The 113124-nt window shown below is 66.6% G+C and carries 110 protein-coding genes and 4 pseudogenes (2 of these 114 only partly in view); 46 read left to right on the plus strand and 68 right to left on the minus strand.

Annotation, left to right across the window (positions count from 1 at the left end; genetic code table 11):
• Window positions 1-166, plus strand: partial view of an aldehyde dehydrogenase gene (locus N4S67_RS10555; RefSeq protein ID WP_260992891.1) — the 3' end only. The gene continues 1310 nt to the left of window position 1, outside the view; the window shows 166 of its 1476 coding nt (coding positions 1311-1476); its start codon lies off the left edge, out of view; it ends in the stop codon at window positions 164-166.
• Here the strand turns inward: N4S67_RS10555 and N4S67_RS10560 are convergent.
• Complete coding sequence (locus N4S67_RS10560) at window positions 163-1998, minus strand: acyl-CoA dehydrogenase (protein WP_260992892.1); 1836 nt, start codon at window positions 1996-1998, stop codon at window positions 163-165. The two genes, N4S67_RS10555 and N4S67_RS10560, sit on opposite strands and share 4 nt — an antisense overlap.
• A gap of 227 nt (window positions 1999-2225) precedes the next feature.
• Here N4S67_RS10560 and N4S67_RS10565 point away from each other — a divergent pair, with 227 nt between their 5' ends.
• Window positions 2226-2354, plus strand: coding sequence for a hypothetical protein (locus N4S67_RS10565; RefSeq protein ID WP_260992893.1), 129 nt, complete (start codon window positions 2226-2228; stop codon window positions 2352-2354).
• Between the two features lie 79 nt (window positions 2355-2433).
• The gene (locus N4S67_RS10570; RefSeq protein WP_260993076.1) at window positions 2434-3006 is read left to right on the plus strand and encodes a TetR/AcrR family transcriptional regulator; all 573 of its coding nucleotides are present in this window, start codon (window positions 2434-2436) and stop codon (window positions 3004-3006) included.
• Here the strand turns inward: N4S67_RS10570 and N4S67_RS10575 are convergent.
• A complete protein-coding gene (locus N4S67_RS10575) occupies window positions 3003-3524 on the minus strand; it encodes a dihydrofolate reductase family protein (protein ID WP_260992894.1) in 522 nt (173 codons plus the stop codon). The genes N4S67_RS10570 and N4S67_RS10575 overlap by 4 nt on opposite strands.
• Before the next feature lies 1 nt (window position 3525).
• The gene (locus N4S67_RS10580) at window positions 3526-4443 is read right to left on the minus strand and encodes a helix-turn-helix domain-containing protein (protein WP_260992895.1); all 918 of its coding nucleotides are present in this window, start codon (window positions 4441-4443) and stop codon (window positions 3526-3528) included.
• A 78-nt stretch (window positions 4444-4521) separates the two neighbouring features.
• Here N4S67_RS10580 and N4S67_RS10585 point away from each other — a divergent pair, with 78 nt between their 5' ends.
• The gene (locus tag N4S67_RS10585; protein ID WP_260992896.1) at window positions 4522-5682 is read left to right on the plus strand and encodes an acyl-CoA dehydrogenase family protein; all 1161 of its coding nucleotides are present in this window, start codon (window positions 4522-4524) and stop codon (window positions 5680-5682) included.
• Entirely contained in the window at window positions 5679-6695 is a 1017-nt protein-coding gene (locus N4S67_RS10590) for an acyl-CoA dehydrogenase family protein (protein WP_260992897.1), read from the plus strand. Before N4S67_RS10585 ends, N4S67_RS10590 begins: the two co-directional genes overlap by 4 nt.
• On the opposite strand, the gene N4S67_RS10595 is transcribed toward N4S67_RS10590, so the two are convergent.
• Complete coding sequence (locus N4S67_RS10595; protein WP_260992898.1) at window positions 6673-7518, minus strand: arylamine N-acetyltransferase family protein; 846 nt, start codon at window positions 7516-7518, stop codon at window positions 6673-6675. The two genes, N4S67_RS10590 and N4S67_RS10595, sit on opposite strands and share 23 nt — an antisense overlap.
• A gap of 58 nt (window positions 7519-7576) precedes the next feature.
• On the opposite strand from N4S67_RS10595, the gene N4S67_RS10600 reads away from it, so the two are divergent.
• From N4S67_RS10600 to N4S67_RS10610, 3 genes are all read left to right on the plus strand, one after another.
• On the plus strand, window positions 7577-8149 hold the full coding sequence (locus N4S67_RS10600) for an HD domain-containing protein (protein ID WP_260992899.1): 573 nt from the start codon (window positions 7577-7579) through the stop codon (window positions 8147-8149).
• Between the two features lie 109 nt (window positions 8150-8258).
• Window positions 8259-8693 (plus strand): 13E12 repeat family protein, encoded by a 435-nt coding sequence (locus N4S67_RS10605; RefSeq protein WP_260992900.1) that lies wholly within the window; start codon window positions 8259-8261, stop codon window positions 8691-8693.
• Window positions 8674-8895, plus strand: a complete 222-nt coding sequence (locus N4S67_RS10610) for a 13E12 repeat family protein (RefSeq protein WP_260992901.1) — start codon at window positions 8674-8676, stop codon at window positions 8893-8895. Before N4S67_RS10605 ends, N4S67_RS10610 begins: the two co-directional genes overlap by 20 nt.
• A 343-nt stretch (window positions 8896-9238) precedes the next feature.
• Here N4S67_RS10610 and N4S67_RS10615 read toward each other — a convergent pair whose 3' ends face one another.
• Window positions 9239-9493: a hypothetical protein gene (locus N4S67_RS10615; protein WP_260992902.1), complete on the minus strand. Its 255-nt coding sequence runs from the start codon at window positions 9491-9493 to the stop codon at window positions 9239-9241.
• A gap of 981 nt (window positions 9494-10474) precedes the next feature.
• Here N4S67_RS10615 and N4S67_RS10620 point away from each other — a divergent pair.
• Window positions 10475-10827, plus strand: a pseudogene (locus N4S67_RS10620) (hypothetical protein); the annotation flags it as partial.
• Here N4S67_RS10620 and N4S67_RS10625 read toward each other — a convergent pair.
• Genes N4S67_RS10625 through N4S67_RS10635 form a run of 3 tightly spaced genes read right to left on the minus strand, consistent with a single transcriptional unit; the run spans window position 10718 to window position 12082 of the window.
• Window positions 10718-11053, minus strand: a complete 336-nt coding sequence (locus N4S67_RS10625) for a hypothetical protein (protein WP_260992903.1) — start codon at window positions 11051-11053, stop codon at window positions 10718-10720. The pseudogene N4S67_RS10620 and the gene N4S67_RS10625 sit on opposite strands and share 110 nt — an antisense overlap.
• 14 nt (window positions 11054-11067) lie before the next feature.
• A complete protein-coding gene (locus N4S67_RS10630) occupies window positions 11068-11262 on the minus strand; it encodes a hypothetical protein (RefSeq protein WP_260992904.1) in 195 nt (64 codons plus the stop codon).
• A gap of 37 nt (window positions 11263-11299) precedes the next feature.
• The gene (locus N4S67_RS10635; protein WP_260993077.1) at window positions 11300-12082 is read right to left on the minus strand and encodes a crotonase/enoyl-CoA hydratase family protein; all 783 of its coding nucleotides are present in this window, start codon (window positions 12080-12082) and stop codon (window positions 11300-11302) included.
• 108 nt (window positions 12083-12190) lie between these two features.
• On the opposite strand from N4S67_RS10635, the gene N4S67_RS10640 reads away from it, so the two are divergent.
• A complete protein-coding gene (locus N4S67_RS10640) occupies window positions 12191-12997 on the plus strand; it encodes a lysophospholipid acyltransferase family protein (protein WP_260992905.1) in 807 nt (268 codons plus the stop codon).
• Between the two features lie 41 nt (window positions 12998-13038).
• On the plus strand, window positions 13039-14310 hold the full coding sequence (locus tag N4S67_RS10645; protein ID WP_260992906.1) for an alpha/beta hydrolase: 1272 nt from the start codon (window positions 13039-13041) through the stop codon (window positions 14308-14310).
• Here N4S67_RS10645 and N4S67_RS10650 read toward each other — a convergent pair.
• The gene (locus N4S67_RS10650) at window positions 14297-15715 is read right to left on the minus strand and encodes a WS/DGAT/MGAT family O-acyltransferase (RefSeq protein WP_260992907.1); all 1419 of its coding nucleotides are present in this window, start codon (window positions 15713-15715) and stop codon (window positions 14297-14299) included. The two genes, N4S67_RS10645 and N4S67_RS10650, sit on opposite strands and share 14 nt — an antisense overlap.
• Before the next feature lie 24 nt (window positions 15716-15739).
• Window positions 15740-16963, minus strand: coding sequence for an alpha/beta hydrolase (locus N4S67_RS10655; protein ID WP_260992908.1), 1224 nt, complete (start codon window positions 16961-16963; stop codon window positions 15740-15742).
• 161 nt (window positions 16964-17124) lie between these two features.
• Here N4S67_RS10655 and N4S67_RS10660 point away from each other — a divergent pair, with 161 nt between their 5' ends.
• The 3 genes from N4S67_RS10660 to N4S67_RS10670 all read left to right on the plus strand — a co-directional run bounded on the left by N4S67_RS10660 (window position 17125) and on the right by N4S67_RS10670 (window position 21513).
• On the plus strand, window positions 17125-19329 hold the full coding sequence (locus tag N4S67_RS10660) for an acyl-CoA dehydrogenase (protein WP_260992909.1): 2205 nt from the start codon (window positions 17125-17127) through the stop codon (window positions 19327-19329).
• Window positions 19330-19387: 58 nt separating this feature from the next.
• A complete protein-coding gene (locus N4S67_RS10665) occupies window positions 19388-20944 on the plus strand; it encodes an alpha/beta hydrolase (protein ID WP_260992910.1) in 1557 nt (518 codons plus the stop codon).
• 83 nt (window positions 20945-21027) lie between these two features.
• Window positions 21028-21513 (plus strand): LppA family lipoprotein, encoded by a 486-nt coding sequence (locus N4S67_RS10670; RefSeq protein WP_260992911.1) that lies wholly within the window; start codon window positions 21028-21030, stop codon window positions 21511-21513.
• A 2-nt stretch (window positions 21514-21515) separates the two neighbouring features.
• On the opposite strand, the gene N4S67_RS10675 is transcribed toward N4S67_RS10670, so the two are convergent.
• Entirely contained in the window at window positions 21516-24251 is a 2736-nt protein-coding gene (locus N4S67_RS10675) for a helix-turn-helix transcriptional regulator (protein ID WP_260992912.1), read from the minus strand.
• A 101-nt stretch (window positions 24252-24352) separates the two neighbouring features.
• Here N4S67_RS10675 and N4S67_RS10680 point away from each other — a divergent pair, with 101 nt between their 5' ends.
• The gene (locus N4S67_RS10680; protein ID WP_260992913.1) at window positions 24353-25252 is read left to right on the plus strand and encodes an alpha/beta hydrolase; all 900 of its coding nucleotides are present in this window, start codon (window positions 24353-24355) and stop codon (window positions 25250-25252) included.
• On the opposite strand, the gene N4S67_RS10685 is transcribed toward N4S67_RS10680, so the two are convergent.
• The 3 genes from N4S67_RS10685 to N4S67_RS10695 are packed head-to-tail and all read right to left on the minus strand — an operon-like array spanning window position 25249 to window position 28659.
• Window positions 25249-26547 carry an amidohydrolase family protein gene (locus N4S67_RS10685; RefSeq protein ID WP_260992914.1) on the minus strand — a complete coding sequence of 433 codons (1299 nt, stop codon included), beginning with the start codon at window positions 26545-26547 and terminating at the stop codon, window positions 25249-25251. The genes N4S67_RS10680 and N4S67_RS10685 overlap by 4 nt on opposite strands.
• On the minus strand, window positions 26541-27653 hold the full coding sequence (locus tag N4S67_RS10690) for a CoA transferase (RefSeq protein ID WP_260992915.1): 1113 nt from the start codon (window positions 27651-27653) through the stop codon (window positions 26541-26543). Before N4S67_RS10690 ends, N4S67_RS10685 begins: the two co-directional genes overlap by 7 nt.
• Before the next feature lie 13 nt (window positions 27654-27666).
• Entirely contained in the window at window positions 27667-28659 is a 993-nt protein-coding gene (locus N4S67_RS10695) for a MaoC family dehydratase (protein ID WP_260992916.1), read from the minus strand.
• Window positions 28660-28680: 21 nt separating this feature from the next.
• Between N4S67_RS10695 and N4S67_RS10700 the strand changes: the two genes are divergently transcribed.
• The 3 genes from N4S67_RS10700 to N4S67_RS10710 are packed head-to-tail and all read left to right on the plus strand — an operon-like array spanning window position 28681 to window position 30841.
• On the plus strand, window positions 28681-29868 hold the full coding sequence (locus N4S67_RS10700) for an acyl-CoA dehydrogenase family protein (RefSeq protein ID WP_260992917.1): 1188 nt from the start codon (window positions 28681-28683) through the stop codon (window positions 29866-29868).
• On the plus strand, window positions 29868-30596 hold the full coding sequence (locus N4S67_RS10705; RefSeq protein WP_260992918.1) for a GntR family transcriptional regulator: 729 nt from the start codon (window positions 29868-29870) through the stop codon (window positions 30594-30596). Before N4S67_RS10700 ends, N4S67_RS10705 begins: the two co-directional genes overlap by 1 nt.
• 59 nt (window positions 30597-30655) lie before the next feature.
• A complete protein-coding gene (locus N4S67_RS10710) occupies window positions 30656-30841 on the plus strand; it encodes a hypothetical protein (RefSeq protein ID WP_260993085.1) in 186 nt (61 codons plus the stop codon).
• A 23-nt stretch (window positions 30842-30864) separates the two neighbouring features.
• Here the strand turns inward: N4S67_RS10710 and N4S67_RS10715 are convergent, their stop codons facing one another.
• Entirely contained in the window at window positions 30865-31770 is a 906-nt protein-coding gene (locus N4S67_RS10715; protein WP_260992919.1) for an enoyl-CoA hydratase/isomerase family protein, read from the minus strand.
• Window positions 31767-33302 carry a fatty-acid--CoA ligase FadD4 gene (gene fadD4, locus N4S67_RS10720; RefSeq protein WP_260992920.1) on the minus strand — a complete coding sequence of 512 codons (1536 nt, stop codon included), beginning with the start codon at window positions 33300-33302 and terminating at the stop codon, window positions 31767-31769. Before fadD4 ends, N4S67_RS10715 begins: the two co-directional genes overlap by 4 nt.
• Window positions 33303-33542: 240 nt before the next feature.
• Between fadD4 and N4S67_RS10725 the strand changes: the two genes are divergently transcribed.
• Window positions 33543-35183: a GMC family oxidoreductase gene (locus tag N4S67_RS10725; protein ID WP_260992921.1), complete on the plus strand. Its 1641-nt coding sequence runs from the start codon at window positions 33543-33545 to the stop codon at window positions 35181-35183.
• A 43-nt stretch (window positions 35184-35226) separates the two neighbouring features.
• Here the strand turns inward: N4S67_RS10725 and N4S67_RS10730 are convergent, their stop codons facing one another.
• The 3 genes from N4S67_RS10730 to N4S67_RS10740 form a co-directional block, all read right to left on the minus strand.
• Window positions 35227-37053 carry a phosphoenolpyruvate carboxykinase (GTP) gene (locus N4S67_RS10730; protein ID WP_260992922.1) on the minus strand — a complete coding sequence of 609 codons (1827 nt, stop codon included), beginning with the start codon at window positions 37051-37053 and terminating at the stop codon, window positions 35227-35229.
• A 158-nt stretch (window positions 37054-37211) separates the two neighbouring features.
• Window positions 37212-38669: a hypothetical protein gene (locus N4S67_RS10735; RefSeq protein WP_260993078.1), complete on the minus strand. Its 1458-nt coding sequence runs from the start codon at window positions 38667-38669 to the stop codon at window positions 37212-37214.
• A 71-nt stretch (window positions 38670-38740) separates the two neighbouring features.
• Complete coding sequence (locus tag N4S67_RS10740; RefSeq protein ID WP_260992923.1) at window positions 38741-39652, minus strand: hypothetical protein; 912 nt, start codon at window positions 39650-39652, stop codon at window positions 38741-38743.
• Between the two features lie 217 nt (window positions 39653-39869).
• Here N4S67_RS10740 and trmB point away from each other — a divergent pair, with 217 nt between their 5' ends.
• Genes trmB through N4S67_RS10755 form a run of 3 tightly spaced genes read left to right on the plus strand, consistent with a single transcriptional unit; the run spans window position 39870 to window position 44729 of the window.
• Entirely contained in the window at window positions 39870-40727 is an 858-nt protein-coding gene (trmB, locus tag N4S67_RS10745) for a tRNA (guanosine(46)-N7)-methyltransferase TrmB (RefSeq protein WP_260992924.1), read from the plus strand.
• Window positions 40724-41413, plus strand: coding sequence for an NYN domain-containing protein (locus N4S67_RS10750; RefSeq protein ID WP_260992925.1), 690 nt, complete (start codon window positions 40724-40726; stop codon window positions 41411-41413). Before trmB ends, N4S67_RS10750 begins: the two co-directional genes overlap by 4 nt.
• A 37-nt stretch (window positions 41414-41450) precedes the next feature.
• A complete protein-coding gene (locus N4S67_RS10755) occupies window positions 41451-44729 on the plus strand; it encodes an MMPL family transporter (protein ID WP_260992926.1) in 3279 nt (1092 codons plus the stop codon).
• Window positions 44730-44798: 69 nt separating this feature from the next.
• Here N4S67_RS10755 and N4S67_RS10760 read toward each other — a convergent pair whose 3' ends face one another.
• Window positions 44799-45938, minus strand: a complete 1140-nt coding sequence (locus N4S67_RS10760; protein WP_260992927.1) for an AI-2E family transporter — start codon at window positions 45936-45938, stop codon at window positions 44799-44801.
• Window positions 45939-46015: 77 nt separating this feature from the next.
• On the opposite strand from N4S67_RS10760, the gene N4S67_RS10765 reads away from it, so the two are divergent.
• From N4S67_RS10765 to N4S67_RS10775, 3 genes are read left to right on the plus strand one after another with little or no spacing between them, the layout of a single operon-like run.
• Window positions 46016-47116 (plus strand): lysylphosphatidylglycerol synthase transmembrane domain-containing protein, encoded by a 1101-nt coding sequence (locus tag N4S67_RS10765; RefSeq protein ID WP_260992928.1) that lies wholly within the window; start codon window positions 46016-46018, stop codon window positions 47114-47116.
• Window positions 47095-48297 (plus strand): M23 family metallopeptidase, encoded by a 1203-nt coding sequence (locus tag N4S67_RS10770; RefSeq protein WP_260992929.1) that lies wholly within the window; start codon window positions 47095-47097, stop codon window positions 48295-48297. The genes N4S67_RS10765 and N4S67_RS10770 overlap by 22 nt, the downstream gene beginning before the upstream one ends.
• Window positions 48284-48652, plus strand: a complete 369-nt coding sequence (locus N4S67_RS10775) for a DUF3054 domain-containing protein (protein WP_260992930.1) — start codon at window positions 48284-48286, stop codon at window positions 48650-48652. The genes N4S67_RS10770 and N4S67_RS10775 overlap by 14 nt, the downstream gene beginning before the upstream one ends.
• Here the strand turns inward: N4S67_RS10775 and N4S67_RS10780 are convergent.
• The 4 genes from N4S67_RS10780 to N4S67_RS10795 all read right to left on the minus strand — a co-directional run bounded on the left by N4S67_RS10780 (window position 48608) and on the right by N4S67_RS10795 (window position 51799).
• Complete coding sequence (locus tag N4S67_RS10780) at window positions 48608-49954, minus strand: sensor histidine kinase (protein ID WP_260992931.1); 1347 nt, start codon at window positions 49952-49954, stop codon at window positions 48608-48610. The genes N4S67_RS10775 and N4S67_RS10780 overlap by 45 nt on opposite strands.
• 3 nt (window positions 49955-49957) lie before the next feature.
• On the minus strand, window positions 49958-50626 hold the full coding sequence (locus N4S67_RS10785) for a response regulator transcription factor (protein ID WP_260993079.1): 669 nt from the start codon (window positions 50624-50626) through the stop codon (window positions 49958-49960).
• Window positions 50627-50689: 63 nt separating this feature from the next.
• The gene (locus N4S67_RS10790) at window positions 50690-51070 is read right to left on the minus strand and encodes a heme-binding protein (RefSeq protein WP_260992932.1); all 381 of its coding nucleotides are present in this window, start codon (window positions 51068-51070) and stop codon (window positions 50690-50692) included.
• A gap of 171 nt (window positions 51071-51241) precedes the next feature.
• Window positions 51242-51799, minus strand: coding sequence for a hemophore (locus tag N4S67_RS10795; RefSeq protein WP_260992933.1), 558 nt, complete (start codon window positions 51797-51799; stop codon window positions 51242-51244).
• 357 nt (window positions 51800-52156) lie between these two features.
• On the opposite strand from N4S67_RS10795, the gene N4S67_RS10800 reads away from it, so the two are divergent.
• Genes N4S67_RS10800 through N4S67_RS10815 form a run of 4 tightly spaced genes read left to right on the plus strand, consistent with a single transcriptional unit; the run spans window position 52157 to window position 56665 of the window.
• Complete coding sequence (locus tag N4S67_RS10800) at window positions 52157-55054, plus strand: MMPL family transporter (RefSeq protein WP_260992934.1); 2898 nt, start codon at window positions 52157-52159, stop codon at window positions 55052-55054.
• Entirely contained in the window at window positions 55051-55578 is a 528-nt protein-coding gene (locus tag N4S67_RS10805) for a helix-turn-helix domain-containing protein (RefSeq protein ID WP_260992935.1), read from the plus strand. Before N4S67_RS10800 ends, N4S67_RS10805 begins: the two co-directional genes overlap by 4 nt.
• Before the next feature lie 2 nt (window positions 55579-55580).
• Entirely contained in the window at window positions 55581-56270 is a 690-nt protein-coding gene (locus N4S67_RS10810) for an alpha/beta fold hydrolase (RefSeq protein WP_260992936.1), read from the plus strand.
• Window positions 56270-56665 carry a CoA-binding protein gene (locus N4S67_RS10815; RefSeq protein WP_260992937.1) on the plus strand — a complete coding sequence of 132 codons (396 nt, stop codon included), beginning with the start codon at window positions 56270-56272 and terminating at the stop codon, window positions 56663-56665. The genes N4S67_RS10810 and N4S67_RS10815 overlap by 1 nt, the downstream gene beginning before the upstream one ends.
• Here N4S67_RS10815 and N4S67_RS10820 read toward each other — a convergent pair.
• Both N4S67_RS10820 and N4S67_RS10825 read right to left on the minus strand, forming a co-directional pair.
• Window positions 56662-57351, minus strand: coding sequence for a hypothetical protein (locus N4S67_RS10820; protein ID WP_260992938.1), 690 nt, complete (start codon window positions 57349-57351; stop codon window positions 56662-56664). The genes N4S67_RS10815 and N4S67_RS10820 overlap by 4 nt on opposite strands.
• A complete protein-coding gene (locus tag N4S67_RS10825) occupies window positions 57348-57935 on the minus strand; it encodes a hypothetical protein (RefSeq protein ID WP_260992939.1) in 588 nt (195 codons plus the stop codon). The genes N4S67_RS10820 and N4S67_RS10825 overlap by 4 nt, the downstream gene beginning before the upstream one ends.
• 40 nt (window positions 57936-57975) lie before the next feature.
• Here N4S67_RS10825 and N4S67_RS10830 point away from each other — a divergent pair, with 40 nt between their 5' ends.
• The gene (locus tag N4S67_RS10830) at window positions 57976-59991 is read left to right on the plus strand and encodes a M13 family metallopeptidase (RefSeq protein ID WP_260992940.1); all 2016 of its coding nucleotides are present in this window, start codon (window positions 57976-57978) and stop codon (window positions 59989-59991) included.
• Window positions 59992-60043: 52 nt separating this feature from the next.
• On the opposite strand, the gene N4S67_RS10835 is transcribed toward N4S67_RS10830, so the two are convergent.
• Window positions 60044-61090: a L,D-transpeptidase gene (locus tag N4S67_RS10835; RefSeq protein ID WP_260992941.1), complete on the minus strand. Its 1047-nt coding sequence runs from the start codon at window positions 61088-61090 to the stop codon at window positions 60044-60046.
• Window positions 61091-61318: 228 nt separating this feature from the next.
• On the opposite strand from N4S67_RS10835, the gene N4S67_RS10840 reads away from it, so the two are divergent.
• Window positions 61319-61708: a PPOX class F420-dependent oxidoreductase gene (locus N4S67_RS10840; RefSeq protein WP_260992942.1), complete on the plus strand. Its 390-nt coding sequence runs from the start codon at window positions 61319-61321 to the stop codon at window positions 61706-61708.
• Here the strand turns inward: N4S67_RS10840 and N4S67_RS10845 are convergent.
• The gene (locus N4S67_RS10845) at window positions 61695-62192 is read right to left on the minus strand and encodes a GNAT family N-acetyltransferase (RefSeq protein ID WP_260992943.1); all 498 of its coding nucleotides are present in this window, start codon (window positions 62190-62192) and stop codon (window positions 61695-61697) included. The genes N4S67_RS10840 and N4S67_RS10845 overlap by 14 nt on opposite strands.
• Here N4S67_RS10845 and N4S67_RS10850 point away from each other — a divergent pair, their 5' ends adjacent.
• A complete protein-coding gene (locus N4S67_RS10850; RefSeq protein ID WP_260992944.1) occupies window positions 62193-62486 on the plus strand; it encodes an MTH1187 family thiamine-binding protein in 294 nt (97 codons plus the stop codon).
• On the opposite strand, the gene N4S67_RS10855 is transcribed toward N4S67_RS10850, so the two are convergent.
• Complete coding sequence (locus tag N4S67_RS10855; protein ID WP_260992945.1) at window positions 62483-62782, minus strand: copper-sensing transcriptional repressor RicR; 300 nt, start codon at window positions 62780-62782, stop codon at window positions 62483-62485. The two genes, N4S67_RS10850 and N4S67_RS10855, sit on opposite strands and share 4 nt — an antisense overlap.
• Window positions 62775-63386 (minus strand): DUF305 domain-containing protein, encoded by a 612-nt coding sequence (locus tag N4S67_RS10860; protein ID WP_260992946.1) that lies wholly within the window; start codon window positions 63384-63386, stop codon window positions 62775-62777. The genes N4S67_RS10855 and N4S67_RS10860 overlap by 8 nt, the downstream gene beginning before the upstream one ends.
• Before the next feature lie 79 nt (window positions 63387-63465).
• On the opposite strand from N4S67_RS10860, the gene ilvD reads away from it, so the two are divergent.
• Complete coding sequence (gene ilvD / locus N4S67_RS10865) at window positions 63466-65172, plus strand: dihydroxy-acid dehydratase (protein WP_260992947.1); 1707 nt, start codon at window positions 63466-63468, stop codon at window positions 65170-65172.
• 38 nt (window positions 65173-65210) lie between these two features.
• Here the strand turns inward: ilvD and N4S67_RS10870 are convergent, their stop codons facing one another.
• The 6 genes from N4S67_RS10870 to N4S67_RS10895 all read right to left on the minus strand — a co-directional run bounded on the left by N4S67_RS10870 (window position 65211) and on the right by N4S67_RS10895 (window position 69419).
• Window positions 65211-65582 carry an SRPBCC family protein gene (locus tag N4S67_RS10870; RefSeq protein WP_260992948.1) on the minus strand — a complete coding sequence of 124 codons (372 nt, stop codon included), beginning with the start codon at window positions 65580-65582 and terminating at the stop codon, window positions 65211-65213.
• A gap of 75 nt (window positions 65583-65657) precedes the next feature.
• Window positions 65658-66341 carry an O-methyltransferase gene (locus tag N4S67_RS10875; protein WP_390893310.1) on the minus strand — a complete coding sequence of 228 codons (684 nt, stop codon included), beginning with the start codon at window positions 66339-66341 and terminating at the stop codon, window positions 65658-65660.
• Window positions 66331-66816 carry a TIGR04338 family metallohydrolase gene (locus N4S67_RS10880; RefSeq protein ID WP_260992950.1) on the minus strand — a complete coding sequence of 162 codons (486 nt, stop codon included), beginning with the start codon at window positions 66814-66816 and terminating at the stop codon, window positions 66331-66333. The genes N4S67_RS10875 and N4S67_RS10880 overlap by 11 nt, the downstream gene beginning before the upstream one ends.
• Complete coding sequence (locus N4S67_RS10885; protein WP_260992951.1) at window positions 66813-67562, minus strand: DUF2786 domain-containing protein; 750 nt, start codon at window positions 67560-67562, stop codon at window positions 66813-66815. Before N4S67_RS10885 ends, N4S67_RS10880 begins: the two co-directional genes overlap by 4 nt.
• A gap of 49 nt (window positions 67563-67611) precedes the next feature.
• Window positions 67612-68592, minus strand: coding sequence for a hypothetical protein (locus N4S67_RS10890; protein ID WP_390893332.1), 981 nt, complete (start codon window positions 68590-68592; stop codon window positions 67612-67614).
• Window positions 68580-69419: an alpha/beta hydrolase gene (locus tag N4S67_RS10895; protein WP_260992953.1), complete on the minus strand. Its 840-nt coding sequence runs from the start codon at window positions 69417-69419 to the stop codon at window positions 68580-68582. The genes N4S67_RS10890 and N4S67_RS10895 overlap by 13 nt, the downstream gene beginning before the upstream one ends.
• A gap of 41 nt (window positions 69420-69460) precedes the next feature.
• On the opposite strand from N4S67_RS10895, the gene N4S67_RS10900 reads away from it, so the two are divergent.
• Window positions 69461-70459: a sigma-70 family RNA polymerase sigma factor gene (locus N4S67_RS10900; protein WP_260992954.1), complete on the plus strand. Its 999-nt coding sequence runs from the start codon at window positions 69461-69463 to the stop codon at window positions 70457-70459.
• Here N4S67_RS10900 and N4S67_RS10905 read toward each other — a convergent pair.
• A pseudogene (locus tag N4S67_RS10905) lies at window positions 70456-71361 on the minus strand (DUF559 domain-containing protein). The gene N4S67_RS10900 and the pseudogene N4S67_RS10905 overlap by 4 nt on opposite strands.
• 200 nt (window positions 71362-71561) lie before the next feature.
• Here N4S67_RS10905 and N4S67_RS10910 point away from each other — a divergent pair.
• A complete protein-coding gene (locus tag N4S67_RS10910; protein ID WP_260992955.1) occupies window positions 71562-72686 on the plus strand; it encodes an NDMA-dependent alcohol dehydrogenase in 1125 nt (374 codons plus the stop codon).
• Here N4S67_RS10910 and N4S67_RS10915 read toward each other — a convergent pair.
• Complete coding sequence (locus tag N4S67_RS10915; protein WP_260992956.1) at window positions 72661-73125, minus strand: MarR family winged helix-turn-helix transcriptional regulator; 465 nt, start codon at window positions 73123-73125, stop codon at window positions 72661-72663. The genes N4S67_RS10910 and N4S67_RS10915 overlap by 26 nt on opposite strands.
• Before the next feature lie 67 nt (window positions 73126-73192).
• Here N4S67_RS10915 and N4S67_RS10920 point away from each other — a divergent pair, with 67 nt between their 5' ends.
• Window positions 73193-73954, plus strand: a complete 762-nt coding sequence (locus N4S67_RS10920) for a pirin family protein (protein ID WP_260992957.1) — start codon at window positions 73193-73195, stop codon at window positions 73952-73954.
• Complete coding sequence (locus N4S67_RS10925; protein WP_260992958.1) at window positions 73932-75251, plus strand: PQQ-dependent sugar dehydrogenase; 1320 nt, start codon at window positions 73932-73934, stop codon at window positions 75249-75251. The genes N4S67_RS10920 and N4S67_RS10925 overlap by 23 nt, the downstream gene beginning before the upstream one ends.
• Here the strand turns inward: N4S67_RS10925 and N4S67_RS10930 are convergent.
• Complete coding sequence (locus N4S67_RS10930) at window positions 75248-75544, minus strand: GlsB/YeaQ/YmgE family stress response membrane protein (protein WP_260992959.1); 297 nt, start codon at window positions 75542-75544, stop codon at window positions 75248-75250. The genes N4S67_RS10925 and N4S67_RS10930 overlap by 4 nt on opposite strands.
• Before the next feature lie 140 nt (window positions 75545-75684).
• Between N4S67_RS10930 and N4S67_RS10935 the strand changes: the two genes are divergently transcribed.
• The gene (locus N4S67_RS10935; protein WP_260993080.1) at window positions 75685-76794 is read left to right on the plus strand and encodes a phosphodiester glycosidase family protein; all 1110 of its coding nucleotides are present in this window, start codon (window positions 75685-75687) and stop codon (window positions 76792-76794) included.
• Here the strand turns inward: N4S67_RS10935 and N4S67_RS10940 are convergent.
• Window positions 76791-79211, minus strand: a complete 2421-nt coding sequence (locus N4S67_RS10940) for an ATPase (protein ID WP_260992960.1) — start codon at window positions 79209-79211, stop codon at window positions 76791-76793. The two genes, N4S67_RS10935 and N4S67_RS10940, sit on opposite strands and share 4 nt — an antisense overlap.
• 288 nt (window positions 79212-79499) lie before the next feature.
• Entirely contained in the window at window positions 79500-80264 is a 765-nt protein-coding gene (locus N4S67_RS10945; RefSeq protein ID WP_260992961.1) for a fructosamine kinase family protein, read from the minus strand.
• A 408-nt stretch (window positions 80265-80672) separates the two neighbouring features.
• On the opposite strand from N4S67_RS10945, the gene N4S67_RS10950 reads away from it, so the two are divergent.
• On the plus strand, window positions 80673-81437 hold the full coding sequence (locus tag N4S67_RS10950; protein WP_260992962.1) for a sulfate transporter: 765 nt from the start codon (window positions 80673-80675) through the stop codon (window positions 81435-81437).
• A 3-nt stretch (window positions 81438-81440) separates the two neighbouring features.
• On the opposite strand, the gene N4S67_RS10955 is transcribed toward N4S67_RS10950, so the two are convergent.
• From N4S67_RS10955 to fadD5, 14 genes are all read right to left on the minus strand, one after another.
• A complete protein-coding gene (locus N4S67_RS10955) occupies window positions 81441-82127 on the minus strand; it encodes a YoaK family protein (RefSeq protein ID WP_260992963.1) in 687 nt (228 codons plus the stop codon).
• A gap of 9 nt (window positions 82128-82136) precedes the next feature.
• Entirely contained in the window at window positions 82137-83039 is a 903-nt protein-coding gene (locus N4S67_RS10960; RefSeq protein ID WP_260992964.1) for a mammalian cell entry protein, read from the minus strand.
• The gene (locus N4S67_RS10965) at window positions 83006-83557 is read right to left on the minus strand and encodes a mammalian cell entry protein (protein ID WP_260992965.1); all 552 of its coding nucleotides are present in this window, start codon (window positions 83555-83557) and stop codon (window positions 83006-83008) included. The genes N4S67_RS10960 and N4S67_RS10965 overlap by 34 nt, the downstream gene beginning before the upstream one ends.
• Window positions 83554-84531, minus strand: coding sequence for an RDD family protein (locus tag N4S67_RS10970; protein WP_260992966.1), 978 nt, complete (start codon window positions 84529-84531; stop codon window positions 83554-83556). Before N4S67_RS10970 ends, N4S67_RS10965 begins: the two co-directional genes overlap by 4 nt.
• Complete coding sequence (locus N4S67_RS10975; RefSeq protein WP_260992967.1) at window positions 84528-85169, minus strand: hypothetical protein; 642 nt, start codon at window positions 85167-85169, stop codon at window positions 84528-84530. The genes N4S67_RS10970 and N4S67_RS10975 overlap by 4 nt, the downstream gene beginning before the upstream one ends.
• Entirely contained in the window at window positions 85139-86701 is a 1563-nt protein-coding gene (locus N4S67_RS10980) for an MCE family protein (protein ID WP_260992968.1), read from the minus strand. The genes N4S67_RS10975 and N4S67_RS10980 overlap by 31 nt, the downstream gene beginning before the upstream one ends.
• Window positions 86702-86704: 3 nt before the next feature.
• Window positions 86705-87856, minus strand: a complete 1152-nt coding sequence (locus tag N4S67_RS10985) for a virulence factor Mce family protein (RefSeq protein WP_390893333.1) — start codon at window positions 87854-87856, stop codon at window positions 86705-86707.
• Window positions 87857-87887: 31 nt separating this feature from the next.
• Window positions 87888-89534 carry a virulence factor Mce family protein gene (locus N4S67_RS10990; protein ID WP_260992970.1) on the minus strand — a complete coding sequence of 549 codons (1647 nt, stop codon included), beginning with the start codon at window positions 89532-89534 and terminating at the stop codon, window positions 87888-87890.
• A 10-nt stretch (window positions 89535-89544) separates the two neighbouring features.
• Entirely contained in the window at window positions 89545-91125 is a 1581-nt protein-coding gene (locus N4S67_RS10995; RefSeq protein ID WP_260992971.1) for a virulence factor Mce family protein, read from the minus strand.
• On the minus strand, window positions 91122-92153 hold the full coding sequence (locus N4S67_RS11000; RefSeq protein ID WP_260992972.1) for a virulence factor Mce family protein: 1032 nt from the start codon (window positions 92151-92153) through the stop codon (window positions 91122-91124). Before N4S67_RS11000 ends, N4S67_RS10995 begins: the two co-directional genes overlap by 4 nt.
• A complete protein-coding gene (locus N4S67_RS11005) occupies window positions 92150-93361 on the minus strand; it encodes an MCE family protein (RefSeq protein ID WP_260992973.1) in 1212 nt (403 codons plus the stop codon). Before N4S67_RS11005 ends, N4S67_RS11000 begins: the two co-directional genes overlap by 4 nt.
• A 4-nt stretch (window positions 93362-93365) precedes the next feature.
• Window positions 93366-94235: an MlaE family ABC transporter permease gene (locus tag N4S67_RS11010; protein WP_260992974.1), complete on the minus strand. Its 870-nt coding sequence runs from the start codon at window positions 94233-94235 to the stop codon at window positions 93366-93368.
• Window position 94236: 1 nt separating this feature from the next.
• Window positions 94237-95034, minus strand: coding sequence for an MlaE family ABC transporter permease (locus N4S67_RS11015; protein ID WP_260992975.1), 798 nt, complete (start codon window positions 95032-95034; stop codon window positions 94237-94239).
• Between the two features lie 197 nt (window positions 95035-95231).
• Window positions 95232-96935, minus strand: a complete 1704-nt coding sequence (gene fadD5, locus N4S67_RS11020) for a fatty-acid--CoA ligase FadD5 (protein WP_390893313.1) — start codon at window positions 96933-96935, stop codon at window positions 95232-95234.
• A 70-nt stretch (window positions 96936-97005) separates the two neighbouring features.
• Here fadD5 and N4S67_RS11025 point away from each other — a divergent pair, with 70 nt between their 5' ends.
• Both N4S67_RS11025 and N4S67_RS11030 read left to right on the plus strand, forming a co-directional pair.
• Complete coding sequence (locus N4S67_RS11025) at window positions 97006-97698, plus strand: GntR family transcriptional regulator (RefSeq protein WP_260992976.1); 693 nt, start codon at window positions 97006-97008, stop codon at window positions 97696-97698.
• Between the two features lie 198 nt (window positions 97699-97896).
• Window positions 97897-98100 carry a hypothetical protein gene (locus N4S67_RS11030; protein ID WP_260992977.1) on the plus strand — a complete coding sequence of 68 codons (204 nt, stop codon included), beginning with the start codon at window positions 97897-97899 and terminating at the stop codon, window positions 98098-98100.
• Window positions 98101-98104: 4 nt separating this feature from the next.
• On the opposite strand, the gene N4S67_RS11035 is transcribed toward N4S67_RS11030, so the two are convergent.
• Window positions 98105-98545 (minus strand): SRPBCC family protein, encoded by a 441-nt coding sequence (locus N4S67_RS11035; protein WP_260992978.1) that lies wholly within the window; start codon window positions 98543-98545, stop codon window positions 98105-98107.
• On the minus strand, window positions 98529-98963 hold the full coding sequence (locus tag N4S67_RS11040; protein WP_260992979.1) for an acyl-CoA thioesterase: 435 nt from the start codon (window positions 98961-98963) through the stop codon (window positions 98529-98531). Before N4S67_RS11040 ends, N4S67_RS11035 begins: the two co-directional genes overlap by 17 nt.
• 35 nt (window positions 98964-98998) lie before the next feature.
• Here N4S67_RS11040 and N4S67_RS11045 point away from each other — a divergent pair, with 35 nt between their 5' ends.
• The 3 genes from N4S67_RS11045 to N4S67_RS11055 all read left to right on the plus strand — a co-directional run bounded on the left by N4S67_RS11045 (window position 98999) and on the right by N4S67_RS11055 (window position 101978).
• A complete protein-coding gene (locus N4S67_RS11045; RefSeq protein WP_260992980.1) occupies window positions 98999-100105 on the plus strand; it encodes an alcohol dehydrogenase catalytic domain-containing protein in 1107 nt (368 codons plus the stop codon).
• Window positions 100106-100179: 74 nt separating this feature from the next.
• Window positions 100180-101298: an L-talarate/galactarate dehydratase gene (locus tag N4S67_RS11050; protein WP_260992981.1), complete on the plus strand. Its 1119-nt coding sequence runs from the start codon at window positions 100180-100182 to the stop codon at window positions 101296-101298.
• On the plus strand, window positions 101295-101978 hold the full coding sequence (locus N4S67_RS11055) for a FadR/GntR family transcriptional regulator (RefSeq protein ID WP_260992982.1): 684 nt from the start codon (window positions 101295-101297) through the stop codon (window positions 101976-101978). The genes N4S67_RS11050 and N4S67_RS11055 overlap by 4 nt, the downstream gene beginning before the upstream one ends.
• Here the strand turns inward: N4S67_RS11055 and N4S67_RS11060 are convergent.
• The 3 genes and pseudogenes from N4S67_RS11060 to N4S67_RS11070 all read right to left on the minus strand — a co-directional run bounded on the left by N4S67_RS11060 (window position 101934) and on the right by N4S67_RS11070 (window position 105021).
• Window positions 101934-103468, minus strand: a pseudogene (locus tag N4S67_RS11060) (tripartite tricarboxylate transporter permease). The gene N4S67_RS11055 and the pseudogene N4S67_RS11060 sit on opposite strands and share 45 nt — an antisense overlap.
• 9 nt (window positions 103469-103477) lie before the next feature.
• Complete coding sequence (locus tag N4S67_RS11065; protein WP_260992983.1) at window positions 103478-104011, minus strand: tripartite tricarboxylate transporter TctB family protein; 534 nt, start codon at window positions 104009-104011, stop codon at window positions 103478-103480.
• Between the two features lie 5 nt (window positions 104012-104016).
• Window positions 104017-105021: a Bug family tripartite tricarboxylate transporter substrate binding protein gene (locus tag N4S67_RS11070; RefSeq protein WP_260992984.1), complete on the minus strand. Its 1005-nt coding sequence runs from the start codon at window positions 105019-105021 to the stop codon at window positions 104017-104019.
• A gap of 127 nt (window positions 105022-105148) precedes the next feature.
• On the opposite strand from N4S67_RS11070, the gene N4S67_RS11075 reads away from it, so the two are divergent.
• A complete protein-coding gene (locus N4S67_RS11075; protein ID WP_260992985.1) occupies window positions 105149-106081 on the plus strand; it encodes a LysR family transcriptional regulator in 933 nt (310 codons plus the stop codon).
• Here the strand turns inward: N4S67_RS11075 and N4S67_RS11080 are convergent, their stop codons facing one another.
• From N4S67_RS11080 to N4S67_RS11095, 4 genes are all read right to left on the minus strand, one after another.
• Complete coding sequence (locus tag N4S67_RS11080) at window positions 106082-107878, minus strand: acyl-CoA dehydrogenase (RefSeq protein WP_260992986.1); 1797 nt, start codon at window positions 107876-107878, stop codon at window positions 106082-106084.
• Between the two features lie 49 nt (window positions 107879-107927).
• Window positions 107928-108146, minus strand: a complete 219-nt coding sequence (locus N4S67_RS11085; protein WP_260992987.1) for an acyl carrier protein — start codon at window positions 108144-108146, stop codon at window positions 107928-107930.
• A 102-nt stretch (window positions 108147-108248) separates the two neighbouring features.
• Entirely contained in the window at window positions 108249-109022 is a 774-nt protein-coding gene (locus N4S67_RS11090; RefSeq protein WP_260992988.1) for an SDR family oxidoreductase, read from the minus strand.
• Window positions 109015-109680 (minus strand): TetR/AcrR family transcriptional regulator, encoded by a 666-nt coding sequence (locus N4S67_RS11095; protein WP_260992989.1) that lies wholly within the window; start codon window positions 109678-109680, stop codon window positions 109015-109017. The genes N4S67_RS11090 and N4S67_RS11095 overlap by 8 nt, the downstream gene beginning before the upstream one ends.
• A gap of 138 nt (window positions 109681-109818) precedes the next feature.
• On the opposite strand from N4S67_RS11095, the pseudogene N4S67_RS27980 reads away from it, so the two are divergent.
• A pseudogene (locus tag N4S67_RS27980) lies at window positions 109819-109929 on the plus strand (CAP domain-containing protein); the annotation flags it as partial.
• 1 nt (window position 109930) lies between these two features.
• Here the strand turns inward: N4S67_RS27980 and N4S67_RS11100 are convergent.
• The 4 genes from N4S67_RS11100 to N4S67_RS11115 all read right to left on the minus strand — a co-directional run.
• Window positions 109931-110815 (minus strand): potassium channel family protein, encoded by an 885-nt coding sequence (locus N4S67_RS11100; RefSeq protein WP_260992990.1) that lies wholly within the window; start codon window positions 110813-110815, stop codon window positions 109931-109933.
• Between the two features lie 93 nt (window positions 110816-110908).
• Window positions 110909-112342 carry an NAD(P)(+) transhydrogenase (Re/Si-specific) subunit beta gene (locus tag N4S67_RS11105; RefSeq protein ID WP_260992991.1) on the minus strand — a complete coding sequence of 478 codons (1434 nt, stop codon included), beginning with the start codon at window positions 112340-112342 and terminating at the stop codon, window positions 110909-110911.
• The gene (locus N4S67_RS11110) at window positions 112339-112665 is read right to left on the minus strand and encodes an NAD(P) transhydrogenase subunit alpha (protein ID WP_260992992.1); all 327 of its coding nucleotides are present in this window, start codon (window positions 112663-112665) and stop codon (window positions 112339-112341) included. The genes N4S67_RS11105 and N4S67_RS11110 overlap by 4 nt, the downstream gene beginning before the upstream one ends.
• Before the next feature lie 2 nt (window positions 112666-112667).
• On the minus strand, window positions 112668-113124 hold the 3' portion of the coding sequence (locus N4S67_RS11115) for a Re/Si-specific NAD(P)(+) transhydrogenase subunit alpha (protein ID WP_260992993.1). Its footprint extends 662 nt past the window's final position; 457 of the gene's 1119 nt are visible here — the last part of the coding sequence; its start codon lies off the right edge, out of view; the stop codon is at window positions 112668-112670.

Consider the following 113124-nt stretch of genomic DNA (forward strand, 5'->3'; position numbering starts at 1 on the left):
CCGCACCGGTACCTACGCGGTCAACATGTACGCGTTCGACCCCGGCGCCCCGTTCGGCGGCTACAAGAACTCCGGCGTCGGACGCGAGAACGGTCCCGAAGGCATTGGGGCCTACGTCGAGCACAAAAGCGTGCTGCTGCCGTTTGGCTACACGCCGGAGGACTAGAAGGCGTCCTCGGCCAGGTCCATCACCGCGAGGTCGACGCTCTCGACGATCTTGCGTTCCGCGGTCAGCCGCGGCAGCACGTTCTTGACGAAGAACTGCGCCGCGGCGACCTTGCCGTTGTAGAACGCGCGGTCGTCGTCGGACGGACCGCGGTCCAGGGCGTTCAGCGCGATTTCAGCTTGCCGCAACAGCAGCCAGCCGATCATCAGGTCGCCGAACGCCAGCAGAAACGACACCGACTGCAACCCAAGGCGATACAACTCGCGAGCGTTCTCCTGCGCCGAGATCAGGTAGCCGGTCATGGCCGCCACCATGGCCTGAACATCGGCCAGCGCGGTGGCCAGGAGCCTGCGCGTGTCGGACAACTCCGGCCGCGCGGTGTCGCTACTGAGGAACTGCTCGATCCGGCCGACCACATGCCCTAATGCAGCGCCCTGGTCGCGGGCGATCTTGCGGAAGAAGAAGTCCTGCGCCTGGATCGCGGTGGTGCCTTCGTAAAGCGAGTCGATCTTGGCGTCGCGAATGTACTGCTCGATCGGATAGTCCTGCAGGAAGCCCGAACCCCCGAACGTCTGCAGTGATTCGGTGAGGCACTGGTAGGCGCGTTCCGATCCGACTCCCTTCACGATCGGCAGCAGCAGATCGTTGATGCGGTGCGCCAGTGGACCATCGGCGCCCGACACCAGATCGGCGACGACGACGTCCTGATGTGCGGCGGTGTAGAGGTACAGGGCGCGCAGCCCCTCGGCATAGGACTTCTGCACCATCAGTGCACGCCGCACGTCGGGGTGGTGGAGGATGGTCACCCGCGGCGCGTTCTTGTCGGTCATCTGGGTCATGTCCGCGCCCTGCACCCGGGTTTTCGCGTATTCCAAGGCATTCAGGTAACCGGTCGACAGCGTCGCGATGGCCTTGGTGCCGACCATCATTCGCGCGTACTCGATGACCTTGAACATCTGCGCGATGCCTTGATGGCTGTCGTTGACCAGCCAGCCGACTGCCGGCACGCCGTGCTGCCCGAAGGTCAGCTCGCACGTCGCGGAAACCTTGAGACCCATCTTGTGCTCGAGGCCGGTGACGAAAACCCCGTTGCGCTCACCGGGTTCCCCCGTTTCCGGGTCGAAGTGGAACTTCGGCACCAGAAACAGGCTGAGCCCCTTGGTGCCCGGTCCTGCACCCTCGGGCCGGGCCAGCACCACGTGCATGATGTTCTCGAACAGGTCGTCGCTGTCGCCGCTGGTGATGAAACGCTTGACCCCGTCGATGTGCCATGTGCCGTCGGCCTGCTGAACCGCCTTGGTGCGTCCGGCGCCGACATCGGACCCTGCGTCGGGCTCGGTGAGCACCATGGTGGCGCCCCACAGACGCTCGGTCATCAGTGCCGCCCAGTGCCGTTGTTGCTCGTTGCCGATGCCGTGCAGGATGTCGGCCATGACCGGCCCGGCCGAATACATGAACGCCGCGGGTTGCGCGCCGAGAGGCAGTTCGTTGACGGCCCACGCGACCATCGCGGGGGCGGGCACACCGCCGAGGTCCTCGCTGAGCCCCACGCGGAACCATTCACCCTGTTGCCAGGCGTTGAACGACTTCTTGAACGGCTCCGGCAGGCTCACCTGGTGCGTTGCCGGGTCGAACGTCGGCGGGTTGCGGTCGGCCTCGGCGAACGACTCCGCGACCGGCCCTTCCGCCAATCTCGCGGCCTCGTCGAGCATCTGGCGCACCGACTGACCGTCGAGATCTCCGAACGCGCCGCTGGCGAGTGCTTTCTCCAGGTCGAGCACCTCGAAGAGGTTGAACTCCAGGTCGCGCACGTTGCTCTTGTAGTGGCCCATGACTAGCGCCTTTCGGTGTCCGCCTGGCCAGAGCGTAGCCCCGTCGGCTGTGCTGGTCCCGGATTATGGTGGAAGGCATAATCGCATGTTGCCGACGCGGCCGAGTGTGCGCGCGAATCGGCGTTCACCTGCCGATTATCGTGCCCCGGGTGTGACCCGGAATACATTTGTTGTGCGACATTGTTGCGCGTTTTATGGTTGATGTCATAGAACGAGGAGGCGCACCGATGTGGGTCATCGAGATCAACTTCGCCGGTCGGCGATTCACGCATGAGGTCTACGCCAGGCGTCGCGCCTTCCGTCTACGCCGCTTCGGATGGCGTCCAGTGCAGACGCAGCATCCGCACGCCGCCTGATCGTTTCCCTTCTCGGAGGTCGTTTTTGTCTGCCACCGCCTCGTCAGCTCGCACCAAGCGCGGCTCGACGCGCACGAACATGTTGATCAGCGCCGCTGAGGTGATGCGTGAGCGCGGCGCCGCTGGCGTGACCATTGATGAGGTGCTGGCCCGCAGCGGGGCCCCACGCGGGTCGGTGTACTACCACTTCCCCGAGGGCCGCAATCAGATCCTGACCGAGGCGCTGCAGTACGCCGGCGAGGCGATCACCGGGCTCATCGACGAAGCCGCCAGCAAAGGCGGGATGTATCTGGTCCGGCAGTTCGTCGCGTTCTGGGAGCAGCTGCTCGTCGAGAGTAAATTCACCGCAGGCTGCCCGGTGGTCGCCGCTGCCATCGGGTCCTCCGATGAGGAGCCTCGACTGACCACCGTTGCGGGCAACATCTTTCAGCACTGGCGCGATGCGCTCACCCGCGCGTTCGTCTCCGACGGCTTCGACGAGTCCGACGCCGCCTCGCTGGCGATCATGTGCATCGCCTCGATGGAGGGTGCCGTGGTGCTGTGCCGGTCCACTCGCAGCGTCGATCCGCTGCGCGACGTCGCAGCACAGGTCGAATTCCTGGTCAAGTCAAGGGAATTCGTGCGCCGCTACGGATTGCCCGACAAGGGCTAGGCCTTTCGCCATCGCGCGCAGACGAATTCACCGTTGACGGCGGAATCGGCCAGCACCCACTCCGAGCGAATCGGCAGCACCCGCGAGCCTGCGCCCAGCGAGCACGGGGCATAGCTGACAATCATCTCGTCGACGAGTCCGGCCGTGACGAACTGCGCCGCCACGTCTCCGCCACCGACCACCCACACGTCCTTGCCCGCTGCGGCCGACACCAGCTTCGGATGCAATTGCGTCACAGCGCCGTCGAACACCTGCACCGGATGCCCCGCATCGATGATGTGCGGGCGCTTCGTCAACACCCATGACGGCTGCTCGTACATCCACGTGCCGGGATGGTTCTCGTTGATCCACTCGTAGGTGGCCGAGCCCATCACCACCGCGCCGATCGACTTGATGAACTCGTCGTAGTTGTAGGGACCGCTCTGGTCGATGTCTCGGGATATCAGCCAGTCCAGGCTGTCGGCCTCGTCGACGATGTAACCGTCCAGGCTGGACGCGGTGTAGTAGACGGTCGCCATGTCAGTTCCTTCGCATCCAGTCGAGTGGGTCACCGGTTCGGGTTTCGACGCCGAGTCGGGCCAGCATGGTGCGAACGAGTTGGCGCCGGTGCGCCGAGTACGTCAAGACGTGCGCAACGATGCCGTAAAGCTGGAACGATTCCGGCGGGTCACACAGGGCGTCGATGATCGTGTCGCCGAGGCGGCCCTCGGCGGTGTACTCCGAAACCATCGCCGTCCATCGCTTCGCGAGGCCGTCGTGCCGGGCCGCCAGCTGTTCGGCCGTGGCGATGTGCGGCTGCGTCGCCTCGCGGTCGGGGAAGTCGAGGCCGTCGATCGTCGCCAGCCAGACCTCCTTGGTCCAGACGATCGCGCCGAGCACCGCGCCGACGCTGGGTTCCTGGCCGTCCCAGTGCAGCACCACCTGCCCTGGCGAAATGTCTTCGGTCCACTGGTCTTTCGACAATGTCGCGGCCTGGTCGATCAGATAGGCGGTGTCGGCGACGTCGTGCGCGACCATCAACTGGGAAATGTCGGGCTCCTTGGTGTCGCCGTCGCTGTCGAGCCACAGCGCGGCGGGTGGATGGAAGTGCAGGCCGTTGGGCGCCGCCAGGCGCAACTCGGTGCCCGCGGCCTGCGACGGTGGAACACCGAACGCACGCCGGAAGGCGCGGGAGAACACCTCCGCCGACGACCACCCCTCGGCGGCGGCCACCGCGGCCACTCCTTCTCCCCTGCGCAACCGCCAGGCGGCGCGCTCGAGCATGATGCGGCGCCGCATCGCGGCGGGTGGTTCACCGGTCAGCCGCCGCACCTCACGGGAGAAGTGGAACTCCGAGGCGTGGCTGCTGCGCGCCATGTCGCCGACGTCGGTGTTGGCGTTGTCGACGACGGCGTCGAGCAGCTCCCGTAAACGGTCGCGGCGTGATCCCTCGCTCACGTTGAACGAGTATGGTCGCGCGCCCGCCGCTTGAACATGACGATTCCTGCTCAACTGCGCTCACTAGTGTGGTGGCCAGTGGGTGAATTCGAGGCGCGATGCGCCACCGACGGAGAACTGGCCGGATTGCGGGCGTCGATCCGCGAGTTCCTGGCGGCCGATCGCGCGCAGTTCGGCTGGGAACCTGCCGTGGATTCGTGGCTGGCCCGGTGGGACGCTGAGTTCTCGGCGCGCCTGGCCGACGCGGGATTCGTCGGCCTGACCATTCCGGCGGAGTACGGCGGCCGTGCACCGCAGGTCGGGGCCGGCCACCTGCACCGCTACGTGGTCACCGAGGAGCTGCTCGCCCACGGTGCGCCGGTCGCCGCGCACTGGTTCGCCGACCGGCAGTTCGCGCCGGCCCTGCTTTCCTACGGCACCGAGGAACAGCGCCGGACACTGCTGCCGAGGATCGCCGCGGGCCGGCTGTACGCGGCGATCGGGATGAGCGAGCACGGCGCAGGCTCCGACCTGGCCGCCGTGAGCACCAGGGCGACCAGGGTCGAGGGCGGTTGGACGCTGCGCGGGACCAAGGTCTGGACCAGCGGCGCGCACCTGGCGGACCTGATCGTCGTGCTCGCGCGAACCAGCCCGGCGGATCCGGAGCATCGGCATGCCGGCTTCAGCCAGTTCATCGTGCCGACCGACTCCGCGGGCATCACCATGAGTCCGATCGTGATGATGAACGGCGAACATCACTTCAACGAAGTGACGTTCGACGACGCGTTCGTCGGCGACGCGGACGTCTTGGGACAGGTCGGCGACGGGTGGCGGCAGGTCACCGCGGAGCTGGGTTTCGAGCGCAGCGGTCCCGAGCGGATGCTGTCGACCGCGACGCTGCTGTTCGGCGTGATTCGGGCTTTGCCTGCCGACGTCGACGACGGGATCGCCGCCGCGGTCGGTGACCTTGTCGCGCGGCTGATTTCGTTGCGCCAGCTGTCGGTTTCGGTGGCCCGGACACTCACCGACGGCGGGGACGCCGCAACGCAGGCGGCGCTGGTGAAGGATCTCGGCACGCTCTTCGAGCAGGACTCGGTGGAACTGGTCGCCGACCTGCTCGACCATGTCGGTCCGCAGGACGCCGAACCGCTGCGTGCTCTGCTGGCCGCGGCGCGGCTGCACTCACCGATGTTCACGCTGCGTGGGGGCACCAACGAGGTGCTGCGCGGCGTGGTCGCCAGAGGATTGGGGGTGCGGTGAACGAACTGCAGCAGCTCGTCGACGATATTGGCCGTCGCTCGTTCGACGCCCGTTCCCGTCACCGCGGAGTCCCCGACTCGTTCGACGAGGCGTTGTGGCGCGATCTCGAGGAGACAGGGCTCAGCCGGCTCGTCAGCTCGGGTGACGCGGGTCCTGCGGAATCGGCAGTCGTGTTGGCCGGTCTCGCGAAGCACGCGGCAGCGGTGCCGATCGCCGAAACCGATTTGCTCGCAGCGTGGCTCGCACTACAGGCCGGCATCGCCATCCCCGAAACCGGGCCGCTGACGGTCGCGGTTGCCGACGCGCAGCGGCAGGGTGACCGGGTCGTGGGGTCTGCGCATGACGTGCCGTGGCCGCGGCCTGGGAGGGTGTTGCTTGCGGCGCGAACCGATCGGGGACTGCACGTCGGACTCACCGATGAGGTGGGCGACGCCGACCACAACCTGGCGGGCGAACCGCGTGGCTCGCTTGTCATCGACATGCCCGCTACGGACCTTCAGACTCTCGACCTGCGGGTCGCCGACGAATTGACCCGGCGCGGCGCGTGGGCACGGTGCGTGCAGATGGTGGGGGCGCTGGATGCGGCACGCGATCTGACGGTCGCGCACACGAGTGAGCGTGTGCAGTTCGGCAGGGCGCTCAGCAAGTTCCAGGCGGTCCAGCACTCGCTTGCGGCAATGGCCGGTGAGACCGAACGCGCGCGTGCTGCGGTCACACTGGCCGTCGCGGCCGCCTCGGATTACGGGTTCGGCAGTCCCGTGACTGATTACGCGGTTACGGTCGCGAAGGTCGCGGTCGGTCGCGCGGTCGGGCCGGTGACGACGATCGCCCACCAACTGCACGGCGCGATAGGGGTCACCGTCGAACATCGGCTGTGGCTCGTCACGATGCGAGCCCGCAGCTGGGTCGACGACTTCGGCAGCACCGCGCGCTATGCGCGGCGGCTCGGCAGGATTGCGTTGTCTGCGGATGCGCCGTGGGACGTCGTGGTCAGCTGTCCAGGACCGCGCTGACCCGCTTCTCCACCTCGGTGCGATCGCCGAGGTCGTCCAGGTCGATGCCGAACCGCTCGGTCAATACGTCGAGCACCTCGGCTGCATCGCCGAGCTGTCGCTTCTCGGTGCGTCCGCCACTGTGGATCGCCAAGTTGCGGCCCCTCAGATTCCACCTGGCGTCGTCGGCGATCAGAGCCACCGACAACCCCACCACAAATGTGGACGCGGGATGAGTTGATACGTACCAACTTCCGACTTCGCGGTCGATCTGAGGCTGCGGACGGGTGGTGAAGATGTACAGCGGCTGCCACTCGCCGCGGATTTCGGCCTCCAAGCGGTAACCGTCCTCGTGTCGGGTCAACCGGTACGGCTCGTGCCGCGTCTGCTGCACCGGACCTGCGTCGAGCCGGATCGGTGAGGTCAGCGTCTGACCGCCGAAGCCCACGTCGACCAGCCAGGGCTCGTCCTCGCCCGGCACGGTCACCGACAACACCTCGTGCGTCTGCGCAGGCAGATTATTCGAGGTGTTCATCCAAACCACCCGACCGGCCAAGTGCTTCACGTCAAAACCCAAGGCCCCCAATACGTACCCCATCAGACCGTTCTGCTCGTAGCAGTAACCGCCACGCCTGCGGTGCACGAGTTTGTCGAACAGCGCCGCGGAGCCCAGATCGGCGACCGGCACACCCATCAACGGGTCGACGTTCTCGAACGGGATCGACTTGTTGTGAGCCGCCACCAGTGAGCGCAGCGTCGAGACCGTCGGCTCCGTGGAACCGGAGTACCCGACCCTGTCCAGATAGGCGGCCAGATCGACGGAGGCATTCGCTTCAATCGTCATGACCCCATCCTCCGACCTCAACAGGGGTTCAGGTCAAGCGAAATGCGAGACTGGCCATATGGCGGCACATCTGACCGAAGACCTGCGCGAGGATCTACTGGCCCGATGGTCGGAGTCGCACCGCAAGCATCACACGGTCGCGCACCTGCACGAGGTGCTCGACGCGATCGGCGTACTGGCCGATGACGGGGTCGCGTTCGCACGAGAGGCCACCGAGTTGGCGGCGTGGTTCCACGACGCCGTCTACGTGATCGGCCGCGACGACAACGAGGACCGGTCGGCTGAACTGGCGCGCGAACTGCTGTCCTCGTCGCCGATGCGCGACGAGGTCGCGCGGTTGGTACTGGTCACCAAGTCACACAAGGTGTCCGACGACGACGTGAACGGTGCGGTGCTCTGCGACGCCGACCTCTCGGTGCTCGGCAGTTATCCCGGCCGCTATCGCGCGTATGCCGAGGCGGTGCGCGAGGAGTATGCCGACATTCCTGATGATGTCTTCAAACCAGCTCGGGCGCAGATACTTTCGTCGCTGCTGGAGGGACAGATCTTCCACACCGCGCCAGGGCGTGCGCGCTGGGAAGAAGCAGCCCGCCGCAATATCACTGAGGAAATCGCGGAACTCACGCGGTGACGACGCCGGGCGAGATTTCGACGCGGTCGTTTCTGGCCGCGGAGAAGCTTCCCTGGAACCTTGCCTGGGTCATCGAAGTCTGTCAGTGCTTCGAACTACTGTTCGATTCATGAGTTCGGAGGCGGTATCGAAGACGATCGAGCGCTGGCAGGCGGCCTGTGCTGACGTCGCCGCGCCGTCGTTCGATGAGCTCACCGGGGTCGAGCGACTGTCGATACTCGACGCGTTGGAGCGTGAGCGGCGCCGACTGTCTGCGGTGGAGCACGGGCTGATTACCGGGCTGGTCACCGCTTGCACACCTGCGGAGTTGGGTGTGGCGAAGTGGGCCGAGGTGTTGACCCAGCGGCTGCGCATCGACGCAGGGGAGGCGCGGCGACGCCTTGCCGAAGCTGAGGAGTTGGGACCGCGCACCGCGTTGACCGGTGAGAGTTTGGAACCCGTGCTGGCACAGGTGGCCAGCGTCAAGCCCGCGGTGAGATCAACGCCGAACATGTGCGCATCATTCGCGCGTTCTTCCACGAGCGGTGGACTATCAGACCCGTGACTGCTGCGAAGAAACCCTGGCCGCACTCGCGGCCGAGCACACCCCGCGTGCGGTGCAGAAAGCCGCGGACCGGTTGGCTGCGCTGATCAACCCCGACGGCCAGTACACCGACCTCGACCGCAAGCGGCGCCGATACGCGCCTCGGCCCGCAGGGCAGTGCCAGCGCACACTGGCCTGGTCATCGACAAGTCAGCAGTCGTGAGTGCCTACGGCACGGTGAACGTTTCGACGAGTGAGCACCAGTATTTCAGCAGCAACTCGGTCGCGTGCAGGTGCGCGTTCCGAATGGGTCAGAATATGGTGCGCCCAAACCGAATTGGTAAATTCACCATCGCCCCGGCTGGGTCCTAAAGCCACTCCTGGCGGTAATCCGTTGTCTCACCTCGCCCGTCAGCGTCTCGGTGCCCGATGCACTGAGCGCTGGCGGGCAACCCTAGCGATGGCTGATCTACTGACGCATTAGTAGACCCCTGGGGGCCGTTCGGCATAGCGGTCCTGACACGGTGCAATGCAACCGGAACTTCAGGGTGCGGCGGGGAACGCGGCTAGTCGCCGACGCGCGTCGCGGTGACCAGGTCTTTGCCGCTCGCGTCCTTGCCGATGCCAATCTTGAACGTCGTCCCGGCCGGGTCCTTGAGGTACAGGTGTTGATTGACAGTGAGTGTGTCCCACTCTGTCGAGTCCGCGCCGCACGCAGCCAGCAGCGACACGGCGAGCACGAGGCCGGTCACGACCCCGAGTGCAAAGCGTTTGACAGGCAACAGCGCCCGGACCTGAGCGCGATCCTGCCCCGACGGCATGCTGGTCGAATCTTGCGATCGAAAAATGTCGGTCATGGCTCGCCCGATCTTTGAGAGGTGATGGTGCACCCGAATTTACGGAGAACCGGTCGTTTCGTAATCGGATTAACTCAGAACATGACAATCAAGACGAGCGCCGGGTGTCAGCTCCGCCTCGCGGTCTTTAGCGGGGGCTTGCCTAGCAGCAGTGGTCGTCGCCATAACCGTAGTCAACGTCGATGCGTTATCGACCGTTGCGCTGGCTCTTGCCGTATTGGCGTTCATGGCTCAACTCATCGTCACTATGGCGCAAAGCCAGCAGTTCGGACAGCTCAACGCGGACACGAAGTTGGCGCTCACGGAAGTGCGCGCCACGACATCTTCCCTCCTCACGAATCAGCGCGAGCAGTTCGACAGGGTCTTGGAGTTGCATTCCAGGCATTCCAGCCGCAGTCGAAGATGTGACATCGACCGAGGACGAACAGCAGTCGATGGATGCGATTCACCAAGCCGTGCTAGTAGCGCACTGCAAGTGCGCTTCGAGGAAGCGTTACAACAGGCGTTACACGGCTCAGCCCCGGTCATTACAAGCACGCGGTCGTTAACCATGAACGACGGTGTGGCGCGTAAGCATGCGTGGGAGGAGCTAATGCGGACGTACCCCTCCCGGGCGCATTTGTACGGACGCAGGCAGAAGCACGAGGGGCGACCGTGCAGTCAGTTATGTGCGAACGGGTGGACAGACTCAGCCTCAGGGGTCTCGGCGCTTAGTGGAAGCTGAACTCGTGGAGACAGTGTCGGAGGAACCCATGTCTGAAAATCAAGCGCGTATTCGTTACAAGCTGACACCAAAGGGAATCATTGCGGGGCGACTTCTCAGCGGAAAGGAGAGCCGCCCGACTGGGCGACCGATTTGGCCTGAGGGGCACGGGCGGTTGGTTGACCACGGGCTCCCCGTGCCATATGAAAACCGGGCCATTTGGACAGCTGTATCAAATTGACAGGCCGCTGTATCTGGGTCGCACTAAACGCGTCGCTTCGAAGGGGCAGCGGATTGTGTTGCACGCCAAGGACCGCGGCTGCACCAAACCTGGCTGCACCGTGCCCGGCTACGGATGCCAGGTTCATCACGCCGAGATGGACTGGAAAGATGGCGGGCGCACCGATGGATCCCGCCCCCCGACCTCGACAGCGGCCAAGCCCGAGTGAACAAGTACCACCACCGCAGGAATACCTCGTCGACAGCTAGGGGCGCCCGCGCGACGGCGTCTGGTTGGCGACGCCGTGGCGCAGCGGGGTGCTCGCTTCAGCGGCCGTCGACTCCTGCACCTTTGAACCGCCGGGCGTGGACGTGACCGCTGGCGCGTTAGCGGGGTCGCCGCCCGACGGTTCCGCACCGTGGGTCAGTTCCCGCAACCGTGCATGCAGCACCTCGAGCACCGGAATGCGGTTGCCGTGCGCTTCTTCGTGTGCGAAGACCGCACGCAACTGGGCCTCGTCGAGCGAACGGATGCGGTGCCGCACGTCGTTCAGCGACAGTTGGTCATAGTCCGGAATCGGCAGCTCATCGCTGGGCGCCATGGGTGGTGTCCTCCTCAAAGGTGGGGTAGGCCGTCGACTGGCTGCGCGGGCCCATCCGACCGGCTACGAAGCCGAACGGCCAACAGGCCGGCCGCACCGAGACCCGCCAGCACTACGGTCGGCCAGAACGCGGCCTGCAACAGCCATACCCGGCGCTGCGCCTTGAGGACCCGCTTCTCTGCACGCCGCAGGCGGCTAAGAGTGTTCATGCCTACCGGGTTGCCCACCACGGCGTCGAGGTAACCGTCAGGTGCCGGTCCATTTCGGCGGCCGCTTCTCGGCGAACGCGATCGCGCCCTCCTTGGCGTCATTGCTGGCGAACACCGGCATGAGGATCTTCGTCTGCTCGGCCCACATTTGGTCTGGGCTCCAATTGCGCGACTCGACGATGATGCGCTTGGTCGCGGCCACCGCCAGCGGTCCGTTCGCGGTGATCTTCTCGGCCAGCGCGATCGCCGTATCCAGCGCCTGTCCCGGCTCGGCCAGCGCGTTGACCAGGCCGAGATCGTGCGCCCGCACGGCGGACAAGTTGTCGCCGGTCAGCGCGAGTTCCATCGCGATCGCCGACGGGATGCGCTGCGGCAGCCGCAGTAGGCCACCGCCGCCGGCCACCAGGCCGCGTTTCACCTCGGGGATGCCGAACGCCGACTCCTTCGACGCCACGATCAGGTCGGTCGCGAGCGCGAGCTCGGTCCCGCCCGCCAGTGCGAAGCCCTCGACCGCCGCGATCAGCGGCTTGACCGGCGGACGTTCGGTGAACCCCAGGCCACGGCCCTCGATGTCGCACCGCTCGCCGCGGGCGAACGCCTTGAGGTCCATACCTGCGCAGAACGAACCGCCCGCTCCGGTCACCACGCCGACCGACAGCCCGGTGTCGCCGTCGAGTCGGTCCATGGCGTCCGCCAATCCGCGGCTGACCGCGGCGTTCACCGCGTTCCTTGCCTGCGGCCGGTTGATGGTGATGATCAGGATTCGGTCCCGCTGCTCGACCAGGACTGCTTCTTCGGTGTTGTCACTCACGCCGGTGATCGTAACGGTCGTGGCAGGTGCCGTCCGGCGGTACGCTGCGGCGGGAACGGGCACTCGCACCGATGCGCTAAACTAGAACACGTTCTAATTTCGAACTCAGGGGGACCCGTGACCTCGACCGACAACACGTCCGAACTCACTAAGTGGGATCCCGGGCTGACCGAGCGCGTCATGAGCGTCACCCGACCGTTCTTGAAACGCTACTTCCGCTCGGAGGTGCGCGGTCTCGAACACCTCCCGCCGGGAGGCGCACTGCTCGTCTCGAACCATTCCGGCGGCATGCTGCCGATGGACGTGCCGATCCTCGCGGCCCACTTCTACGAGCAGCACGGCTACGACCGGCCGCTGTACACGCTGAGCCACGACATGCTGATGACCGGCCCGCAGGGCGATTTCTTCCGGCGCATCGGGTACATCAGCGCCAACCACGCCAACGCCGATGAGGCGCTGCGCACCGGTGGCCTGGTCGTCGTGTTCCCGGGCGGTGACTACGACGTCTACCGGCCGACGTTCTCGGAGAACGTGATCGACTTCGGCGGCCGCACCGGATATGTGAAAGCGGCACTGAACGCCGGCGTGCCGATCGTGCCGACCGTCGGTATCGGCGGTCAGGAGACGCAGATCTTCCTGTCGCGTGGAACGTGGCTGGCCAAGCGCCTCGGGCCGATCGCGCGCCTGGCACGCACGAAGATCGTGCCGATCTCGTTCGGTTTCCCGTTCGGCCTCTCGTTGGTGGTTCCGCCCAATCTCCCGCTGCCAGCCAAGATCGTCATGCGAGTGCTGCCGCCCATCGACATCGTCGCCGAGTTCGGCGAGAACCCCGACATCGACGAGGTCGACGCCCATGTGCGGCACCTGATGCAGCGCGCCCTCGACGAGCTCGCCCACGAGCGCCGACTGCCCGTCCTCGGCTGATCCGGTTTCGAATGACCGCACCGCGGATATGACGACACCCGATGACTAGGCGCCGCTATCCGCTGTTGCGTGCAACCGCGGAATTGATCAACGCCGTCAACGGCGTCCGTCCCCTGGGCCGAGAGGGCTACATCACGCTGCCCGTGTTCGCGTTCGGCTGGCCCACCACCGAGATGTCACCGGTGTATCTGGTGGTTTCCGTGCTCGACGCGTTGCGGCGCGGCCTGCGCGGTGACTTCTGCGGGGCCCGCGGCCGGATCGCCCTGCTGTTGACCGCCATCGCCTGGGTCCTGCTGGGGATCATCCAGCGGCGCAATATCGCCTCCGCGCCACACTTCGAAGGACCGCTGCGCGAGACCCTCGGCGAAGACTACGAAGCGATCGCCGACAAGTCCCAGCCGGCCCCACACCGCCGCATGATCGGGGTCTGGCCCACCGAACTCGTCCGGCGCCGCTACGTGGAGAAGACCAGCACCGTCCAGTACGGTCCGCACCGCCGCACCAACCGCGCCGACGTTTGGCGCCGCGCCGACCTGCCCCGCGACGGGAAAGCGCCTGTGGTACTCCAGGTTCCGGGAGGCGCGTGGGCTATCGGAATGCGCCGGCCCCAGGCCTACCCGCTGCTGGCCCACCTGGCCGAGCGGGGGTGGATCTGTGTGTCCATCGAATACCGCGTGAGCCCGCGGCACACATGGCCAGACCACATCGTCGACGTGAAACGTGCGCTCGCGTGGATCAAGGAGAACATCGCCGACTACGGCGGCGACCCGGACTTCGTGGCGATCACGGGCGGATCGGCCGGCGGTCACCTCTCCTCACTGGCCGCGCTCACGTCGAACGACCCACAGTGGCAACCGGGTTTCGAGGACGCCGACACCTCTGTGGTGGCCGCCGTGCCGATCTACGGCCGCTACGACTGGTTCACCTCCAGCGGTTCCGGTCGCAAGGAGTTCATCGGCTTTCTGCAGAAGTTCGTCGTCAAGAAGCGCATCGCCGAGCACCGGCAGCTCTACTTGGACGCGTCATCGATCAAGCGGGTACGCCCTGACGCCCCACCGTTTTTCATCCTGCACGGCCAGGACGACTCCATCATCCCGGTACAGGAGGGCCGCGAGTTCGCCGAAGCGATTCGCAACGTGTCCACGTCGCCGGTGGCCTACGCCGAGATCCCGCACGCCCAGCACGCGTTCGACTTCTACTACGGATCGCCGAGGGCGCACTACACCGCGCGCGCGGTCGAGACTTTCCTGTCCTGGGTGCACGCCAAGCGGCGGCAACCGGCGGATGCCGGACCCGCCATTACTGCGCCATAGCCGACTCGACAACTGTCAGCTCAGCGGAAAGCCCTGCAGCACGCCGGATTTCTATGAACGCGGCGATCATCGCATCGGTCAGCTCATGTGGGTCGGCCAGGGTCGCGCCATCGGACAGCACAGAGATGTTCAGCTGGTCGACGTAGCTCCACACCGTGATGTTGAGACCACTCCCGGTGGTCAGGGGGCCCACGGAGTAGATCTCGGTCACCAGTGCGCCGCCCACGCGGCCGGGCTCACGTGGGCCGGGCACATTTGAGATCGGGATGTTGAGGACCTTGTTCTGCCCGTCCTTGTTCGCCAGCCAGCGGAACAACGCCTCCGCGGGCGCGGGCGGGAAGTACGCCGACCACCGGCTGACGAGTTCAGGTCCGAGCAGGTGGTGGGTCTCCTTCGCGTCCACCGCGGCGTCGTGCACCGCCTGCACCCGCTGCAGCGGATCGTCGAGTTGGATTGGCACCACCATCATCACGCCCGAGAACCGGTTGCCGAAGATGCGATCTCTGGAGAAGTCGAAACTCACCGGCACGGAGGCCAACAGCGGGTGGTCGGCGTGGCCGTCGTATTTAAGCGACAACTCGCGCAGTGCACCCGCCGAGATCGCCAGCACCATGTCGTTGATCGTGACGCCGAGATGCTTGGCCGTCTCCTTCACTTCCGCGAGGGCCAGCGTCGCGGTGGCGAACTTGCGCTGTGCGTCGACACGGTGATTCATGAACGACGGCGGCGGTGTGAACGGACGTGTCAGCTCCGGCGACAGCTTGCGTGAACTCTCGCGAACCCGTCGCACGCCCTGGGCGGTGTAGCGCACCACGCTAGGGAAACGCCCGATCTGGCGCATGTGATCGGCGAACGCAGTTCGAACCAGTTCCGAGCGACGTGGCGCGGGATCGGTTGCGTAGGAATCACGCTCGGCCTGCGGCCCGTCCTGCAGATCCATCCCCCGGGCCAGGAGGTTCGCCGACGCGACACCGTCGGCCAACGCGTGATGAATCTTGCCGAGCACCGCGATCCGGCCGTTGGCCAGACCCTCGATGAAGTACATCTCCCACAGAGGCCTGCTGCGGTCCAGCGGTGTGCTCGCGATCCGGGACACCGCCTCGTCGAGTTGGCGGCGCCCGCCCGGGGCATCCACGCTGTACGGCCGCACGTGGTACTCGAGGTCGACCTCGCAATTCTCCCGCCACATCGGGTGGTGGATCTTGAACGGGATGTCGACGAGCTCGAACCGGAACGGGTCGAGTTTGTGGAGCCGCCCGTGGATCACCCGGCGAAACTCGTCGATGCCGAACCGGCGGTCGCCGAGCGAGGAGATGTCGATGACCGCCAGCTTCAGGGTGTGCATGTGCACCGTCGGCGTTTCGCTGTACAGCAGCACAGCGTCCCACCCGCTAAGCCGTTTCAAGACCTACCCCCTGTCCGGAGGAGCCTATATAACCTCTTTAGCCCCGATCAGGCTCCGGTTTCGGTGAATCTGATTGAGGAACAGGCCAATTGCGGTGGCCATTGATCCGGTGCGGGCGCCGTCGATCATGTCGAAGGCATGTCCGGCGCCCGGCAGCTCCACGTAGCTGACCACCGACCGCGATACCGCGCGAAGCCTCTCGACGAAGCTGCGGGCCTGCTCGACGGGGATCACGGTATCGCCGCTGCCGTGGATCACCAGGAACGGCGGCGCATCCGGATGCACCTGCGCAATCGGGGACGCCTTGCGGAAGATCTCCGGGTGCCGCGACGCCTCGCGCTTCACCACGACCTTCTCCAGGAAGTCCATGAACCGCGCGCGTTCCACAGTCGAGCGGTCTTCCCAGTCGTAGCGTCCGTATATTCCGACCACCGCGTCGACGGAGGTGTCCGAATCCTCGGGCAACTCGTCTTGCAACTCTGGGTCGTTCATCGTCAGCCCAGCCAGTGCGGCAAGGTGTCCGCCTGCCGAACCACCGGCCACCGCAACGAAATTGCGGTCGCCGCCGAACTTGTCGACGTTCGCCCTGGCCCATGCGATGGCCGTCTTCACGTCGGTGATGTGGCTGGGCCAGCGGTGGTGCGGCGCGACGCGGTAGTCGATCGACAAGCAGACCCAGCCCATCTCGGCCAGATGCGACATCAGCGCGTAACCCTGCAGCATTCGGCTGCCGTGAATCCAGGCGCCGCCGGGGATGTAGATCAGCACCGGGGCCGGCGTGTCCGGTAGGTCCTTGCGCCGCCACACGTCGAGCACCTGAGACGGGTCGCTGCCGTAGCGCACCGAGGTGCGGTAGACATTGCGGCGCTGTTCGCGCATCTTCCACAGCGGCGGCGCGCCCTCCGGTGCCGGCCACTCGATGGCCAGATCCTCGGCGCGCACGACGCCACGCAGGGCGGCTTCGGCAACAGAGTGCGTGGCGTCGCGTTCGAGCTTGCGCACCTCGGCATTGTCCGGGCCGAACCAGGACTTGGCACTCGCGTTGAGGAAGTCCGGCATGTGCCGGACTCCCCAGATTCCCATCGCGGTCACAGTGCCAAGTGGCTCAAGGCGTTTCCCGATGACGGGAAGCGAGGCCGTCGCCATGCTCATCGCCATCAGGTAGTCGGCGGGACCGGCCTTCATCAGCCAGCGAGCGCGCGTCCACATGGTCGGTCCGGGATACCGGGTATCCGGTTTTGGGGACATTGCGCGACTGTACCCCCGGCCGATGAATTCAAACCGCAACATGCGCGAGTTGGTCACTTACGACACGGTGACAATCTGTCATGAGCTGGGTCACATGCGTCTGACCAGCGCCGAAGCGCTAGCGTTACGTGACGACCGTCAAACGTAAAGAGGACCGCCACGTGAGCAAGTCAGCCCTGGCCATCACCGAGGAACACAACGACCTGGCCGATTCGGCGTTCGGCCAGCTCAACCGCCTCAAGAGTCGATCCGCCGCGCGCGCGACGCTCGATGGCGGCGATTCGCACCCCGCTGAGCTGTGGACTTCCGGCGCCGAGGGCGGCTGGAACGGGCTGGCCATCTCAGAGGAGTACGGCGGCTCGGGCTTCTCACTGGCCGAGCTGGCGATCGTCTTGGAGGCCCAGGGCCGCGAGCTGTGTCCCGGCCCCTTCCTGCCCAGCGTCGCGGCCGCAGTGGTCATCGACCGTTGCGGTACGGATTCTCTTCGCGCAGAACTCCTCCCACTGATGAGCGACGGCACGAAGACCGGTGCGCTCGCGTTGGCGAGCAGCGTGACGGTCGGGTCGGACCTGGTCGTCACCGGCGAGTGCCCCGTGGTCCTGGGGGCCCCTGACGCAGATGTTCTGGTCATCGTCGCCGGTCAGGACGCCGTGGTCGTCGATGCGGGTGCCGACGGCGTCACCGTCACCGCCCTCGAGGGCATGGACACCACCCGTAGTGTTGGGGCGGTCGCGCTGCGCGACGTCACGGTGGCAGACGACCGCCTGTTGCGCGGCGCTGCGCGCAAGGCGCACACGGTTTTTCGCATCCTGGCGTCAGCCGAGGCGGTAGGTCTCAGTTGGGCGACGCTGGACATGGCCGTCGAATACGCAAAGGTGCGTGAGCAGTTCGGCCGTACCATCGGCACATTTCAGGCGGTTAAGCACCATGCAGCCAACATGCTGGTGAACGCTGAGCAGACCACGGCGGCCACCTGGGACGCCGCCCGCGCCAGCGACCTCGACAGTGCATGGTTCCCCGCCGCGGTGGCGGCGTCACACGCCATTCGTACCCAGGTCTTCAACGCGCAGAACAATATTCAGCTTCATGGCGGTATCGGCTTCACCTGGGAGCACGACGCGCATCTGTACCTGCGGCGCGCCCGGACTCTCGCCGCGCTCATGCACGGCGGCGCGGATCCGCTGCTCGACGTGGTGGACGCGCAGCGCAGCGGGCAGGCCCAAGGCGCGTCGTTCACGCTGCCGCCAGAGGCTGAGGCGTTCCGCGAACAGGCCCGCGAAGCCGTCGCAGCACTACGCGGCCTGCCCGCTGACAAGCAACGCGACTACCTCGTCGACTCGGGGTATCTGGTGCCGCACTGGCCCAAACCGTGGGGCCGCGACGCCGAGGTGCTCGAGCAGTTGGTGATCGAGGAGGAATTCGGTTCGGCGGGCAGGAGCGAAGCGACCGGGGAATCAGCGCCGATTGAGCGGCCAGACATGGGCATCACCGGGTGGGTGACGCTGACCATCGCTCAGGCGGGCACCGACGAGCAGCGAGAGCGCTGGGTGGAACCGGTGCTGCGCGGCCAGGTGATGTGGTGTCAGCTGTTCTCCGAACCGGGTGCCGGATCCGACGCCGCCGCGGTGCGGACGTCGGCCAAGAAGGTGGACGGCGGGTGGCGCATCACCGGCCAGAAGGTGTGGACCAGCCTGGCGCACATGTGCCAATGGGGCCTTGCGACGGTACGCACCGATCCCGACGCTTCCAAGCACGCAGGCGTGACGATGATGGCGATCGACATGAACGCCCCCGGCGTGACGGTCAATCCGTTGAAGGGGCTGACCGGCCACGCGCACTTCAACGAGGTGTTCTTCGACGACGTCTTCGTGCCGGATGCCGACGTGGTCGGCGACGTGAACAAGGGCTGGCTGGTCGCCCGCGCGACGTTGGGCAACGAGCGCATCTCGATCGGCGGCGGGTCGGGTGGCGCGACCGGGTTCAGTGTCGACGACCTCGTCAAGCTGCTCGACAACGCGTCGGCCGAGACGGCGTCGCTCTACCTGCGGCGTGCGGGCGAGGTGTTGGCGGAGAACCACACCCTGCGGCTGCTCAACCTGCGTCGGGTCACCCGTGCGATCGCTGGTTCAGAACCCGGCCCGGAGGGCAACGTGACGAAGCTGCTGGTGGCCGAGGCGGGCCAGCGGCTCACCGAGTTGGCCTTCGATCTGGCGGGTTCCGCGGCCGTCGTCGGACAGACCCCGACACTGACGCAGGCCTACCTCGGCAATCGGGCGATGACGATTGCGGGCGGAACCTCGGAAATCACTCGCAACACGATCGCCGAGCGGATCCTCGGGCTGCCCCGCGATCCGCTGCTCAAGTAAGTGCGACGCGGCGCGGAAGGCGTCACGCGGGCCGGCCGCGGCACGAGATAATGGGCCGGTGAGCGCGCTCGACGGGTTCTACGCGGCGTGGAACAACGCGCGGGAGACGTTCGGGCACGGCACGCCGCAGGGCGGAGCGGAGTACGACGCCAGCGGCCCGCTGCGGCAGATGGAATCAGACCTTGCCGAAGCCGCTCCGGGCTCGGCGTGGTCGGGCGCCGCGGCCACTGCCTACGACACGGCCAACACCGAGCACCGTCAGGTGTTCGGCAAACTGGCCGACCTCGACAAGCGCCTTGCCGCCTACGTCGACCGGTCGGCCGAGGTGGTATCGGCGGGACGTCAGAACCTCGACGCGGTGCGCCAGTGGGTGACCGACGCCGCTGCCAGTGTGCCGCCCGGTAAACAACGCGACATCATGCTGATGCAGATCGCCAGCAGGGGCCTGGGCCAACTCGGCGAAGTCATCGCGAAGACCAATGCCGAGTCGAACCACGTCGCGCGGGGGCTGGGCGGGCTGACGGCCGAGTACGACGCGGTCAAGACCAGCCAACGGTTCGGCGGGGAGAAAGATGCGCCTCAGTTCTCCCACGACGAGGAGAAGCGGGAAGAAGGCGAGGAGGACAAGCCGTACAAGACAGACATGTCGAGCGGGAACATCGAGGAAGTCGACCAGGCGAACCGGGACAAGCTGGAGGAGCTGCGTGAGGAGTATGAGCAGCTCCCGGACGGGCAGATAAAACAGGACCGGCTGCGCGACATCTCGGCCATCGAAGAGGCGCTCACGGTGCCCGACTCACATCTGGTCTATCTGGAAGAGCCGAGCGACCCCTCGCAGATGATCGGTGCCGGCACCTCGGTGGGCGACCCGTTCAAAGCCGATCACGTGTCGGTGTCGGTTCCGGGGGTGGGGAGCTCCACGCGCGACGCCATCGCCGGCATGACGCGCGAAGCCGAGCAACTGCGCGGAGAAGCGGCAGAGGTGGCCTCGGAAACCGGGGCGAGCACGAACATCGCCACGATCGCATGGACCGGCTACCAGCCCCCGACGGACATGCTCGAGTCGAGCGTGCTCAACGACGATCTCGCCCAGGCGGGCGCCCCGAAGTTGACGAGCTTCCTGGCGGATCTCGACGGCGCGTCCCAGAACCCCAACCAGACACTCGCGTTGTTCGGCCACTCCTACGGGTCGTTGACCTCTGGCGTTGCGCTGCAAGAAGGCGCCAGCCAGTACGTGGACAATGTGGTGATGTACGGGTCGCCGGGGTTCCAGGCCACCACACCCATGGATCTGGGGATGCGCGACGACAACCTCTTCGTCATGTCCGCCTCCGATGACCCGATCAACTACATCGCCGACCTCGCCCCGCTGCACGGGTGGGGTGCCAGCCCCAACGACGTGATCAGCGAGAACGGCGACCTGCGTTTCAGGTTCAACCATCTCGAGGTCGATGCCGGTGACACGCCGCTACCGGGCTACGAACCCAAGACCGGCGCCAGCGGCCATTCCGAGTACCCCCAGAATGCGCAGGAGCGGATGTCCGGTTACAACCTGGCGACCATTCTGCTCGACCGGCCCGATCTGTCGGTGACGGAAACCCCGAGGTCGTGGTGAGCGCACCGAGAATCCGAACCCGGCGACCCGGGAACGCGCTTGCACTGATTGGTCTGGTGACCCTACTGATAGGTGGCTGCGACGTGGACGACGCGAACAAGTCAGAGACAGCCAAGGGCGACGACGCGGTCGCGCTCATCGACAGCTTGCGCCCGAACGGTTCGTTCGACCAAGCGCGACAACGACTCAACGCCACGGCCAAGGTGATCGGCGAGCGGATTGCCGCTGCCATCCCCGGCCAGACGTGGCGCTTCACCGCCGACCCGAACCTGCTGCGGATGAGCAGCCAGGGCGTCTCGTGCGATGAGCTGACCGGCGACATTGCGCGCAGACCCAAAGCCGACACCGTCGAGTTCGGCCGCACATTCACCGCCGAGGAGTTCCCCGTCGCAGCCGGCATCGTCAGGGAGGAAGCCGCTCGGTACGGCGCCACGGGCGAGTCGTCGATCTTCAACGAGCAGTCGAAGCGCGATTATGAGGTGCAGGGCAACGGATTCGAGTTCAACCTCGGTCAGATCGAGTTCGCCCGCCTTCACATCACCGGCGGCTGCTTCCTGTTGAAGCCCTGAGTTCACTGACCCATGACCCGGCCGAGTTCGGCTCTGGACCGGATCCCGAGCTTGCGGTAGACCTGGGACAGGTTGGCCTCGACGGTCTTCGTACTCACGAACAGTTTCGCCGCCACGTCGCGGTTGGTCAGTCCGGATGCGGCCAGTTCGGCGACCCGCTGCTCGGACGGTGTCAACTGCGGCCCGCGCTTGGGTGCGACGTTGGTCCGCAGGATCTCGGCACGGGCACGTTCGGCCCAAATAGGGGCACCTACGTCCTCGAACGTGTGCAGCGCTTCCGTGAAAGTCGCTGTGGCGAAGTGCTTCTGGCGCTGTCTGCGTTGCAGCGCCCCGAGTAGCAGTTGAGTGCGGGCGCGCTCGAACGGCATAGCCATCCGGTCGTGTTCGGCCATGGCTTGCCGTGCGGACCGTTCGGCCGCCTCGACATCTCCTTGCGCGGCCAGCACCATCGCGCGGCAGCGCGCCGCCATCGCCAGCATCCATGGCCGATCAAGCCGGCTACCGTTGCGGTGCAACGTTTCGATCATTGGTTCGGCCTCCTCGAGCCGACCCAGCGCGACCATGGCTTCCACGGCGTCGGGAACGAACGCCGCCTTGATGATTTCGGTGCAGGTGAGGTTGTCGAAGCTCAACAGCAAAGGCTTGAGATCGGCCAGAACCTGTTGATGCTCGCCGAGCGACGCGCTGACGAAACCCAGTGTCATGATCGGCCATTCAGCGAGCAGCGGCGCCTCGAAACGATGGGCGGCCTCGATCGCGGCAGTGGCGTCGGCGCGCGCCTGCTCGACGCGCCCGGTGTACGCGGCCACCAGGCCCCGCACGGTCAGGGCGATGACGAGGCCGTGGTCGCCGCCCATCTGCTCGGCACGCTCCATCGCGTCGTCGGCAGTCTCGGCGCCCTCAGCGAAGTCCGCGCGCCACACGTTGATCAGCGACCGCCAGACGGCGACGAACAGCATGTCGCTGTCGGCGCCGCGGTCCATGCACCGACGCCGCAGAACCTGCATGTGCTCGTACGCCTCGTCGAGGCGTCCCGCCCAGGAGAACACCTGCGCGGCAGCCGAATGCGCACGAAACGGAATGGGCACGTCGAAGTCGGGATCCTCTAGGTCCAGCGCCCTCTGCACCTCGGCCTCGTCGAAGCCGTGTCCGCACAGCGCGCTGAGCACCTGCCAGTCGGCCAGTGCCTGACTCGTCAACACCGGGATGCCGAGTTCATCGGCGTAGGAGACGGCTTGCTCGGCGTTGCGAAGCGCTTCGGCGTACTCGCCGGCGTTGGCCTGGGCGAACGACAGCATCAGCAAGGTCTGCGTCAGGACCGCCGTGTTTTCCTGCGCATCTTTCACGGCGTCTTTCAAAGCATCAGCGGCCGCGTTGAAGCTGCGACGGTAAATCCAGATGCCCGCAAGGAGATTCAGCGCGAGCGCGCGCAGCGTGCCGGGCCGCAGGTCGGGCATCAGCGGGGCGAGCATGGCGTAGGCCTGATCGGTGTCCCCCGCGCGGAAATGGTGTCCGGCCGACCGAAGCCGGCGTGACGGGCTGTCACCTCCGAGTTTTATTGCCAGGTCGAGCAATTCGGCCGCGGCCGCCGGAGCTCCTCGACCCCTGGCCGCATCCGCGGCGGCATCGAGGGCCTGCAAGATCTCCGGATCGGTGCGCGACGACGCCAACGCGAGATGCCGCGCCTTCAACTCGGGCTGTTCAACGACCTTCGACAGCGCGCGGTGCATCCGCCTGCGGCGGGCCGAGCTCGCGCCGACATAGACTCCCCGCGCCAGCAGTGGGTGGGCGAATCGCACGCGGTTGCCGACGATTTCGACGACGCCGCGGGTCTCTGCGTCTTCGAGCGCTGCAGCGGTTCGCTCTGCGGTGCTGCCGGTGGCCAGCGCGAGCACGTCGACGGTCGGCTCGGCGACACATGCGGCGGCCAACAGCACGCGTTGAACGTCGTCGCCGAGGTCGGAGATCCGCATCTGCACAAGATCGGCGAGCGTCCGCGGAAAATCTGGCCCGGCGTCCATGGCGCGAGCCATTTCCAGTGCATAAAGGGGATTACCCGCCGACAGGTCGGCGATCCGGACCATCACGGGGCGGGAGAATGACCGGCCCAACCGGACGTTCAGCACCTCGTGCAGGCTGCCGAGACTCATCGGGCTGACGCGGACCCGGGAGAGCGCGTCGGGCCGGGTCAGCTGCAGCCACGACAGGGAGCTCTCCCGGTCTGGTTCGGTCCGCTCCGTGGCGATCAAGCCCACGGGCCCGCGTAGCCGCCGCGCAACGAAGCTCACCACCGCCCTGCTGGACGGGTCGAGCCACTGCAGGTCGTCGATGCCGACGACCACCGGCGCGTCGGCCGCCAGCGTCTCGATGATCGACAGCAACGCCGCCGCCAGCACGTGCTGGTCGGTCTCCGGGCCGGCACTGGCGCTGTGCGACAGGACTCGGTCGACGGCGACCCGCTGCACGTCAGGCAGGCTCTGCAGGGCGTCGGCATCGACGTCGGCCAGCAGGTCGGCGACGGTGCCATACGCCAACACGGATTCGGCCTCCCAGACGCGCGCCGACAGAACGTGCCGCCCCAGGCCGTGGGCTTGCTCGAGCGACGCCTGCCACAGCGAGGTCTTGCCGATGCCGGCCTCGCCCTCCAGGAGAAGGCCCGTCGGCTGCGCCCCGGCCGCCGAGAAGAACCGGGCGATCGACTCCAGCTCCGTCGAGCGACCTACAAGACCCTTCGCCACCGGTTCATCATGACAGTCAGCAAATACCTGCGCGATCGAACAGCGGCGGGCTTTGCGGCTGTGACGCTTTGAGGCGACGCACCAGCGGTGATAATGGTCGCGTGCCCAGCACCGAGTTCCATCCCGATCTGCGCCGTATCGCGAAGTTCATCCCCAAACAGGCGGTGACACCGGTGACGTTGCCATTAATGCGGCTCCTCACTCGAATGCAGAGCCGCCATGTGCCCGACGGCGTTGAGGTGCTCACCCTGCCGAGCGGTGTGGGCGTGCGGTTGTACCGGCCCGCGGACGCCACCGGTGAAGGGCCTGCGCTGCTGTGGATCCACGGCGGCGGTTACATCATCGGAACCCCGGCACAGGACGACGTCTTGTGCCGGCGCTACGCGAGCGAACTCGGAGCAACCGTCGCATCGGTCGACTACCGGCTGGCACCCGAGCACCCCTACCCCGCCCCGCTCGAGGACTGCTACGCGGCGCTCAAATGGTTGGCGTCGCTGCCGTCGGTGGACCCGGCCCGGGTGGCCGTCGGCGGTGGCAGCGCGGGCGGCGGATTGGCGGCCTCTCTGGCACTGCTGGCCCGGGACCGCGGTGAGGTGCCACTGGTCGCTCAACTCCTGGTCTATCCGATGCTCGATGACCGCACCGTCGACCGTGACCTCGACAATCCCGGGCACCGGTTGTGGAACCAGAGCAGCAACCGATTCGGCTGGTCGGCCTACCTCGGTGACGCCGACCGAACTGTGGCAGTGCCTGCGCGTCGCGACGACCTCAGCGGACTGCCGCCGGCCTGGATCGGAGTCGGCGCGCTCGACCTGTTCCACGACGAGGACCTCGCCTACGCCGAACGGCTGAGGGCCGCCGGTGTGCCGTGCCGGGTGGAGGTCGTCGAAGGCGCGTTCCATGGCTTCGACGCGATCCTGCCGAAGGCCGAGGTCTCGGTGTCGTTCTTCAACAGCCAGTGCGCGCTGCTGCGGGAGGCCTTCGCGCCCGCCGCCGCCTAGCTGCGTTCGAAAACGATGTCGCCGGCGATGATCGTCGCCGCCACCAACGTCGAGTCGAGTTCCTCCAGCACTTCGGCGGGCGGCGCCGGCAAGACGCACACGTCTCCGGGTTGGCCCCGCGCGATGCGGCGTGCCCTCGTCGGCGCGTGCGGGCCGCCGAAGAACATCGTCAGCGCATCGCGCGCGGAGATGCGTTCGTCGGCGCCTAGTACCCGGCCCGCGCCGGTGGTGCGGTGGACCGCCGCACGCATCGCCGCCCACGGGTCGCCCTCACCGAACGGCAAGTCGGTGGACAGCGCAGTGCGCACACCGGCCCGCAACAGCGAAGCAACGCGCCACAATTCGTGGTGCTCCGCGGGGGGGATGTCGGACAGGTACTGGTCCCCGCGCTCGGCGACGAAGTTGGGCTGCGTGACGACAGTGACCTCGGACAGGTCGGCGATGCTGTCGTCGGGCACCACCGCCGCATGCTCGATACGGTCCCGCGGGTGACGGCCCGCAGCCCGCACGGCCGACAGCGCGACCACGAGTTGGGTGGCGGTCACGCAGTGCAGCGCGACGGGGGTGCCATCAGCGTGGCGTCCGATGATCCATTCCGTGAGCTCGTTGAGGTCGAGGTCATCGTCGTGCAGGATCCGCTTTCCCGGTGCCAGGCAGTGCACCCGCTGACGCAGTTCGCCGTGCCGGTGGGCCTCGATGAGCTTGACGATGTCGCTCGCGTCGAGGTTCGGCGTCGCGTCGGTGACGCCGGTAACGCCGTATGCACACAGCCGGTGACTGAGATCGGCCAAACCGATGTGGTTGCGCTGCAGCATGTCCGACCACCCGCGGTCCGCGCTGCGCACCCGTCCGTCGGGATGGTCGGGCAGGCCCACACGGGCCAATCCCGCAGAGTTCAGCGTCCACAGCACTCCGCTGCGATGCTGTACACGCACGGGCACCATGGGAGACACTTCGTCGAGCACTGTGCGGTCGAGTGGGCCCGCGACCGCCTCGTGGTAACCCACCGCGCGAATCCATCCGTCGCGGCCGATCTCCGCGGACGAAAGTGCGCGGGCCAGTTCCTCGCGGTTGTGCACTTCAGCCGGGCCGACCCGCACCGAAGTCAAAGCGGCTGCGGCCGAATTTAAGTGGACATGATGGTCATGCAGGCCGGGGATGACCGTGGCGCCAGCCGCGTCGTATACCGATTCGCCGGGCAGCGGCGTCAGCCGCTCCGCGAGGTTTGTGATCTGGTCCTCGAGGCGGATGTCGACCGTCTCGCCGTCGAGTAGTGACGCGCGTTGAATCAGCACGGGGCGAGGCGCCGTTCGGCGATCAGGTTCTCTACAGCGTCGTTGTCCGCCCCCAGCGAAGCGGCCGGCCCCTTCAACTGAGGCGTTGCTGCACAGGCGCTTTCGGTACTTCGCGGCAACTCCGCGTAACCCGCGGCGACAGCCGACATCGACATCTCGATCAACGCACCGCCACCTCCGCGTAGCGCGTTGGCAACCGCTGCGGCGGCGTGCAGTCCGGTCAGCGGATCAGCGATCGCGTCGCCGCAGAACTCCGGCTCGGCATCGCCGCGGACCAGGCCACCCGACACCGCGGCGTCGTCGCCGAAGGCCACCCAGTCGGCGCGCTCACCCTCGGTGCCGTGGCCGGTGATGCGCAACCAGACCCGCCCGTCACGCGGTGCGACATCGGTGGGCCCGAGGCCACGGCGGGTCAGTGCCGCGACCCGAGATGACTCGATGACCACGTCGGCGGTGGCCAGCAGCGCTCGTAGACGCGTCGCATCGTCGAAATCGGTCTCATACGAGAGCTTTCCGTGGTTCATCCAGTCGAAGAAGGCCGGTGACCCAGACCGTGTCCCGTCGGGCCGCGACGCGCTCTCGACCTTGACGACGGTGGCGCCTGCGCGACTGAGCAACTGCCCGCACAGCGGACCGGCCCACATCACGGACAGGTCGACCACCAGTAGCCCGGTGAGATCCCTGCCCTTCGTCGCCGGACCGAACGCATACACCCGCGGCGGCGCGGCAGGCGTCTCGCCCAGCGTGGCTGCGGGAAGTCCGAGCAGACGCGCGCGCTCGACGCCGTCGGCGCAGTCGTAGCTGGTCATCCACTGCTGCACGGCATGCCACGGATCCTCGGGCATCGAGGCCGACTCGAGCAGGGCGGGCACCGCCTCGATGTCGTCGGGCCGCGACAGTGTCAGCGCGATCCAACCGTCGCGGCCGGTCATCAGTCGGGTGGCCCCGCCCGCCGAGATCCGGCCATCCGGCGACAATCCGAGCAGCCCGGCACGCCCCACGAGTGTCTCGGCGACATCGATGTCGACACCGGTCGCTGCGCGCCAGTCGTCGGCCACCCGCCCGGCGCGCGCCAACACGGCGTCGGGGATGGCCAGCGGGGTCACCCCCTCATTGTGCTCAGAACTGCAGCGCGTTGAACCTCCAGTGCAAAACCTGCCGGTCCGGGTCCCCGACGGCGTACACGAGCGAGCTCAGCGTGAGCACTCGCCCGCGACCGTCCGGCAACGGTGCCGCGCGGTCGACGCGCAACTCGCTGTAGAGCGTGTCACCCTCGTATACGGGACCCGTGTGGTCGCACGAAATCCAGCCGAGCACCGTGACGAGGTCGGGCAGCAGGCGGGTGGCTTGGGCCAGCGCCAACCCGATGGTGTGCCCCCCATACACCAGCCGCTGCCCGCCGACCCGCCAATCATGGTGGGTGGCAGCGATGTTCAGTGTCAGCCTCGCGAGCTCCGGTGCACCGCTGACGACGTCGGCCGTGCTGCGCAGCACGGTGCCCGTCTCGATAGGGTCGTTCTGGTCGCCAGGCACTTTCGCGCGGTAGGCGTCGGCGTCCCAGTCAGCGGTCGGATCGGGCACCGGAACGTTCCCGGTGCCGATCGTCGACAGATCGTCGGCATGCCCCGTGTCGTCCGCCCCATCGGAGATCGGCAGCATCGCGCAGCGGTGGAAGTCGAGCACAAGACGCCCCACGTCGTCGATCGTGGTCATGCGCAAGGCCGCCATCCCGGTAGGCGCGCGCCCGGCCTTCGCGGAATTCTGTTTGAGGCCGACGACCTCGGTGCGGGTGAACAACGTGTCGCCGAGGACCGGAAAACGGTGAAACACCAACCCGCGATAGAACAAGTTGGCCTTGACCCGTTGGGTGACCACTGTCGTTTGTCCGATCGCCACGTCGCAGACCAGGGCTGGATGCGCGAGGGGCGCCGTCGCGCCGGTGACCGCCGACGCCAAGTCCGCGTCGAGCGCCAGTCGCAGGCGGTCGCCCACGATGGATTGGTGCACGGCCGCCGCTCCGGCCGTCAACGTCATCGATGGCGCGGAGTCGAAGACCTGCCCGACCTCAAGATCGTCGAAGTATGGCCCGCTCACGGCTGCCCATGTTGGCATTGGGCCGCACAAAGTGTCAATATGGCCGTACCAATGAACGACGAAGAGTTGCTGCTGGTCCAGACGGTCCGATCGTTCGTCGATCGCGACGTGAAGCCGACGGTGCGCGACGTGGAACACGCCAACGAGTACCCCGAGGCGTGGATCGAACAGATGAAGCGGATCGGCATCTACGGCCTGGCTATTCCGGAGTCCTACGGCGGCTCCCCGGTGTCGATGCCCTGCTACGTCGAAGTGACGCAGGAACTCTCACGCGGCTGGATGAGCCTGGCCGGGGCGATGGGCGGGCACACGGTGGTCGCGAAGCTCCTGACGCAGTTCGGTACCGAGGAACAGAAGCGTACATATCTGCCGCCGATGGCATCCGGCCAACTGCGCGCGACCATGGCGCTGACCGAACCGGGTGGCGGCTCCGATCTGCAGAACATGGCCACGACGGCCGCGGCCGACGGTGCCGAGTTGCTGATCAACGGGTCGAAGACGTGGATTTCGAACGCGCGCCGGTCCGGGCTGATCGCCCTGCTTTGCAAGACCGATCCGTCGGCACGACCCGCGCACAGGGGTATCTCCGTGGTCCTGGTGGAGCGCGCAGAGTCGGCGCCGGGCCTTGACCTCGGGGCCAGCCCGGGGCTCACAGTCTCGCGGGATCTGCCCAAGCTGGGCTACAAGGGTGTGGAAGCGTGCGAGCTGACGTTCGCCGACGTTCGCGTCCCTGCGTCTGCGGTGCTCGGCGGTGAGCCGGGCAAGGGTTTCTCGCAGATGATGAAAGGACTCGAGACCGGGCGGATTCAGGTTGCCGCCCGCGCATTGGGGGTGGCGACCGCGGCCATGGAGGACTCGCTGAAGTACGCCCAGGAGCGCGAAAGCTTCGGCAAGCCGATATGGAAACACCAGTCGATCGGTAACTACCTCGCCGACATGGCGACCAAGCTGACCGCCGCCCGTCAGCTCACCCGGTATGCCGCTGAACGCTATGACAGCGGCGACCGCTGCGACATGGAGGCCGGAATGGCGAAGCTGTTCGCATCGGAGGTCGCGATGGAGATCGCGTTGAACGCCGTACGGATCCACGGCGGCTACGGCTACTCCACCGAGTTCGACGTCGAGCGCTACTTCCGCGACGCACCGCTGATGATCGTCGGTGAGGGCACCAATGAGATTCAACGCAATGTGATCGCCTCGCAACTGATTTCCCGGGGCGGCATTTGATGCGGACCCTGCCCGCGTACCAGACTCTGCGCGAACAACTTCGCGACGAGATCGCGGCGGGCCGGTACAGCGACGGATCGCGGTTGCCCACGGAATCGGAATTGGTGGCGCGCCACGGGTTGTCGCGGCAGACAGTGCGCCGTGCGTTCCAGGATCTGGTGGCCGAGGGCGTTGTGTACCGGGTGCCGGGCAGGGGCACTTACGCCAGTGGGGCCGACGGCCGGTATCTGCGGCAACTCGGCTCGATCGAAGACCTGATGAGCCTGTCCGACGACACGACGATGGAGGTACTCACCGGCCTGCGCCGGCGCGTGGATCTGGAGGCGGCCAGCCGGTTGCGCCTCGATGACGACATCGTGTACTCGGTGGTGTTCCGGCGGTTGCACGATGGCGTGCCGTTCGTGTCGACGACGGTTCACCTGGTGCCGTCTGTCGCGCAGGCGCTGATCGCCTCACCTGCGCTGGCCGACCGCGCGGTGGGCAGGCAAACCGTCATCGGGCTGCTCGAACCCCACCTCGTCTCGCCGATCATCGAAGCGGCGCAATCCATCACAGTCGGCTCGGCCGACCTCGCCGTCGCCGAAGCGGTGAGATGCGCGGTCGGGCACTCGATGCTGCGGGTCGACCGGTTGTACTCCGATGCCGACGGCAGACCTGTCGAGCTGTCGGTCAGCCATTTCCTGCCCGAGCAATACACCTACCGAGTCACGTTGCGGCGCTCCGGATGAGCCGATCACCGATCGCGACGGTTTGAATTCTGACGAAAGTGGTAATTCTTCGACGATCATTGCTGTCTACGTACCAGATCGGACTGACCATGATCGTGCTCGGCGTCATTCTTCTGCTGATCGGTTACTTCACAAGCATCTCGATCCTCTACACCCTCGGCGGGATACTCGTCGTGGTCGGCATCATCCTCTGGATTCTCGGCGCTGTCGGCCGACCTGTCGGCGGCCGAAAAGTCTGGTTCTGACGCCGGCGATCTCGCGCCGCTGATCAGTTCGCGACGCCGCTGATCTCGTCGACCAAGCCCCAGCGCATCGCGGTGACCGCGCCTATCGTTCGGCCGGACAACACCAGATAAGCCGTGCGCCAACGGCCGACGCGGCGGGTGATGCTCACCGTCCCGCCGGCACCCGGAATAAGACCGAGGCTCAATTCGGGCAACCCGAACACGGCGTCGCCCGACGAAATCACGTGGCCGCAGAACGCTGCCATTTCCAGACCGCTACCGAGCACCTGTCCGTGTACCTCTGCGCGGCAACGGCTTCCGATTCGCCCAGTCAACTCGTCGAGTACCAGCGCCGGGCTGTGCCGGGTGCGGGCGAGGTGAGCGCTGGCCGGATCGGCGAAGCTGCCGAACTCGGCGAGGTCGCCGCCGCTGCAGAACGACGGGCCATTGCCGGACAGCACGACGTCGGTGATCGACGGATCGAGGCGCGCGACCTCGAGTGCCTCGAGTAGCGCGGCGCGGGCGTCAGTGGAGAAGGCGTTGTGCCGCGTGGGCCGGTTGAGCCGGACGTGGAGCGTGTCGCCGCCGCGCTCTGCCTGTACGGGATTCGGCAGCACCGGCACTTGTGCCGGCCCCCGCTCGGCGAGCCAGCGTGCGAATTCCGGGCCTGACTGCAGCGTCGAGTAGGCCAGCGACTCGGTGATGACTCCGCCGTATGCCGGAGCGGCGGGGTCGACGGCGCGAAGGACGTCGGCGCAGACGGCGGAGGCATGTGGCCACTTTTGGCACCGGTCGCGCAGATCATCGATTGTGTCGGAGACGGAGGCGACCGTGACGGCCCGCCGATCTTCGCTGTCGCTTTCGGTCAGCGTGAAAATGGCGTCGTCCGAGGGTGATCCGATAGCGACGACGATGCCGCCTGCGAGCTCGACTGTGCTGTTGACGGTCACGAGTACTTCTTGATCAGCTCCTGCTTGTACAGCTTGCCGGTGTCCGTGCGCGGCAGCTGCGCCTCGAATGAGATGGACCGCGGACACTTGTAGTGCGCCAGACGGTCTCGCAGCCAGGCGATCAGCTCGGCGCCGAACTCGTCGGTGGCGTCGGCAGGATCGACGGTTTGCACGACGCCCTTGACGCTCTGGCCCATCTCGTCGTCGGGAACACCGAACACCGCGGCGTCCATCACCTTCGGATGGGTGACCAACATGTTCTCGGCTTCCTGCGGATAGATGTTCACGCCGCCCGAGATGATCATGTGGTGGCGGCGGTCCGTCAGGTACAGATAGCCGTCTTCGTCGAGGTAGCCGATGTCGCCGACGGTCATCCAGCCATGCTTGTCACGGGACTTGGCAGTCTTTTCGGGATCGTTCAGGTACTCGAACGAGTGCCCACCCTCGAAGTAGATCTCGCCCGGCTCTCCGAGCGGCAGTTCGGTGCCCTCCTCGTCGAGGATGTGCACGGCACCCATCATCGGTTTGCCGACCGATCCAGGATGCGTCAGCCAGTCCTCCGCACTGATCAGTGTGGAGCCGTGCGCTTCCGAGGACGCGTAGTACTCGTCGATGATCGGACCCCACCACTCGATCATCTGCTTCTTGATCTCGACCGGACAGGGCGCCGCCGCATGGATGACCCGCTTGAGGCTCGACACGTCATACGAAGTGCGCACGGACTCCGGCAGTTTCAGCATCCGGGTGAACATGGCAGGGACGAACTGGCCGTGCGTCACGCCGTAGCGCGCAATGGCCTCCAGCGCGCCTTCCGGGTCGAACTTCTGCAGCACGACAGTGGTGTAGCCGGCTGCCTGTACGTTCATCGACCACACCGACGGAGCGGTGTGGTACAGCGGTGCGGGGCTCAGGTACACCGACTCCGGCTGCATCCACACGCTGACGAGCATGGCCATCATGCCGGGCACCTCGGAGGGCGGCAGATGCGGGAGCTCGCGTTTGATGCCCTTGGGCCGGCCGGTGGTGCCCGATGAGTACTGCAACAGGTCGCCTTCGATCTCATCGGCGATCGGTGTAGCGGGTTGACCGGCAACGCATTCGGGGTAGCGCTGCCAGCCGACGAGTTCGGTTGTCGACGACGCTTCGTCGGCAAAGATCAACACCTCCGGTAGGCCGCGGGGAAGTTCGTCGGCCAAACCCTCAAGCGTCGCGCGAAGGGCCGTAGACCCGACAATGCCCTTGGCATTGCTGTTGTCGACGATGTAGGCCGCCTCCGCAGCGGTCAGGTGCGTGTTGATCGGCACGTAGTACAGGCCGCTGCGCCGCGCCGCCCACATCACGGCGTGGAAGTGCTCGTTGTTCTCCATCAAGATGGCGACCGTGTCGCCTTCGACCAGGCCGGCCTTGCGGAAGTAGTGGGCCAATCGGTTGGCGCGCGCTTCCAGTTCGCCGAACGTCACGACCGTGCCTGCGGGATGCATGATGGCGGCGGGCTTGTCGGGCGTGGCCTCGGCATGTTCGCGAATCTGCATGTAGCGACTTTACGATGCGCGTTGTTGACAGGTGTCAAGTGGTCCGCGCCCGCCGGTCCGCACAGAGCTCCCACGGCCTCGCCTGTGCACGTGCATGCAGATTTGGCAAATCCGAATGACTTGCCGTAGAAACGATACCTAGTGTATGTTTTGCAGGACGATACCGCGTGTTCCTGAACTGATGAGACTTGGTCGCAACGCATTGGCAAACTGACGCCAGGGGTAGGGAACACACCAATCATGTCGACTTTCGACTACATCGTGCTGGGTGCGGGATCGGCCGGGTGCGTCCTGGCGAATCGGCTGTCGGAGGATCCGGCCAATCAAGTGCTACTGATCGAAGCCGGTGGCGCGGCGTGGAACCCGTATCTGTTCGTACCCAAGATCGGCGCCCGGCTGCACACCAGCAACAGGTATGCCTGGCACTATGAGACGTTGCCGTTCGGGCCCAACAACACCTCTGAGGTGTGGGCGCGCGGAAAGGTCGTCGGCGGCTCGAGCGCTATCAACGGCCTGGTGTACAACCGTGGCAGCCGTGAGGACTACGACGACCTCGAACGCCTCGGCAACCAGGGCTGGGGATGGGATTCGATGCTGCCGGTCTTCAAGCGCATGGAGGACAACAGATTCGGGCCCTCCCCGACTCGCGGTGTCGGCGGACCACTGACGATCAGCACGCCGCCTGATGAGGACACCCTGTGCTCCGAGATTGTCAGCGCAGGAGCGAGGACCGGGCTGCGGCGCGTCGACGACATCAACGAGTTCGAAGACGAGCGAATCGCGGTGGCGCCGGCGACGATCCGCAACGGTAGGCGGGTCAGCGCGGCCAGCGCCTTCCTCAACCCCGTGCTGAATCGCCCCAATCTGCAGGTGGCGACGAAGACGGTGGTCGACCGGTTGCTTCTGTCGAACGGCCGTGCCGAGGGCGTGGTGGCGCGATCGGGTGGTTCGGCGTTCGAAGTGCGCGCCCGCCGCGAGGTGATCGTGGCACTGGGGGCGCTCGGATCGCCGAAACTGTTGCAGCTCTCCGGAATCGGGCCGCGCGATGTGCTCAAAGCAGCAGGAGTGCCGGTTTATCTCGAGCGCGGCAACGTGGGCCGCCGGATGCGCGAGCACCGCTGCATGGTGAACACCTACCGCCTAAAGGAGAACCTCGGACACAACCGACAACTCGGCACACCGTGGGCGAAGGCGTGGACGGCGACGAAATATCTGGCCACGGGCAAGGGTCCGCTGGCCAGGCCGCCGGGCGGTGAAGTGCTGGCGATCTTCAAGACGCAGCCGCACCTCGACCGCGTGGACGGGCAACTGCTCGCCGCGCCGATGAGCGTCAACGTGGCGTACGCCGGAGACCGCCCGCGGGTCGAGCGCTACCCGGGGATCTGCGCGATGGGCGAGATCCTGCGGCCCACGTCGCAAGGCAGTCTGTGGATCACGTCGGCCGACCCCGATGCGGCTCTGGTGGTCGACCCGAACTTCCTCACGACCGACTACGACCGCAGAACAGGCGCGAACGTGCTTCGGATGATGCGCAGGCTGTTTCTCGAGTCGCCGATCGCCGACCGAATCAGTTACGAGACCGGCCCGGGCCTCGACGCGCAGACCGACGATGAACTCATCGATGCGACATTAGACGGCGGCTCGACCGGGTTCCACGCGATGGGCACGTGCGCCATGGGGCCGGACGACGAGGATGTCGTCGACGACCGTTTGAGGGTGCGCGGCATCGACGGCCTGCGGGTCGTCGATCTGTCAGTGTTTCCGACGATGGTCTCGGGCAACACGAACGCCCCGGTGATGGCGATCGCGAGCCGCGCAGCGGACTTCATCCTCGATAGGGACACTGCGCTGATGAGCGGGCGAGCGGCGCGCCGAAGCTAAGGGCGCAACACCGCCCGCTCAGCAGCGAACAGCGTTCGGCGTTCTAATCGGCTTCGGCGAGCCGGTGCTTGAGCGCGTCGAACTCGTCCTTGATGCCGGTCGGCAGCTTCTCGCCGACGAACTCGAACCACTCTTCGATCTGTGGGAGTTCCTGGCGCCACTCGTCGACGTTCACGGCCAGCGCGGCGTCCACATCGGCGGCGTCGACCTCGAGGCCGGCCAGGTCGAGATCCTCGGCGCTCGGCACGGTGCCGATCGGGGTGGTCTTGCCGCCGGCCTTCTGCTCGATCCGATCGATGATCCACTTCATCACGCGGCTGTTCTCGCCGAAGCCCGGCCACAGGAAGCGGCCGTCGTCGCCGCGGCGGAACCAGTTGACGAAGAAGATCTTCGGCATCTTCGACTCGTCGGACTGCTTGCCGATGTCGATCCAGTGCGCGAAGTAGTCACCGACGTTGTAGCCGAGGAACGGCAACATCGCCATGGGGTCGCGGCGCACGGTGCCGACCTTGCCTTCTGCGGCGGCGGTCTGCTCGGAACCCATTGTCGCGCCGATGAATACGCCGTGCTGCCAGTCGCGGGCTTGCGTCACCAACGGCACGGTCGTCTTGCGACGGGCGCCGAACAGGATCGCCGAGATCGGCACGCCCTGCGGGTCGTCCCATTCCGGCGCCAGCGTCGGGCACTGAGACATCGGGGTGCAGTAGCGCGAGTTCGGATGGGCGGCCTTCTCTTCCGAGTCGGGCGTCCAGTCGCGGCCCTTCCAGTCGATCAGGTGCTGCGGATCGCCCTCGAGGCCCTCCCACCACACATCGTTCTCGTCGGTCAGTGCGACGTTGGTGAAGACGGTGTTACCCGCCTCGATGGTCTTCATCGCGTTCGGGTTCGACGACCAGTTGGTGCCCGGCGCGACACCGAAGAAGCCGAACTCGGGGTTGACGGCGTACAGCCGGCCGTCCTTGCCGAACCGCATCCACGCGATGTCGTCGCCGACGGTCTCGGCGCGCCAACCGGGGATGGTCGGCTGCAGCATCGCGAGGTTGGTCTTACCGCACGCCGACGGGAACGCAGCGGCGACGTAGTACGACTTGTTCTCAGGCGAGATCAGTTTGAGGATCAGCATGTGCTCGGCGAGCCAGCCCTCGTCGTGCGCCATGGCCGAGGCGATGCGCAGCGAGTAGCACTTCTTGCCCAGCAACGCATTGCCGCCGTAGCCCGATCCGTAGCTCCAGATCTCACGGGTCTCTGGGAAATGGCTGATGTACTTCGTGTCGTTGCACGGCCACGGAACGTCTTTCTGGCCCGGCTCCAGCGGTGCGCCGATCGAATGCAGCGCCTTGACGAAGAAGCCGTCGGTGCCCATCTTGTCCAGCGCGGCCTTGCCCATCCGGGTCATCGTCCGCATCGACACGACGACGTACTCGGAGTCGGTGAGCTCTACGCCGAGCTTCGGGTCCTCGGCGCCCAGCGGGCCCATGCAGAACGGCACCACGTACATGGTGCGCCCGCGCATACAGCCGCGGTAGAGGTCGGTCATGATGCCGCGCATCTCGGCCGGGGCCATCCAGTTGTTGGTGGGTCCGGCGTCGATCTCGTTCTCGGTACAGATGTAGGTGCGCGACTCGACCCGCGCGACGTCGGATGGATCCGACAGCGCCAGGTACGAATTGGGTTTCTTCTCGTCATCAAGTCGCTTGAACGTGCCCGCCGCTTCGAGCTGTTGGCACAGCCGCGCGTTCTCTTCGTCGGAGCCGTCGGCAAACACCACCCGATCGGGTTGTGTCAGTTCGGCGACCTCCTGGACCCAGGCGAGCAGCCCTTTGTGCTTAGTCGGTGCGGTGTCCAGACCTGGAATGGTCGCTGCGGTCATCAGAAAAATCTCCTGCGTCGTTTCTGCCAGGACAAGTGCTCGATGTCGCCAGCCCGACAGGCATAGGGCGACGACATGGTCAACTCCTGTACAGAGGTTAACGTGGGTGACATACCCGCGGTAAATCGGGAGTATGTCCGATCACTCACAAGAACGATTCAGAATTCACTTCTGCGGTTGTTGATCGATTCAGTTAATCCGCAATTCTCTATTTCGGTGCGCTCGGCGCCGTAGAGCTCGGTCCGGACGGTGTCGAGCGCTCGGCGCAGCGTCGGCAAGCGGCGGTCGCGGACCCCGGCGGCCCTTGCGGTGTCGACGGCGTGCTGCCGCAGCTCTGCGTCGATCTCGGCGATGCGGTCGGCGGCGGTGGCGCTTTCGACGTCGTCGCGGGCCGCCAGTTCGGAGGTCAGCGCCGTCTCGACGGCCAGCACCCGGCTCGCGACGCGCTCCTCCAACGCGGCTCGCAACGCCGTCATCACGTCGCTGACCCAGCGGTCGAGCGCCGCGCGGTCACGCAGGAGACCGCGAATACCGACCACCCAGACCGTCAGCGCCAGGCCCACCAGCCCGCCGGCCGCTAGGCCCGCGATAGTCAGGCCCGGCACCAGGCCGGAGAACAGACGGGTGACCGCCAGCGCGACCCCCAGGCCGAAGCCGGCGCCCAGGATCATCGTCAGCTGCGTCTCGAGCCGCCGCGAGTTCAGCGTCGGCGTTCCGATGTCCGGTGGCGGTATCGGTGCCGGCACCGGCGGAGCAGGCAGGGTCAGTTCGGCGGCCGCGTCCCGCAGGTGGGCGGTGATGCCCTCCTCAACCTCGTCGACCACCGCCGCGACCCGCGCTCGCACCTGCGCCTCGAAGCCGGAACGTCCGCGCCGGCTCAGCTGCGCAGCGTCTTCCTGTAGTTCACTGCGCACCGAGGTGCAGCGGTTGCGCGCGAAATGCGACAGCTGCAACCGGGCCTGCTGAACCTGGCTGCGCAGCGAGATGGTGCGCTCCGACTTCGCCAGCCGCCTGCCACGCACAATGTCCTCGCGTGTCTTGCGCAGGGCCGTCACCCGGGCCGCGCGGTCCGAGCCCTCGCCGTCAGTCTGATAGCGCCGGATCGCGGTCTCCAGCCGAGCCTCCCACGCGCGCAACCGGTTTCGACGCGCCACGTCGGGGTCAGTCAACCTCTGTCGCAGCACGCCGACAAGTTCGTCGAGTCGCGGCTCGCCGAGATCGGGCGCGGCGGCCACACCCACCCACTGCACGTGTTCGTACCGAGGTGCACGCTGCGCCAGTACCGCACGGTCGGCGGCCAGCACATCACGCCAGTTGCGATGGGCATCGATCTTCGTGACCGCGCCGACGATCAGGTCGGTGTGTGTACCCATCAGATCGAGGAGCGCACAGTCGCTTTCGGTCAACGGTGCGATCGCCGAGACCGCGAACACCACCGCGGCGGGGGCGTCAGCCGGCCCCAGCTCGTCGGCCTCGACGAACGTCTGGTCGGGCAGCAGATCCCGTAGCGCGGCGATGAGGCTCGTCGTGCCCGACAGCCAGGGACCCGCCACCAGCACCACGTCGCGGCTATGCACGCCGGGCGACGTCAAGGCCGGGTCGATGCCCACCATCATGGCGTCCACTTCGGCCTGGATACCGCTGTTCCCCTGTCCATCGGACGGGTGGGTCCCCGGCGCCTGCGCGGTCACGTCGCGCGTCCGAGCAGGCGCAGCGAGCCGCGGCTGATGTCGGCGGCGCAATGGCGGTGCAGCGCGTCAACCGGGCCGCGGCCGTACCGCGTCCAGTGCACGGCGCGGCGCAGGTGCGCGGTCGCATCGTCGCCGCGGTCGACGTGCACACCAGCGGCCTCGACCACATCGACCGCCGCACTCATGACGGCCAGGACGGTAGCGTCGGCCGACAGGAAATCCGCCAGCCGGTCGTCGGCCGATTGTGCTGCCAGCGTTCGCAATTGGGCGAGCGCCGTCTGAACTCGACGGTATCGGATCGGCGCGCCCGCGGCGTCTAGGTGCCTGACCGCACCGTCGACGAGGCTGAGGCGGCGCAAATGATCCGTCAACGCGCGAGACGTCGTGCCCGAGCCGACGGCCAGCACCGCATGGGCCACGCCGAAGCGGTCCAAGGTGTCGAGCAGCCGTCGTCGAACCTCCCTGGGCAATGGATGTGGACACTCGACGAACGCGTCCGTCGATGTCAGGTCGGCGGGCATTCCGACCAGCGTGCGCAATGCGGCGACCAGTTCGTCGTCCAGCTCGGCCACGGCGAGCAGCCCGACCATCGGCACGGTCGGCACCCCGGTCAGCGCGCGGCACTCCGCGGCGAGGCGGTGCGCCGACGCCAACGGTCCCCCACGGCCGAATCCGGTCAGATCAGCCTTATTGAGCATCAGGACCGTCGGCCGGTCCTTGCCGATCAGCGCGCGGTCCTCCGGTTTGAGCGCCTCGGCGATCACGACCACATCGATATCCGCGGCACCGGCGCTCAGCTCGACGCCCGAGGCGGTCAGCGCCGCCGCCACCGTCGTGCGCCCGACCCCGTCACGGCCCCGGACCGCGACCCGCAGCGGCGCGGCGACGCGTCGGAGAATCGGCGTCAACCGCGGGGTGTGGTGCAGCTCAGCGAATCGCGTCAGCGCGTCGACGAAAATTGAGCGGCCTTTCTCAATCGCCTGGCCAAAAGTCGGTCATCTCAGCAGAGATGTTGACAGTTCCGGCGACGTGGCGCGAGCCCCGGTTCCGGCAGCCTGTGAGTTAATCCGCCGAAGGCAACTGTTGGGTATCAATCTTCACCACGATGCGGGTACTCACCCTCCGATGAGCGACCATGGACGGATGCATTCGCCGAGGTCTGATGTCGCCGACCTCTCGGCTCCGGGGTCTGACGTCGCCGACCTCTCGGCTCCGGGGTCTGATGTCGCCGACCCCTCGGCTCCGGGGTCTGACGTCGCCGACCCCTCGGCTTCGGGGCCTGATGTCACGCGTCCCCACCTGTACCCGCGGGTCACCAGCTTCCGGACTCGGCGCACCACCCTCTCCGGTGGCCAGCAGGCCACGTGGGACCGGCTGTGGCCGGAGATCGGCATGCACGCCCGCGACGACGAGGGGCCTGCGCCTCGACTCGACACCGAAGCGTGGTTCGGGCGTTCGGCGCCGGTCGTGGTGGAGATCGGTTGCGGATCGGGCACCTCGACGCTGGCGATGGCGCAGGCCGAGCCCGACCTCGACGTCATCGCGGTCGAGGTCTACCGGCGGGGGTTGGCCCAGCTGCTCACCGGCATCGACCGCACCGGTGTCACCAACATCCGGTTGATCCGCGGCGACGGGGTGGAAGTTCTCGAGCACATGTTCGGCGCCGCGGAGCTGACCGGCGTGCGGGTGTTCTTTCCCGATCCCTGGCCGAAGGCCCGCCATCACAAGCGCCGGCTGCTGCAACCGGCCACTGTCGCGCTGATCGCCGACCGGTTGCGACCGGGCGGGGTGCTGCACGCCGCAACCGATCACGCCGGCTACGCCGAGCACATCGCCGAGGTCGGTGACGCCGAACCGCGCCTGCGGCGGGTTTCCGCGCACGCCGAGCTGCCCATCTCCGTCGAGCGGCCCGTCACCAAGTACGAAGGCAAGGCACAGCACGCAGGCAGCGCCGTCGCCGAACTCATCTGGGAAAAAGCATGAGCCTGGCCGAAGACGTCCAACAAGTAGGTGACGTGGCGCCGCCGCCGGTGGCAGCACCCACCGCGCGCGTGCTGCTGGTGTGGGACGCACCGAACCTCGACATGGGTCTCGGGTCGATCCTCGGCGGCCGACCGACCGCCGCGCATCGGCCCCGTTTCGACGCGCTCGGCCGCTGGTTGTTGTCCCGGACCGCCGAGCTGTCGGAGTCGCGACCGGACCTCACCCTCGAGCCGGAGGCGACCGTCTTCACCAACATCGCCCCAGGTAGCGCCGACGTCGTTCGACCGTGGGTGGAGGCACTGCGTAACGTGGGCTTTGCGGTCTTCGCCAAACCGAAGATCGACGAAGACAGCGACGTCGACACCGACATGCTGAACCACATCGCGCTGCGCCGGGGCGAGGGTCTGGCCGGCGTGCTGGTGGCCTCCGCGGACGGGCAGGCGTTCAAACTGCCGCTCGAGGAGCTCGCCCGCGACGGCACTCCGGTACAGGTGCTCGGATTTCGCGAACATGCGAGCTGGGCGCTAGCGTCGGATACCTTGGAGTTCGTCGACCTGGAGGACATTCCTGGTGTTTTCCGGGAACCGTTACCGCGAATCGGCCTTGATTCGCTGCCAGAGCAGGGGGCTTGGCTGCAGCCTTTCCGGCCGCTGTCCTCGCTATTGACCTCGCGCGTGAACAACTGACCTGCGCGGGTCGCCGCCGATCGAGTAAGGAGCTTACGTGTTCGCCTGGTGGGGTCGAATGGTGTACCGATTCCGGTACATCGTTATCGGCGTCATGGTCGCACTGTGCCTCGGTGGCGGCATCTACGGGATCTCCCTCGGAAACCACGTCACCCAGAGCGGCTTCTATGACGAAGGCAGCGAATCTGTGGCCGCCTCGTTGGCGGCTGACAAAGCCTACGGACGAGACCGGACGAGCCACGTCGTCGCGATCCTGACGCCGCCCGACGGCAAGAAAGTCGACGACCCCGGGTGGATGAAGTCCGTCACCGGCGAACTGGACCAGCTGGTGTCCGACCACCCGGACCAGATCGAAACCTGGGTGGGATGGCTCAAAGCGCCCACCACCACGCTCGCCACGGTGCAGCAGATGAAGACCGAGGATCTGTCGCAGACCTTCGTCAGCATCCCGCTCAAGGGCGACGACGACGACTCGATCCTGAAGAACTACCAGACCATCGAGCCGGACCTGCAGCAGGTCAACGGCGGCGATATCCAGTTGGCCGGCCTCAACCCGCTGGCCAGCGAGCTGACCGGCACCATCGGCGAGGATCAGAAGCGCGCCGAGGTCGCCGCCATCCCGCTGGTGTGCGTTGTGTTGTTCTTCGTGTTCGGCGGCGTGATCGCGGCGGCCCTGCCGGGCATCATCGGCGGCCTGACCATCGCGGGCGCGCTGGGCATCATGCGGCTCTTTGCCGAATTCATGCCGGTCCACTTCTTCGCGCAGCCCGTGGTCACGCTGATGGGTCTCGGAATCGCGGTCGACTACGGCCTGTTCATGGTGAGCCGGTTCCGCGAGGAGATGGCCGAGGGCTACGACACCGAGGCCGCCGTGCGCCGTGCCGTGATGACGTCCGGTCGCACGATCATGTTCTCCGCGGTCATCCTCGTTGCGTCGTCGGTGCCGCTGCTGTTGTTCCCGCAGGGCTTCCTCAAGTCGATCACCTACGCGATCATCGCGTCGGTGATGCTCGCGGCGATCCTCTCGATCACCGTGCTGCCCGCCGCGCTCGCCATTCTCGGCCAGCGGGTCGATGCGCTGGGCGTGCGTTGGTTGTTGAAGTTCGCCGAGCCGGACTCGGCCACGCCCGTCACCGGCAATTCGCGCACCAATACGCTCGCGCTCGCGTCGATTCCCACCGGACTGTTACTTCCGCCGGTGGGCATCGCACTCGGCCACTTCGCGCGCAAGCGCATCAGGGAAACCGGCGAGCGGGGCACGCAGTTCGCGCTCATCGGCTTGACGCTCGGTTACATCACGCTGCTGGGCGGGCTCGCATACGGCGTCATCGCGATGAAGGACGCGGACATCATCGGCAGCGCGCTGTACTGGGTTCTGCTCGGCATCGTGATCTTCGTCGCCATCGTGGTCGTCGGGATGGCGCTGGCGCGATACGTCCCACTCGCTCGCACGCCGATCGTGTGGTGGCTGAACTGGCTTGCAGAGAAGACACAGAAGACCAAGACGCGCGCCGAGGTCGAGAAGGGCTTCTGGGGCAAGCTCGTCAACGTCGTGATGAAGCGCCCCGTCGCCTTCGCGGCGCCCATTGCGATCGCCATGATCGTGCTCATCATTCCGCTGGGACAGTTGGCTCTGGGTGGCATCAGCGAGAAGTACCTGCCGCCGGACAACTCGGTCCGAGTAGCGCAAGAGGACTTCGACAAGACCTTCCCCGGGTTCCGCACCGAGCCGCTGACATTGGTCATCCAGAACACCGACGGCCAGCCGGTGACCGACCAGCAGGTCGCGGAGATCCGCAACGAGGCGCTGGCCATCCCCGGCTTCATCGAACCCGACGGCGACCCCGCGAAGATGTGGCAGCCGCGCGGCGGCAACTCGACCGACGCGTCGGTCCGCGTCATTCAGAACGGCCTCGTCGACCGCAACGACGCCTCGAAGAAAGTCGAGGAACTGCGTGCGATCTCGCCTCCGCGCGGGATCACGATATCTGTCGGCGGCACACCGGCTTTGGAGCAGGACAGTATCCACAGCCTGTTCGACAGGCTGCCGTTGATGGTGACCATCCTGATCGTCACCACGACGATCCTGATGTTCTTGGCGTTCGGCTCCGTCGTGCTGCCGATCAAGGCCGCCGTCATGAGCGCACTGACGCTCGGGTCGACGATGGGCGTGCTGACGTGGATGTTCGTCGAGGGGCACGGCTCCGGGCTGATGAACTACACGCCGCAGCCACTGATGGCGCCGATGATCGGGTTGATCATCGCGGTGATCTGGGGTCTGTCGACCGACTACGAAGTGTTCCTGGTCTCGCGCATGGTGGAGGCCCGTGAGCGTGGTCTGTCCACCGCCGAGGCCATTCGCATCGGCACGGCGACGACGGGTCGCCTGATCACCGGCGCGGCGCTGGTGCTCGCGGTGGTCGCGGGCGCGTTCGTCTTCTCCGACCTGGTGATGATGAAGTACCTGGCGTTCGGCCTGCTGATCGCGCTGCTGCTCGACGCCACCATCGTCCGTATGTTCCTGGTGCCCGCGATCATGAAGTTGCTCGGCGACGACTGCTGGTGGGCGCCGCTGTGGATGAAGCGCATTCAGGAGCGTCTGGGGCTCGGCGAGACCGAACTGCCCGACGAACGCAAGCGGCCCGCCGTGCGGGATCAGCCGGACGAGGCCCTGGTGGGCGCCGGCGCTCCGGTGCCGCCGCGCCCCCGACCGCCGCATGACCCGACGCATCCCGCGCCAGAAGGCACGTCTCGACCGGGTGCGACGACGCGCATCGCCAAGCCGCGCGCCAACGCGCCGTCGGTCGCGGGGACCACCCGGATCCCGACCGCCCGTCCGGCGCCGCCCGCCGATGAGCCCCAGACCACGCGGATGACGTCGGCCCGCTCAGCCACCCGCGCCACGCGGCATCCGGCGAAGCCGCCTGTTCCACCGCAACGGCCGCGCGAGGAGCGCGAAATCGAGTCGTGGCTCGGTGAATTGCGGGGCACCGGCGGGCAACCGGCGCCCCCGTCGCCGCCGAAGCGACCGTCGGCCGAGCAGACCCGGGCAATGCCCGAACAACGTTCGCGTCAGCAGCCGCCGCAGCCGGGCAACGAGCCGACCACGGCCATCCCTGCGCAGCGGCCGCCTCAGCCGCAGAGCGACGATCCGACGACCGCAATTCCCACTCCTCGTCAGGTGGGGACCCCGCCGGAAGGCCGTGGAGATCCGGAATCCACGGAGAAGATCAACACGCGCGAGGACGACGAACGCAAACGCCGCGGCGGCGGTATGAGCGCCCAGGACCTGCTGCGCCGCGAGGGCCGGATCTAGGTTTCATCTGCTCCGTCTGCCCACCGAAGTCGACATGGGTTGGGTACAACCCGGGCCGACGCGAACGCGCTAGATGCCCTCGACGTCGTCGGATTCGGCTTTCACCAGCGGGCCGTCGTCGTATTCCTGTGCGGCTTCTTCAGCCTCCGGATCTGGGGACGTGAGCACGCGTATCGAGCTGTTGAGGAATGCCAGCGCCGGAACGGCGAGCAGCGCACCGACGATGCCCGCCGTGACGCCGCCGGCCGCGATCACCAGAACGATCGCCAGGGGGTGGATCGACACTGCCCTGCCCATCACCAGCGGTTGCAGGACGTGACCCTCCAATTGTTGAACCGCGATGACCAGCCCGAGGGTGATCAGCCCGTAGATCAGACCCTTGGCGATCAGTGCGACGACCACCGCGAGCGCACCGGCTATCACCGCACCGACGAGCGGAATGAACGCGCCGAGGAACACCAGCGACGCCAACGGCAGCGCCAGCGGCACACTCATGATGGCCAGGCCGGTGCCGATGCCGACGGCGTCGACCAGCGCGACCAGGAACGTGGCCCGCACGTAACCGATCAGCGAATGAAATCCGGCCCGCCCGGCATCGCGCACCCGGTCGCGCACGGTGAGCGGGAAGATCTGCGTGACGAAGGCGAAGATGTTGCGTCCGCCCTGCAGCAGGAAGATCAAACTGAAGAGAACGAGCACCGCGCCGGTGACGATCTCGGTGACGGTGCCCGCTGTCGACAGCGCGCCCGTCGTCACTTTCTCCTGATTGTTCTGCAGGGCCTCAATCGCGGCATTGCCCGCGTTGTCGATCTGGTCTCTGCTCAGGTGCAGCGGGCCGTCGATCAGCCAGTCGCGCACGCCGTCGATGCTGAAGCTCACCTGCTCGACCAGAGCAGGTGCCCCCTCGATGAACTGGCTGACGACGAACGCCATGATGCCGCCGACCACGGCCAATCCGCCGAGCAGCATCAGTGCGACGGCACCGCCGCGCGGCGCTCCACGCCGGTCGAGGAAGTCGACGGCCGGCATCAGCAGCGCCGCGAGAATCGTCGCCAACGCCACCGGCACGACGATGATCTCCAGCCGCTTGAACACCCACAGCAGCGCGACGACGGCGGCCAGGATCACCAGCAGTCGCCACGACCACGCCGCAGCCTTCCGGACGAGCGGCGACACCGCATCGTCGTCAGCGACAACTCCCCCTGGCATCCCGATAGCGTAACGGCCTGCCGCGTCATCCCCGCGGAACTGCAGATTTGCCCACGTCAGGTTCTACCCTGTAGGTCGTGTCCCACGACGCGCCGGCGAGCGCCGCGCAGCCGGAACGGGCGAGCCGTGAAGGGCCCACGCGCAGCAAGTACTGGTGGCTGCGCTGGGCGGTACTCGGCATCGCCGTCGTCGTGCTCACTGTCGAACTGGTGCTGGTCTGGGATCAGCTGGCCAAGGCCTGGAAGAGCTTGTTGTCGGCCAACTGGTGGTGGGTGCTGGCCGCGTTGGGGGTGGCGCTGGCGTCCATGCACGCGTTCGGCGAGATCCAGCGCAAGCTGCTGCGCTCGGCGGGAGTCGCTGTGCAGCGCTGGCGGTCTCAGGCCGCGTTCTACGCCGGCAACTCGCTGAGCACCACGCTGCCCGGCGGCCCGGTGCTCTCGGCGACGTTCATCTATCGGCAGCAGCGGATGTGGGGCGCCACGCCGGTGATCGCGTCGTGGCAGTTGGTCATGTCGGGCGCTTTGCAGGTCACGACTCTGGCGTTGCTCGGCTTGGGAAGCGCGTTCTTCCTCGGCGCCAAACACAATCCGTTCTCGCTGATCTTCACCCTCGCGGGTTTCATCATGCTGATCGTGTTGGCCCAAGCGGTGGCCTCACGACCCGACCTGCTCGACGGCATCGGGGTGCGGGTGTTGTCCTGGGTGAACTACCTGCGCGCGAAACCGGCTGACACCGGGGTCGCGAAGTTCCGCGAGATGCTGGCGCAACTCGAGTCGGTCAAGCTGTCGCGACGCCAACTGGGTGGCGCCTTCATGTGGTCGGTCTTCACTCTGGTGACGGGCGTGGCGACGCTGCTGTTCGCCTGCTATGCGGCCGGCGGGCATCCGTCGCTACCCGGTGTCACGGTCGCTTTCGTCGCGGCGCGTGCCGCCGGATCGATTCCCTTGATGCCCGGTGGCCTCCTGGTGGTCGAGGCGGTCCTGGTGCCCGGGTTGGTATCGAGCGGAATGACCTTGGCCTCGGCCATTTCCGCGATGCTCATCTACCGATTGATCAGTTGGATCTTCATCGCCGCGATCGGCTGGGTGGTGTTCTTCTTCATGTTCCGCACCGAGGCGGACCTCGACCCCGATGCCGCAATAGACAACGAGGCCGCATGCGATCACGAAAAGCCCTAGCCCTGGTCAGTGTCGCGGTGCTGACGGCGTGTACATCGCAGTCCCAGCAGGCCCGACCCGCCGAGCCCACCCGCGGCCCCGCACCCTCGGTGGTCACTCCGTTGATCGCCGAGGCCGTCGCCGCGCCCGTCGCGGTGCCGGCGACCGACGGCAAGACCCACCTGGCCTACGAACTGCGGCTGACCAACGTGATGTCTCACGACGTGACGTTGACGTCGGTGACCGTCACCGACCGCGACATCGTGCTTTTGAACCTCGCAGGTGATCGGCTGACGCCCTGGACGCGGGTACTCGGAACACCGACACCCGCGAGGAAGATCGGCGCAGCGCAGACGGCCATCGTGTGGCTCGACGTCGCGTTGGAGAACGGGGTGCAGGTTCCTACCACTCTGACACATGCTGTGGCGCTGTCCAATTCGCAACCACAACCCCCATTGTTTCCCGCCGCGCAGACCATCGACGTTGCCCCGGTCGACGTGCAGAAGCGCCAACCCGTCGCGATCAGCCCACCACTGAAAGGCCCGAACTGGGTCGACGGCGACGGCTGCTGCGACACCAGCGCGCACCGCACGGCACTCAACCCGATCAACGGGAGCCTCTGGGGCGCAGAGAGGTTCGCGATCGACTACGTGCAGCTCCGGCCCGACGGCCGTCTGGTGAACGGCCCCGCGGCCACCCCTGAGAGCTACGCGTACTTCGGCGCCGACATCCATGCCGTCAGCGACGGTCCCGTCGTCTCGGTGCGTGAGGGTCTGCCCGAACAGCCGCCGGGCCGCAACCCCACCGGTTTACCGCTCGACCAGTATGCGGGCAATCACGTGGTGCAGGACCTCGGCGACGGTAACTACGCGCTGTACGCCCACATCAAGACCGGCACCGTGAAGGTGCAGCCCGGCGATCAGCTGACGAGCGGCCAGGTGCTCGGAAACGTCGGCAACACAGGCAATACCACCGCCCCGCACCTGCACTTTCACGTCATGAGCACACCTGATCCGCTGCGCTCGGACGGGCTACCGTTCGTCTTCGACGCCTTCCGCCTCGATTCGCGCATCGCGAACGCCGACGGACTCGACACGATCTTCGACGGCAGTCCCGCGCCGATGCAGCCGGGTTTGGAGCCTCGCGATGAAAGTGGCGTCATGCCCCTGGAACTGGATGTGATGACCTATGGCGACCGCTGACACTCGACCGGCCGTGGTGGCATTGGCCACCGACATCATCTGTGTCGTGGTGTTCTGCACCGTCGGCAGACGCAGCCACGACGAGGGGCTGAACCTGGTCGGCATCGCCGAGACCGCGTGGCCGTTCCTGGCAGGCACCGTCGTGGGCTGGCTGCTGTCACGGGGTTGGCTGCGGCCGACGGCGGTGGCCCCCACCGGCGTCACGGTGTGGTTCTGCACAGTCGTCGTCGGCATGCTGCTACGCAAGGCCACCGGAGTCGGTGTGGCCACGAGTTTCATTGTGGTTGCGTCGATTTCGACGGCGGTGCTGTTACTCGGCTGGCGCGTCGGCGTCCGGCTGATGGCTCGCGGCTGAGACGGTCAGCGTCGCACGCAGACCGCCGAGCGGGCCGTCGGACAACTCGATGCGCCCACCGTGCAACGCCGCCTGCTGCGCCACCAACGCCAAGCCGAGGCCGGAGCCACCGGGTGCGGCGGTGCTGCCGCGGGAGAACCTGCCGAGCACCGACTCGTGCTCTTCGACCGGAAGGCCGCGCCCGTTGTCGTCCACGACGATCGTCATGGTGTTCCCGTCGCGGCGGGCCGCCAACACGATGCGCGTAGCGCGGCCGTGCGTGATCGCGTTGCGCACCAGGTTGTCGACGGCCAGCCGCAACCCACCCGGCCAGCCCCAGACCGTGCCGAGGTCGTCGGCGGCCTCCACCGCGATCTCGACCTCATCGCCCGGCCTGGTGTTTTCCCGGGCGACGCGGTCCAAAAGGTCTGTGACGTCGATCAACTCACGATCCTCGGCCTGCGCCAACTGACCCGACGCCAACTGCCCGAGCGCGGTGATGATCGCCTCGACCCGCCGCTGCGCACGCGACAGGTCGGCCACCACTTCCTCGCGCTCGTCGGCCGGGAGGTCGTGGATTCGCAGTGTGTCCAGATCCGCGCGCATGGCCGTCAACGGCGTACGCAACTCGTGGGCCGCGTTGGCGGCGAAGTCCTGGGCCGCCTGCAGCGAGTTGGTGGTGGCCTGCTGCGCGGCCGCCAGCCGCGACAGCATGGCCGACATCGCCTCGGACAAGTCCTCGGCCTCGCGCACGCCCCGCACCTCGGGCATCTTCTCGCTGCCCTTGTGTAGACGCTTGGTGTGTTCGGTCAGCCTGCGCAGTGGACGAATAGCGGGGCCAGCCAACATCCAACCCAGACCGCCGGCGATCAGCACCGTCACGAAGCCCACCGCCGTGTAGAGCGGAATCCTGCCGCGGCTCAACAGAATGCTGTCGGCGCGGATGCCGATCGACATCAGCACGCCGCCCTGCTGATCGACGGCTATCGTCCGCACCCGGTACTCGACGTCGTTGACTTCCACCGTCGCGGTGCCCGTTGGCAGCTCGGGCAACTGGAATCCGCGCTGGAACACCACCTGGCCGGTCGAGCGCGACCGCCCCGTGGTCAGGACCCCGCGGCGCGGATCCTGCAACTGCTCGGGGTACATACTGGCGTCGATGATCGAGTCAAGCCGGCGATCCAGTTGTGCCGCATCGTTGTTCGCGAGCACCACCGACGTGAGGATCGTGAAGCCCGCGACGACACCGGCGGCCGCAGCCGCCGACGCGACCGCAACCCGGGTGCGCAACGACGCGGATCGCAGAAACCGCGGTGCCTTCACCCGTTATGGCTCGTCTCGCAGGACGTAACCGATCCCGCGCACGGTGTGGATGACCCGCGGCAGTCCGTCGCGTTCGAGTTTGCGCCGCAGGTAGGAGATGAAGACATCGGCGACGTTGGTGTCGACGTCGAAATCGTAGCCCCACACCAGTTCGAGCAGTCGCTGACGGGACAGCACCACCCCGGCGTTCTCCGCCAGCACCGCGAGCAGGTCGAATTCGCGTTTGGTCAGTTCGACGCGCTCACCGGCGACGAAGACGAGCCGCCGCGCGGTGTCGATGGTCAGCGGACCGACCGTCATGGTGTCCGAGGGTTGGTCGGAGTGACTCGAACGCCGCAGCAAAGCGTGCAGGCGCGCCACCAACTCGCCCAGATCGAACGGTTTGGTCAGGTAGTCGTCGGCACCGGCTTCCAGCCCCGCGATGCGGTCGTTGACGGTATCGCGGGCGGACAGCACGCAGATCGGGATCTCATTGCCCAGCGCGCGCAGTGCGGTCACCACCGCAACGCCGTCGAGCTCAGGCATCTGCACGTCCAGCACGAGGGCGTCGTGCGTCTCGCTGGACAGCAGCCGCAGCGCCTCTTTACCGGTCGCCGCGACCCGAACGTCGAACCCCGAGTGCCGCAGTCCGCGGGCCACCGAAGTCCTGACATCCGGGTCGTCGTCGACCATCAGCACGGTGCGGCCCGCACCCTCATGCTGCGCGGGCAGCCCAGCCGGCACGCGGACTACGGCCTAGCTGTCGGCGATGCCGTCGCCGTTGGTGTCGCCGCAGCGATTCTTGATGTCGACCAACGGCTGACGGATGCCGGTCAGTTCGGCCTTCACCTGCGGATTGGCGTCCAGGTACCGCTGGACATCATCGCGGATCTGATCGCGCGGCTGGCCCTCGAGGCTGGTGAAGAACCAGTTCACATCCGGGTGGGAGAACAGGTACGCCGACGTAGCAGCGGAGACACCGGACGCGACACCGGCCAGATCGGCTGCGGTGCAGTTCGGCGGTCCGTCCTGAGCTGCCGCCGTAGGCATCGCACCGAACAACATCGCACCGGCAATTGCGCCAGTGCCGACAGCGCCAGCTACCGCTCGCCGAGCAGTACGGGCCGAGAGCAACATGGACAAGCTCCTTCATCGGAAGTGGAGAGGCCGCAACCATGGGCGGTTAGCGGCACAAAAAGCTAAGCAGAATGTCCGCCAACTTTCTTGCCTTGTGATCAACCTGCCGTCAGAAAGTCCGAAACCGCAGCTCATCTGCCCGACCTGCGAGGGCGCGCGCGTCGTCGCAGGCTAAGGCAGGCCCGCGATCGCGGCGGTGGGAGAACCCGGAACCCCCTGGGAGACGGGCGACGCCGCCGACGAACCGGCAGGCAGCGAAGCACTCGGCGCACCACCGGTCGCGGGCGTGGGTAGGCCGCCTGGCAAACCTCCAGTGAGCCCGCCGTTCTGCTGTGCGGCCTGCATCAGACCCATCATCTGCGGAAGCGTGAGCGGCAGCTTGCACCGGCCGGACAGCGTGGTCAGCGGCTGCTGCAGCTGCTGCAGGTCTTCGCTCACCTCGGGGTTGGCATCGAAGTACGCCTTCAGCCCGACCAGCGACTGCGGACCACCCTGCTGCGAGATGGTGGACAACGCCTGGTTGGTCTCCGGATTCGAGTCGAGGTAGGCGCCGGTGTTGTTGGCGACCGACCCGATGGTCTTGGCGACCTGACTGGCTGCGCAGGGATCCGGAGCGGCAGTCGCTGATGGCGTCGGCACGGTCAGCGCGGCCACCGCCGCACCTCCACTTGCCACCGCAGCGAATATGGCGAACAGACCGCGGCGCAGCGTCCTTGGGGTCGGTGTCATCTCAGCACTCCTTACGGTTCGCGAACGACTCATCTGATCGCAAACGCTTCCTCACAACGGCTTTGTCCTCTGCACGGGACGCCGGCGACTGCGCCGGACTGAAACGGCCGAAGCACATACTGCCATCTGCCGCCGCACGCGGGCCAATTCAGCGAGCAAACCCACACGTCAATATGGGCGGTCGCACAGCTGCGGCTAGCAGCCGCCCTCACCCCCGAACCGGACGGTTAGAGCAGCATAAGGCGTTGCTGGCAGTGTTCTTGGGGCGCTCGACTTGTCCGCTGACATATCACACGCTGCGGTACGCTCACGTACGCAACGCCGGGGAGAAACGGGGAGTTCGCCATCCAGCAGTTCATGATGCGCTTGAGCGGCACCCTGCGCAGATATCGCTGGGCGGTGTTCGCTGTTTGGCTACTTCTTCTGCTGCCGGCGATCTATCTCGCCATGAGCCAGTCCGGTCACCTCACCGGCGGCGGGTTCGAAGTCGAGGGGTCACAGTCGCTGCGTGTGCAGCGCCAGCTCGAGGAGAATTTTCCCGACCAGGGCGGCTCGCCGTTGGCGTTGGTCGCCGCTCCGCGTGCCGACGCGTCCTTCGAGGACATGAACGCCGCCGTCGCCGAACTGGAACGCATCGCCAGGAGTGTGCCCAGCGTCAAGGTGCTGCCCACCCCCCAGCAACCGTCGCCCCAGCCGGACCGGCCGTACGTCATCACGTTGCAGCCGGACTTCGAGAACACCGGTGTGATCGACCTGGCCAAGCAGCTGCGCCAGGCCGTCGGCATCGAAGGCGAGGCACCCGGCGAGATCGAGAACGGCAAGGTCAGGCTCTACGTCATCGGCCAGGGTGCGCTGGGCGCTGCGGCGACAGAGGCCACCAAACACGACATCGCACAGGCCGAGCAGTGGAACCTGCCGATCGTCCTGATTGTTCTGCTCGCGGTCTTCGGCTCGCTGGCGGCGGCCGCTATGCCGCTGGTACTCGGTATCTGCACCGTGGCGGTGACCATGGGACTGGTCTACCTGCTGTCGATGTACACGACGATGTCGGTGTTCGTGACCTCCACGGTGTCGATGTTCGGCATCGCCCTGGCGATCGACTACTCCCTGTTCATCCTCATGCGGTTCCGCGAGGAGTTGCGTGCCGGACGCGACGCGCAACAGGCCGCCGACGCCGCGATGGCCACCTCGGGTCTTGCGGTGGTGCTCTCGGGCGTGACGGTGATCGCGTCGGTGACGGGCATCTACCTGATCCAGACGCCGGTACTGGTCTCGATGGCCACCGGTGCGATTCTCGCGGTCGCGCTGGCGGTGCTCACCTCGACGACCCTGACGCCGGCCGTGCTGGCCACCTTCGGCAAGGCCGCGGCCAAACGATCGTCCTACCTGCACTGGTCGCGTCGGCCGGACACCAGCCAATCGCGGTTCTGGACCCGCTGGACCGGCTGGGTGATGCGGCGGCCGTGGCTGTCGGCGGTTGCGGCGACGGCGCTTCTGCTGGCGTTGGCCGCGCCGGCGTTCTCGATGGTGCTGGGCAACAGCATGCAGCGGCAGTTCGACCCGACCCACGAGATCCGCGGCGGCGTCAACGCCGCGGCCGAGGCGCTCGGCGCGGGCGCGCTGGGTCCGGTCCGCGTGCTGGTCACCTTCCCGGAGGGCAACGCCGCGTCCGCACCCGCCAAGGATCCGGTGCTCGACGCGCTTCGACAGCGGATCGCGCAGGCCCCCAACGTGGTATCCGTCGCGCCGCCCGTGTTCGGAGAGGACTACCGCCACGCGTTGCTGTCGGCCGTGCTGTCGGTGGACCCCGAGGACATGGGGGCGCGCAACACCGTCGACTGGTTGCGCTCCGAGCTCCCGCGCGCCCCGGCGGCCCAGGGACTGCAGGTGGACGTCGGTGGACCGACCGCCCTGATCAAGGATTTCGACGACCGGGTGTCGGCCACCCAACCGGCGGTGTTCGGCTTCGTCGCGCTGATCGCCTTTTTGATGCTGCTGATCTCGATCCGGTCGGTGTTCCTTGCGCTCAAGGGTGTGCTGATGACGGTGCTGTCGGTGGCCGCGGCCTACGGCAGCCTCGTCGTCGTCTTTCAGTGGGGCTGGTTCGAGGGCCTTGGCTTCAAACAGATCGAATCGCTTGACAGCACGATCCCGCCCCTGGTGCTGGCCATGACCTTCGGCCTGTCGATGGACTACGAGATCTTCCTGCTCACCCGCATCCGGGAGCGGTTCCTGCTGACCAACCACACCCGCGACGCGGTGGCCTACGGCGTGTCCACCAGCGCCCGCACCATCACCAGCGCTGCGCTGATCATGATCGCGGTATTCATCGGGTTCGCCTTCGCGGGTATGCCGCTGGTCGCCCAGCTGGGCGTGGCGTGCGCGGTAGCCATCGCCGTCGACGCGACCGTGGTGCGGCTGGTGCTGGTGCCTGCGCTGATGGCGATGTTCGATGAATGGAACTGGTGGCTGCCGCGCTGGCTGGACCGCATCCTGCCGTCGGTCGACTTCGAGAAGCCGCTGCCCAAGGTCGAGGTGCACGACCTCGTGATCATCCCCGACGACATCTCCTCGCTCGGCCCAACCGGGTCCGACCTGCGCATGGTCGTGAAGTCGGCAGCCAAGTTGAAAACCCTTGCGCCACACGCTGTTACCGTTGCCGATCCGCTGGCACTCAGCGGATGCACCCCCACCAAAAAGCTGCGCAGTGCCGACCGGCTCAACGGCGCCCACCGCAACGGCGCCGCCAACGGCGAGACCGTCAAGTCGAAGCTGCCGGTGCATCCGGTGACCATGTGGCGGGGCAGGCTTTCGGTCGCGTTGGACGCCCTGGCAGCCGAGTCCCACTACGAGCGCGCGCCGATGGAGCGGCGCAGCCCCGTAGAGACCACGAACGTGCAACTGCCGACCGGCGACCGGCTGCAGATCCCCACCGGCGCCGAGACGCTGCGGCTGAAGAGCTACCTCATCATGTGCCGGAACAGCACCCGCGACTACGCCGAGTTTGCCGAATTGGTCGACGCGATGGAGACTCATACCGCTGCAGAGGTGCTGGCCGGGATGGACCGGTACTACTGTGGTCAACAGTCGAGGAAACAATGGGTGGCCACCCAGTTGGTCCGCCGACTGGCCGACCCGCAGCCGTCCGATGAACACGACACGCGGATGGCCGGCCCCGAAGCGGAGGCCGATTGGGCGAAGGTCAGGGAGCGCTGCCTGTCGGTGGCCGTAGCGATGCTCGAGGAGGCGAGGTGACGGTGACTCCCGAGGTCCGGGATACCCGGCGCCGCGAGGGCCCGCCAGCCAAGGCTCGCCCCGCTCCGGCACGTAGGGCCGCAGTCGACGACCGGCCGGTGGAGTTCTGGCCCACCGCAGCGATCCGCGCCGCACTGGAGACCGACGATCTGACGGTCTGGCAGCGCATCGTCGTCGCGATCAAGCGTGACCCTTACGGCCGCACCGCACGCCAGGTCGAGGAAGTGCTGGAGACCGCTCGCCCGTACGGCGTGTCGAAGGCGCTCGCGGAGGTGCTCACCCGCACCCGCGAGCATCTGGAGGCCAACGAACGCGCGGAGGTGGCCCGCCACATCCGATCGCTGCTCGAGCGGTCGGGGCTCGGGCAGCAGGAGTTCGCGTCCCGTATCGGCGTGCCGAGCGCGGACTTCGCGTCGTACCTCAGCGGGCAGACCAGTCCGCCGGCGTCGTTGATGGTGCGCATCAGCAAGCTCTCGGACCGGTTCGCCAAGATGCGGGCCCAGCATCCCGGCGCCACCGACTGACGTTGGTCGCCTTCGCGCTGATCCCCGGGGCGGGCGGCCGGGCCTGGTACTGGCACCGCGTCGCACCGCTGCTTTCGGCGCACGGCGCCCACGTCGTCGCGGTCGACCTGCCCGCCGACGACGACTCGGCTGACTTGGACACGTATGCCGCCGTCGTGGCCGCGGCCGTGACCGACGTGTCCGGGCCGCTGGTGGTGGTCGGCCAGTCAATGGGCGCGTTGACCGCGCCCATCGTCGCGTCACGGGTGCCGACTGCCGAACTCGTCCTGGTCAACCCGATGGTGCCAAAGGCCGGAGAATCGGGCGGGCAGTGGTGGACGGTGACCGGGCAGCAAGCTGAGCGAATCGCCCACTTCGAGCGGATCGGGTTGCCCCGCACCGAGTTCGACTTCATCGAAGACTTCTTCCACGACGTGCCTGCGCAGGTGCGGGCCGAGGCGTTGAATTCGCCGGATCCGGCCCAGTCCGAGACCCCGTTCGGCCAGCCGTGGCCGCTGCACGAGTGGCCGGACGTACCGACCCGCGTCATCGTCGGCAGCGACGACCGGTTGTTTCCGCTCGACTTTCAGCGGCGGGTGGTGCGCGAACGCCTCGGCCTCGATGTCGAGGTCATGCCCGGCGGACACCTGCTGGCGCTGAGCCAACCAGAGGAACTGGCGTCACGGCTGCTGGCCGGAGTATCTGTGGACTGATGGACCTCGAACGCATACTCCGCGATACGCGCAGCGTGGCCATCGTCGGCATCTCGGCCGATCCGATGCGGCCCAGCCATGGCGTCTGGCAGTACCTGCGGCGCGCGACCGACTACGAGTTGTACCTGGTGAACCCGACGGTCGGCGAGATCGACGGCACGCCCGTCTACCCCTCGTTGGCCGACCTGCCCGCGGTGCCCGACATGGTCGACGTGTTCCGCCGCCGCGAGCACCTGCCTGGCGTGCTATCCGAGACCATCGCGGTCGGGGCGAAGACGCTGTGGCTGCAGCAGGGTCTGTGGGACGAGCAGGTGGCCCGCGACGGCGAGGCCGCCGGTCTTGCGGTGATCATGGACCGCTGCCTGAAGGTCGACCACGCCCGACTGGTGGGCTAACGCGAGTGGATCGGCGACACGTCGTCGACCAGCCAGCGACCGTCGGTCTTGGACAATGTGACCCGCAGCGCAAGCACGGCGGTATCTGTCGGTCTGCCCGGCGCGTTCTGCGTGCCACGCAGAATCACCGCGACACTGGCCGCCGCCGGGCCGATCGCCTCGACACCGGCTGACACCGTACTGGCCTGCGCCGAGATGTTCTTGCCCGTCAGATCCCTTGCGACAGGCGTGAAGTCGTTCTTGAACTTCTCGGCGCTCTCCGCCGACATCATCGACGCGGCGCGGTCGATGGACGCCGTCGGACTTTGCGGGGTGAATGTCGCGGACGCCTCCGCGACGCTGCTGGCGATGCCGACGACTTCCCGGGTGTCGTTGTTCAATTCGCGGTCCGGTGCGGTCCACTCGGAGTAACCCACGGCCACCGCCACCGCCAGCGCAACCGTCGCCACCGTCGCCACCGCCAACCGCAGGCCCGGCCTGTCGTCGTCGGTGCCGACAGTCACCTTGTCGCGCCGGGCCAACACGACGTTGACGATGACGCCCTCGACGATCAGCACGCAGAGCACCGAGCAGACCGCGACCCACCACAGTGGCCAGGCCAGCGCGATGCCGATGTAGATCAGCGCAACGACGGCGGCCAGCGGTGCCAGCACATCGAAAGCCGTTACCCGCCAGACGTTCCTCATCGGACCGGCTCCAAGGCGGAGATCATCAGCTTGCCGTCCACGTCGGAGACGTCGAGCCGCAGGTTCCAGCGCACCGTCCGCGGTTCCTCGCCTGCCGCGTTCTCACTTACCGACGTCGCGACCACCATCACGGTGTCGGTCCGCGACGCGAACGCCGTCAACTCGGGTTGTGGTTTCGGTTGGGCGGCGCCGGGCAGCGCGTGGTGAATGGTCTCAACGGCCACCGAGTCGATCTGGCCGGTAGTGCGCGACTGCAATGTCTGCACGAGCTGACGGTAGGGCGCGACGGACGCTTCGAAGTCGGCGTTGAGCTGACCGACGGTGCCCTCGTGTAACCGGGCCATGCTGGCCTCGACGGTGTCCTTGTTCATGTTGATCAGCACGCCGGTCCAATCGGCGGCGGCCGCCATCGCGCGGCTGCGGTACTGCAACTCGTCGACGTCCTCGCGGTGTTGGGTCCACATGATCGCGGCGAGCACGACCGCGACCACCGCGACGACCCCGAGAACAGCCGAAGCGACGCCGTAACTGGTGAAGAGGCGGCCGTCGTCGTCGTGGTCCGGCGTTGGCTCGTCCTCGGGCATGCGCGTGAGGCTACCTGCTGGCGTCTGGCACCCTGTTGTGGTGACGGTAGAAGCCATTCGCGGCGGAGCGGCGGAGGCCGCGGCAATCAAGTCCGGTATTGACCTGACCTACGTCGACTCCGACGCCCGCCCTCAAGACGACCTGTTCGGCCACGTCAACGGTCGATGGCTGGCCGAATACGAGATGCCGGGCGACCGCGCCACAGACGGTGCGTTCCGCTCGCTGTACGACCGCGCCGAGGAGCACGTCCGCGATCTCATCAACGAGGCTGCCGCCTCGAACGCCGCGCCCGGCACCGACGAGCAGCGCATCGGCGACCTCTACGCCAGCTTCATGGACGAGAAGACGGTTGCCGAGCGCGGGGTGCAGCCGCTCCTCGACGAACTGGCGGCCATCGACACCGCGACCACTCCCGATGAGTTGGCCGCCGTGCTCGGCTCACTGCAACGCACCGGCGTCGGTGGCGGCGTCGGCCTGTACGTCGACACCGATTCCAAGGACTCCACCCGCTATCTGGTGCACCTGACCCAGTCGGGGATCGGACTTCCCGACGAGTCCTACTACCGCGACCAGCAGCACGCCGAAATCCTGGCGGCCTACCCGAAGCACATCGCGGCCATGCTCGCGCTGGTGTTCGGCGAGGGCGACCACACCGACACCGCGGCTTGCATTGTCGCGTTGGAGGCCAAGCTGGCGTCCGCGCACTGGGACGTCGTCAAGCGCCGCGACGCCGATCTGACTTACAACCTGCGCTCGTTCACCGACCTGCCGCAGGAGGCTCCGGGATTCGACTGGTCCAGCTGGGTGGCCGCGCTCGGTATCACGCCCGCGAAGGCTGCGGAACTCGTTGTCCGCCAACCTGATTACCTGACCGCCTTCGCCGCAGCCTGGTCGAGCGAAAATCTCGAGGACTGGAAGCACTGGCTGCGCTGGCGGCTCATCAAGGCTCGCGCATTCCTGCTCACCGACGACCTGGTGGCCCAGGACTTCGCGTTCTACGGCCGCAGGCTCTCAGGCACCGAGCAGATCCGTGACCGGTGGAAGCGTGCCGTCTCGGTGGTCGAGGGACTGATGGGCGACGCGGTCGGAAAGCTTTATGTCGAACGGCATTTCCCGCCGCACGCCAAGGAGCGGATGGACGAGTTGGTCGCCAATCTGCGCGAGGCCTATCGCGTCAGCATCAACTCGCTGGACTGGATGACGCCGGCCACCAGGGAAAAGGCGTTGACGAAGCTCGACAAGTTCACTCCGAAGATCGGTTATCCGACCAAGTGGCGGGATTATTCGGACCTCGTCATCGAGCGCGACGACCTGTACGGCAACTACCGACGCGGCTACACCCTCGAATACGACCGCGATCTGGCCAAGCTCGGCGGCCCGGTCGATCGCGACGAATGGTTCATGACGCCGCAGACCGTCAACGCCTACTACAACCCCGGGATGAATGAAATCGTCTTCCCCGCAGCCATCCTGCAGCCGCCGTTCTTCGACGCCGAAGCCGATGACGCCGCCAACTACGGCGGCATCGGCGCGGTGATCGGTCACGAGATCGGGCACGGGTTCGACGACCAGGGCGCCAAGTACGACGGCGACGGGAACCTGGTCGACTGGTGGACCGACGATGACCGAACCGAATTCGGGGCGCGGACCAAAGCACTGATCGAGCAGTACGAGCAGTACACGCCTCGCGAGTTGGGCGGACACGACGGCGCGCACGTCAACGGCGCGTTCACCGTCGGGGAGAACATCGGCGACCTCGGCGGCCTGTCGATCGCGCTGCTGGCCTACAAGCTGTCGCTGGGCGGCGAGGAGGCGCCGGTGATCGACGGGCTGACCGGTGAGCAGCGGGTGTTCTTCGGTTGGGCTCAGGTGTGGCGCACCAAGTCACGCGAGGCCGAAGCGATCCGGCGGCTCGCGATCGACCCGCATTCACCGCCGGAGTTCCGCTGCAACGGCGTGATCCGCAACATGGACGCGTTCTACGAGGCGTTCGACGTCAGCGAGTCGGACGCTCTCTATTTGGAACCCGAACGACGCGTCCGCATCTGGAGCTAGTGATTTCGGCGCGCTAACCGTCGCTGAGCGAACATTAGCGCGCCGAAATCGCCTAGAACATCTGCCAGTCGGATGCGCCGTCAGGCTGGGTGTAGAGGCCGGTGGAGTTCTTGATGACCACCGGGTCGCCGCTACCGAAGTTGTCGTAAAACCACTGGGCGTTGGCCGGGCTGAGGTTGATGCAGCCGTGGCTGACATTGCTGTTGCCCTGCGCACCGGTTGACCACGGGGCGCTGTGCACGAAGATGCCGCCGTTGTCGATGCGCACGGCGTCCTGCACCTTGATCTTGTAGCCCTCGTCGTCGGTCACCGGGACGCCGTAGGTCGACGAGTCCATCACGATGTCGGCGAACTTCTCCAGCACGTAGTAGGTGCCGTTCTTGGTCTCGTATCCCTTCTTGCCCATCGACACCGGGAACGTCTTCTCCAACTCGCCGTTTCGCACGATCTGCATTTCGTGCGTGGCATTGTCGACCGTCGCGACGAGCTGCTCGGGGACCGTGAAGCTGGATTTGGTACCGCCCGCGTCGATGTTGACGACGGTGCCTGCGGGCCAGAAGTCCTGGGGCCGCCAGCGCAGCTGGGTGTCACTGGTCCAGTAGAACCTGCCCGGCACGGGCGGATTCGACGAGATGTGCACCGCGTCCTGAGCCAGCTGCCGGTTGGCGATGGGCCGTTGGAAATTGATGTAGATCGGCTTGGCCGCGCCGACTTTCGCGCCGTTGGCCGGGTTGAAGCTCGGCGGCGCGAACACCGGCTCACCAACGTAGGGAGTGGGGTTCTGCCCCGCCGGAGTCCCCTCGGGGATCGGCTGGGCCGCTGCCAACGGGTTGGCCGGAGGCAGCAACGGGTTCGGCGCCGCGGCGGGCCCCGGCGGCGGCGATGGGACCCCGAACGGGTTCGCAGGTGGCGGGGGCGGGGCCGGCGGTGCGAGCGGGCCGGGTGGCGGCACCGGCGCGGCGGCCGGGTCGACCGGCGCCGGGGGTGGCGGCGGAACACCGGGCTGAGCCATCGCCGAGGGGCTGACCAGGACAAGTCCTGAAAGTAGACCAGCCGCCATCACTGCGGTGAGGAGTCGCCCTCTCATCCGCTGCCGCATACCAAACCTCCCAGTCGCAGAACTCGGTCCAGTGTCGCACAGCGCAATGAGCAGCTACCGCCATCAGGGTGCTGCCTGAGCCCCGACGTTCGCCCCCTCACGGGCGCTGAACTGCTGTGTTCATCGACTCAGCGCGGCGGACGTTACTTCGCGCTGATTTCCGGGGGAAGGCCGCACGGGCGTCCGGCGTTGAAAATCGCGACAACACCTGACCGAGAGGAAGCTTCGATGGCTGCCATTCCACGTGGCTACGAGTCCCTTCTGGAGCGCCCGCTGTACGGTCACCTGGCGACAACCAGGCCCGACGGCGATCCCCAGGTGAACCCGATGTGGTTCGACTGGGACGGCGAACTGCTGCGCTTCACCCACACCAACAAGCGGCAGAAGTACCGCAACATCGAGGCGAACCCCCACGTGGCGATGTCGATCAGCGACCCCGACAATCCGTACCGCTACCTCGAGGTGCGCGGCGTCGTCGAAGAAATCGTTCCCGACCCCACCGGAGCGTTCTATCTGCAGCTCAACGACCGCTACAGCGGCCCGCTGACCGAGCCACCCGCGGACAAGGCCGATCGGGTGATCCTCGTCGTTCGCCCCACCGGGTTCAGCAAGCAGTGAGCGCGAGTTCCCATCGCCACAGCGGCCCCTCCTCGGGGTCGACGAACTCAGCGCTCCTGGTGAAGCCGAGGCTGCGCAGCACACCGGTCGACGGGTTGACCTGAGCAAGCGTATTGGCGATGACGGTGCGGACGGCGCCGCTGTGCCCCGCCTTGGCGACGAGGGCTCCGGCGGCCGCCGTGCCGAGGCCCTTTCCGCGGTATGCCGGTGCGAGTTCGTAACCAATCTCGACGATGCCGTCGCGCGGCGGACCAACGAAACCGCCCGATCCGATCAGCACGTCGCCGTCGAAGAAGAAGTGCATCCACCAGTCAGCCTCGTCGGGGCGGTCGCGCAGGCGATCGGTGGTGAAGTCGATGGACTCGGGGAACTCCGGCCAGCCTTGGGGAACTGGGCTGCCGATCAGATCGCCGAACGCCGCAGGCCCATCCTTCAGCGCGACAAGATGCGCCAGAGTGGCGGGCAACAGGCGAACATGGGACATGTGATTGTTGCTTTCAGTGTGAGTCCGATGGGCGGCGACGACAGTGTGGGCGAGGCGGTGGCCGACGCGATTCGGGTGGTTCGCGCGTCGGGCCTACCGAACGAGACTAATGCGATGTTCACCAACATCGAGGGCGAGTGGGACGAGGTGATGCCCGTCGTGAAGCGGGCCGTCGAAGCCGTCGCCGCCGCTGCGCCGCGGGTGAGTCTGGTGCTCAAGGCCGACATCCGGCCCGGCCATACCGGTCAACTCACCGCCAAGGTGCAGCGCATCGAAGATGCGCTCGGCGGCTAGGAGCGGACCAGCCGGGCGATCGCGGCCGAGGCCTCGGCCAGCTTGGCGTCGGCCTGCTCACTGCCCTCGGACACCGCTTGGGTCACGCAGTGGCCGAGGTGTTCGTCGAGCAGACCCAGAGCGACCGACTGCAGTGCGCTGTTGACCGCACTGATCTGGGTGAGGACGTCGATGCAGTACTTGTCCTCGTCGATCATCTTCGCGATGCCGCGAACCTGGCCCTCGATGCGCCGCAGCCGCTTGGCGTAGTTGTCCTTCTGCGACGAGTAGCCGTGCGCGCCGGCTGTTTCAGCCATTCTGACCGCCTTCCAGCATCCGCTTCATCTGACCGATCTCGGCCTGTTGAGTATCGGCGATGGTCTGCGCCATGCGCTTGGCGTCCTCGTTGGCACCGTTGGCCACCTCGGCCTTGGCCATTTCGATTGCCCCTTCGTGATGCGCGATCATCGACTGCAGCCACAGTGTGTCGAACTCTTGGCCGCGCAGCGACTGCAATTTCGTCATCGTGGCGTCGTCGACCATGCCCTGCATCGAACCGTGGCCTTCGTGTCCGCCGCCTGCGGAGTCGTCGGGGTTCTCGTTCCACTGCACCAGGAACACCCGCAAGGCCTTGATCTCCGGCTCCTGCGCGGCGGCGATCTGCTCGGCAATGGCGAGGACTTCCGGGTTGGTCGATCGGTCCGGCACCATCGCCGACATCTCGACGGCCTGCTCGTGGTGCGGGATCATGTTGGTCGCGAACGCGACATCGTCGGCGTTGAAGCCTGCCGGTTCCCCGCTGACAACGGGCGATTCCGATTGCTCGTGGTCGGCATGCTCGCCGGACGACTGCTCGGTGCAGGAGGTCAGGAACAATGCGGCGATGAGCGCGGCCAGGACTGCGGTGAGGCGAGAGATCATGTCGTCCAGAGTACCGAATACCCCGCAGGGGTATCTATAACGGTTTGGCCGGGCGAAATGCCGAGGGCATACTGACGTCATGCCCTCAGAGCACGAGTCCGTCGATATCAAGCCTCGCAGTCGCGACGTTACCGACGGTCTGGAGAAAGCCGCGGCCCGCGGGATGCTGCGGGCCGTCGGCATGGGGGACGAGGACTTCGCCAAGCCACAGATCGGCGTCGGCTCGTCGTGGAACGAGATCACGCCGTGCAACCTCTCGCTGGACCGGCTGGCGAAAGCCGTCAAGGACGGGGTGCACGCCGCGGGCGGTTTCCCGATGGAGTTCGGCACCATTTCGGTGTCCGACGGCATCTCGATGGGCCACGAAGGCATGCACTTCTCGCTGGTGTCGCGCGAGGTGATCGCCGACAGCGTCGAGGTCGTCATGCAGGCCGAACGCCTCGACGGCTCGGTCCTGCTCGCCGGCTGCGACAAGTCGCTGCCCGGCATGCTGATGGCCGCCGCCCGCCTCGACCTGGCCTCGGTGTTCCTCTACGCCGGTTCGATCCTGCCCGGCAGGGCCAAACTGTCGGACGGCACCGAGCGCGAGGTGACGATCATCGACGCGTTCGAAGCCGTCGGCGCGTGCGCGCGCGGGTTGATGCCGCGCGAGGACGTCGATGCGATCGAACGCGCCATCTGCCCCGGCGAAGGCGCGTGCGGCGGAATGTACACCGCCAACACCATGGCGTCCGCGGCCGAGGCGCTGGGCATGTCGCTGCCGGGCAGCGCCGCCCCGCCTGCCACCGACCGCCGCCGGGACGGGTTTGCGCGCCGCAGCGGGCAGGCCGTCGTGGAACTGTTGCGCCGCGGCATCACCGCCCGCGACATCCTCACCAAGGAGGCGTTCGAGAACGCCATCGCGGTGGTGATGGCGTTCGGCGGCTCGACCAACGCGGTGCTGCACCTGCTGGCCATCGCGCATGAGGCTGACGTCAAGCTGACACTCGAGGACTTCACCAGGGTCGGCAACAAGGTGCCGCACCTGGCGAACGTCAAACCCTTCGGACAGCACGTCATGACCGACGTCGACCGCATCGGCGGCGTGCCGGTGGTGATGAAGGCGCTGCTGGATGCCGGCCTGATGCACGGCGATTGCCTCACCGTCACCGGTAACACGCTGGCGCAGAACCTGGCTCACATCGCCCCGCCCGACCCCGACGGCAAGGTGCTGCGTGCGCTGTCGGACCCGATTCACCCGACCGGCGGCATCACGATCCTGCACGGAACACTGGCGCCCGAGGGCGCGGTGGTCAAGTCCGCGGGCTTCGACTCCGACGTCTTCGAGGGCACGGCAAGGGTTTTCGAACGCGAACGCGCGGCGCTCGACGCTCTCGAGGACGGCACCATCCAGGCCGGCGACGTCGTCGTCATCCGCTACGAGGGCCCCAAGGGTGGCCCCGGCATGCGGGAGATGCTCGCGATCACCGGCGCCATCAAGGGTGCGGGCCTCGGCAAGGACGTGTTGTTGATGACCGACGGCCGGTTCTCCGGCGGCACCACCGGGCTGTGTGTGGGCCATATCGCGCCCGAGGCCGTCGACGGCGGGCCGATCGCCTTCCTGGCCGACGGTGACCGCATCCGCCTCGATGTCGCCAACGGCACGCTCGACGTCCTGGTCGATGCGTCCGAATTCGACGAGCGGAAGGCGGGTTTCACTCCGCTGCCGCCGCGCTACACCACCGGTGTGCTGGCCAAGTACACCAAGCTGGTCGGCTCGGCGGCAGGCGGAGCGGTCTGCGGCTGACGCTTCGCCGGCGCGGCTCAGCTGCCGCGAGCGTGAGGTTATGCGGTGGCCATCCGGTCGATCCGCGCAAGGGCGATCGCACAGACCGACAGATAGGGCGGCGCCCACCAGGGCACCCCGAACGCGACTTTGCAGCCGCCGTCCGTCGGCACGACCTCGTGCCGGGTCGCGCGCAGTCCCGCCACCTCCCACGCCCAGCTGCGGAGCTCTTCGAACTCGACGACCGTGAACGGCAGTGCGATGCCTACCGGCGCCCACACCTTGCCGCGCGCGCCGAGCCGGAACGGGCCCGGTTCGGACAACTCCGCGCGTTGGATCGGCGGCCCCCATTCGGGCCACGCGTCGAGGTCTGTCAGCAGATTCCAGACGACTTCGACGGGCGCGGCGATACGACGTTCGACAGTCGGCATGCGTCGACGGAACGTGAGGTCCATCAACGCCATATGCCCGAACGGCAGACCGCTAAACGACCGGCTGCCGGGGCCTCACTTCACCAGCGCGACCGCGAAGCCGTCCCAATTCTTGGTGCCGACGGTCTGTATCGCGGCCGCCTCCAACCGGGGGTGCTCACCCATCATCGCGAGCATGGCGCGGATGGCGTGGGCCTGTTGATCTTCGGGGGTCGGGTCGAGCACTCGGCCCATCCGGGCGATGTTGTCGACCACGACGACCGCGCCTGGAACGGCAAGCTGGACCGCCCACTCGACGTAGGCGACGTTGTTCTCCTTGTCGGCGTCGATGAAGAAGAAGTCGAAACGCTCGCCACGCTGCTCCAGTTCGGGAAGCGCATCCAGCGCGGCGCTGACGATGACCTCCACCCGGTCCTCGACACCGGCACGCGCCAAGTTCGCCATGGCGACCTCCGCGTGCTTCGGTTCGTACTCCAGGGTGACGACGCGGCCGTGCGCGCCGACGGCGCGCGCCAGCTGGATGGTGCTGTAGCCGGCGAGAGTGCCGATCTCGAGCACACGCGTCGCGCGGGTTGCGGTCGCCAGCAGGAACAACAGCTTGCCGTGTTGCGCCGACACTTCGATCGGCGGCATTCCGGCTGCTAGTCCGGCCTCTCGCGCAGCGATGAGCGCCTCGTCTTCGGTGCGCAACACGCGGTTGAACAACTCGTCGAGCGCCTTGGCGTCGGGCTCAGTCACACGATCGACGCTATCGCACATCCTCTTTCGCATAGACCACCCGCAGCACATGGCCGACTTCCGGGCCCATCACGGCTTCGGCGAGTTCACAGAACGTGGCGACGAACTGCGGCCCGTGCGGCGGGTCGCACGGTTCCAGATGGTGGGCCACCTCATGCAGGACCACCAATTCGCGAAGGGCCCAACTGGTTCGAGCTGGCACGGCGATCGTCGCAGCGTTCTCGTCGCGTTCGTAGTGCGCGGCAGTTGTGCCGCGGCGGGCGCGCACGGTCAGCGGCCCGGCGGCGGGCCAGCGGCTCCCGACCAGGCTGAGGACGTCGTCGACATACCGCTGCACGGCGGCGACGGTGGCGAACCGGGCCTCCGGTGGCAACGTCATCTGCGTGCCGAAGAACTCGATCGCGCGAGTGCCGTGTTCGGCGGCGCGGTCGAACAGCGTGCGCACGAACTCCTCGGCGGCGTAGACCTTCGCGCGCTGGATGTCGCGAGGCGTCACTTCTCCAGGGCCGAGCGGGCACCGGCCAGTTCGGTGGTGTTGCCCAACCGAGCCCGTCGGCCCGCGCGGTCACCTGCCCGCCGCGCGGCCGACGAGTAGCCGGCCGTCGCACTGGTGGCCCGCCAGGACCCTCGCGCCTCCGACGTCTGCCGGTAGAAGTCCTTCAGCTCGATGTCCTTGTCGCGCAATGCAATAGCCGTGCCGGGCTGGCTGTCCCGACCTTTGGTCGCTTCGCGCTGCGCTTCCTCGCGCGCCTCAAGAAGTCGCTGGCCGACCCTGGCGCCGAACGCGAGCTGGAAGTTGATGCGCGCGGTGATGGTCGGCGTCGGCCGATGTGCACCGGAGCTGATGTAGGCCTGCGACGCTCTGACCATCTGCGTGACCAGGCTGGCGTACAGGGTGTGGCTGGCGTCGATGTCCTCACTGAACCCGTAGGCGTAGACGAATGTGGAGTTCGACGCGACGTCACACTTCACGTCGTTGGCCTGCGCGATGAGCACGAACAGCTGCACGTAGGTCCGCAGGCCGCGGCTGCCCGGGTTGCCGATCGTGATGGTGCGTTGCACCGGCATCTGGGCCTTGGTCCGCTGGTCGGAATGGGCGCGCGCGACTGCGAGGTCGATGGAGGTGGCGGTTGCCAGGCGTTGGGCCGCGGCCATGAACGCGTCGGCCTCGTGCTGGTTGTCGGTGCCCTCGGCCTGGCGCAACAGGGCGGCGATGCGCGCCAGCATCTTGTCGTCAGTCATGCGCATTCCACCTCGCTACTCGCTGGGACGTCATGGCGCCAGATTAGGGCTACTTCGTGACAAATCCGTCGAGCGCGGTGACGACCTGTGGAGAAAGCGGATCCTGCTTGCTGTAGTTGGCGACGTTGTCGGTGGGATCGTCGCGCAGGACGTGGTTCACACCCTTCAACTCGACGACTGTCAGAGCGGTGTGCTTGAGCGCGTCGATCAGCGGCTTCTCGGTGTCGCACTTGGCCTGGCCGTCGGCGTCCGAACACGTCAGCAACACGGGTGTGTCGGCGGGGATCCTCGCGGCCAGCGTGAGCGGATCGATCTTGTCGGCCTCGACGACGGCCTTGACGTTGCCGGGGTTCAGCAGCGCGCCCAGGCCCTCGGGCAGGTTCGGTGGCACGGTGCCCGCGGTGCGCACCTGGTTGACGGCCGCGAGCCACGACGCCAGCGCCTCCGGGCTGGCGTTTGCGCGCACGCGGCTGGTGATGATGTCCAGGTATCGCCCAGGCAACGGCTGAAACAGGCCCAGCGAGTGGATCTTTGGCGTCTCAGTCGCCAGGGTCATCGCGTGGATGGTGCCCTCACCGAGGGCGTAGACAGAGATCCGGTCCTTGTCTGTCGCGGCCTGGTCGGCGAGGAAGCGCACTGCCGCCCGGGCGCCGCCGGTGTAGACGGCGCTGCCGACCTCGGCGGGCCGCAGCGCATACGGGCCGAGGCCGGTCTTGCCGGTGCCGACCTTGTCGTAGCGCAGGCTGGCCACTCCGCGGTCCGACAGGAGCTCAGCGAGCTGACGCATATTGCCAACCGGTCCTGCCACAGCGTTGTCGCCGTTGCGGTCGGTGTTGCCGCTTTCGGAGATCAGCAGCGCGGCGGGGCTCGGTGCGGCGCCGTCTTCGTGGCGATAGGTGCCGTGGATTGTCAGCCCCTCGGCCTCGAAGGTGACGTCCTCGTCGGTCCAGCGTTCCTCGGAAGAGGAGCAGGCGGTCAGCAGCGTAAACAACGCAACCAGCAGTGCGGCAACGACTTTCACAGCTTGGATTCGATCCACGATGTGACGTCGTCGAGCACCAGTTCCTTCTCCGGCTCGTTGAAGACTTCGTGGTAGAGCTCGGGATAGACCTTGAGGTGGGCGTCGTCGGAACGCGCACACTCCATCAGGCGGTGGCTGCCGGCGACCGGTATCAGGACGTCCTTCTCGCCATGCACGACCAACAGCGGCGCGGTCAGCGCGGCGGCGCGTTGCGGCATCGTCTCGCCGACGTTCAGCAGCGCTTTGGCGATGCCCGCGGGAAGCTTGCCGTGATGCACCATCGGGTCGGCGTTGTAGGCGGCCACCACATCGGGGTCGCGGGAGACCGCATCGGTCGGGAGTTTCTCCACGGGCAGACCGGGCAGGACGCTACCGACAACCTTGGCCACCGAGATCATGAACGACGAGACCGCGTCTTGCGCGTAGACCGCCGGGCCGGACAGCACCATCGCCGTGTAGTCGCCGGGGTGCTCGGCGCCGTAGGCGAAGACGACGCCGCCGCCCATGCTGTGACCGAGCACAATGAGCCTCAGATCGGGATGCTCGGCCGCGGCGATGCCGACGAGGGTGTGGAAATCGCCGGTGTATTCGGAGATGTGGCGCAGGTATACCCGTTTGCCACCGGACCGGCCATGACCGCGCAGATCCAACGCGTAAGTGAGCAAGCCGGATTCACCGAAGCGCTGCGCGACATGGTCGTAGCGGCGGGCATGCTCGGCGTATCCGTGGCAGAGCACGACCACGCCGCGCGGCGTCGAGTCCGGTGTCCAGACGTCGTAGACGATGCGCACACCGCCGACGCCGTCGAAGCTGTGTTCGCTGCGGGTCGTGGCCACGAAGGGAGACTAGCGGGCTGACATGAATTCATCGGTGCCGGTTGTCACAGGTAGTGGCTAAGCTCGGCGGCGTGACGGTCCTGGCGCACGAAACCGATGACGAGTTCCTGCTGCAGGCAGAACCGCACAGGCGCGAACTGCTTGCCCACTGCTACCGGATGACGGGGTCGCTGCACGACGCCGAAGACCTCGTGCAAGAGACCTACCTGCGGGCGTGGAAGGCCTACGGCGGGTTCAAGGGCCAGTCGTCGCTGCGGACATGGCTGTATCGCATCGCCACCAACACCTGCCTGACGTCGTTGGAGGGCCGCCAGCGCCGGCCCCTGCCGACGGGGCTGGGCGCACCGAGTTCGGATCCGATCGACGACATCGTCGCCCGTGACGAGGTGCCGTGGCTGGAGCCACTTCCCGACGATTCCAACGATCCGTCGACCATCGTCGGATCTCGCGAGTCGGTTCGGTTGGCGTTCGTCGCCGCGCTGCAGCATCTGTCGCCGCGACAGCGTGCGGTACTGGTCATGCGTGAGGTACTGCAGTGGAAGGCCGCCGAGGTCGCCGACGCCATCGGCACGTCGACGGCCGCGGTCAACAGCCTGCTGCAGCGGGCGCGGGCGCAGCTCGACGCGGTGCACCCGAGCGAGGACGACCAGCTGCGGCCGCCGGAGTCGCCCGAGGCGCAGGATCTGCTGACCCGCTACATCGCGGCGTTCGAGACCTACGACATGGACAAGCTGGTCGAGTTGTTCACCGCCGAGGCGGTGTGGGAGATGCCGCCGTTCGACGGCTGGTACCAAGGCCCGGAGAACATCGTGAAGCTGTCGAAGACGCATTGCCCCGCCGAGGCGCCGGGCGACATGCGGCTGCTCCCCACCACGGCCAACGGCCAGCCTGCGGGAGCGATGTACATGCTCAACCGCGAGACCGGTGTGCACGAGCCGTTCCAGATGCATGTGCTGGCCGTAACGCCGAACGGCATCGGCCATGTCGTCGCGTTCCACATGGACTCGTTCGCGAAGTTCGGCCTGCCCGACACCCTCTAACCCCTGCCGAGTGGCCACTTAGCGGCCAGTATCTCGAGAAGTCCTGCTATAACTGGCCACTCGGCACCAGCAGCCCGCAATGCCTGACACGTCCGAGCGACGATCACATGCGGCCGGTACCGCAGCATGTCGGCGCTGACGCGAACGATCGTCCATCCGCGGGCCAACAGATCGGCATGCCGGTCGATGTCTCGCGCGCGGATGTCGGACCTCGTCCAGTGTTGTTCCCCGTCATACTCGACTGCGACCTTGAATTCCTCGTAGCCCATGTCGAGGCGCCACCGTCCGACACAGATCTGCGTTTTCGGGCGCGGCAGGCCTGCATCGACGAGCACCAGCCGCGTACGCGTCTCCTGGGGTGACTCAGATCCACCATCCATCAGGCCCAGCACCTCGCGCAGTTGGACGAGTCCCCGTACTCCTCGATGCCGATCGACGAGCGGCCATACATCACTGGAAGTCAAACTCGTCGCGTTCGCGAGTGCGTCAACGCGGATGACGGCGCGCACCCGTCCGCGTCGGCGGCCGAGGTCGAAGACCGTGCGTGCGGGCGTCGTGACCCCGATGCCTCGTCGCCGCGTCACTTCGTCGTCGCGGAGTTCATCTCGATGGATCACGATGCCGTCGACCCTTTTTCCGTTACGGCGGTACAGCTCGGCTGGCAACCGGGCATCGATTCAATTCGATCCATGCAATGCTGCCGCGGACACGCCCGCAACCGTCGCTTGGCGATTCGACCAGAGCCACGCAGCGACTGCCCGTGTCTGGGCGGTCAGTTCGGCGCCGGCCGGGAAGTAGACGTTGCGATAAACCCGTTGGTTCCTCGCGATGAGGGTGTGCGGGGTCAGCGCTCCGCCGGCGATCGCTTCGGTGCCGAGGAACGGCAGTGGCTGTACTGGCATGCATGCACGATGTCGGCGCAGGACGACAGATCCGCCGCTCGACGGGAGGTTATCCACAGGGTCGAGTGGCCAATTGTCACCGGTTATCGCGCGCAATGTGCCGGATATCTGGCCACTCGACGATGAGGTGTGAGGCTTAAATGGCCAGCTCAAGGGCTAGGTTGGCTGTCGTTCTAGAACGTGTTCTATGATCGCCCCTCATGAAGACCAAGGGCGCTCTGCTGTGGGAGCTCAACTCGCCGTTTCGCATCGACGAGATCGACATCGGCGACCCCGTCGACGATGAGGTGCAAATCCGCGTGCACGCCGCGGGCATGTGCCACTCCGACTACCACCTGACCACCGGCGCCACCCCGATCGGGCTGCCCGCCCTCGGCGGTCACGAGGGCGCAGGCGTCGTCACCAAGGTCGGCCGCAACGTCACCGGCCTCAACGAGGGCGACCACGTCATCCTCGCCTTCATCCCCTCCTGCGGCCAGTGCCCGTCGTGCCTGAAGGGCTACCGCTCGCTGTGCGACCGCGGCGCGGTGCTGCTCGGCGGCAAGGCGATCGCCGACGGCACCTCGCGTGTGCACGCCGGCACCACCGAGGTGTCGCCGATGAACCTCCTGGGCACCTTCGCCCCGTACATGACCGTGCACAAGGACTCCGTCGTCAAGATCGACGACGACATTCCGTTCGAGACCGCGGCGATCATGGGTTGCGCCGTGCCGACTGGTTTCGGCTCCGCCACCAACGTCGCCGAGGTGCAGCCCGGCGAGACGGTCGTGATCGTCGGCGTCGGCGGGATCGGCATGAGCGCGCTGCAGGGCGCGGTGATCTCCGGCGCGAAGAACGTCGTCGCGATCGACCCGAACGAGTGGAAGCGCGACCAGGCCATCAAGTTCGGCGCCACCCACGTCTACCCGTCGATGGCCGAGGCCATCGCCCCCGTCATCGACCTCACCCACGGCGTCATGGCCGACAAGACGATCATCGCCGTCGGGCACATGAAGGGCGAGTACATCGAAGAGGCGATGACCCTGACCACCAAGACCGGTACCTGCGTGGTGACAGGCATGGGCTCGATGATGGACACCGACGTCAAGCTCAACCTGTTTCTGTTCACCATGTTGCAGAAGACACTGAAGGGCAACATCTTTGGCGGTGGCAGCTCACATGTCGAAACGCCGAAGCTCGTCGGCCTTTACAAGTCGGGTCTGCTCAACATCGACGACATGGTGACCAGGACCTATCGGCTCGAGGACATCAACGACGGCTACGTGGACATGCTCGAGGGCAGGAACATTCGCGGGGTCATCACGTTCGACGACTCGGACTGGTAGCCAGCCGCTCCAGAACGGTGTCGACCACCGATCCGAACGCCGCCAACTGCGTCGGTGACAGCCCGTCGAACACCGTGCTGCGGACCAGCTCGACGTGACCGGGCGCGGCCGTGGCGATGGCTTGGCGGCCGCCATCGGTGATCTCGACGATGGCACTGCGGCGGTCATCGTCGCGGCCGTGTCGGTCGATGAGACCGCGGCCGCGCATTCGCCTCAGCTGGTGCGACAACCGGCTCTGCTCCCACGCCAGGGCCTCCCCCAGTTCGCCGATCCGCATCGGACCGCGCTCCGACAGTGCGACGAGCACGTCGTAGTCGGCCAGCGACAGTTCACAGTCCTGTTGGAGTTGGCGGTGCATCGCGCCCTGCAATTGCGACACCATCGCCAAATACCGCCGCCACACCCGCTGCTGTTCGTTGGTCAGCCACACGGAATACATGACACATCATCTATGTTGTCGTGTCCAGTGCCACCCACCTAGGCTGGCGACGAACGAGAGGACCGGCATGACCACCGAGACCGTCGACATCCGACGTGCCGCCGACCGCGCGAAGACGAACATCTCCTGGCTCGACTCCAAGCACTCGTTCTCGTTCGGCAGCCACTACGATCCCGGCAACACCCACCACGGCCTGCTGTTGGTGAACAACGACGACGTCGTCCGACCCGGCGCAGGTTTCGAGACCCATCCGCACCGCGACATGGAGATCGTCACCTGGGTGCTTCGCGGGTCGCTGGTGCACCAGGACTCAACCGGTCACTCCGGAGTGATCTATCCCGGTCTGGCGCAACGGATGTCGGCAGGTCGGGGCATTCTGCACTCCGAGAAGAACGACTCCTGGACGCTGACCGGCGAGCAGTCCCACAGCGAGCCGGTCCATTTCGTGCAGATGTGGGTGGTGCCCGACGAAGCCGGCATCGACCCCGGATATCAACAGTTGGAAATCGACGACGAGTTGCTCCGCGGTGGTCTGGTGACCATTGCCTCCGGCATGCCCGAACACGAAGGGCAGTCCGCGATCGCCATCCGCAACCGTTACGCCGCTCTGCACGGTGCCAGGATGGAGTCCGGTGACAGCATCGAATTGCCCTCCGCGCCATACCTTCACCTGTTCGTCCCTCGTGGCCAGGTCACGCTCGAAGGTGCCGGCGTTCTCCATGAGGGCGACGCGGTGCGGTTCACCGCCTCGGGTGGCCAGCGGGTCACCGCTACCGAGCCTGCCGAGATCCTGATCTGGGAGATGCATGCGGATATCGCTGCGGCATAGCCGAATCGCGCTGGCTATCGGAGGCGTCGCACTGCTCGCGGCCTGCTCGACCTCGACCGAATCGACGCCTTCTTCGGAAACACGTTCCAGCACCCAGCCGGCCTCAGCGGCGCCGACGACCGAACCGACCGCCGGGCTCGCTCCAGTCCCTGTACGCGTGAATCCTCAATTGGCGCAGGCGCCGTTCGACCGGCCGCGTGAGGCGCTGGTGCCGTCGGGCTGGACGCTGTCGGTGTGGGCGCGCGTTCCCAAGACCCGATTGGCGGCGTGGACGCCTGACGGTGCGCTGCTGATCTCCCTGCCGAGCACCGGCGAGATCGTGCGCCTGCAACCGGGCGACGGCGGTCCACGTCAGACGACCCTGCTCGACGGTCTCGACCAACCCCACGGCCTGACATTCGTCGGCAACACCCTCTATGTGGCCGAAAGCGACCAGGTCGACGCGTACGACTACGCCGAAGGTAGGGCCGAGAACCGGAGCACTGTCGCGCCCGGCTTGCCCGACGCGAAGAGCCCGGACTTGCGCGGCGCCTACTCACACGCTTTGAAGAGCGTGGCAGTCGGTCCGGACGGCGCCGTGTACTTCTCCATCGGATCGACGGGCAACGTCTCGGCCGAGGACCGCGACGCCACTCCGCCTCGCGCGACGATCATGCGGGTGCCGCCTGGCGGCGGGCCGGCTGCACCGTTCGCGACGGGAGTGCGCAACGGCACGGGCCTGGCGATCGCTCCGGACGGCTCGGTGTGGACGGCGGTCAACAACCGCGACAATGTGGCCGATCCGACGACGGGTGAGGTCGATCCCGAGTATGTCGACGAGCACCCGCCGGAGTCGATCGCCCGATTGACGCCCGGACGCGAATTGGGTTGGCCGTATTGCAATCCCGACGGCGGACCTGCGGATCTGCCAATGATCCGCGACGTGCAGACCAACCCCGACGGCAACCTCCTCGATTGCGCGTCGCTGCCGCCGATCGAGCAGAGCATGGCCGCACACTCCGCCCCGCTCGGGATGAGCTTCACCGACGGCGTGCTCCCCGCGCCATATGCCACCGGGGCGCTCGTCGGGGTTCACGGGTCATGGAACCGAGAACCCCCGCAGGCACCGGAGGTGTCGTTCTTCGGTTGGACTAAGGGTGGTTTGGGCGTTCAGCAGACCCTCGTCGGCGGGTTCCAGGCCGACGACGGGACGCGGTGGGGCCGCCCGGTCGCCGCAGTTGCGGGACCGGACGGCGCCGTATACATCACCGACGACTACGCGGACGCCGTCTATCGACTGGCGCCGCCAGGCCGTTAGCGGCCTGGTCCGGCCGCGCCGCGCGTCGCACCGCGGCGGCCGGTGATGCCGACGTAGATCGCGATCAGCAGGATCGCGACGATGACGCCGACGAGGAACGGAATGATCTCGAACCCGCCGTTGGAGTTCGAGTACCCGAGTTGGTACGTCAGCCAAGATCCGATCAAGGATCCGAGCGCGCCGAGGATGATCGTCATGATCACGCCGATGTTCTGCTTGCCCGGCATGATGAGGCGCGCGAGTGCGCCGACGATCAGGCCGACGACCAGCGCGGTAAGAATGGTTCCGATCATTTCTGCTCCCTTTGAGTTGGCCTAACGCCCGCGGGTTACCCGCTTCGAGCCTCAAATTCACACGCAGCGAGGCCGATATCGAACCGTCGCCAGATCGTTACCAAAGTTGACAGTGTTGCTGCTGTGGCTAATGTTGTCTTATCCCAGCAATTTTCAGAGGGGCACCCGTGTCGAAGTCAGCCGCAAACTTCCGGCGGTTCGCGGCTTCCGCCGCGGCGCTGCTGCTGTGCGGCGTCCTGTCGACCACCGCCGGGGTCCCGACCGCTCACGGCGCCAGCGCCCGCGAACTCCTCGCCACCGCCATCGCCACCACCCGCGGGTCTTATCTGGTTTACAACTTCGGCAGTGGCCACCCCGCACCACTGCTCAATGCGGCCGGCAACTGGTACGAGCTGAACAGCGGCGGGCACCTGATGATCATCAAGGCCGCGTCGACGCGGCTTGCGCCTCGGTTGCTCGTCGACTCCCACAACGGTTTTCAGGCCCGCTGCGAGCGAGACCCGCGGGCACGCACCGGCGAGGGGCTGTGGCAGGCGTCGGAGATCTTCACTCCGCTGCAGGCCTGGCAGGCGCTCGGCCAGCCGACCATCGCCATCAACGCCAACTTCTTCGATGTCCGTGGCCAACGCGGCGGCTCGTGGAAGTCCACCGGATGCAGTTCGCCGCTGGGCGCTTACGTCGACAACACCCGCGGCGCCGGCCGGACGAACACCGCCGTCACGGGAAAACTCGCTTATGCGGGCAAGCAGGGGCTGTCGGGGGGCAACGAACACTGGAAGGCGCTCTCGACGATGATCCTGCCGGTAGGCGGAGCACCGTTCGTGGTGGCGCCGAAGAACCCGGATGACTACGACGCAGCCTCTCCGGTGATCGAGCGTCTCGTCGGCGAGGGCAGCCGATTCGTCGCGGTGGCCGGCATCGGGTTGTTAGCCCCGGGTGATACCGGGCAACTCAATGACGGCGGTCCGAGTGCCGCCCGCACGGCGATCGCCTACGCCAAGAGCAAGGACGAGATGTACGTGTTCCAGGGCGGCAGTTACACCCCGGATCAGATGCAGGATCTTTTCCGGGGACTCGGCAGCGACGCCGCGGTGCTTCTCGACGGCGGCGGATCGTCGTCGATAGTCCTGCGCCGCGACACCGGCGGGATGTGGGCCGGCGCCGGTGTGCCGCGCGGGTCTTGTGATACCCGTCAGGTCCTGTGCGACTCGCGGGAGCGTGCCCTGCCGAGCTGGCTCGCGTTCAACTAGGCAGCCTTGGCCGACGAGCCATCGTTGTTGTTCGAGTCGCCACCGGCGTTGTCGTTGTCATTGCCGTTGGCGCCCTTGGTGTTCGGCGCCTCGTTGTCCGGCTTGGCGTGCCGCGGCGAATTGGTCGACTGCGGAGGCGGCGCGTCATCGCCCGGCTTGGCGTGCCGGGGCCCGGTCGGATCGTCCTTCTTCTCGTCGAGCTTGTTCTCGTCCTGCTCTTCGTCGTCGCCTTGCTCTTCTTCGTCGCCTTGCTCTTCGTCGCCGCCCTGGTCCTCGTTGACGACCTCTTCCTCGTCGCCCTGCTCCTCGTCGTCCTCTTCGTCGTCGAGAACTACTTCCTCGGCAGGCTCTTCGTTGACCGTCTCTTCGGGCGCCGGCTCTTCTTCGGGCAGTCCTTCCGGCAATTCTTCCCCGGTCGGCTGCTCTTCGTTCAGCTCGCCGCCAGCCCCGAGATCGGCTGTCGCGTCCGGCGTTTCGGCGCTCTTGTCGTCGTCGGTCGACAGCATGAACGAACGCGCGTTTGCGTCGGGCACATCGGTCGCCGCCATCAGCGCGTTCTGTTGCTGCGGCTGGGTGAGTGCCGGCAGGTTCAGGTTGTCGATGATGCCCTGCAGCAGACCGCCGAGGTTCCCCAGCGGGCCGAGCAGACCTCCGCCGGTGAGCACGCCGAGCAGGTTGGTGATGACGTTCGGTCCCACTGCTGTCGGGTTGCCGCTGAAGAACTCCTTTTGGAATCCCTTGACCAACAGATTGATGACGTCGGGGATGACCTGGACGGGGTTGATGCCCGACGGGAACGAGAAGAACGGCGTCGGGTCTGCGGCCTCGTCAAGCGTTCTGGTGTAGGTACCGTCGGGGTTACGCACGACGTCGGTGTAGCCGAGGTTCGTGAGCGCTTCGACCGCCGGTGCGAGGGCATTGGCGAGCATCCCGAACGGGTTGACCGAACCCATCCCGAGAGTCGCGATGCTCGTCAGATCCGACAGCAGATACAGAGGTTCGAGAAGCGGCTGCGTCGCGGTCGGCAGGGTGAGATACAGGTTCAGTCCGAGCTTGCCACCGACGAGGTTCTCGAGCGCATCCAACACTTGCTGCTGCAGTTGGTCGGGGACCGTGTCGAGCGTGACCCCGCGCAGGATGTAGGTCGGAAGGAGCGCGGCCATCAGGTTGCTCGCGAGTGTGACGGGGTTGGGCCACGCCGCGAGGTCCGACGACGGATGGTACTGAACACCGATGTCGGCGAGGATCGGAATCAGATTTGCGCCGCCAAGCGACAGACCGAGCGGCAATTGACCCAGCCCGCCGCGACTCTCGACGAACGTCTCGGGATTGACCGTGTCGATGCCGAGCAGCCTGAACAGCGGATAGAAGCGCGCGAATGCGCCGCCGTTCGGCCGAGCGGGGTTGAACAGCAACAACATCGGCAGGATCGTGATGCTGCCGAGCAGCGGGTCGCCGGTGTAGGTCCCGCCGCCGGGCTGGTTCTCCAGATCGGCGAGCACCTTCTTGTACGACATTGCGGCGGCGAACGCCCCCAGTCCAACGCCGACAGTGACGGGCACCCGCAGATTGACGACGTCGGGCAGACCCTCGTCGAGATTCTGCAACACCCCTTGCAGCAGCCCCACCAGCGGATCGACGGGCCCGACGTCGCCGACCAGGTCTTCGAGCAGATTGTTGAGCAGCGCGCCGACGTCCACGCGGAGGTATTCGGTCTCGTTGATCTCGTTGGCGACCGCGTTGGGCAGCGAGGGCACCCAGCCCAAGTCGACTCCCAGCAGCTTGAGCAGAGTGAACGCGGGACCCGCAGTGATGACGTTCAGCCCGTCGACATTGAGGTTCGCCAGGTTCAGCGGATCGCTGAGGTCGAGACCGACGAGTCCCAGCAGTTTGAGCAGGCTGGTCTCGCCTTCGGCATTGGTGATGCCGAGCAACTGCAGAACGGACAGGAGGACACCCCCTGAGAGGGGGTCGAACTCGCCGAGCAACGGCGAGAGGTCGATCGGGAGCTCGCCGAGAACGCCGTTCAAGAGGTCGGCGAGCAGGGCGTCCGGACTGCCCACCAGACCTTCGATGAGGCTCTCGAGATCCAGACCCGTCGCCTGGGCGAGCGCGCTCAGGTTGAGGTTCTCGACGACACCGCGGATGAGGAGCTCGGCGACGAATTGCGAGAAGTCGTAACCGAGCGTGCCCAGGCCGGCGGTCAGGTCGGGGATGTCCTCAGGGTCCGGCCAGTTGTTCACCGCAGCCGCCAGGTCGACATTCGCATTCATCACCCGGTGAGTCAGTTCGGTGTCCAACTCACGGTTCGGTTCGGGCGGGATGCCGACGGTCAACGCGGTTGCGGTCGCGGTTGCTGCGCCCAGTGCCGTGAACTTCGCGACGCGCTGCTTACGGTTACGATGCTTGCCGGACATTTTGCCTGGTCCCTTCAGTCGCCCCCGCTGACTCGATTGACGGGACCGTAACATTTTTCGAAGCCTGGTTGGCGAGGAATCACTGGCAAATTTCCATTTTCGTCGAATCGGCTACGCGCAGCGTCGGAAGCCGGTCGTCAGCAACATACCTAGGCGGATGTAATTTTTTTGCTGGAACTTCCCTCTGCTACGAGTTTCGGCGCGGTCGGCAAGCCCGTGACGTGCTCTCTGAGGCACTCCTGTCAGAGGGGTCCGCGACCTTCTGATACTTAGCTGTGCAACCCGTAGTTAGCTGAGAGCGCCGCGAGCGGCGGCCGTAGCCTGCTCAGCGTACCCGCCACCGAACAGCACGACATGCGCCAATAGTGGATAGAGCTGGTGCAGCCCGACACGTTGTCGCCACCCTGTCCGAAGCCGCCGACGCGACTGGTATCCGTCGGTCACCGCGTCCAGGAACGGGCAGCCGAACAGCGCCAGCATCGCGAGGTCCGTTTCGCGGTGCCCGCCGTGCGCGGCCGGGTCGATCACCACGACGCCGTCCGGTGTCCACATCACGTTGCCGCTCCACAAGTCGCCGTGCAGCCGGGCCGGCGAATCTCCGTCGTCGAAGTCGCCGGCCTTGCACCGGGCTATGACCGCCTCGACCACAGCACGGCCCGCGCTGCCCAATCGCCCGGCCGCCAGCGCCGTCATCGGCTCCAACCGCTCGCGGGCGTAGAACTCGCCCCAGGTCTCATGACCGGTCAACGGCATCGGCAGCGGGTTGTGCAGCGGCCCGAAGAATCCTGGCCCCGCCCACCCCGCCGGTGGCGCGCCGAACGCCTCGGCCCCCGCGTCGTGGGTGCTCGCCAGGCGCCGGCCGAACTCGTATGCCGCCTCCCTGCTCGGTGTCCCGGTGGTCAGGCGCTGCAGCGTCAGGCTGTCGTCGTCGTGATCGATCACCGTCGCGCACGGCACTCCGCCATGCGCCGACGAAAGCCATTGCAGCCCTGCGGCTTCGCAGGCGAAGAAGCCCTTGGGCGCGTCGGGGTTCCGCTTGACGTAGGTCGGCATCCTAGGGCTGACCGGTTACCCGCCGCAGCACTCGTCCGGACTCACCGTCTCCATCGCCCCGCCGACCGCGGATCCAACGCGACAACCGCCTCCGCTTCCTGCTCGCCGCGGACCCCGGCGAACACATCCCAGCCTCGCGACGCGAGGTGTTCGACGGCATAACGCGAGCGTAGCGGGGTGGCGGAGGCAAATATTACGTTCCCGGCCGAACCCGCTCAAACCCGTAACGTGCGGTCGACGGACGCCGACATAGGTCGTAATAGCGGCCGAGTTCGTGTGGCGATCTGAGGCGGCGGATGTCGAGAGGAGGCATTCCAGCAGATTCGCTGCGGCCCGCTATTCGTGACCGTTGTGCCCGCACGTGACTGCGGCCTGCCCTCGAAAGGTATGCGAGCCGGTGGTTCTCCCATGACAGTCGGCCACCACGGCCGGATGCGCATCGCTGTGCGAGCCCATGGCGCCGTCGCTGTGTTGAGCGTCGAGGGCCTGCTCGACTCCGACACGTATCGTCCGTTGCGCGATTCCATTGTCAAGTCTGCCCTGGACGAACCCGCCGCGGTGATCGTGGACGTCAGCGCCCTACGCATCCCGGAGCTTTCCGCATGCACGGTTTTCACCAGTGCGTGGTGGCAGGTCAGCCAATGGCCAGACGTCCCCATCCTGCTGGTCTGTTCGAACATAGTTCGTCGGGAAAGGTTGTGGCAGGCTGGGATCGGGCACCGTACCCCCATTCATCCCGACGTCGACACCGCGGCCGACGCGGTCGGCACTCAGGCGAGAACCCGCGTCCGCCGTCGCGCCAATGTCGAACTGCTGCGGCACCCGGCGAGCTTGGACGAGGCCAAGGACTTCGTGACCGAGTGCCTTCGGGAGTGGTCACACCCCGAGTTGATCACCGCGGCCAAACTGGTTGCGGTCGAACTCGTGCGCAATGCGCTCACACACACCGACAGCACACCGTCGCTGCGGGTGGAGAGCAGCGGATGCCTGGTGACCATCGCGGTCGACGATGAATGCACGCGCCCGGCGCTACTTCGGGAGGCAGCGCTCGCACGGCGCGTGTCCGGTCTCGAAATCGTCGCCGGTTTGAGCCGCGCGTGGGGCAGCGCGCCGTCTACGACCGGCAAGACGGTGTGGGCGACGATCGAGCCGGAGACGGACCTGCAGTACTGATCGCTACGCCGCTTCGGCGGGGCGGTTCCCGAACCAGAAGATCGCTCCAGCGACACCCACGACGACCGCCGCCAGCGCGATCACCGGCGCGACGAAGAACCGCGTCATCGCGGCACCGACGCCCGCACCGCCGCACAGCAACAGCACGACGCTGTAGCGCAATCGTCCGCGTTCACCGGTCCCCCCCGCCAGCCTGCTGTCGAACCCGATGCTCGAGATCGTGGTCGTCAGGACCGTGGTCGACAGCTCCTGGATGCCGAACTGCCGTGCCGTGGCATTCTGCACGCCGAACGTGACGGCAAGACCCGCGATCAAGAACAGCTTCGTGTTGTTCACGTAGTCGAACACGCCGGTCGCTGCCAAGATCGACAAGGCCAGCAGCAGCACGACTTCGGCGCCCAGTGTGATTCCGAGCCACCGGCGAACGTCGGAGTCGAGATGACGCGCCAGGCGCCCTCCGAACACCGCGCCGATCACGAAGCACACGAATGCGACGAGCGCCGCGGTCACGTCGACCGTCGAATGCGGAGCCAGCCAGAAGCCAAGGAAGACAATGTTTCCCGTCATGTTCGCGACGAATACATGCCCGAGTTCGAGCACACTGACCGCGTCGACGAGTCCTGTGGCGAATGTCAGCAGCAACAGCGCGGTGACCGTCGACCGTTCGGAGACCGGCGAATCGACGGCCATCTCGCCTACCTACAGCTGCGGCGTCAAGTCGAACGACGTCACCGTCGACATCCGCGTGATCAACCACTTCGCGTCGTGGCGTTGCATCGTCAATCGGTACGACAGGTAACGCAGCGAAGGGATGTTCTTGGTCACGGGGCTGGTGGCCACCGAGTTCGTGTAGACGAGCGCGGTGGCCTCGGTCGGGGTGAGCGTTTCCACAGCGGCACCCATCACCTGGGTCGTGTTGGTGACCTGCGCCTGCTTGTTCGGTGCGACGATCGCGTCGATGTACTTGCGGTACTCGTGCGCGAAGTCGCCGCCCAGAAAGCCCTCCGACCGGTTGGGCAGAGACTCCATGTTGTCGGGCGTGTAGGTCCACAGCGTCGAAATGGCACTGGCCGCGGTGCGCGCGACGTCGAGCTTGGTGTCGACCTCGGCGCGGTCAGCCAAGTACGGCTGCAACGTCGCGCCGGCGAAACCCGCTGCGGCAACGAAGAGCACGCCGGCAGCGGTAGCCGCGACGGTCAGCCGCTTACCTGCAGGGCGGTAGGGCACCAGGATCGGCTCGATCGCCGGCTCGTCCTTCGCTTCCTCCGGGGCGTCTGCGGTCTCGGCGATCTGCTGGTCGTCGTCGACGCCGGGCTGGTTCTCGGCTGTGTCCGAGGCGGTTTCTCCGTTCGCTTCGGGCGGTTCCACAGCAGCTTCCTGCACTTTGGCCGTGCGGGCCGACTTCCCCATCGGGACACGCGGCGCAGATGCGGTGTCCGGCTCGGCCTCTTCGGCCGGTTCTATCACCGGCGCAGCGGTTTTCGAGCGGCGACGCAGTGAGAACCGCCTCTTGCGGCGGGTGCCCTCGGCTTCGCTCACCTCGTCGGCCGTCTCGGCGGTGCCGGTGGTCAGATCACCTGAATCAGCTGGCTGATCTTCCACTGCTCTCCTTCCTTGATAGCCGTTACCACCCAACGGTTCCCACTCTCGATCGTGGTTTTCCCGTCCGGCGATTTCGACGAGATCTTCGTCGCCACCAGAACATCAGCGCTGCCGTTGTCGTTCCAGCGTTGCAGGCCGGCCTCGACCACCTGGCCCGTGGTGGGCTCGGCGCGCGCGACCTGGATCAGGATTTCGGGCTCCTTCTCCTGGAACATCGTGGCGAACTCCCCGGTGCCCTGGCCTTTGATGCGATCGGCATATGCGTTGGCGTTGAACGGATCCAGTGTCGTGTATGCGGTCATGAACTCCCGCACGTACCCGAGCGCCGCCGCCTCTTTCACCGCGGCACGCCGGTCCGTTTCGTGGCGGATCAACATCAACGTGCTCGCGGTGATCGCGGCGACGATCAACAGTGAGACGACGATCGCCACAACCGGCAGGCCCCACCGACGCGGCGGTGGGGGTTCGAGCGAGAAGAAGTCCTTCTCGCCGCTGTCGACCTTGCGCCGCGGACTCATTGCCCCGCCTGGTTCATCTGGGGCTTCTTGAGCACCGTGAGGTTGCCGACGCGCCACTGGTCGTCGACCTTCTCGAAGTCGACGCGCACGGTCGCGGTGATGAACTTCAGATCCTGGGCGGCGCCGCGCTGGCCCTGCATCGCGAGCAGCATCGCCGCGGAGTCGGGCGTCACCGAAGGGTTGGGCAGCAGCGCGCTGCTCACCGCCCAGAAATCGTTCGAGGTCCCCCCGGACTGCTGCACCGCCTGCTGCTGTGCGATCAGCTGTGGCCGGTAGCTGTCGGTGGTCAGCGACTGGGCGCGCGAGAAGTCCTGCTGCAGCGTGTCTTTGTTGTAGCTGAGCATCTCCTCGACGATGCGCGGGCCCTGCTCGATGATCTGTCGTCGCGCCTCATCAACGGCCTGTTCGTGCCGGTACTGCACCAGGTAGCTCAGTCCGACCGCCGCTGCGCAGGCGAGCGCGGCGCCGATCAGAACCCAGGCAGTCAGCCGGCGCACATCGCGCTTCGGCCGCTCGACCGCACGTACCTCGGTGCGCAGCAACAGATCCGCGAACGTTCGACGGCGTCGATCCCACAGCGGCCACAGCCACCCGACGAACAGGGCGGCGGTGTCCAGTAGGTGCGCGACGTCGCGGACCAGTAGCCGCCACACGCCCGCGGCTGCGCCGTCGCGCGTCGTCACCGCGATACCCAGCAGCGCTCGGCCGAGGCTGAATCCCCGCGTGCTTGGTAGCAGCCACCGGTTCACCGCCATCGCCACGAAGGCCAGGGCCGCAGCGCCGACGTAGAGCCACCACAGCCACCCGCGCAGCGGTGCGGTCCACGCCACCAGCGCCAGCGTCGCGATCACTGCGACACCCAGCAGGACGTCGACGGCGAAGGCGCCCGCCCTGGCCGGCCACGAGGCCAGCGCGGGCAACGGCGTCGCGTCCTCGGTCGGCGCGTCCACGGTGGTGTCGACGACAGCGGTCACGAGGTGACCTGGTCGATGTCGGCGACTTTGTAGGCGCCCTCGAACGGCGTCATTTTCAACCGCAACCGGTAACCCTGCTCCTGGTCGGCCGTCTCCGCGTTCGTGATCTTCACCCGCACCGCGACCAGAACGTCGACGGTCCCGTCGTCGTTGTGCTTCTCCACCGCGCCACGCATGTCCGAGACCGCCACCTTGACGTCGGCGGCCTGGTAGGCGTCGACGAACACACCGCTGTAGAGCGTCGCCTGCGCTGTCATGTCGCCGGTGAAGCACTCGATGATCTTCGACTGCGCAGCGGTCATGGCCGCCGTGTCCGGTGCGTGCGTCGCGGCTACGCATGCCTTGGCCGCCTCGAGCGCCGCGTTGTCGGCGGCGGCCACGGCCTGGCTGTCCTGGTGCGCCTTGAGCGCGAGGTAGCCGCCCACAGCGCCACCGATGGCCAGCAGGACCAACACGGCGCAGATGCCCGCCATCCATCCGATGCCCAACCGCGACACGCGGCGGAGGTCAGGCTCTGCGGCTTGTTCGGATTCGTCGATCGATGGGGTCTGGTCTTGCGGGGGTACTGCTAACGACTCGTCGGGCGAAGCATCAGCATCGGTGGGGTTCAGCTGGCGGGTGCCAGCATCTCCTTCCATCCGTCGTCTCCTGTATTCGAATTGCTGACGTTGTACCTGACGCCGTCAGGTCCGACGACCTGACCACTGCTCGGGCTGTACACCGCCGTGGCACCTGGTGGCCCTGGTGCCGGAGTGTAGATGCACGGGTTGGGCTGCTGTCCACTGCAGGTCACCGAACCCTGGCCGGGCGGGCTCAACGGGTCGCTGACCGGGGCCGTTGCTTGCGGCGGCGGCAACTGGTCCGCCGGCAGCGGATTCATCCCGTTGTTGACCGACGGCGCCTGGATGACACCGCGGCCGGGGTTGACGCCCTGGTCGCACCGCGCACCGGGAGCGGGGCACGACAGGACCTGATTCGGGTCGCCATACCACGGGTTCGTTCCCAGCGGCACGTAGGGCTCGGGGCTGCGGCACTCCATCGGGGTGGCTGCCCGCTTACCGGGAACGTCGACGCACGGATAGTTACGCGCACCGCGGACGACGTTGGCCTGGTAGTCCTTCGGGATCTTGCAGTAGGTGCCGCGCGGCAGCGGCGCCATGCTCACATCGGCGGGTGAACGCCACTCGGACGCGGGCAGGAAGCCGGTCAGGCAGGGCGGCGGCTGGTTGATCGACAACGCCAGCGGCAGCTGGCCGAGGTCTTCGAACAGCGTGCCCGCCTGCGCCACCGCTGCACCCTGGGGCAAGATCACCAGGGTCTGCTCGAGGCCCTTGTGGTAGCGATTGAGCATGTCGGTGACGATCGCGAGGTTCGCCAGCGTCTGCGGCAACGAGTCGCGCACTCCCGTGAACACCGCGTTGACCTGATCGGCCGTCGGCGCGGCCTGCTCGAGGCCGCTACGAAGCGCCGCGTCCTGCTCGGCCGACTGTGCGGCGATCACATTGAGATTGCGTGACCACTCGGCGATGTTGTCGCCCGACTGCACCTGACTGTCGAGGATCGGCGCCGCGTTGTTGATGATGTCGTTGACCTGCGGCAGGTTCTCCTGGAGCCCCTGCGCGATGTTGGTCGTCGAGTCGACCAGCCGCTGCAGCGACGGACCCAAACCGCCGACGGCCAGCGAGGTCTCGGTCAGCAGCCTGTCGATCTTCTCTTTAGGCAGCACAGCGAGGCCCTTGTTGGCCGCGTCCAGCGCGGGGCCGACCTCACTGGGCACGGTGCTGTCGGTGATCGTGTGGCCCTCGGACAGGTACTGGCCCGGGTTGCCGGTCGAGACCAGGTCCAGATACTGCTCACCGATGGCCGACACCGAATGGACGTTGGCCGACGCGTCGGCCGGGATCTTGTACCGGTTGTCGATGCTCATCACCGCCATCGCGCCGTTCTCGGTGGGCTCGACCGACGTGACCTTGCCGATCTGAGTGCCGCGGTACGTCACGTTGGCGGTGGCGTAGAGCCCACCGGATCGTGGCAGCTCGGCTTTCAGCTCGTACTGGCCGATGCCCATCAGGCTGGGCACCCGCAGGTAGTACCAGCCCAGCACCACCAGGGCGATGATCGTCAGGATGGTGAACAGCACCAACTGAAACTTGATGAACCTGGTCAGCACTGCTCACTCACCCCTTTCCACACGCGGTCCGCCCGGCGCATTGTGCGGGTTCGGTGTGAACCGCACATCCGGGATCATCGTCGCTGGATCACGTCCCCAGGCCTGCTCGAGTGCGCGCAGCATGCCCGAGACACCGGTGCCCGTCAGGATGCCGTTGTCGACGGCCGACAACGTGAGGTCCACCATCAGCGACACGTTGAGGAAGTCGCCGCGGACCACCTTCGGCACGTTCTCGATCGAGAACGGCGCGGTGAGCATCAGTTTGAGCGCACCGATCAGGTACGGCGACGCCCGGCCGAGTTGCTTCAGCGGACGCTGCAGGTTGCGCAGGTTGGTGTTGATGTCGTCACTGGCGGGCGCCAGCGCATTGTCGGCCGCGACGCTGATGCGCCCCAGCGCCTCGACCGCGTCGGCGAACAGATCGCGTGTTTCGGCGAAATGCTTGATCAGCGGCGGGAATTCGGTCAGCACCCGGTCCAGGGTGTTGTTGCGCTGAGCGACGATCGCCAGCAGCCGATCAGTGGAGTCGATCGCCCGCGTGATGTCTTCGCGCTGCTGGTTCAGTTCGTCGGTGAACGTGTCCAACCGGTTCAGGAACTCGCGGATCTGGTCGCCGCGGCCGTTGAGCACGTTGAAGATCTCGGTCTGGATGACCTCGAGGTTCTGCACTCCGCCGCCGCGCAGGATGGTGGCGATGCTGGCCAGCACCCGCTCGGTGGTGGGAAACGACGACGCGTTCTGCAGCGGGATGGTGTCGCCGTTGCGCAACGGCTGCGACGACGGGTCCGGCGGCGTCTCGAGTTCCACGTGCTGCGAACCCAGGAGGCTGGTCTGCCCGATACGGGCCAGCGCGTTCTCGGGCAGCTTCACGTCGGAGTTCAGATCCAGCGTCAGTGTCGCGACCCAGTTCTTCAGCTCGATGGACCGCACCCGGCCGACATACACGTCGGACACCCGGACCCGGCTGTTGACGTTGAGCGCCAACGTGTCCGGAATCTGCACGTAGATCGTCATCCGGTCCGAACCGGTGCCCGGTCCGCCGGGCAGCGGCACGTTCGCGATGCCCTTCCACGAGCCGCACGAGCTCAGCACGAGCGCGATCGCCGACAACGCGACCGTGCGTCGCGCGATCCGGCCCCACTTGCGCGCGATCATCTTTGCCCTCTGTTCTTCGCGCATGCGCTCATCACCGACCTGCTTCTGCTGGTAGCGGCGGTCCTGCGGGTGCCGCCGGTGCCGCGGGTGCGGGGCCGGGTCCCGGTCCGGGTGCCGACAACGGCGAGCCACCCGGGTCACCCGGGATGACGCCCGGCGACGGCGGCGGCGGGGGTCCCGGCTGCGGGTACCACGGCGGTGGCAGCGGGTTGTTCTGGTCGAACGCGTTGGGCGGTCCGGGCAGGTTGCCGTCGCGGGTCGTCCCGAAGGCAGGCGGCGCGCCGGGAACCACACAGTCGGGTCCGCCCAGCAGTTCTGCGAGGCACTCCGGGGTCATCATGTTCTTGGTGAACGGCTGCACGTCCACACCCTGCATGCCCGGCGCGGCGACCCAGCCCTGTTCGTGGTTGCCGTGCGAGAACAACGTGTCGCGCGACCAGATACCCGGCACCGTGGTGTCCTTGTAACCCGGCCGGGGCTGCAGGCGCGGTTCCGAGTATGCGATGTGCTTCGGCAACGTCAACGCCGAGGTGAACTGGTTGACGCCGAACGGCGGGAAGTTGAACTTGATGGCATCGAGGATCGGCGCCAGGTACTGCGCGCACATCTCCGCCGACTCCTGGTAACCCAGCCTGCTGCCGGCCTGGATCGAGCTGCAGACGAACTGCAACGGGTTGGCGAAGTTGTTGATCACCGGGATGCCCATGACGCCACCGGTCACCGGGGACACGATGTTCATCAGGTTCGAGCCGAGGTTCGGGAACACGTGCAGCGCCGTCTCCAGGCCGTTGCGCGGCTCGGGCTGCAGGATCGCGTTGGTCACCTCGGCCAGGTTGTTGATGTCGGTCGTCAGCACCTCGGCGTTCTCGTCGAGGAAGCTGCGCGTGGTCTGCAGCAGCTGGTTGAGGTCCTGCAGCGCGTTGGCGACCTCGCGGTCGGTGTTGGTGAACGCGCCGGTGAACTCCGCGAGGTCGTCGTTGAGCGCGACGAACTGCTGATCGCTGCGGTGCAGGGCGTTGACGAACAGCGCCAGACTCTTGACGACACCGAAGAAGTCGTCGCGGCCCTCGTTGAGGGCGAACAACGCCTCCGACAGATTGTTCAGCGTCTTGTTGAGCTGCTCACCCTTGCCGGCGAATCCGTCGGCGGCCGATTCGATGATGTCGCCGAACGGACCCTTGGGCTGCTCGGGCGTGGGGCCCAGATCGGTCAGGAGCCGGTCGATGGAGTCACGCAGTTCGTCGTACTCGACCGGCACTTGGGTGTTGTCGATCGGAATGACGGCGCCGTCCTCCAGCACCGGCCCGCCGCTGTAGGGCGGGGACAGCTGGATGTTGCGCGACGCGACCAGGCTCGGGTTCAGGATCGACGCGGTGGCGTTGGCGGGCACCTGGTACTTGTTCTCGTAGGTGAAGGTGACCTTCATCTTGTCGCCCGCTGGTTCGATCTCCTCGATCTTGCCCACCTGCACGCCCATGATCGTCACCTTGTCGCCGGAATACAGCGCCAGCGTGTCGGTGAAGTAGGCGACGACGGTGTTGGTGGTCATCTTCTTGTAGAGGCCGTACCCGACGAACGCGGCCACCAGAACAAGCACCACGATCACCGCGCCGATGATCAACGTGGCGCGAGATATGCCCGGCGCCTTGAGGTTTCGGATGTTGAAGATTGTCGACATGTGCTATCCCCTACCCCTGCTGCGATCCTGGTGGCAGGAACGGCGGATTGCCTGGTAACGGCGGCGTTCCGGCGGGCGGCAACTGCGGGCCTGGTCCCGGCACCGCCGGCGCAGGCAACGCGGGCGGTATCGGAGCGAAGCCCTGCGTGAAGTCCGGCGGCTGGGGCGGCATCGGGCCGACAGGCACGGTGCGGGCTCCCGGCGGCGCGGGCGGCAGCTGGCCGTGCGCACCCGGCACATTGGGCGGCAACTGGCCGGGGATGGCCGCGGCGGGCACACCCGGCGACGGCTGCGGGCCGTGCACGTTGGGGTCGGAGGTGGCCACGTTCGGCGGTCCGTAATTCGGTCCGTACGGGTTGTCGCCGAAGGGGCCGACCGACAGGTTGGCGCACGGCAGCGGGTTGCCGGGCCGCGGCAGGCCGTCAGCCGGCGGCGTGTAGGAGCACGGCGAGCCCTTCAGCACGCCCGGGCCCGGGTTCTCCGGTGTGCCCTCGAGCACAGCGGGTCCTGGTGGCGGAGCGCCGTTTTCGAAGCCCTGCGCATTCGGGTCGGGGAACCTGAACGCCGGCAGACCCGCGTTGCGCCAGAACTCCTCGGGGTTGATGCCACGCTTCTTGAAGGCCGCGTCGACGAACGGCTGCAGGATCTGGCCCGGCAGCAGGTTGACGAGCATGACCTTGAAGTACGGACCGGACGCGACGGCCTCACCGAGGGACGCCACGAAGCTGGCAACCGTGGTGAGCGTGTCCATCAGGTCGTATTTGCGCTCGCGCAGGATGTCGCTGACGGTGCGCAGTTGCTCGAGCACCCGGTTGAGGTTCGGGTTGTCGTCGATGAAGCCCTTCACCTGCTCGGAGAAGGCCGACACGTTCTCCAGCAGCACGCTGACCGCATAGTTGCGTTCGTTGATCGCGCCGAGCAGCGACTGAGCGTTGACCAGGAGCTGGTTGATCTGCGAGCTGCGGCTGCCGAGGATGCCGGCGATGCGGTTGGCGTTGTCGAGCAGCTTCTTGATGTCGTCGTCGCGCTTGCCGATGGTGTCGGAGAACCGGGCCACCCCGTCGAGGGCCGCGCTCAGATGCGGGTACGTCTGATCGATGGTCTCGGACAACACATTCAGCGATTGCTTGACGGTGTCGGTGTCCCACTCCGAGGCTGCCTTAGTGACGTCGAAGAACGCGTCGTAAATCTGGTAGGGCGTCGTGGTCTGCCCCAGCGGCAGGGTGCCGTTGGCGCGCAACGGCTCCGAACCGCGCGGCTCGATCTCGATGTTGCGGCGACCCAGGATGGTGTCGGTTCGGATGGCCGCGCGGCTCTGGGTCCCGATCTGGGTGCCGTTGAGCGAGTAGCCGATCTTGACCTTGTCTCCCTCGATTTCCATGCTGCTGACCAGACCCACGTCGACACCGGCGATGCGGACCTTGTCGCCCGGATTGAGCCCACCTGTGTCGGAGAACTGGGCGTAGTAGGTCGGCTTGGCGAACAGCATCGGCACGCTGGCGATGCTCTGGCCCACGCCGACGACGAGCAGCAGGACAAGAATGCCCATCAACCCGTTGCGGACCCGGTTCGAACCTTCGAGCGTTCTCATTGCGGCGTGCACCTACCCGACGGCTGACCGAACAACTTGACCGTGCGCACCGGACCACCCGGCTGCAAACCGTTGAGGCGCAAGGAGATATCGCAGGCGTAGAAGTTGAAGAAGTCGCCGTAGATACCGCCAGCGCGGCCGATGATCTTGAACGCTGTCGGCAGCCTGGTCAGCAGGTCGTTGAGCTCGTCCTGCTGGTCGATCAGCGGCTGCTGAATGGTTTCGAGGTGGCCGATGGTGCTCTGCAGCAACGGCCGGTTGTCGGCAAGCAGATCAGACAGCGTGCCCGCCGCGTCACTGATCCCCGCGACCGACGTCGCGATCGGGTCGGCCCGGTTCTTCAGGCCCGTGATCAGCGTCTCGAAGTCCTGCACCGTCTCGTCGAACTGCTGCTGATGCTTGACGGTCGTGTCGAGCACCGTGTTGAGGTTGCGGATCACCTCTCCGATCGCCTGGTCGCGATCGGCCAGGGCCGAGGTGAGCGACGCGGTCTGGTCGAGGATGTCGTTGATGGTGCCGCCCTGTCCTTGGAAGATCGTGACGATCGACTGGGCGATGCTGTTGACCTTGTCCGGATCCAGCGCACGGAACACCGGCCGGAAGCCGCCGATCAGGGCGTCGAGGTCCAGCGCCGGCTCGGTCCGCTCGATCGGGATGGTCCCGCCGCCGGGCATCCGCTTGTCGCTGTCGCCACGCTTGAGTTCCATGTACCGGTCGCCGATGAGGTTCAGGTAGCGGATCGATGCGGTGGTGCCTTCGAAGAGCGGCAGGGAACGGTCGACATCGAAATCGACCTTCGCCTGGGTTCCGCCGTTGACGATCTGAACCTTGGAGACCTTGCCGACCTCGACGCCTGACGCACGGACGAACTGTCCGGAACGCAGCCCACTGGCATCGGTGAAGATCGCCGTATAGGTGGTGGTGCGGTCGAAGCGCATCTGACCGAACACCACGATGATGATCGCGGTGAACAGCAGCAGCACCAGCGAGAAGGCGCCGAGTTTGATGGCGGTACCGGTGATTTTCATGGGTTGATCGTGTTCTCCCCGACCTGACGTCCCCAGACGTACTCGATAAGGATCGGCTGCCCCAGTTCGAAGTGGTTGTACGGAGCGATCGACGCCCCGTTGTCCATCACGAGATACGGCGCCGGCCACAGGTCACGCGTGATCGGTTGCCAACAACCCGGCCTGCCCTCGGGTCCGCCGCGTGCGTTCACGCGCGGCAAGTTGTCCGGGTAGACGTACGGGTTGGCCGCACCCATCAGCTCCGACAGCGTCCGCAGCGAGTAGCCGTTGCCGCCGAGCGACGCCGCCACCTTGGGCTCGACATCGTGGAAGTTGCGGATGGTGCAGAACAACGCCGGGCTGTACTCGTCGAGGATCTCCGAGGGGCGGATGAGGTCCTTGGCGCCGCGTATCAAATACGGTCCGCTGCGTTCGAAGATGTCGGCGCCGGTGTTGCCGAAGCCGATCGAGGCCATCAGTGCCTGGTCGATGTTCTCCTGCTGGTCGTTGAGCGTGGCCGCGGTGGTGACGGCGTTCTCCAGACCGTCGAACAGGTCAGGCGCCGCATTGGCGTAGGTGTCGCCGAGATCGGCCAGCAGTTGGTTGTCGCGGCGGATCTGCGGCATCTGCGGGTTCAGGTCGGCCAGGATCTCGTTGCCGTTGATGATCGACTGTCCGAACCGGTCACCGAGGCCGTCGAGGGCTTCGGCGGCGGCGGTCAGCGTCTGGTTCAACTTGATCGGGTCGACCTGCTGCGTCACCTCCACGATGGTCTCGAACAGCGTGTTGAACTCCGTCGTCACCGTCGTCACATCGATCACGTCGGCTGACGAGATTCGGTCCTTGGCAGGGTTCTTCGGCGAGGTGAAGTTGACGTACTTGTTGCCGAACACGGTGGTCGCGTCGATGCTGGCGTCGACGTTCTTGGGGATCAGGTTCAGGTACTTCGGGTCGACGTCGAGCGTGATCTTGGCCCGCGGCTCTCCGCCGACATCGATGGCGTCGACGCTCGCCACCCGGCCGATCTCGACGCCGTTGTAGGTGACCTTGTTCCCGGGGTCCATCGACAGGCCCGCGCGGGCGGCCATCATGGTCAGCTGTTCGCGCTTGAGGAAGTCGCCGCGGAACTGCATGAACACCAGCACCAGTGCGGCGATGGTCAGCAGTGCCAGCACGATGCCGGCGATCTTGTACGGCGGGGTACGGGGCTTATTCACAGGTGCGGTCATGGCGCTACACCGTCAGGTTGAAGTTCGCGTCGACGCCGTAGAGCGCCAACGAGGCGAATAGGACCACACACACGATGGCGACCAGCGAGGCGCGCATCGACCTGCCGACGGCCTCGCCGACGCCCACCGGGCCGCCGGAGGCGAAGTAGCCGTAGTAGCAGTGATTGAGCATCACGATGACCGAGATGAGGATCGCCTGGACGAACGACCACATCACGTCGTCGGCTCGCAGGAACGTTCGGAAGTAGTGCTCGTAGGTACCGATCGACTGCCCGTAGAAGAACGTCGTCGTCACCTGGGCGGACAGGAAGCTCATGATGATCGCCATCGCGTACAGCGGGATGATGACGATGAAGCCGGCCACGATGCGGGTCGAGACCAGATACGAGATCGACTTGATGCCCATCACCTCGAGGGCGTCGATCTCCTCGCTGATGCGCATCGCGCCCAGCTCGGCCGTCGCACCCGCGCCGACCGTGGCGGCCAGTGCCTGGCCCGCGACGACGGGTGCGGCGATGCGCACGTTGATCAGCGCGGCGAAGAAGCCGGTGAACGCCTCCACACCGATGTTGCCCAGTGACGCGAAGCCCTGGATCGCAACGAGTGAGGATCCGGACAAGGTGACGAAGCCGACGATCGCGACCGTGCCGCCGATGACCGCCATGGCGCCGGTGCCCATACCGATTTCGGCGATGAGCCGCAGCATCTCCTTGCGGTAGTACCGCATGGCGTGGCCGATCGATCCCACCGCGGTGACGACGAACCACGCGACGTGGCCGAGGCTGTCGACGAAGCGGGCCGGAGCCGTGGCGACCTCCGCGCCGCGGGAGAACGCCCGCGGGAATCGAGAACGCAGGACTTGGGTCGTCGACACGTCAGCTCCCCGTTCCGAATCGCACGCCGATCGTTGTCAGCACGACGTTCACCGCGAACAGCGCGATCACGCACAACACCAGGGTCTCGTTGACCGCGGTGCCCACACCCTTGGCGCCACCGGCGACTGTCAGCCCCCGGTAGCAGCCGACCAGGCCTGCGATCAGGCCGAAGGTCATGGCCTTGATGACCGAGATCAGCACCTCGGGCAGGCCGGTGACGAGCGTGAGCGTGGAGACGTAGGCGCCGGCCGAGACGTTCTGCAGATAGACACCGAAGATGAAGCCGCCGACCAGGCCGATGGTGATCACGGCGCCATTGAGCAGCAGCGCGACGAACGTCGAGGCGATGACCCTCGGCACCACCAGACGCTGGATCGGATCGATGCCGAGCACCTCGAGCGCGTCGATCTCCTCGCGGATGGTGCGCGCGCCGAGGTCGGCGCAGATCGCCGTCGAGCCTGCGCCAGCCACCACGAGCACGGTCACCAGCGGACCGAGCTGGGTCACGGCGGCCAGCGCCGCGCCGGCCCCTGAGATGTCGGCGGCGCCGAACTCGGTCAACAGGATGTTCAGCGTGAAGATGAGGAGCACGGTCAGCGGGATGGACACCGCGATCGTGGGCAGGAACGCCACCCGCATCAAGAACCAGCTCTGGAGGATGAACTCGCGCCATTGGAAGGGAGGCTTCAACAACGCCTTGCCGGTGAGCACGACCATGCGGACGAAGCCGCCGACGGCCGTGAGCCCGGGCCTGATCTGGTCACGGAGATAACCGGTCACGCCGGTCGACGCCGTCACCAGTGCGCTCCGTAGTGGCGCAACGGCAGACCCTGTCGCACGCCCCCTCCTTGCCCCAACAAACCAATATGTGTGACCAGCGTCTCCCTACTCGCGGGTAGTAAGACGGACCACAGGACTGTACCCGATGCCGTATCCGCCGTGCACCGCATCTGGGAGATTGAGTCCGTAACCGTTAGCAAACCAGTCCCTGTCCGTTAATTGCTCTGTGCCGCAGTAGAAACCGTTGGCACACTGGAACTTTCGTTTGCGTCAATCGGTTCGTTCGGTGCGAACCGCGCCCGCAGTTCCGTTTTCAGTACTTTGCCCGCGGGGTTGCGCGGCAGCGCGTCGACGATCTCCAGCGCCTTCGGGTGCTTGTACCGGGCCAGCCGTTCGGTGAGGAACTCATCAAGGTCAGCCAACTCCAGGGAGCTCTCGGTGGCGGCACCCAAGGCCACGACGGCGACGGGCACCTCGCCCCATTTCTGGTCGGGTCTGCCGATGACCGCCGCCTCGGCGATCGACGGGTGGGCCGCGAGCACATTCTCGACCTCGGCGCAGTAGATGTTCTCGCCGCCGGAGATGATCATGTCCTTCTTACGGTCGACCACCCAGATGTAGCCCTCCTCGTCCTGACGGACGAGGTCGCCGGAATGGAACCAGCCGCCGGCGAACGCCTCGGCGGTGGCCTTCGGGTTGTTCCAGTAGCCGGCCATCAGGGTGGGCGCCCGGTACACGATTTCGCCGACCTGACCCACCGGAACGTCGTTCATGTTGTCGTCGACGATGCGTGCGGCCACCGTCGGGATGACCTTTCCGACCGAGCCAAGCTTACGAATAGCGTCCTGCGCCAACAACATACAGGTCACCGGCGACATCTCGGTCTGGCCGAACGCCGCGTAGATCTGAGTGCCGGGGAAGAGTTCTGCCATGTCACGCAGCAACGTATCCGATGCCGGGGCGGCACCCCACGACAGCACCCTCAAATGCAGTTCGCGCGGGTTGGCCCGCTGTTCGGCGCACACCGCCTGCCATTGGCTGGGCACCAGGAAAATCGCCGTGACCTTCTCGGCGGCCAGCACGTCGAGCAGCGCACCGGGGTCGAACGCGCCCAGTGGGTAAAGCACGGTGGGTAGGCCGAGGAGCAGGCCGCTGATCATGTTGCCGACGCCGGCGATGTGGAACATCGGCACACCGATGAAGCCGACGTCGTGGTTGATGTCGGGACTGATCGTGAACAGGTTGGTCATCGCCTGCCCGGCGATGTTGTTGTGCGTGAGCACCGCGCCCTTCGGCCGTCCGGTCGTGCCCGAGGTGTACATGATCAGCGCGGGCGAGTCGTTCGGGATGTCGACCGGTTGCGGCTCGTCGCCGGGCTCGACCAGCACGTCCTCATAGGACAGGACGTCCCCGTCCGCACCGCCGGCGACGATCACCGTGGCCAGCGTCGCGTCGATGTCGCGGACCGCGGCGGCGACGCCGGCCAGCACCGATTCGGTGATGACGACGCGGGCCTGGCAGTCGCTGACGAGGAAGGCGATCTCGGGTGGGGTCATCCGGAAGTTCACCGGCACAGCGATCGCGCCCAGCTTGTTGATCGCCAGGAACGACTCGATGAACTCGGTGCGATTGAGCATCAGGATCAGCACCCGGTCGCCGAAGCCGACGCCGCGACGGCTCAGCGCGGCGGCCAGTGCACTCACGCGCCGATCGAGTTCGCCCCAGGTCGTCGTCCGGCCGAGGAATCGCAGCGCGGTGTTGTCGGGCTGCATCAGCGCGTGCCGCGCTAGCTGATTGGCCCAGTTGTGGCGCCGCGCCAAGTAGGGCTGGTCGGTCAGCGACGGTTCGGCGATCAACGGCTGAAGTTCTCCCTCGTCGAGGCCGGACGGGTTGCGCGGCGATGATATTTGATCAAACATGGTGTCGCCTCGGTCACACTATGGCCTAGGAGGCGCAGGGACAACCCCGCGTCACAGACCGGAGAACTGCATGAATGCACCCGTTCGGCCGCGGTTGGGAGCTCGGCGCGCGGTGCGCCGGGAGCAGCTGTCTGACGAGGTCGCGGCGCGCTTGCGTATCGACATCATCACCGGTGCGTTGCGGCCGGGCACGTTCGTGCGGCTCGACGAGACCGCCGCGCAGCTCGGCGTCAGCATCACTCCGGTCCGGGAGGCGTTGCGCACGCTGCGGGGCGAGGGACTGGTCGCGTTGGAGCCGCACCGGGGCCACGTGGTGGTCCCGCTGACGCGGGCCGATGTCGAGGACATCTTCTGGTTGCAGAGCACGCTCGCCAAAGAGTTGGCGGCGACGGCTGCGGAGCGGATCACCGAAGCGGAGATCGACGAGTTGGAGCGGCTGAACGGCGCGCTCTCCGAAGCGGTCGACGGCCACGACGCCGACGAGATCGCCGCCGCCGAGTTCGCGTTCCACCGGGTCTTCAACCGGTCGACGCGCCGGATCAAGCTGGCGTGGTTCCTGCTTCATGTGGCGCGGTACCTGCCGGGCCAGATTTACGCGGGCGATCCACAGTGGGGGGTGTCGGCGGTGGCCAGCCACCGGGAATTGATCGCGGCGCTGCGCCGGCGCGACGTGGACACGGTGGTGCGGCTGACCGGCGGCGAATTCAGCGACGGCGCCCAGCGGCTGCTCGCCCGACTCGACGAGAGCGGCCTCTGGAGCTGAGGAACCACGACGTCGCCTCCCCAACCCACCTGTCGAATTGCCCGCCTCACACCGACAATGTCGTTGGCACCGATTTTGTCGTTCAGAGGTGGGCAATTCGGGAAGAGCTTCCCGCACAGCACACGGCTCGCGGACTGCCTTGTGGATAAGGTCTTGCCCAAGCCCGCTCTTGTCAGCCGTGGCCGCCAGAGTCAGATCATGACCAAACGAACCCTCAACGTTGTGGAACTGCGGTATGTGCTGACGTTCTACTTGGCCCAGCATGGCCGAACTACTGTCGGCAACCTGGTGGAGGCGCTGGACTACTACAACTTCGCGGTGCAGGGTCGAGCCTCGAAGTCCGTGTCTGACGCGCTGCGCTGGGAGGCGGCTCTCGGCAGAGTGCGCAGCCTGTTGGCTTAGAGCTCTACGTCGCCGCCAGCTGTTCGGCGCGCGTCTTCAGATTGCCTGCCAAATAGTCGAGCGTGTCGCTGATCGCCTTCTTGACCATCGGCTTCGGGATGGCCAGTTTGGTCTCCACATCGAGGTCCACCGTCAGCAGTGAGGTGAGTCCCATCGGCACCACACTGAACCGCTGCTCCTGTTTTTCGAAATGGTCGCCCTGCTGCAGCACTGTGTAGATCTGATTCTCGGCCGGGTAGTACACGGCGGTGATGAACATGCCCGACTGTCCCTGCACCACGACGTCGAGCCGCAGCTGGCTTGGCCTGCCGTCGTCATAGCGGGCCAGCACCCAGCAGCCTTTGATCTCCTCGTTCCATTCCGGGTACTTCTCGAAGTCGGCGACGATCGCCATGATCGCCTCGGCCGAAGCCGCCACCTCGACGGTCTTACTCACTAACGGCATCGGGCGAGCATATCGACTGCAGCAGCGAGCGGATCTCGCCCGGAATCGGAACCGGCCGTCGGCTCGACCGATCGACATAGACATGCACCCAGTGACCTTCGGCCGCGACATCCCCGCCCGGTCCGAGTATCGCCAGCCGATACCTCACGCTGCTGTTGCCCAACCGGGCCACCGCGAGCCCGACCGTCAACGGGTCGGGGAACTTCAACTCCGCGAAGTACTTGCAGCCCGATTCGGCCACTACCCCCAGCCACGGCGCCGTCAACGGGTCGATCGCGCAGTTGGTATTGATCCATGCATTGATCGCCGTGTCGAACAGCGCGTAATACACCGCGTTGTTCAGGTGGCCGAACATGTCGTTGTCCGTCCACCTGGTGGTGACCGGCCAGTGCACCGGGAAATCGCCGCTACTGGTCATGGCAGCAGTCTCCCAGTCGGGGCAGGCTATTGGTCATGAGGATCCGCGGCGCCGTGCTCGAACAGATCGGTCTTTCCCGTCCGTACACCGACTCCCGGCCGCTGTCGGTGGGTGAGCTCGAATTGGCGCCGCCCGGTGACGGTGAAGTGCTCGTCCGCATCGAAGCCGCCGGACTGTGTCACTCCGACCTGTCGGTCGTCGACGGCAACCGGGTCCGGCCCGTTCCGATGCTGCTCGGTCATGAGGCGGCCGGCGTCGTAGAAGAGTTGGGACCCGGCGCGACCGACGTCGAGACCGGACAACGCGTGGTCATGACGTTCCTCCCACGCTGCGGCCACTGCGAAGCGTGTGCCACCAACGGGTTGACCCCCTGCGGGCCGGGCAGCGCCGCCAACACAGCGGGCACTCTGCTGACCGGCGAGCGTCGACTCTCCCGCGACGGTCAACCCGTTCACCACCACCTCGGTGTCTCAGGCTTCGCCACCCACGCCGTCGTCGACCGGCGATCGGTGGTACCCGTTCCCGCCGACGTGCCACCCGACGTCGCGTCCCTGCTCGGCTGCGCGGTGTTGACCGGCGGCGGGGCGGTGATCAACGCCGGACGCCCGCGGCCCGGCCAGACCGTCGTCGTCGTCGGCCTCGGCGGTGTCGGCATGGCCGCAGTGCTCACCGCGCTCGCCCACGCTGACGTCCGCGTTGTCGGCGTCGACCAGTTGCCCGACAAGCTCGACCGCGCACGCGATGCCGGCGTGCACGACGCGTTCACCCCCGACGAGGCACGCGAGTCCGGACCGAAGGGCGCCGTCGTGATCGAGGCCGTCGGCCATCCCAACGCCGTGGAGACCGCGGTCCAGCTGACCGCTCCCGGCGGCCGCACCGTCTGCGTCGGTCTGCCCCGCCCCGATGCGCGAGTCACCCTGTCGCCGTTGGGTTTCGTGGCCGAAGGGCGCTCACTGATCGGCAGCTACCTCGGATCGGCGCTACCTTCGCGGGACATCCCGCATTTCGTCGACCTGTGGCGGGCGGGCAAGCTGCCGGTGGAGTCGTTGGTGTCGGCATCCATTGCACTCGAGGACATCAACGCCGGCATGGACGAACTGGCCGACGGCAAAGCGGTCCGTCAGATCATCCGGTTTGACTAAACGTCGCGAGCGTTCGGTCCTGCCCGCGCTTATGTGATAAGTTGGCGACTCATCACATCAGTGTGAGGAGCCTCATGCCCGACCGGATTCGTCACCTCACGCTCTCCCACGTCGTGCTTCCGCTGGACAGTCCGGTCAGCGACGCCAAGGTCCTCACCGGTCGGCAGAAGCCGCTGACCGAGACCGTTCTGCTGTTCGTCGAGGTGACGACCGAAGAGGGCCATGAAGGCATGGGGTTCAGCTACTCCAAGCGTGCCGGTGGCCGCGCACAATTCAGCCACCTGGCCGAGGTGGCCGACGTCGCGCTGGGCCAGGACCCCTCCGACATCGACCGCATCTACCAGTCTCTGCTGTGGGCGGGCGCCTCGGTCGGACGCTCCGGCGTTGCGACGCAGGCGATCGCCGCGCTCGACGTCGCGCTGTGGGACCTCAAGGCTCGGCGCGCGGGTCTGCCCTTGGCCAAGCTGATCGGCGCCCACCGCGACTCCTGCCGGGTATACAACACCTCCGGCGGTTTCCTGCAGGCCTCCGTCGCGGAAATCAAGGAGAAGGCCACCGCTTCGCTGGAGTCCGGGATCGGCGGCATCAAGATGAAGGTCGGACAACCCGATTGGAAGACCGACCTGCAGCGGGTCGCGGCGCTGCGCGACCACCTCGGCGAGACCCCCTTGATGGTTGACGCGAACCAGCAGTGGGACCGTGCCAGGGCCCGCCGGATGTGCCGCGAGCTCGAGGCGTTCGACCTGGTGTGGATCGAGGAGCCGCTCGACGCATGGGATGCCGTCGGCCACGCCGACTTGTCCCACACCTTCGACACCCCGATCGCGACCGGGGAGATGCTCACGTCGGTGCCCGAGCACATGGCGCTCATCGACGCCGGGTATCGCGGCATCGTGCAGCCCGACGCCCCGCGCATCGGCGGCATCACCCCCTTCCTGCGTTTCGCCACGCTGGCGTCGCACGCGGGGCTGGCGCTGGCACCGCACTATGCGATGGAGATCCACCTGCATCTGGCCGCGACATATCCCACCGAGCCGTGGGTCGAGCATTTCGAATGGCTCAACCCACTGTTCAACGAGCGCACCGAGATTCGCGACGGCCGCATGTACGTGCCCGACCGGCCCGGTCTTGGGTTCACGCTGAGCGACCGGATGCGCGCGCTCACCAAGGAAACGGCACACTTCAGGCAATGACGACGACGTTGGCGCTGAAGGTGGTCACGGGGCTCAAGGACAAGATCCTCGCCGGCGACCTCCCGCCGGGGCACAAGTTGCCGTCGGAGACCGAGCTCATCGACGAGTACGGTGTGTCGCGCACCGTGGTGCGCGAAGCCGTCACGCGGCTTCGCGCCGAGGGCCTCGTCGAGACATTTCAGGGCCGCGGCTCGTTCGTGCTGGCGATGCCCGAGCCGACGTCGTTCACCGTGGAGTCGGCGGCCATCCGCACGCACCACGACGTGCTCGACATGATCGACTTCCGCGTCGGCGTCGAATGTGAGGCCGCGGCTATGGCCGCAGCACGCGTCACGGACGCGTCGGCCGGCGAAATCCGCTCCGCGCTAGCGAGTTTCGCGGGTGCAGCGCCGGAAGACGCCGTCGAGGCCGACTTCCTGTTCCACCGAGCGGTCGCCTCGTGCAGCGGCAACCGCTTCTACACCGACCTGATCGACTCGCTGGGCCCGATGATGATCATGCTGCCGCGCACCCGGCTGCCGGACACCTACTCTCTGACGAACGCCACCCACGTGGAGCGGGTCCGCGCCGAGCACGACAACATCGCGGCCGCGGTTGTCGCCGGCGACGCCGATACGGCCAGGGCCGCGATGCGGCTACACCTTGGTAACACTCGTCGGCGGCTCGACGTCGGTCGGTGACCGGTCAACGTCCTTGCGCCGCTTCATCAAATGCCGCACCAGGGGCAGCACCGCCAGCACGACGAATATCGCCAGAATCGTTCCGGAGATCGGCCGGGTGAAGAAGCCGGTCGGGTCGCCACCGAAGATCAGCAGCGAGCGGCGGGTGCTCGACTCGATGATCGAGCCGAGAACGAATGCCAGCACCATGGGGCCCGGGTCGAAGCCCGCCTTCTTCATCAAGTAGCCGATGATCCCGAACGTCACCATCAGGTAGATGTCGAACACCGAGTTGTTGATCGTGTACACGCCGAGAATCGTGATCAGCGCCGTGATGGGCGCCAAGATGGCCGGGCGCACCCGCAGGATGCGAACGAACAGGCCCACCAACGGGATCGACAGGATCAGCAGCAACAGGTTGCCGATGTACATGGAGTTGATGACGCCCCAGAACACGTCGGGATGCTCGTCGACCAGTTGGGGTCCCGGCGAGACGCCGAGAATCAGCAGCGCGCCGAACAGCATCGCCATCGACGCGTTGGCCGGCAGTCCGATGGTGAGCAGGGGGATGAACGACGATGTCGCCGCCGCGTTGTTCGCCGTCTCCGCGCGGCGACGCCTTCGATCGCGCCGCGACCGAACCGCTCCGGAGTCTTGGAACGCCGCTTCTCGGTCGCGTAGGCGACGATCGACGACAGCACCGCGCCGCCGCCGGGCAGGACGCCGAGCACGAAACCGATGACCGAACCGCGACCGATGGCACCGGAGGACTGTCTGAGGTCCTTGCGCGACGGCCACACGTTGCCGACCTTCGTGGGCGCCTGCACCTTCCGGTGTCGCTGTTCCAGGTTGTAGAGGATCTCCCCGACACCGAAAAGCCCCATTGCGACGACGACGAAGTCGATGCCGTCGGCCAGTTGCAGGCTGTCGAAGGTGAACCGGGAGGCGCCGCTGAAGCTGTCGCGGCCCACGGTGGCCAGCAGCAGGCCGATCGCTCCGGCGATCAGCGCCTTCAGTTTGTTGCCGCTGCCGATGGTGGCGACGAGCAGCACACCGAGCAGTGCCAGCGCGGCGTATTCGGGCGGGCCGAAGTCCAGAGCCACGCTCGCCACCACCGGTGCGAGCAGCGTCAAACCGATGATCGAAATCGTCGCGCCGACAAAAGAACCGATCGCCGCGATGCCCAGCGCGGTACCGGCCTTGCCCTGCTTGGCCAGCGCGAAGCCGTCGAAGACCGTCACCACGCTCGACGCCTCGCCCGGTAGCCGTAGCAGCACCGAGGTGATGGTGCCGCCGTATTGGGCGCCGTAGTAAATGCCTGCGAGCATGATGATCGCCGACACCGGATCGATTGTGTAGGTGATCGGCAGCAGAATCGCGATGGTGGCGGCCGGGCCCAGCCCGGGCAGCACACCGATGACCATGCCGATCAGGACACCGACAAGACAGTAGAGCAGGTTATGCGGTTCGACGACGACCGCGAACCCCTCGAGAAATGCGTTGAAGTCCATGTTCTGAGCTCAGAAGGCGATCAGGTGCGGGAGCGGGATCCGCAGTCCGTAGAGGAACAGGAAGTAGAAGACCGCCGTCGTCACGACGCTGATGATCAGCGTATTGCGCCAGCTCTCGCCGCCGAGGAAGCGCAGCCAGATCACGCACAGCACCACAGCCGGAATCTCGAAGCCGGTCAACGGCATCAGCAAGCCGAATGCGATGAAGGTGACGACGCCGACCACCGGCAGCGCGCTGCTGCGGGTGAATGCCTCGGCGTCGTCGAGGCGGCGGCCGGTGACGAGCAGGATCACCGACAGTGCGGCGATCACGACGCTGACGACGAACGGCCACATCCCCGGACCCGGCTCCCGCAAAGAGCCGAGCCGGTAGCCGTAGGCCAGGGCCGCACCGCCGACACCGATGACGATTCCGATCAGCGCGCCGACGATCTGGTAGCGGGGTCCGCCCGCGGGTGGACGCTCCTCCTCCAGCTCGTGGGCGACTTCGGCCTCGATTTCGGCCAGGATGTCGCGGGTGTGCGGGTGGGTGCTCTCGGCCATGGCGCTCAGCCTTCGTCGCGCAGGTTGATTCCGTATTGCTTGACGAGTTCGGCGAAGCGCGTCTGATCCTCCTGCAACTGGGTGAGGACGTCGTCACCCGACAGTTCCATCGGGGTCAAGCTGTTCTGCTTGTTGAACTCCTGGTACTCCTCGGTGGCGAACGTCGCCTTCATTCCCTCGGCGAGCTTGTCCTGCACCTCTTGCGGAGTTTCCTTGGGCACGGTCATGAACCGGTACTGCGCCACCTCGACGTCGAGTCCCTGTTCCTTGGCGGTCGGCACATCCGGCAGATACTCGATGCGCTCGGGCCCGAAGACGGCCAGCGGAGTCAGCTTTCCGGACTGGATGTTCTCGATGGCCTCGCCGACTTGCAGCGAGGCGACGTCGACCTGGTTACCGAGCACCGCGGCCAGTGCGGGTGCGCCGCCGTCGAACGGCACCGCCTGCGAGTTGATATTGCTGGTCTTGAACAGCAGCGCGGCGGACAACTGCGCGCCGGTGCCGACCCCGGTGGTGCCGTAACGGACGACGCGGTTGCCGTTCTTCATGTCGGCGAGCGTGCGAAAGCCGCTGGCGGGGTTGGTGACCAACACATAGTCGTCGCGCGATACCCCGCCGACGATGTCGAAGTCGTCGATCTTGGTGACTTCGTCGGGGCTCACGGCCAGCGGCGTGATGGCGAACAGCGACGCGTTCTGGATCGCGATCTTCGAACCGTCCGGCGTGGCTTTGGCGACCTCCGCCGCGGCGAGCGCGCCGTTGGCGCCTTCGCGGTTGATGACGGGGAACGACGCGCCGAGGTTGTCGGACAGGCCCTTTGAGACGGCGCGGCTGATCAGGTCGCTCGACCCACCCGGGGATGCGCCGACATACATCTCGACGGTGCCGGACGGATAGTCGCCGCCGCCTCCGGAACCGGTGCTCGTCTCGACACCGCCGCAGGCGGTCAGGGTCAGCGCGGCCGCGGCGGATACCGCAATGCCGGTACGCCGGAGGGCGGTGATGCTCACCATGGCAGTTCACTCCTGTGTGATGGGTGGCTTCAGGTCGGCCGATGTGGCCGCTGTCACTCCACGGTAGGGATCGCGCACGATACCTGTCCAACAGCCATCTGGCATCGCTTGATACTTTTCGTGCATGACTGTGACGCTGGACCAGGTGCGCTGCTTCATCGCGGTCGCCGAGGAACTGCACTTCGGCCGGGCGGCCGACCGATTGGCGATGACCCAGCCGCCGCTGAGCCGCCAGATTCAGAAACTGGAACGCGCGGTGGGCGCCAATCTGCTCGACCGCGACAACCGCCGGGTGCTGCTCACCCCAGCCGGCGGCGCGTTTCTCGAGGACTGCTACCGGATGCTCAACACGCTCGACGCGGCGACCGCACACGCCCAGCGCGTGGAGAGCGGGTCGGCGGGAACGTTGAACCTCGGCTTCACCGCCGTGTCGGCGATCGGGATACTCGGCCCGCTGCTCGGTCTGCTCGGCACCGAACTACCCGACATCGAAGTCGTGCTGCACGAGCGGGTGACGGGCGCCCAGGTCGACGGCATCCGGCGCGGTGAGTTGGACCTCGGGCTGGCACGCCCGCCGTTCGACACGGCGTTGTTGTCGTCTCAAGTGGTGGCGCGCGAGCCGCTGCGCGCCGTCGTGCCGGCCAGCCACCCGCTGGCACACGCGCCAGGGCCACTCGGGCCGAAGGACTTCGACGGCCTGCCGGTGATCAGCTACCACCCGGTGACGGCGCGCTACTTCCACGAGCTGACCGTGCGGTTCCTGTTCAACGGGCACCCCCGGATCAAGCAGACGGTTCAGCAGATCCTGACTGCCGTTCTGTTGGTCGCCGCGGGTGAGGGCGTCGCACTGGTGCCCGCCAGCGCCACCGCGTTGAAGGTGGACGGCGTGGTCTACAAGCCGCTGACCGACGTCGGCGGTGGGCATCCGGACAGCGATCCGTCGAGACCCGTTGAGCTGCACGCTATCTGGCCGCGACACGGACTCACCCCGATGTTGCGGGAAGTGCTGCAGCTGATCCACCGCTCCGCCGAACACGTCGACGACCTGATCGGCTGACTAGAACCAACCGTCGCGCATCTCGAGCGCCGTGCGGTCGAGGCTTTCTAGCAAGTCGAGTTGCGGTGCAGTCCTGGGCAGTTCGTACCGGAAGAAGTATCGCGCCGCCTGCCGCTTACCGTCGTAGAAGTCGCCTGCGTGGCCGTCGGCGGCCAGGATCTGCTCCAGCCAGATCCACGCGAGGACGATGTGACCGAACGCCTCGAGGTAGACGACGCTGTTGGCCATCGCCGCCTCGACGTCGCCCGAGTCGAACATCGCGGTGGTGACCGAGGCGAGTCGCCGCCACGATGCGTCGAGCTGGGTGGCCAGTGTCGCCGTCTCCCCGCCCGTGGCCGTGGCCGTGTCGACCGTGCTGCTGATCGCTTCGGCCAGCGCAGCCAGGCTGGCGCCACCGCGCTGGGTCACCTTGCGGCCTAACAAGTCCAGGCTCTGAATCCCGTGCGTGCCTTCGTGGATGGGGTTGAGCCGGTTGTCCCGATAGTGCTGCTCGACGTCGTATTCACGGGTGTAGCCGTAGCCGCCGAACACCTGGATGGCCAGGTTGTTGGCTTCCAGGCACCATTGCGACGGCCAGCTCTTTGCGACCGGCGTCAGGATGTCCAGCAGCAGCGTCGCAGCATCGTGTTCGTTCTCCGACTCGGCGCTGTGCTGCAGGTCGACGAGTTTGGCGCAGTACAACCCCAATGCCAGTCCGCCCTCCACGTAAGCCTTCTGCGCTAACAGCATTCGCTTGACGTCGGGATGCTCGATGATCGGGATCTGCGGGGTCGCTGGATCCTTGGCGGTCACGAGACGGCCCTGGGGACGCTCGCGCGCGTACTGCAGCGATTTAAGGTAACCGGTGTAGCCCAGCGACACCGCGCCCATGCCCACGCCCATCCGCGCCTCGTTCATCATCGTGAACATGTAGGCGATACCGCGGTGCGGCTCGCCGACAAGGTAGCCGACCGCGCCGGCTCTGCCACCAGGGGTGAATTTGCCTTCGCCGAAGTTCAGCACGGTGTTGGTGATGCCGCGCTGACCCATCTTGTGATTGAGACCGGCCAGTGCGACGTCATTGCGCTCGCCGACCGAACCGTCGTCGTTCACAAGGTATTTCGGCACGATCAACAGGGAGATTCCCTTTGTGCCCTGCGGGCCGCCGGGGATCTTGGCCAGCACGAGGTTGACGATGTTGTCGGTCAGTTCGTGCTCAGCGCCCGAGATCCACATCTTGCTTCCGAACAGCCGGTAGGTGCCGTCGTCCTGCGGTTCGGCCCGGGTGGTGATGTCGGCGAGCGACGACCCCGCCTGCGCCTCCGACAACGCCATGGTGCCGGTGAACCGACCCGCCAACATCGGTTTGACGAAGGCTTCGATCTGCTCGGGTGTGCCGAACTTGGCGAGCAGGTTGGCGTTGGCCATCGTGAGCATCAGGTACCCGGTGGTGCTGACGTTGGCCGCCGAGAAGTAGGCGAACCCGGCCTGCGCAACGGCGGCAGGCAGTTGCGTGCCGCCGAACTGCTCGTCCATCGCCATCCCGATCAGGTCGGCCTCGGCGAACGCGTCCAGCGCTTCCTTCACCTCACCGATGACCGTGACCTTCTCTCCGTCGAAGGTCGGCTCGTTCGCATCGCTTTTCTTGTTGTGCGGCGCGAAGTAGCGGGTGGCCAACTGCTCGCAGAGATCCAGCACCGCGTCGAACGTCTCACGGGAGTGCTCGGCGTACCGTTGCCGCTTGGTCAGCGCGTCAACCTGCAGCCATTCATAGAGCAGGAAGTCGACGTCGCGGCGCGACAGCAGGGTGGACTTCATCCATCCATCTTGCACCGCGCTGCTCGCGGCGAACGCTGACGATCGACGGTCAGGATTTCTGGAGCTTGGCGAGCAACTCGTGGCAGCGTTTGGCGCGTTCGGAATCCTGGGCCATCACGTCCTCGAAGAACGACGCGACGTCATCGAGTCCGGCGTTCCTGGCGTCACGCACGTACTGGCCGTAGTCGTGACCCGCTTTCAGTGAGTGGTATTGCACGGAGATCAGATCGAAGGTCACGTCGTCGAAGCCGGTTTCTCCAGCAGGCATGTCAGTCCTCCTGTTCGTAGGATGACTGGCGACTACCCGCCGATCGGGCACACAAACGAAACGCGTGCACTCATTTCGCGCACGTGCGAGCGCAGGCTGGCTTCATCGAATGGTGCTCACGCCGCCGTCGACGGGAATCACCGCCCCGGTGATGTAGGAGCTGGCTCGGCTCGCCAGGAACACCGCGATGCCCGCCATGTCGTCGGCAGCCCCGATCCGGCCCAGCGGCAACGCTTTTCCAACGGCGTCGGCCCCCGGCGCCAGGAGCACCTTTGTCATCCGCGACTCGAAAAGACCAGGGGCGATCGCGTTGACCACGATGCTCGGCGCGAGCTCGGTGGCGAGATGTTTGGTGAGCATGTGCACGGCGGCCTTGCTGGCGCTGTAGGAGAAATTGTCGCGGCCGCGCTCGGGGGTGTGGAAGCCGTCGACGCTGCCAGTGTTGATCACGCGCGCGGGATCGGTGTCGGTAGCGCCGGCGGTCAGCAGCGGCACCAGCGCGCGGGTGAGCAGGAAGACGCCCTTGACGTTGACGTTGAACACCCGGTCGAACGCCGCTTCGGGGAACTCGTCGAACGGAGCGCCCCAGTTGGCGCCCGCATTGTTGAACAGCGCATGCACCGCGTTCTCGCGATCGGACAGTGCGGCGGTCAGCGTTTCGACACCCTCGGCGGTCCCGAGGTCGGCCGGTATCGCCTCGACCGGGCCCAGCGCCGACAATTCGGCGACGGTCGCGTCGAGTTCGGCCTCCTTGCGGCTCGACAGGTACACGCGGGCGCCGGCCTCCAGCAGCCCGCGGGCCATCATCACGCCGATGCCGCGTCCGCCTCCCGTGACGACGGCGACCTTGCCGTCCAGCCGGAACATGTCAGTCACGTGCGGCGGCGACGTCGATACCGAGCGGGGTCGACTCGCGGACCGCTTCGTCTCTGATCAGGCCGCGCAGCAGCGCGGTGCTGAACTCGACGGCGATCTCCTGCGCGGTGCGCCTGCCGTGGGGGCGCAGCCAGCGGTAGGCGCCCAGCGTCATCCCGATGTAGCCGAGCGCCAGCACATGCGAATCACAGTCGTAGAACTCGCCGCTGGCGATGCCGCGGTCGATGACGTCTCGGACGTGCTCGTAGACCTGGGTTTCCTTCTCCCGGATGTAGGCGACCTGATCTTCGGTGAACCACTCGGTGATGTACGGGCCTTCCTGGAAGTACACCGCTGCCCGCTCGATGTCGCTGGCGATGCCGACCAGCAGGCGACGGGTGAAGTGGTAGATGGTCTCGCGCGCCGACGCTGACGGATCGTCGTGCAGGGCGTCGACCGTGAAGTCCGCGGCGCCCTTGTAGATGTCGTAGAGGATCAGCGACTTGCTGGCGTAATAGTGGTAGACCGTGGCCTTGTTGAGGCCGACCGCGTCGGCGACGTCGTCCATCCGGGTGCCGTGGTAGCCCCGGGCGGCGAACAGCTTGGTGGCGACGGCCAACAGTTCCTCGCGGCGGGACATCCCGTTGGTGGCGACGTCCGCGGACGTTCCTGCAGGCATGGCGACTCACTCTAGGCGGGCCCGGAGACCGTCCGGGCGTCAATCAACTGGTTGGCAGTTTAGGAGTACGGGCTGTCGAGGCCTTGGTGGCGGGTCTAGACTTGCCACCGAACCGGCCGCGACGCGAGAGGTGATCACATGGATCCGAATCCGGACTATGACCTGAGCGACGAGATCGAGTACGGCGGTGCCGTCATTCCCTGGTTTCTGCGCGGCGTCTTCCCGCCGCCCGCTTATCCGCCGGTTTAGCTCAGTCCGCTGAGCCGGGGCCGTGCCCGTGGTCGTCGGCGTATGCGTTGATGATCGCGGCGGTGTCCCCGCCGAGGTGAAGAAACTCTTCGTCCAGCAGCTTCGCCAACCTGTCCACCGCCGCGGTGAGCATCGCGGCGGCGACGCGCGTCTCGGGGCGCTCGCTCCTACTTGCCTCCGCGCCGAGGTCGATGGCGTACTCGAGGGAGGCGGCCAGCGATGAGTCGGCTTCCATGTCTCGGAAGTAGTACGTGGCGCCGTACTGAGTGAAGTCGTTGCGGGTCTCCGCAACGCTGGCGGTCAGTGCGGTCAGCACGTCGGTGGGGATGTCGTCGACACCGAGGCGGGGGTCCGCCGACCGCGCTTCCCGCAGGGTCGTCAGCTCCAGGGCGAGAACCCGGCGGCGGTGGAGTGCCGGATAGATCTGCAGAACCCATGACACCGCGGCGGTGACGAGCAGGAAACCGAACAGCGCCTCCAGCGGCGCCGCCAACCGAAGCCACGGCGACACCGGCACGATCTCACCGAAGCCGAGCGTGGCAATGGTGACGAGTGACAGATACAGCGAATCGAAGAACTCGTTACGCGGAATTCCGTCGAGCTCGCTGCCGTAAACCACTCCCCCGGGCATCTGTGCGAGGTAGATCAACGCCCAGCCCAGCACCGCCCCTGCGGCCCACGTGCCGATGACCGCCACGATGCCGAGCGGACCGGTCAGCGATGTGATCCGTCGGTCCTTCGGAAACAGCCGCAGCAGGCGCCAGGTCCCTCTCATCACCTGGGGGGCGATGCTGCCGTGGCCGATCGGGTGAAACAGCGTGTGGAAGACGTCGCGGACCACAACGAGCACCAACGCCACACCGACGGCGGTGATCACCCAATCCATCTGCGCCCCTCAGTCGACTCCGACGTGGCAGCGAATTCCCTGTCGGGGCGGATTCAATCGCCCGGGACGTTGTCGCGCCGCTGACGACGGGTTTTACAGCGCCTTGAGTTCCTCGATGACCTCGGAGACGGACTTCTTGGCGTCGCCGAACAGCATCGAGGTGCCGTCACCGAAGAACAGCGGGTTCTCGATGCCTGCATACCCGGAACTCATCGAGCGTTTGAGCACAATGACCGAGCGCGCCTCGTCCACATTGAGGATCGGCATGCCGTAAATCGGTGAGCTGGAGTCGTTGCGGGCGGCCGGGTTGGTGACGTCGTTGGCGCCGATGACGATGGCGACGTCGGTGCGGGCGAATTCGCCGTTGATGTCGTCCATTTCCTTCATCGCGTCATACTCGACGTCGGCCTCAGCGAGCAGCACGTTCATGTGGCCCGGCATGCGTCCGGCGACCGGATGGATGGCGTACTTGACCTCGACACCCTTGTTCTCCAGCAGGTCGGCCATCTCCTTGACGGTGTGCTGGGCCTGGGCGACGGCCAGGCCGTAGCCCGGCACCACGATAACCTGGTTGGCGTAGGCCATCTGGATCGCGGCGTCGGCCGCCGAGGTGGCCTTGACGGTGCCCTGGTCCGAGGTGACGCCGGCCGGACCGCCCTCGGAACCGCCGAACGAGCCGAACACGATCGCCGGGATCGAGCGGTTCATCGCGACGGCCATCAGGTTGGTCAGGATCGAACCCGATGCGCCGACGATCATGCCCGCGACGATCATCGCGGTGTTGTTGAGCGCCAAACCTGCTGCGGCGGCGGACAATCCGGTGAGCGCGTTGAGCAGGGAGATCACCACCGGCATGTCGGCGCCACCGATGGGGAACACCACGAACAGGCCCATCACGCCGGCGAGTGCGAGCACCAGCACGATCGTCCAACCGGGGCTACCGGTTCCGGCGTTGATGCCGATGTAAACCGCCGCGGCGACCGCGCCGAGCAGCAGCACGACGTTGGAAGCCTGAAACAGCTTGGCCGAGGAGACAAGTCGCTTCTCGACGTTCTTCGGTATGGACTCCTGCAGTTTGAGGAACGCGACCAGCGAGCCCCAGAACGACACCGATCCGATGATCGCGGCGAACAGCGAGCCGACGACCAGTGCGACGGTCGGATGCTGCTCCGGCTTGAAGTGCGCGAAGCCGTCGGTCTCGATGAACTCGGCCCACGCGATCAGCGCGACGGTGCCGCCGCCGACACCGTTGAACAGCGCGACCAGCTGCGGCATCGCGGTCATCTTGGTCTTCTTCGCCGGCGGCACACCGAGAATCACACCCAGCGCCAGACCCGCGGCGATCAGGATCCAGTTGATCGGGGCGGTGTCGCGCACCGCGATCAGGGTGGCGACAACGGCGATGCCCATACCGGTGGCGGCGATCCAGTTGCCGCGCACCGCGGTCTTCGGTCCGGTCAGCCCCGACAGACCGAGGATGAACAGTCCGAAGGCAAGGATGTAGAGAACGGTGACGAGGTGGTTCACTTGCCCGCCTCGACCTTCTCAACCGGAGCCGGCCTGCGGCCCTTGAACATTCCCAGCATGCGGTCGGTGACCAGGAAGCCGCCGATCACGTTGAGCGTGCCGAAGACCAACGCGACGAACGCGATGATCCGCACGCCCCAGTGGGCGTCGGCGGGCAGATTGCCCAACACGATCAGCGCGCCGAGCACCACGATGCCGTGGATGGCGTTGGTTCCCGACATCAGCGGCGTGTGCAGCGTGTTCGGCACCTTTGAGATCACGGCGAAGCCGACGAACCCCGACAGCACCAGGATCGCGAGATTGGCCAACAACTGGTCGTACATGTCTAGTTCTCCCCTTCGCGGGTGACGCAGGCGCCCGCAACGACCTCGTCGTCGAAGTCCGGGGCGAGCTTGCCGTCGGTGATGAGCAGGTCGAGCAGCGCGGTGAGGTTCTTCGAGTACAACTCGCTGGCGTGCTCGGGCATGGTCGCAGGCAGGTTCAGCGGGGAGGCGATCGTCACCCCGTGCTTGACGACGGTCTGCCCCGGCTCGGTCAACTCGCAGTTGCCCCCGGTCTCGCCGGCCAGGTCCACCACAACACTGCCTGCGCGCATGCCTTCGACCGCGGTCGCGGTCACCAGCCTCGGCGCCGGCCGGCCGGGGACCAGCGCGGTGGTGATCACGACGTCGAAGCCGGTGATCGCCTCCTCGAGCTTCTTCTGCTGTTGTGCGCGTTCCTCGTTGGAAAGCTCACGGGCGTAGCCGCCTTCGCCGGCCGCTTCGATGCCGAGGTCGAGCCAC

This window comes from Mycobacterium deserti (assembly GCF_025345615.1).
GTDB lineage: Bacteria > Actinomycetota > Actinomycetes > Mycobacteriales > Mycobacteriaceae > Mycobacterium > Mycobacterium deserti.

Bases quoted from the DNA above. Each gene is read 5' to 3' on its own strand.
- N4S67_RS10560 (WP_260992892.1), bottom strand. From the start codon at position 1,998: ATGGGCCACTACAAGAGCAACGTGCGCGACCTGGAGTTCAACCTCTTC.
- N4S67_RS10565 (WP_260992893.1), top strand. From the start codon at position 2,226: ATGTGGGTCATCGAGATCAACTTCGCCGGTCGGCGATTCACGCATGAG.
- N4S67_RS10570 (WP_260993076.1), top strand. From the start codon at position 2,434: ATGTTGATCAGCGCCGCTGAGGTGATGCGTGAGCGCGGCGCCGCTGGC.
- N4S67_RS10575 (WP_260992894.1), bottom strand. From the start codon at position 3,524: ATGGCGACCGTCTACTACACCGCGTCCAGCCTGGACGGTTACATCGTC.
- N4S67_RS10595 (WP_260992898.1), bottom strand. From the start codon at position 7,518: ATGACGATTGAAGCGAATGCCTCCGTCGATCTGGCCGCCTATCTGGAC.
- N4S67_RS10600 (WP_260992899.1), top strand. From the start codon at position 7,577: ATGGCGGCACATCTGACCGAAGACCTGCGCGAGGATCTACTGGCCCGA.
- N4S67_RS10605 (WP_260992900.1), top strand. From the start codon at position 8,259: ATGAGTTCGGAGGCGGTATCGAAGACGATCGAGCGCTGGCAGGCGGCC.
- N4S67_RS10615 (WP_260992902.1), bottom strand. From the start codon at position 9,493: ATGCCGTCGGGGCAGGATCGCGCTCAGGTCCGGGCGCTGTTGCCTGTC.
- N4S67_RS10625 (WP_260992903.1), bottom strand. From the start codon at position 11,053: ATGGCGCCCAGCGATGAGCTGCCGATTCCGGACTATGACCAACTGTCG.
- N4S67_RS10630 (WP_260992904.1), bottom strand. From the start codon at position 11,262: ATGAACACTCTTAGCCGCCTGCGGCGTGCAGAGAAGCGGGTCCTCAAG.
- N4S67_RS10645 (WP_260992906.1), top strand. From the start codon at position 13,039: ATGACTAGGCGCCGCTATCCGCTGTTGCGTGCAACCGCGGAATTGATC.
- N4S67_RS10655 (WP_260992908.1), bottom strand. From the start codon at position 16,963: ATGTCCCCAAAACCGGATACCCGGTATCCCGGACCGACCATGTGGACG.
- N4S67_RS10695 (WP_260992916.1), bottom strand. From the start codon at position 28,659: ATGCCAACATGGGCAGCCGTGAGCGGGCCATACTTCGACGATCTTGAG.
- N4S67_RS10700 (WP_260992917.1), top strand. From the start codon at position 28,681: ATGGCCGTACCAATGAACGACGAAGAGTTGCTGCTGGTCCAGACGGTC.
- N4S67_RS10705 (WP_260992918.1), top strand. From the start codon at position 29,868: ATGCGGACCCTGCCCGCGTACCAGACTCTGCGCGAACAACTTCGCGAC.
- fadD4 (WP_260992920.1), bottom strand. From the start codon at position 33,302: ATGCAGATTCGCGAACATGCCGAGGCCACGCCCGACAAGCCCGCCGCC.
- N4S67_RS10725 (WP_260992921.1), top strand. From the start codon at position 33,543: ATGTCGACTTTCGACTACATCGTGCTGGGTGCGGGATCGGCCGGGTGC.
- N4S67_RS10730 (WP_260992922.1), bottom strand. From the start codon at position 37,053: ATGACCGCAGCGACCATTCCAGGTCTGGACACCGCACCGACTAAGCAC.
- N4S67_RS10735 (WP_260993078.1), bottom strand. From the start codon at position 38,669: ATGATGGTGGGCATCGACCCGGCCTTGACGTCGCCCGGCGTGCATAGC.
- trmB (WP_260992924.1), top strand. From the start codon at position 39,870: ATGAGCGACCATGGACGGATGCATTCGCCGAGGTCTGATGTCGCCGAC.
- N4S67_RS10750 (WP_260992925.1), top strand. From the start codon at position 40,724: ATGAGCCTGGCCGAAGACGTCCAACAAGTAGGTGACGTGGCGCCGCCG.
- N4S67_RS10760 (WP_260992927.1), bottom strand. From the start codon at position 45,938: ATGCCAGGGGGAGTTGTCGCTGACGACGATGCGGTGTCGCCGCTCGTC.
- N4S67_RS10770 (WP_260992929.1), top strand. From the start codon at position 47,095: ATGCGATCACGAAAAGCCCTAGCCCTGGTCAGTGTCGCGGTGCTGACG.
- N4S67_RS10775 (WP_260992930.1), top strand. From the start codon at position 48,284: ATGGCGACCGCTGACACTCGACCGGCCGTGGTGGCATTGGCCACCGAC.
- N4S67_RS10785 (WP_260993079.1), bottom strand. From the start codon at position 50,626: ATGGTCGACGACGACCCGGATGTCAGGACTTCGGTGGCCCGCGGACTG.
- N4S67_RS10790 (WP_260992932.1), bottom strand. From the start codon at position 51,070: ATGTTGCTCTCGGCCCGTACTGCTCGGCGAGCGGTAGCTGGCGCTGTC.
- N4S67_RS10795 (WP_260992933.1), bottom strand. From the start codon at position 51,799: ATGACACCGACCCCAAGGACGCTGCGCCGCGGTCTGTTCGCCATATTC.
- N4S67_RS10800 (WP_260992934.1), top strand. From the start codon at position 52,157: ATGATGCGCTTGAGCGGCACCCTGCGCAGATATCGCTGGGCGGTGTTC.
- N4S67_RS10815 (WP_260992937.1), top strand. From the start codon at position 56,270: ATGGACCTCGAACGCATACTCCGCGATACGCGCAGCGTGGCCATCGTC.
- N4S67_RS10820 (WP_260992938.1), bottom strand. From the start codon at position 57,351: ATGAGGAACGTCTGGCGGGTAACGGCTTTCGATGTGCTGGCACCGCTG.
- N4S67_RS10825 (WP_260992939.1), bottom strand. From the start codon at position 57,935: ATGCCCGAGGACGAGCCAACGCCGGACCACGACGACGACGGCCGCCTC.
- N4S67_RS10835 (WP_260992941.1), bottom strand. From the start codon at position 61,090: ATGCGGCAGCGGATGAGAGGGCGACTCCTCACCGCAGTGATGGCGGCT.
- N4S67_RS10840 (WP_260992942.1), top strand. From the start codon at position 61,319: ATGGCTGCCATTCCACGTGGCTACGAGTCCCTTCTGGAGCGCCCGCTG.
- N4S67_RS10845 (WP_260992943.1), bottom strand. From the start codon at position 62,192: ATGTCCCATGTTCGCCTGTTGCCCGCCACTCTGGCGCATCTTGTCGCG.
- N4S67_RS10855 (WP_260992945.1), bottom strand. From the start codon at position 62,782: ATGGCTGAAACAGCCGGCGCGCACGGCTACTCGTCGCAGAAGGACAAC.
- N4S67_RS10860 (WP_260992946.1), bottom strand. From the start codon at position 63,386: ATGATCTCTCGCCTCACCGCAGTCCTGGCCGCGCTCATCGCCGCATTG.
- ilvD (WP_260992947.1), top strand. From the start codon at position 63,466: ATGCCCTCAGAGCACGAGTCCGTCGATATCAAGCCTCGCAGTCGCGAC.
- N4S67_RS10870 (WP_260992948.1), bottom strand. From the start codon at position 65,582: ATGCCGACTGTCGAACGTCGTATCGCCGCGCCCGTCGAAGTCGTCTGG.
- N4S67_RS10875 (WP_390893310.1), bottom strand. From the start codon at position 66,341: ATGTGCGATAGCGTCGATCGTGTGACTGAGCCCGACGCCAAGGCGCTC.
- N4S67_RS10885 (WP_260992951.1), bottom strand. From the start codon at position 67,562: ATGACTGACGACAAGATGCTGGCGCGCATCGCCGCCCTGTTGCGCCAG.
- N4S67_RS10910 (WP_260992955.1), top strand. From the start codon at position 71,562: ATGAAGACCAAGGGCGCTCTGCTGTGGGAGCTCAACTCGCCGTTTCGC.
- N4S67_RS10915 (WP_260992956.1), bottom strand. From the start codon at position 73,125: ATGTATTCCGTGTGGCTGACCAACGAACAGCAGCGGGTGTGGCGGCGG.
- N4S67_RS10920 (WP_260992957.1), top strand. From the start codon at position 73,193: ATGACCACCGAGACCGTCGACATCCGACGTGCCGCCGACCGCGCGAAG.
- N4S67_RS10925 (WP_260992958.1), top strand. From the start codon at position 73,932: ATGCGGATATCGCTGCGGCATAGCCGAATCGCGCTGGCTATCGGAGGC.
- N4S67_RS10930 (WP_260992959.1), bottom strand. From the start codon at position 75,544: ATGATCGGAACCATTCTTACCGCGCTGGTCGTCGGCCTGATCGTCGGC.
- N4S67_RS10940 (WP_260992960.1), bottom strand. From the start codon at position 79,211: ATGTCCGGCAAGCATCGTAACCGTAAGCAGCGCGTCGCGAAGTTCACG.
- N4S67_RS10945 (WP_260992961.1), bottom strand. From the start codon at position 80,264: ATGCCGACCTACGTCAAGCGGAACCCCGACGCGCCCAAGGGCTTCTTC.
- N4S67_RS10950 (WP_260992962.1), top strand. From the start codon at position 80,673: ATGACAGTCGGCCACCACGGCCGGATGCGCATCGCTGTGCGAGCCCAT.
- N4S67_RS10955 (WP_260992963.1), bottom strand. From the start codon at position 82,127: ATGGCCGTCGATTCGCCGGTCTCCGAACGGTCGACGGTCACCGCGCTG.
- N4S67_RS10965 (WP_260992965.1), bottom strand. From the start codon at position 83,557: ATGAGTCCGCGGCGCAAGGTCGACAGCGGCGAGAAGGACTTCTTCTCG.
- N4S67_RS10975 (WP_260992967.1), bottom strand. From the start codon at position 85,169: ATGGAAGGAGATGCTGGCACCCGCCAGCTGAACCCCACCGATGCTGAT.
- N4S67_RS10985 (WP_390893333.1), bottom strand. From the start codon at position 87,856: ATGATCGCGCGCAAGTGGGGCCGGATCGCGCGACGCACGGTCGCGTTG.
- N4S67_RS10990 (WP_260992970.1), bottom strand. From the start codon at position 89,534: ATGTCGACAATCTTCAACATCCGAAACCTCAAGGCGCCGGGCATATCT.
- N4S67_RS10995 (WP_260992971.1), bottom strand. From the start codon at position 91,125: ATGAGAACGCTCGAAGGTTCGAACCGGGTCCGCAACGGGTTGATGGGC.
- N4S67_RS11000 (WP_260992972.1), bottom strand. From the start codon at position 92,153: ATGAAAATCACCGGTACCGCCATCAAACTCGGCGCCTTCTCGCTGGTG.
- N4S67_RS11005 (WP_260992973.1), bottom strand. From the start codon at position 93,361: ATGACCGCACCTGTGAATAAGCCCCGTACCCCGCCGTACAAGATCGCC.
- fadD5 (WP_390893313.1), bottom strand. From the start codon at position 96,935: ATGTTTGATCAAATATCATCGCCGCGCAACCCGTCCGGCCTCGACGAG.
- N4S67_RS11025 (WP_260992976.1), top strand. From the start codon at position 97,006: ATGAATGCACCCGTTCGGCCGCGGTTGGGAGCTCGGCGCGCGGTGCGC.
- N4S67_RS11030 (WP_260992977.1), top strand. From the start codon at position 97,897: ATGACCAAACGAACCCTCAACGTTGTGGAACTGCGGTATGTGCTGACG.
- N4S67_RS11035 (WP_260992978.1), bottom strand. From the start codon at position 98,545: ATGCCGTTAGTGAGTAAGACCGTCGAGGTGGCGGCTTCGGCCGAGGCG.
- N4S67_RS11040 (WP_260992979.1), bottom strand. From the start codon at position 98,963: ATGACCAGTAGCGGCGATTTCCCGGTGCACTGGCCGGTCACCACCAGG.
- N4S67_RS11045 (WP_260992980.1), top strand. From the start codon at position 98,999: ATGAGGATCCGCGGCGCCGTGCTCGAACAGATCGGTCTTTCCCGTCCG.
- N4S67_RS11050 (WP_260992981.1), top strand. From the start codon at position 100,180: ATGCCCGACCGGATTCGTCACCTCACGCTCTCCCACGTCGTGCTTCCG.
- N4S67_RS11055 (WP_260992982.1), top strand. From the start codon at position 101,295: ATGACGACGACGTTGGCGCTGAAGGTGGTCACGGGGCTCAAGGACAAG.
- N4S67_RS11065 (WP_260992983.1), bottom strand. From the start codon at position 104,011: ATGGCCGAGAGCACCCACCCGCACACCCGCGACATCCTGGCCGAAATC.
- N4S67_RS11075 (WP_260992985.1), top strand. From the start codon at position 105,149: ATGACTGTGACGCTGGACCAGGTGCGCTGCTTCATCGCGGTCGCCGAG.
- N4S67_RS11080 (WP_260992986.1), bottom strand. From the start codon at position 107,878: ATGAAGTCCACCCTGCTGTCGCGCCGCGACGTCGACTTCCTGCTCTAT.
- N4S67_RS11085 (WP_260992987.1), bottom strand. From the start codon at position 108,146: ATGCCTGCTGGAGAAACCGGCTTCGACGACGTGACCTTCGATCTGATC.
- N4S67_RS11095 (WP_260992989.1), bottom strand. From the start codon at position 109,680: ATGCCTGCAGGAACGTCCGCGGACGTCGCCACCAACGGGATGTCCCGC.
- N4S67_RS11100 (WP_260992990.1), bottom strand. From the start codon at position 110,815: ATGGATTGGGTGATCACCGCCGTCGGTGTGGCGTTGGTGCTCGTTGTG.
- N4S67_RS11110 (WP_260992992.1), bottom strand. From the start codon at position 112,665: ATGTACGACCAGTTGTTGGCCAATCTCGCGATCCTGGTGCTGTCGGGG.